Below are 112,877 nucleotides of genomic sequence, written 5' to 3'. Positions count from 1 at the left end.
CCGCGTCGCGGGCCGCTTCCAGCAAGCGGGGCAAGTCGTCGAATGTCCGCCACTGCGGGGTTGGCGGCGCATGGCCGCTGAGGGCGGCGCTGGTGGCGAGCACCTGCAAGGCGTCAGTGGCGAGGCGGGCGGCATGCTCCGCGCCGCTGTCGGCGGACCCGTCGCAATCGCCGATTTCCGCTTGCGCGCTCAGCGTATGGCGTAGGCTCATTTCCAGCACGCGCAGCCTGGCGGTTTCTCTGGGAGGCGCGCCAAGCCAATGCGAGATCTGCCAGCTGTAGAGCCCGTTGCCCAGCTGCGCGGCGTAAGCCATGCCGGCGCAGTCGCGGCCCAGTTGGCTCAAGGTCGCCAGCGCGGCGGCGTCCAGCCGGGAGCTGTCCAGCAGCAATAGCAGCGCATGGCCGTGGCGGGCCGCCCAGTCGCCGCAAGCCTGCAACGCCCGGCGCGCCGAAGCGGGTTGCTGCAGCGGCAGATAGTCTTCGGCATGGTCCAGCGCTACGGTCATGCCGCCGGCGGGCGGCAGCAGGGTTTTGCGGCAGCGCGCCAGTTCGTCCAGGCAGGCGCTTGTCAAATGGAGCGACGGCTTGCGCAGCCGGCGCGGCGACAGCAGTTGCAGGTTGCCGGCGTGAATGCGGCGGTCGAGCCAAACGGTTTCTTGCTGCGGAGCGGGTTGCTGTCTGCTGACGCAGAGCAGGGGCTGGCTGCCGGTGGAGGGAAGGTTGGAGAACAGCAGCGCCTGGGCCAGTCCGGAATCGGGCGAGGCGACCAGGTAAAGCGCGCCGCAATTCAGGGCGGCGGCGGAGGGCGGGAGGCCCTCTATGCCCAGGCTTTGGGAGATGTCCATTGCGGTGTTCTGTTCCCGGATCATTTAACAGTATCAGCCGAATGCCGCGCAATCAAACCCGTTGAGCTTGGGCGGCGGAGTGGAATATGTGCCGGGAATCAGGGCTTTTTGAACCAGATGCCCAGGTAGGCCTGGCGGTAGCTCTAGTTGTCTTCGATATCGCCATCGCGGCCATGGCTCAGCAGCCTCTCCTGCGTGACCAGTATCGGTTTGCTGACAAAACCGCTGGGGGGCTGGCGGGCAAAACCGCGGTTCAGCTCATCGGCCATCTGCCAGCCTTGCTGGTTGCACGGCTCGGCCACCGTGGCCTTTTGCTGTGAGATGCCTTCGCGGATGCGGTTCATCGCCGAATTGGAGCCGTCGCCGGCTGAAATGTTGACGATGTCTGCCCGCCCGGCCTGGTGCAGCGGGAAGTTGATGTCGTCGTAGTAGAGGTCGTTGATGGCGAGGGTGTGCGTCCATGCTTTGCCGTATTGCCGCGCCAGCTCCGGCACCAGCTTGGGGATGATCTGCGCGGTCTGGCTCAGGTCCACGTCGCGCACGGCCAGCACCTTGCAACGTTTGCAGCGCTCCAGCGCCGTCTTCATCGCCTGGGCCTTGCGCATGGCGATGGAAAAGTGGGAATCGGTGAAGATGACGGCGCCCATCGGCCCCGCGCTGCTGCCTATCGCGTAGTCCACCGCGGTTTGCGCGACGGCCAGCGGATCGGTGGTGATGTTGGCGAACAGCTCGGCGTTGGCGCCGGGTGCGCTGCCGGCGTGCCAGCCCACCGCGATCTTGCCCATCTGCTTCAGCATGGCCAGCTCCAGATGATAGCCGGCGCTGTCGGCGCCGATCAGCGCCACCCCGGCGATATCCTTGGCCGTGGCCTGCAGCAGCAACTGTTCGCGCACAGCGTCGTTGCTGCTTTTGGCGTCGGCCACTTTCACCTGCCAATGCAGATAGCCGGCGGCGTTCAGGAAGCTGCGGGTGGTCTTGGAAATGCCGCCGTTGCGCAGGTCGTAGGCGATCAAGAGCACATGACGGCCGGTCTGGGCCGGCGGCCCGGAGACTGGGGAGACGGCGTCGGGCAAGGCTGCGCCTATCGAGCAGGCCGGCCAGGCTGTTGTTAGAGCCAGGATGAGACACCGGGTGGCGCGGGCAAGCGGCGTGGTCATGGGGACTCCGGCAAGGCGCGGGCCGGCGAAGGAGCGGCTCCATGCTCAAATATAGCAAGCGGCCTGTCCGTTGCCGGACAGGCCGCAGCCAGCGGTTCGGACGCGCTTAGCCGTGGGCCGGATTGCTATAGACGGGAGCCCCGTTCAGCCAAGTTTGGCATATCGCTATGCCGCGCAGATCGGTCACCGCGTCGTCAAGCGGGTTCTGGTCCAGAATGACCAGGTCTGCCAGCTTGCCCGGCTCAAGCGAGCCCACCAGATGGTCCATATGGCACTGCCACGCGGCATCCAGGGTCACGGCTCGCAGCGCTTGCTCGCGGCTGAGGCATTCCGCCGGATTCAACGGCGCGCGTTCCTTGATCGGCGCTCCTTCCATAGTGCGGAAGATGGCCTGCTCCATCATGCGCAGCGGGCCGAAGGGGGAGACGAAATGATCGGAATGCAGGCTGACGCGCATGCCGGCCTGAACGGAGGATTGCGCCCGGTCCAGCAACTGCGCGCGGCGATTCCCCAGGATGGTCTTGTTGAAGGCATAGCCCCAATAGCCGACGTGGCCGATCAGGAAGCTGGGGCTTACCTTGAGGCGAGCCATTTTGGCGATTGCGCGGTCGTCCATCAGCGAGGCGTGCTCCACCCGCATGCGCAGGCGGCGTTTTTTGTCCGTCGCTTCCGAGGCCGGGGCTAGGGACTCGGCGTAACCATTCAGGACATCGGTCATCGCGTGGTCGCCGTTGGCGTGGATCAGGATAGGCCATTGCTCATCGCTGGCCAGTTTGATCAGCTCCGCTAGCGCGCCGGGTTCGAGATTGTGCAGGCCGGTGGGCGGAACGTCCGGCACCGGATGGGCGTCGGCGCACAGATAGGGCTCGTTCTGATAGCCGGTCAGACCCTGGTTGGATCCGTCGTATATCAGCTTGATCGCCTTCAGGCCGAAGCGCTTGTCCTGGGCATTGTCCAGATCTGGTTTGAGCTGGAGTTCTTTCCAGTGTTGCATCCTTTCCTTGTCCGGCGTGAACAGCGCCGCGGCGATCCGCAGCGGTCCCAGGTGGGCGGTAAGCTTCAGCAGATCGATTTCCACCTTGTAGCCGGATACGCCCACTCCCGCGTCCAGTATGGTGGTGATGCCGGCTCGCGACGCATCCTGCAGTACCTTCGGGATCTGGAGCACAGCGTCCTTCCAGACGACGAGCGGCATCACCTCGAGCAGCGCCTTGACTCGGTCCTCGGTCAATACGCCCTTGTCCGGCGGCAGGCTGCCGTCCGGATTCAGCAGCTTCGCCTTGCGCAAGGCGGGCGTATTGGCATAGGCGATGTGGCCGGACGCGTTGATCAGGGCGATCGGCGTCTGCTCGCTCAATTCGTTCAGAAGGTGGGCGTTGATATCGGTCCATTCTTTCATCAAGGACGGATCGACGCCGAAACCCAGCACCCAGGGATCGCCGTGCAAGTCTTCCGGCAAGGTCGACTGGGAAAGCGCCTCGCGAATCTGTCCAGAGATGCTTTCGTAGCTGTATTGCGGGTCCAGGCGCTGGCCCTTGAACGGCGTCAGCTGCAACCAGTGCCTGTAAAGCGCGCTGGGCAGCACGTGGGCATGCGGGTCAATGAGGCCGGGCAGCAGGGTGCGTCCCGCCAGGTCTATCCTGTCGTAGGCCTGTCCCGGCATCTGCGCTTCCATCGCGGTTTCCACCAACTGCAGGGAGCCGGTGGCGACGATGACGCCGTCGGCGATGCCCAGCGCCTCGACGCGCTGATTGCCATTGGCGGCAACCGTATAGATTGGGCCGCCGCAGAAAACCGCGCGTACCGGAGCGTGTGAAGGGAGGGCTTGCTTGAGCGCTGCCTCCAGATCCTGCAGCGCTTGCTGCGGATCGGGGAGCTTGGAGAGCAGCGAAGGCAGATGAGGCATTGAGCAGCAGGCGCAGCCGGGATGATCATGCTGGGTCATGTCAAAATCCTTAATTTGCGGTGTTTTGAAATTCCTTTGGCATTGCAAGTCAAAGATTAAGCTGTTTTCATTAAACTTTTCAAATGCATGGCATTAAAGCTGCCGGATAGGACAGCGGGAGGTTGCCTGCGTCGCCGCCATCGAGGCGCTGGTCTCGGTGAATGGCCGAAAACCGGGTATAATCGGCCCATTTTTCCATCCAGAAAACCAAGATTCAGCACCATGGAACAACTTGCCAAAAGCTACGAACCGGGCGACCTCGAGCGCCGCTGGTACCAACACTGGGAACAGGCCGGCTACTTCAAGCCGAGCATGGACACCTCCAAGCCGTCCTTCGCCATCCAGTTGCCGCCGCCCAATGTGACCGGCACGTTGCACATGGGCCACGCCTTCAACCAGACCATCATGGATGGCCTGACCCGCTTCTACCGGATGAAGGGCAACAATACCGTGTGGGTGCCGGGCACCGACCACGCCGGCATCGCCACCCAGATCGTCGTTGAGCGCCAGCTGGCTGACCAAGGCCTGAACCGCCACGACATGGGCCGCGAAGCGTTCACCAGCAAGATCTGGGAATGGAAGGAAAAATCCGGCGGCACCATCACCAGCCAGATGCGCCGCGTCGGCTGCTCGGTGGATTGGGATCGCGAATACTTCACCATGGACGACGTCCGCGCCGAAGTGGTGACCGAAGTCTTCGTCCGCCTGTACGAGCAAGGCCTGATCTACCGCGGCAAGCGCCTGTCCAACTGGGACGCCAAGCTGGGCACCGCCATCTCCGACCTCGAAGTGGTATCCGAGGAGGAAGACGGCCACATGTGGCACATCAAGTACCCGGTTGTGGGCAGCGATGAATTCGTCACCGTCGCCACCACCCGTCCGGAAACCCTGCTGGGCGACGTGGCCGTGGCCATCGCCCCGGATGACGAGCGCTACCAGCACCTGCTGGGCAAGCAGCTTGAGCTGCCGCTCACCGGCCGCACCATCCCGGTGATCGCCGACAGCTACGTCGACAAGGAATTCGGCACCGGCTTCGTCAAGATCACCCCGGCGCACGACTTCAACGACTACGAAGTGGGCAAGCGCCACAGCACCCAGCTGATCAACGTGATGAGCCTGGAAGCCAAGATTCTGGCCAAGGCGCAAATCTTCGGCTTCGACGGTTCCTCCCAAGGCACGATCGAGTTGCCGGCCGCCTACGCCGGCCTCACCGCCCAGGAGGCGCGCAAGGCCATGCTGGCCGATCTGCAAGCCCAGGGCCTGCTGCTGGAAACCAAGCCGCACAAACTGATGGTGCCGCGCGGCGACCGCACCGGCACCGTGATCGAGCCGCTGCTGACCGACCAATGGTTCGTCGCCATGAATAAAGTGGGCGAAGGCGACCCCACCGGCCAATCGATCGCCGCCAAGGCGATCGAAGCCGTGGAATCCGGCGAAGTGCGCTTCGTGCCGGAAAACTGGGTCAACACCTACAACCAGTGGATGAAGAACATCCAGGACTGGTGCATTTCCCGCCAGCTGTGGTGGGGCCACCAGATCCCGGCCTGGTACGACGAAGACGGCAACATCTACGTCGGCCGCACCGAGGAAGAAGCCCAGGCCAAAGCCGGCGGCAAGACGCTGCGCCGCGAGCAGGACGTGTTGGACACCTGGTTCAGCTCCGCGCTGGTGCCGTTCTCCACCTTGGGCTGGCCGGAAGAAACCCCGGATCTGAAAGCCTTCCTCACCTCCAACGTGCTGGTGACCGGCTACGAAATCATCTTCTTCTGGGTGGCCCGGATGATCATGATGACCAAGCACTTCACCGGCAAGGTCCCGTTCAAGGATGTCTACATCCACGGCATGGTGCGCGACCACGAAGGCAAGAAGATGTCCAAGTCCGAGGGCAACGTGATCGACCCGGTGGACCTGATCGACGGCATCGCGCTGCAGCCGCTGGTGGAAAAACGCACCACCGGCCTGCGCCGCCCGGAAAAGGCCCCGCAGATCGCCAAGGCCACGGAAAAGCTGTTCCCGGAAGGCATCCCGGCCTACGGCACCGACGCGCTGCGCTTCACCATGGCCAGCTACGCCACGCTGGGCCGCTCGGTCAACTTCGACTTCAAGCGCGCCGAAGGCTACCGCAACTTCTGCAACAAGCTGTGGAACGCCACCCGCTTCGTGATGATGAACGTCGACGGCAAGGACTGCGGCCAGGACGAAAGCTTGCCGCTGGAATACAGCTTTGTGGACCAGTGGATCATCGGCCGCCTGCAACAGGCCGAGATCGACGTCACCAACGCGCTGGAAACCTACCGCTTCGACATCGCCGCCCAGGTGATCTACGAATTCATCTGGAACGAGTACTGCGACTGGTACGTGGAACTGGCCAAGGTGCAGATCCAGGGCGGCAACGAAGCCCAGCAGCGCGCCACCCGCCGCACCCTGGTGCGCGTGCTGGAAGTGGCGCTGCGCCTGAACCACCCGCTGATGCCCTTCATCACCGAAGAGCTGTGGCAGACCGTGGCCCCGCTGGCCAACGCGAAGAAGACCGACTCGCTGATGCTGGCCCCGTGGCCGGTGGCGGACGAATCCAAGATCAGCGCCGCGGCCAATGTCCGCATGGACGCCTTCAAGGACATGGTCAACGCAGTGCGCAATCTGCGCGGTGAAATGGGCATCGGCCCGGCCGTCAAGGCCCCGCTGTTCATCGAAACCGCCGACGCGTCCATCGCCGACTTCGTGCCTTACTTGAAGCTGCTGGCCCGCCTGACCGAAGGCACGCTGGTGGCCAAGCTGCCGGAAGACGACGCGCCGGTGGCGATGTCCGGCGAAGCGCGCCTGATGCTGAAGGTGGAAGTGGACAAAGCCGCGGAAACCGCGCGCCTGACGAAAGAGCAGGGCAAGGTGGAAGCCGAGCTGACCAAGCTGACCGCCAAACTGGAGAAGCCGGGTTATGTCGACAAGGCGCCGGCGCATTTGGTTGAGCGCGATAAGGCGCAGGTGGCGGAGTTTAGCGATAAGTTGGAGAAGATTAAGGCGCAGCTGGCTAAGCTAGCTTAATTTTATTAATAAAGCTGCTCTTGGGTGGCTTTATTTTTCACATGAAAAATGTCATTGTCATTTTTGGGGGTGGTATGATTTTTAAATTAATGGTGATTGCTAGTCCAAAAGGGCGGATTCAAAGCAAGGAGGGCATTGAAAGCTTGGTTGCTACTCATCACCTTTTTGTTAGGAAAGGTAAGTCTAATTCTTTTAAGTATGAAGAAAAAGACTTTATTGTTAATGTGGCGAGTGATGTCAATATTGCTGGAGAGAAGGTTTTTGGTGTGGAGTGCTCGGGAGATGCAGTAGAAGAATCTTCGTTTAGAGGGGTTTTCCTTTCTGTTTTTGAAAGGCAATTTCAATCTGTTTATATTGTATGGGATGAAGTTTCTCAGCGGTTGAGTGCCGACTGCTATCCCAAGATCAATAGAGTGGAGAATCTTTTAAGGCATTTTATAAGTAGATTAATGATATTAAAGATAGGATCCGAATGGTGGCAAATTAATGTTACGGATAATATTAGCAATAAAATTGCCTCAAGAGATGGGAGAACCCCTTATGCAACACTTGCGTTGCAAGATATTTTTAATGTAGATTTTAAGGATTTGCTTGACTTTATATATAGTAATTTTTCTGGATTTAAAACAAAGAATGAAATTCAGCGGGAGTTGGCGGGGTGTGAGAGTTTAGAAGATTTTCAGAATTTGCAAAGTAGGACATTGTCCAATTGGGAGCTTTATTTTTCTGACCTGCTAGGTGTGGATTTTAGGGATAAGTGGAATGATTTGGCCGAGTGTAGAAATGCTATTGCACATAATAAAATCATAGATGATGTGATTTTTAATCAAATTCAGACCTTGTCAAACGATCTGCGGGTGGCAATTGAAAGTGCCATGGGTAAGATGGATGGCTATGTGATTAGTAAGCAGGAGGCTGAGGCAATAAATTTACGATTGAGTGATCAGAAGAATGTATTGGTGAGTGCGGCAGTGAAAAGGCTGGCGGAGATTGATATTAAGGTTGATGATATTGTGGGTGAGATAGATAAGATGCGTAAGGCAGGATCTCAGAGTTTTAACTCTATCGATCTGATTAGACTGTTTAATAGTGGTGAGTATTTTGTAAATCAGCCAATAAACTGGGCATTTGGCCGAGTTTTGAGTGGTTATGCTAGTGAGTTTGGGATAGAGCGGCAGGATGGGTTGGTATTAACGGCTGATGATGGAGGGGCTGCTACCTCATGCCGAGCTTGGACTATTTTATAATGAAATTTTCCATTGCGACGAGTTTGATATTCTGAGATAAACTAAGTATCCCAGATAATACATTAATTTTTTTATCTGACGTTGCCCGCATTGTACCGTGGATCCCGGATAATTGATTGATATTTTGTATGTGATGCGTTGACCGCATCGTGGCGGAACTCCCGGCTTTGCCGGGATTTCGCCCTGAGGTTTGTGCCAATGATGGCAGCGCGTGGTGGGTTACGGCTTGGGTGGAATTTGCCGTAGGGTGGATGCCCCGGAGGGGCGATCCACCGTTGCCCGCTGCCGCTGATGGGGGGGGGCAGGCAAACCCTGTGGCTGACTTTGTCGCCGTCCCTTTGGCGGATTGGTTAACGGGTGTCTGTGGTCTTATGGTTTGGGCTTTGGTGTTCTGGGGAATGACCATGCCCAACTATCGATGCTGGCGGGTGCCGGGTGGGACGTATTTCCTGACTTCACTTTGCTGGATCGAGGCTCAAGTTTGCTGGTGGACCATATCGACGCGCTGCGCGAGGCGGTGAGGCGGACTCGGCGCGAGCGGCCATTTCATATCGATGGCTGGGGGGCGGATCATGTACATTTGCTGTTAGGGAGTTGTATTTTGGTTGGGGATGTCAAAAGGATAGGAAGTCGACGCGAAGAGCTATGAGGCAAGTTGTTAAGAGGGGGATTCGTGAATTCCCAAAGGCAGAACTGCGGATTGTGAAACCAGAAATAGATACTTGGCGGTTAAGCTCTTATCGTTTGAGTGATGATTTTCTGACTCTTAGGTATTAATATTATGCTGTTTTTCTTTGGAGGGGGTATGTGTACTCTAAATCAAGAAGAGCTGGCTAATATTTTTTATGAAAATCTTAATCAAATTTCACAGAGCCTGATTTCTACTTTTTCGTTGAAGTTCGAGAGAGAGGTGGATCATCTTTCCTTGCCACTTCTCCGTTGGTTGGATTTCAGGCTTCGCTATGTAGATCCCTGGCCTAGAAAGGTTGTTCTGTCGGATAAGTTTCCTGTCTCTGGGCTGTCGGATGAGGCATTGTCAGGATTAAATAGGCTAATAAGGATATTTGAGGCTGGCGGTGATGTGAATCCATATCAAGGGCAAGGGTTAGTAAACTTTAATGATACAAGTGGTCGACGTAAAATTAATAGAACGGATGGGCTGTGGGCCGATTGGGGAGTGTCGCACTTCCATCTCTCAGACGGTGACGTGGTGGTGGGAGACTACTTTGTAAAGAGGGGGGATCACTTACTTTGCATTGTTGAAGAGGACAGAGTCTTATTTATTGATGCGCGCTCGCATCTCAGAGGTGTCGAGTATGCAGATTTGGATATAATGGAGATTGTTTCCGATAATTGGCCTGAAAGAATGGTGCAATTAAAAGGAGTGCTACCAGGCAAGGCTTGGGAGGGGAGTGAAATTTATCAAATGAGAAGGAGTGGAGTAAGCGCTCCATTGATTCTGGGTGGTAAGGTATATGTTATGGCGAGCTCGGGCATCACATCAGCTGCGACGGCGGATGTGGTCACAATGGCTGTAAATAGGTGTAGGATTTATGTCAATAGGCTTGCTGAGTGGGTGGTAAGTCCTGATGGGGATTTTGTTAGAACTTGTCGAGGGCTTTCTGTAGATAATCCAGCTTTTTGCTTGGCAATTACCCCGGGGGGGTTTTCTGTGTATGAAGAAAATTCTAGAGCTGCATTTGCCCTGGGGGATGTTGGTCTTAAATTAAAATGGATTGATGATTTAATTAATACTATTTTGCCATCGTGGGCGCTGAACGCTTATTTTGAAGCCGTGGGTGGATAGAGTGGGCTGAATTTAAATAAAGACCAATTTTTTCATGCTGGTTTCATGTTTGTTGGTGTTCGCTTCGAGGACGGTGTTTAGATGCCGGTTCCGCCCGGCTGACGGGTCCATTTCTTTTGCTCCGCCAAAAGAAATGGACGAAAGAAAAGGCGGCCCAGCAGCGCTGCGAACCCCCGTCTTCAAAGCCATTTTCAAGGAGTCGCCGGAACTAGCGGCGCGCTACCGTCGCGCCGCGTGTGGGGGGGTAGTTAGTTTGTCACCAGGTAGACGGCCGCTTGTTTGCCAGGAACGCCAATAACCACGCGGCTACCCACTGGCCGGGGTCGTCCAAAAAGAAATGCACGGTAGCGATAAAAAATGGCGCAATCTTAACCAGATTTGCGCCATTTTTGGCATTGAACAGCGGGCGAATGACTTCGAATAGCGGGTCATTGGCTGCATCAGCGTTGGTATCGATGAGAGAGAGGCCGGACAATGTCTCCGGGCGCTGCGGCGCTGCAACCCTGAGCGCGCCATCTAGTAAGCGCCGCAAGGCTTCTACCTCTACCTCTTCCTGCATTCAATGTGCTGCTGATACGCATTAGAAATGTTCCATGCTATACCGTATGCATTTTTGCAGCACTTGTACCTTTTGCCACTACGTCAAGCTACTAGCGCCTTGATCGCCATCAGGATGCCGTCCTGGTTCCCGCCCTTCATTGCGTAGTCATACAAGAACGCCACGACCGCTCCACGCCGTTCGGGGGCGATTTCCAGCCCCCTGGCACGTAATGCTTCATCTAATACCGTCTCGACCATCTGCAGTTTTGAGAGATCGATATCTGACGACCCTGCAATAATTGTTCCGGCTAATGACACAGCACCTGCAGACAAGGTATCGCCTTCCCCAAGGTAGCGTGTGGGGACCTCATAGACTCTTCGTGTCCCACCCAGCCCTTTTCTTTCCTCAAAGTACCAACCTTCACTTTGTGCGCGTGCGATCAGCGCAGGTTTGCTCTTAGGCAACCCTGGCAAGTGCATTGCTGCGATTTCACTCGCTGAGTATAGCTTCCTCACCTAACACTTCTCCACGGCAAACCGTTAAGCAAATGCAACACTTTGATCATCCTCACCCGCTTGGCATGCATCCGACTTAACCAATTGATTAAAAACAACTACCAAGCGCAAATAACTGAAGTTGATGCGGGTAGGAACGAGCTGCGAAGCGTTAAGATTTGACTTAACACTTCAATACACTTAATCTTCGTTAAAGATGACGTTCGGGACTAGCTCTCGCCAAAAAAAACCGGCTGCATCCGGGTAACGAAGGAATCCACATGAGCGCCAGCAAACACAAGGGGTGGCACAAGGAGGATATCAAGGCGGCGATCCGCAAGAAAGGCACCACGATGTCGGACCTCGCGCGCCAAAGAGACCTACCACCTTCAACCATACGCAACGCCCTTGCTCGACCAGTGTTTTCTGGCGAGGTTGCGATTGCCGAGTTCCTCGGTATCCCCCTGCACGAACTTTGGCCCGAACGATGGACCCAGGAGGGACGACGAATTCGACCTCGTTATGCCCATAAGTATATCGGAGGCGAAAGGAGCAACCAGGGTAAATCTCAAGTGTAAGGCTATCGGGACAATTTTAACGCTTACGACTACTGGAGAACACTATGAGTAGAAGACCGCGCAATCCACCAGGACAGCTAGCGCTCAGCTTTGATGTATTCGCGATTGAAACCCCCGAGGGAGTAGTCGCAGCCCAAGGCCAAAATCTGTACGACGCCGGGATTCGTCAAATGCTGGTTTCCGCACTTGATGACGCCTTCGCTCGTGGCCTTTCCCGCGAACGGGTAGCAGATGCGATGAGCGAGAAGCTCGCCCGCCCGGTCAATAAATCCCACCTGGATTTGTGGTGCGCCCCAAGTCAGATTGATCGTCGAATACCTGTTGATGCCCTGATGGCCCTGATGGCTGTCTGCGAAGACGCTCGGCCTCTGGAATGGATGGCTCATCAAGCGGGTAGAAAAGTCCTGACGACTGATGAGGCACTTTGTGCAGAGTTTGGGGCTATGGCTGTTCTGGATCGCCATATCAAGGCGAAACAGAAGGCAATCGAAGGACAAATGGACGAAAAGCTCTTTGGCCATTTGATGGGCAAGATTCGTCGAAGCGCACGAGGCGAAAAATGAACGCGCCTCTCGTGAAATCGCACTACAGCGCATCGGAACTTGCGGCACTACATCTCCATGGGCTCCCGACTTCCAAAGTGGCGCTGATAGCTCGCGCCGAACGCGAATCCTGGCCCTTCGTCGAAACCACCGGCCGAGGCGGAGTCCGTCGAGAGTACACCCCGCCCGCCGAGATAGTCGCGGCGATCAAAGCAAAGGCGGCTGAAAACGTAGCCGCCGCTATGCCGGCCCCTTCCTTTCCGACCCGGCGCGCCGAGCAGCTGCCGCTGATCGAAACCGAGGCGCAGACCCTGAAAGCCGACGCGCGGCGCGGCGTGCTGCAGGCGCTGGAAATGCTGATGAAGCGCTCCGGGTATCCACTGAAAAAAGCGGCCGCGACGCTGCTCGACATGGCCCGCCTGGGCACTGCCAGCGAACAGCTGGTGAAGATGCTCAAAATGGCGCGCGATGAGCGAGGCCGGCCCAGCCTGGACGGCCTGCCGAGTGTTCGCAGCGTGCTGCGCTTTGTCGAGTACGAGCGTGCCGGCATGCTGGCTCCGAAGCGGCGCGAACGCGATATGAGCGTGCCGGCCTGGGCTCCGTTCTTCCTGGGCTATTACCAGCGGCCGGAAAAGCCTACGGTCGAACATGCATACCGCTTGTTTGCCGCCGATTGGGCGCAAGCCCAGCCAGGGGCGGAAATGCCCAGCGTTTGGCAGGTCCGCCGCTTCCTGCAGAAGGTCGGCAATGTCAGCCTACAACTCGGCCGCATGGGCGATCGTGAGCTGAAGACACTCAAGCCTTTCATCCGCCGGGGCTTCGAAAACCTGCTGCCGGGCGATATCTACAGCGCCGACGGCCACACCTTCGACGCCGAGGTGCAACACCCGCTGCATGGCCGCCCGTTCCGCCCGGAGATCACCTCCATGGTCGACATCGCCACCCGCCGCGTGGTCGGCTGGTCTGTGGCGCTGGCCGAGAGTGGGCTGGCGGTGCTGGACGCTCTGCGCGATGCCAGCCTGCGGCATGGTATTCCCGCCGTGTTCTACGTCGACAACGGCTCCGGCTACAAGAACGAAATGATGCTGGATGTCGCGACCGGCTTCATGTCCCGACTCGGCATCGAAATGGTTAACAGCCTGCCGTACAACTCCCAGGCGCGCGGCGTGATTGAGCGGCTGCACCAGACGATTTGGGTCAACGCGGCGAAAAGCCTGCAGGCCGGCTACATCGGCCACGACATGGACCGCGAGGCCAAGCTGGCCACCTTCAAGCTGTCGCGCAAGGCGATCAAGTCAGCGGAAGTCAGCGCCATGCCGCTGATGGCATGGGACCGCTTCATCGCCTTTTGCGACGAGCGCGTGGCCGAGTACAACGACCGGCCGCACCGCAGCCTGCCCAAGATCACCGACCAAGCCACTGGCCGCCGTCGCCACATGACCCCGAACGAAGCCTGGGAACAGCACGTCGCCCAGGGTTTCGAGGCGCATCGCGTCACCGACGATGAGGCCCGCCCGCTATTCCGCCCGCAGATGCTGCGCACTGTGCGCCGCTGCGAAATCGAGTTGCTCGGCAACCGCTACTTTGCTCGTGCCCTGGAGGAGTTCCACGGCGAGCAGCTGCGGGTCGGCTACGACATCCACGACCCGCGCATCGTGTGGGTCTACGACGACGAGGGCCGCTTCCTGTGCACCGCCGAGCTGGACGCCAACAAGCGCGACTACATGCCGAAATCGGTTATCGACCGCGCCCGCGAGAAACGCGCGGCCGGTCGTGAGAAGCGCCTGGAAGCGAAGTTGGTCGAGGTACGCGAGGAGCTGCACGGCACCCCGGCGCTAGAGCAGATCGACACCGTCACCATCCCAGGTTTTATGACCTTCAACCGCGAGCAACTGGCGCAGCGTGCCCGCGCCTTGGAACCGGTGGACGTGGTGACTGTGGCGAATGAGCCGGAGCCCCTGCAGGCCATGCCTGAGCCGGTCGCGGAATTGCCTACCTGGGCGGTGCCAACCACGCCGGAAACCCGCTGGGCGGAATGGCAACAACTGAATGGGATGAACGAGGAGGAAATCGATAGCGAGAAGGCAAGGAAATGGCGGCACACCTACCAGGCGACCGCCGAATTCCGGACATACCAGCGCAAAAGCGCTTAACGCATCGCCGCTGCAACGGCGCTGCATGAACTACTAGAAAGAGCCCAAATCATGACGCAACCCCAATCGCTGGTCAATCGAGTGGCCAACATTTCCAACCTCGACCTGGTCGCAGTAGCGGCCGAGAAACTGCTGTCGCGGGTCGACGGATTGCCGGGCATCGGCGTGATGTACGGCGAGGCTGGCCGGGGCAAAACCATCGCCTGCAGCGCGCTGGCAAACCAGACGCGCGGCTATTACGTGCAGATGCGCAGCGCCTGGAGCCGCAAGACGCTGCTGGAGAAAATCCTATTCGAGATGGGCATCAAGCCCAGCGGCACCATCCCGCACTTGCTCGACCAGGTATGCGAACAGATCGCGGCGTCCAGGCGGCCGCTGATCGTCGACGAGTTTGATTTCTGCCTGCGATCCGACGGCTTGGTCGAACTGGTTCGCGATATCTACGAAGGCAGCCAGGGCACCCTGCTGCTGGTCGGCGAGGAGACCATCCCGCAGAAGCTAAAGCGCTGGGAGCGGTTCCACAGCCGCGTGATGGCCTGGATTCCTGCGCTCCCCGTCAGCCTGGACGATGCGCGCAAGCTGTCGCCGATCTACTGCCCCCAAGTCGACATCGCGGAAGACCTGCTGGCCCGCGTTGTCGAGCTGTCGCACGGCTCCGTGCGCCGCGTATGCGTGAACCTGACTCGCGTTCACGAAGAAGCCATGATGCTGGCCGAATCCGAAATGACTCTAGCCAAGTGGGGAGACCGCGACTTGTACACCGGCGACGCGCCGAAGCGTCGGGGGGCAATCTGATGCGCACCTCTCGCCATGCAACCCGGATGGAAAGCGCTGGCGGCCGTGGCGCATTCCAGCGCATTTGGGACGCCATCCGCGCGCGCCGCGACGACTTCACGATGCTGCTGATCCATAGCGATACGCTGGCGACCGAGGGCGCAATCGGACACTACCTCAACGCCCTGGCGCTGGGGGGCTACATCGAGCGCATTAATCAACGCACCAGCTATGCCGAGCAGCAACGCTTCCGTCTCGTGAAGGATACCGGCATTGAGTATCCACGCCTGGATGCCAAGGGACAGCCCATAGCTCGCGATCTATGCACTGAGGCGCTGTGGCGGACGATGCGCATCGTCGGCGGGGAGTTTTCAACGCGTGAGCTGGCTGCGATGGCCAGCACGCCAGAACGCCCTATCGCCCATAGCACCGCGAGCTTGTATATCGGCCAGCTCGTAAAGGCCGGATACGTCATCAAGGCCAAGGCCACCAGAGTGGCAGGAAAACGATCTACCCCGCGTTACCGATTCCTTCCCCAGCGTTATTCCGGGCCGCGCCCGCCGGTCGTTGGACGCAATGCCTATGTGTACGACCCGAACTTGGACAAGGTGGTGTGGCAAGAGGAAATGAACCATGACGACCATCTCTGAGCCGCCGTGGCTTCCCCTGCTGCGCGCCGAGGCCGAGCGCACCAGCATTGGCCAAGCTGCCAAATTGCTGGGCTACAGCCGAACCACCGTCAGCCTGGTGCTAGCCAACAAATACCCAGGCCAAACGGAGCGCGTAGCTGAAGTGGTGCTGAACATCCTGGGCCGCGTGGCTTGCCCCTACCTGGGCCGCGACCTGACGCCGGATGAGTGCAAGGCGCAGTCCACCAGCCAAGCCCCGACCCACAACCCGTTAAAGCTGGCCCACTGGCGCGCATGCCAGCGGTGCCAAAACCGCTGCAAAGGAGAGTGAAGATGCAAACGCAACCGCAACGACCGATCCGCAACGCAGAAGTCATCGCCGCCGCGCACCTAGTAGCGGCTGCCGTAGAGCGCCTGACTCGGCGCGGCCTGATCGTGGTGGGAGTGGAAATGGAACCGCCACGACCGACGATCCGCATTCTGAAGCACGAAAGCTGCACCGCAATGGTTCAGGAAGGGAAAGCCGCCTACTACGGCTTTGACCAGGACATCTATTTCGGGAAGTACCGCCAAGGGCAGTTTCAGCTGAACGGCTGCCGTGTGGTGTGGGACGAGCTGGACGCATGAGCGGCACGGTTTTGGACGATCAGACCAAGGCGGCGCTGGCAGCCGAGGTGGAACGGTTGGTTGCCATGGGAACGGAGCGGCGCGAGGCGCGGCGGATTGTGTGGCTGGACTACCTGGACGAACAGGCCCAATGCCAGCCACAAGCCCCTAGCCCAGTGCCGGCCCCGGCGGAGACGGAGGCAGCACCGCCCAGCACGCCGCCCCCCGGCCCTGAGCCTTCCCCCGCGCTGCTTCTACCGCCCAGGCGGTTCTGGCGGGCGGAAGAAGAAGCCCGGCTGACCCCGGAATGGCTGGACAAGAACAGAGCAGCCTTATCGAAAGTGAAGCAACTACTTAGGAAATTGACATGAACCACATCCCGGACGGCTACAAGAAGGACGCTAAAGGCCGGTTATGCCCGGTGGAAATCATCCCTGCGATTGACTTGGCCCGAGACGACTTTGTGGCTGAGAAATACACCCTGGCGTTGGCGCTGCAGGAACAGATGGCGAAATTTCGCGAGGCGCTTTTCGAGGATATCGACGCGTTTGTCCAGTTATCCGCCGAACGCTACCAGGCAGATGTCGGCGGCGAGAAAGGCAACGTCACACTTACCAGCTTTGATGGTTCGACCAGGGTATTGCGGGCTATTTCCGACACGCTTGCTTTCGATGAACGCCTGCAGGCGGCCAAGGCGCTTATCGATGAATGCGTGAATGAATGGTTGGAGGATGCCCGGCCGGAGATTAAAGCCTTGATCGCGGATGCATTCCAAACCGACAAGGCCGGCAAGATCTCGACCGCTCGGGTGTTGAGCCTGCGCCGGCTCGACATCCAAGACGAGAAGTGGCAACGGGCCATGAGCGCGCTGTCGGACTCGCTCAAGGTGCAGTGTTCGAAAGCTTATGTACGCATCGAGCGCCGAAACGCTAGCGGCCGTTTTGAGGCGGTGCGCTTTGACTTAGCCGGCGTGTAACCGAGGGGAAACCATGAAACAGAACAACGTGAACACTGACATCAAACGCGCCATCGATCTGACCATGCAGGCCACTGCCTGCCTGTCGGGGACCGACCGCAGTGAATACCTTACTGCCGTCCTGGCCGTGTCCCTGGGCGCGCTGCGCGCCGCTGAAGGCGACTCGTTCGCCTACGGTTTCCTGCGCAGCGCCATCGCCGAGTTGGGAACGCCGCCGGAACGCGTCCTCGTAAATCCTGCGGACCCCGACTTCCCCGGCATCGCGGTCAACGCACCGACCGGTGCGGTCGATCCGGACACGCTCAGCAGCTCAAGCGAGTTGCGCACTGCCCTGAGGCGCGCCAACGAGCTCGTCCTGTATCGCGGCGAAGTCATGGCGGCTATGCGAGCCGCCCTGGCCGAGATAGGCAGCCAGGTTGGCGATCTGGTTGCTGCCCATCTGCAACATGACGCCGAACAACTACATCAGCTGATGAACGACCTATGCGAGAAGCACGTCGTCAACGGCAAGCCGTCCCACTCCCTCCACTGACAAGGAAACAGCCATGACCAAGCAAGAACTGATGGAACGCATCACCGAGACCATGAAGATCCGTTACGACCGCGCTGTCAGCAAGGTAGACATTGCCGCTTTCCTGGAGTCGTTCGGCGATGTCATCACCACCGAACTGCAGGCCGGCCGCGAAGCGTTGCTGCCCGGCCTGGGCAAGCTGGCGGTCAAACAAACCCAGCCCCGGCTCGGCCGCAATCCGAAGACCGGCGAGGCGCTGGAGATCGCCGGCCGCCGGGCTCCTAAGTTCGCCGCGTCCAAGCTGCTGAAAGACGCGCTGCAATAAGGCGTAGAACCTGATGTCGAGCCGGTTATGCCGGCTCCGCAACGGGTTTTACCACCAGTTCGCAGCGTTGAGCGGCCCACCTCCATGATCAACTGGAGAATGCCGTCCTCTGAAACCGGCGGGCCGCTCAGCACTGCGGGCTGTGAACCAACCAACGGAGGCAATCATGCGTAATCCGGCACTGGCGAAGATCCACATCGCCAAGAAAGAGTTGGGCCTGGACGACGACACCTATCGCGCCATGCTGCTGAGTGTAGGCGGCGCGGCGTCAAGCAAGGACTTATCGCCGGCCGGAATCGACCGGGTGCTGGCCCACATGAAGCGCTGCGGCTGGAAGCCGAAAAGCAAAGCGGCCGACAAGCCCAACGTAGGCCAAAGCCGACAGAGCCTGATCAACAAAGCTGAGGCGTTGCTGGCCGAAGCCGGCCGCCCCTGGGACTACGCAGACGCGATGGCCCAGCGCATGTATGGCGTGGAGCGAGCTGGCTGGCTCGCCCCGGTACAGCTGCATGGACTGGTTGCCGCGCTGACCTACGACGCGAAACGACACGGGAGGGTCCAGGGATGAAACTGAACGACGTGCAGCATCTGTTGCCGGAAATGGCGCAGCTGATTGCCACGCTGATCGGCCTGCCCAAGGCCCTGCGATTAATTGAGGCGTGGGGCGGCACCACGTTTCCTATATCCAAGAACAAGCGCCGAGACGGTCAGATCCGCTACGAGGCGTTGGCCGAGGTTGTGGGTGTGGACGCGGCGGACATCATGACGCGGCATTTTGGCGGCGAGGTGCTAGCCATCCCCCGCTGCGCGGCTGCGTTGCGAGAAGTTCGAGATCGAATGATTAGGGAGGAGTTTGATTGCATAACAGCTCATCTTTCAGCTAGCCATACGGTTACGCAGCTAGCTATTAAATTCCAAATGACTGAGCGTAATGTTTGGATGATTTTAAAGAAGTCAAACGATTCCAATGTCAACTCTCAGATAAGATTGGATTTTTCCTGAGGGAAAAATTTCACCACAGTAGTAACACGTACAAGGGCTACATTGACTAGCCATATTTTTACCAATGTCTAGAATCCACTCCAACCCCATCTATCACCGGATGGCTGGGTGTTTTTATGGATGGGTACGAAGATGAAGATCTTACTGATCTCACTCTCAATTTACTTAGGACTCCTAGCCAATTCCTGCACTGCGCAATCTGTAGAGGGTGTGTTACAAGGAATAGCACTGCCATTTCGAGAATTTCCCATCGCAACCGATATGTATCAGCCATTTTCATTATTGCAATATACGCCGGAGACAGGTTATCAAGTGGCATGCTCTGCCTCACTCCTCCTGAACAAAAGTAGTGAGGAAATAAGTAGCATGCTAAAGGAGAGTAACATACCCACCATAAGTCTATCGGCACTTCAGACTGCCAATGTCTCTGGTAATTTATCAAGCATTGCTGGTGGCTTGGGAGCAAATTATCAGGGGGAGTACAAAGTTGAGTATCAATTCAACAATGGGAAATTTGTATCACTGGACAATCAATATGACCTTCAAGAGTTTGTCAGTGATATTGGCAACAACGCACACTGCATGAAAACTATTCAACTCCTTCTACAAAGCTACCCTAACTCGCAATTCTACCAAATCGTCAATCTTGCAAGATATACTCTTTCAGCATCTGTTAGCAAAATCAATGACTATGGAGTCACCACCTCGCTCTTTGGGAAAGTCTCCCGCTTCATAATGGCTCAGCTCAATGTAAATCATCAAGAAGATTTCGTTATGCAGGGAAATGGGAAAGATTTATTTTTTGGATTCAATGGTAATCCAATTACCTTGGAACAACTCGGATATGCAAAAAACAGTAACGCATTTGTGCAAAACCAACCATCCACTTCAGCCGATACTGACAAGTCAAAAACCAAGGAAAGCTCTGTCACGCCACTAACAGAATGAGAGGGGTAAAAGCTCTTGGCAAAATTATCCTGTCAATACAAAGATCCATTTGTAAAATATTAGATATGGCATAGCATCTGTGCACTGCCAATAAAGCAGAGTTACTACTGAAAGCCTGCACAGCGCCCCAACCGGGGCGTTTTCTTATTCTGGCGGTGTTCCACTCAACAGGACACCGACATGCCTAGCCGCAAAATTGAAGACCTCCACCCGGATCTGCAGCCGCTATGCCGCGAGTTTCTGCGGTGCTGCCAGGCCGCCGGCCTGGACATCCTGATTACCTGCACCTACCGCTCCGCCGAGGAGCAAAACCAGCTGTACGCCCAAGGCCGCAACGGCAAGCCAGGCCCGCGCGTCACCAACGCCCGTGGCGGCCAATCCGAACACAACGCCATGATCCAGGGGCGGCCGGCGGCGCGAGCGTTCGACATCGTGCCGATTGTCGGCGGGAAGCCGTGCTGGGATGACAAACATCCTGCATGGCAAACCGCCGGCCGCATCGGTATGGAGCTGGGCCTGAACTGGTACGGCCGACCCAATGCGCCATTCCGTGAGTTTCCGCATTTTGCCCTGGCGCGGGGATACCAATGACCATAGGCGATTTGATCAAAAACCCCGCTACCGGCCGGCTGAGCCACAGCAAGCTGTGGGCCAATATCGCCTGCGCCGTCGGTTCCGGCATGTTCGTCTATCAAGGCATCGCCGGCACGCTAACCGCCGATGTCTGGTTGATCTACATGGGCTCGGTGGGCGGTTACTCCGCCGCGCGCAGCTGGATCGCATCCCGGCGCGATGCCAAAGGAGGCGGCAATGGCAGTGACAATTAACCCGCTAGCCTCCCTGGCCATCAAAGGGGCCATTTACCTGTTGCCGCTGCTCGGTGTGGGCTATGCCGGCTATCACACCGGCCAATTCCTTGCAGACCAGCGTCACCAGGTAGCGCTGGCCGCCCTGCAGGCGCAGCACACCGCCGAGCTGAAGCAGCGTGCCGAGGACAACGCCCGCACGTTGATTGCAGCCAGCGCCGAGCAAAAGCGCCTGGCTGATCTGGCCCACCAGGTCGGCTGGCAGCTGCTGCAAACCCGAGGCGAGCTGGCACGCAGCCAGGCGCAACTTAAGGAAAGGATCGCCGATGCAACCCGCAACGATGGTGCCGCTTTTACTGGCCTTGGCCCTGACAGCCTGCGGCTCTACCGCGCCGCCCTCGGCTATGCCGAGTCCGATTCTGGTTTGCCCTCAGCCGACGCCGGAAATGCTGCAAAAACCGACGCACCCGGGACCGCCCGCGAAGGGCTACCGCCCGCAGACCTACTGAACCACGCTGCAGACTACGGCCGCTGGTGCCAGGAGCTGGAGACCCGCCTAGACAGCTACATTCAACTGCACCAGGGGGCCACGCATGGATGATTTCGACCGCGCCCAGGAACTGGAGCAGCGGCAACGCGACCAGGCGCTTGCCATCCAGGCCGACCTGGCCCGCGCTTCCTCCCTGGGCAGCTACAGCCACTGCGAGGACTGCGGGGATGCCATCCCCGCTCCGCGCCGCCAGGCTATACCCGGCTGCACCCGCTGTATCGACTGCCAACAATGCCAAGAAGGGAAACGCTGATGTCCGAGAACAACGAACTGACCCGCGCCCTGGGGCGTATCGAGGGCAAGCTGGACATGATCGTCGCCAGCCAGGCCACGCAGAACGAGCGCCTGGACGCCATGGATGGTCGCTTGCGCCACGTTGAGCAGCAGGCCGCCCGAGCGGGTGCAATCAGCGGCGGCATCGTCGCCGTGGGTACCGCTATTGCCGTCGAGCTGGTCAAGAGAGCGCTGTAATGGCGCATACACCAGAGACGCGGGACAAGCTGCGCCGCCTATACGTGTTCGACCGCATCAGCCTAGAGGTGGCCGCGATGCAATGCGGCGTGTCGATGTCTACCGCCAGTCGCTGGAAACGCGAGTTGGCCGAGACCGGCGACGATTGGGATAAGGTGCGCGCGGCGGCACTGCTGGCCGGCGACGGGATAGAGAGCATCGCCCGCGCGGCGCTGGTCGGTTTCATGACGCAGTACCAGGCGACGATGGACACCCTAACTGTCAGCGACCAGATCCCAGCCGAGAAGAAGGTGGCGATGTTGGCCAGCCTGGCGGACAGCTTCAATAAGACGGTGGCGGCCAGCCGGAAGGTATTGCCGGAAACCAGCCAGCTGGCGACGGCGATGGAGGTGGTGCAAAAGCTGGCGGGATTTATTCGGGAGAAGTACCCCAAACATGCCCAAGCGTTTGTCGAGGTGCTTGAGCCGTTTGGGGACGAGTTGGCAAAGCTTTATGGCTAACCGACAAAACGTTCTTTTAAAACCTCATGACAACGCTGGGCAATGACCGCAAATGGCCAGACAAGTAATGCTAGTACTCCACAAAACAGCCAAAGCAAGACCCCCTTAGGCCACCAATCCTCAAGTGGGACCTTGTTAGAAGTCTTGATCAAGTCAGGCAAGACATCCCCCAATACAAAAAGATAGAAACCAGAAACGATAAAGCTCAAAGCCCCAACAAGCACTACTTGATAGGTTTTCCAGGTATGGATCGGCTTCTTCATGAGATGAATTTCATTAGACTGGAAAAAACAGCCTGGGGATTATCGCAAGCCATTTCAATTAGTTTGTTAGTAAAAGTTTTAAGCGCCTCACCTGGCAAATCTTTCAGAGTATCGATAAAGCGTTTTTTATCTTCTGGCGGAATATTAGATTCCATAATTTTAGCCTTCAGCACATCCCGAATTGTATCTGCATGAAGCTTAACTGTCACAGTACCTAAGATCGAAGAAAGTCCTCCATCATCCGCCAAAAAATCTAACCCTTTGGCAGTTGCTTTATAGAAACGTCCTTGATGTTGAGAGCTGGGAGTTAATTTTGTGGTTTGACACTCAACAAGACCATGTTCAATAAAATATTGAACTGTACCGTCAACCAAGTTTTGACAGTCTGAAAAATCCGGTGGCAGTCTAAGTTTAAGTGTTCCCATATCCATCGTATCAGGATAGTGATTAGACAAAACATTAAGGATTGCTTTTTGAAGTGATCGATTTAGTTCCATTGACTCTCTCCAGGTTTATGACATGGTCAAGTTTACCAAAAAAGACTTCCTCGCGGATGTCGCATTGCTGGCCGCCGAGTATCGCCGTCAGATCGACGCCGAGTGCGACGGCTTTGACCCCGACCCCGCCGCGCGCGAGCAGCGTCGGTTGCAGGCCATGGGCAGCTTCCGCTATTTCGCCCAGACCTACTTCCCGCACTACGTTAAATCCAGCCCGGCCACGGTCCATGAATATCTGTTCGACCGCTTCCAGCAAGTGATCGACAACCAGGAAGGCGACCATGACGCGGTAGCTGCGCCGCGCGGCCATGCCAAATCCACGCTGATCACCCAAATCGGCACGTTGTGGTGCATCGTCACCGGCCGCAAGCATTACCCGCTGATCGTGATGGACGCCGTCGAGCAGGCTTGGCCGATGCTGGAAGCGATCAAGGCGGAACTGGAGTTCAACCCCCGCTTGCTGCTGGACTTTCCAGAGGCAACCGGGCGCGGCCGAGTGTGGCAGGTCGGCACTATCCTGACCGCCAACGACGTCAAGGTCGAGGTGTTCGGCTCCGGCAAACGGATTCGGGGCCGCCGCCATGGCCCGCACCGGCCCGACCTAGTGATCGGCGACGACCTGGAAAACGACGAGAACGTCCGCAGTCCTGAGCAGCGCGACAAGCTGATGAGCTGGATCACCAAGAGCTTGCTGTCGCTCGGCCCGGCCGACGATAGCCTTGACGTGTTCATCATCGGCACCATCCTGCACTACGACTCGGTGCTGGCCAGGCTGATACAGAACCCGCTGTGGACCAGCGCCAAGTTCCGCGCCGTGGAGCGCTGGCCCGACCGCATGGACCTTTGGGACCGCTGGACCGAGATCCTGCTGGGCGAAGGCCCCGCGGCCGCGCAGACGTTCTACCAGGCGCACCGGCCGGACATGGATGCCGGCGTGAAGATTTGCTGGCCTGGCGGCACTAGCTTCTACAAGCTGATGACCAAGCGGGCGCGCGACGGCAAGGCTGCGTTCGACAGCGAGCAGCAGAACGACCCGCTGTCCGGCGATGACGCGCCGTTCGCCGAGTGCATCACCTTCTGGGTGAACCGGCTGCGCGAATGGGTGTTTTACGGCGCGTGCGATCCATCGCTCGGCAGGGCTGGAAACCGGCGCGATCCGTCCGCCATCCTGGTCGGCGGCTTCAACCGCCACACCGGCGTCCTGGACGTGGTGGAGGCCAGCATCCGCAAACGCCTGCCCGACCGCATCATCGAAGACGTAATCGCCTTCCAGGCTGAATACCGCTGCTTGCTGTGGCTGGTGGAGGCGGTTCAGTTCCAGGAGTTCATGCGCACCGAGCTGGTCAAGCGCTCGGCCGCGCGCCACATCCCGGTGCCGGCCCGTGGCGTGACGCCGCACGGCGACAAAGACTTGCGCATCCTGACTCTGCAGCCGCACATGGCCAATGGCCTGATTCGGCTATCTCCAGGCCAGCACACCCTGATTGAGCAACTGCGCCACTTTCCCAAGGCGGACCACGACGACGGTCCCGACGCTCTGCAGATGCTGTGGGCGGCCGCGCTGTCAGGTGGCGGCCAGATCGACTACACCCCGGTGCCGAGATCCGGCAGCGATGACTACGCCGGCAGCTTCTCGGCCGGCGCATGGTAGGAGTGACAAACATGGCACAAATCCTGGACCAGTACGGCCAGCCCATCCAACGCGAGGTCTTGTCCGAGGCGCAAAGCGCCCGCATCGGCTGGGTGACGCGCGAGTTTGCAGAGCACCCGTCGCGCGGGCTGACGCCGCAGCGCTTGCACCGGGTCTTAGAAGACGCCGAACAAGGCAACCTGGCGGCACAGGCGGACCTGTTCAACGACATAGAGGAGAAGGACAGCCACATCTTCGCCGAGATGAGCAAGCGCAAGCGCGCGCTGCTGACGCTGGATTGGAGCATCACCCCGCCGCGCAGCGCCAGCGCGGCCGAGAAGAAACAGGCGGAGCAACTGCAAGAGTGGCTGATGGATTTGCCAGATCTGGACGACGTGCTGCTCGACTGCCTGGACGGCATCGGCCACGGCTTCGCCGCGCTGGAGATCGCCTGGCAGCGGCTGGGCAAGGACTGGCTGCCGCAGAGCCTCACCCATCGGCCGCAGCGCTGGTTCCAGACCCTGCCCGAGGATGGCAACGCGCTGCGCCTGCGCGATGGCAGCGCCCAGGGCGCGGAGCCGTGGAAGTTCGGCTGGGTGATCCACCGGCACAAAGCCAAGTCCGGCTATCTGACCCGCGCCGGCCTGCACCGCGTGTTGGCTTGGCCCTACCTGTTCAAGAACTACAGCGTGCGGGATCTGGCCGAGTTCCTGGAGATTTATGGGCTACCGCTGCGCGTGGGCAAATATCCGCCCGGCGCGACTGACCAGGAGCGGGCGACGCTGCTGCGCGCGGTGGCCGAGATTGGCCACAACGCGGCCGGCATCATCCCGGAAGGCATGGCTATCGAATTCCAGAATGCCGCCCAGGGCAGCGAGGAGCCATTCCAGGCGATGATGGATTGGTGCGAGCGTTCGCAGTCCAAGGCGATCCTGGGCGGCACGCTCACCAGCCAGGCCGACGGCAAGACATCGACCAACGCCCTCGGCAACGTCCATAACGAGGTGCGCCACGATCTGACCGTCAGCGACGCGCGCCAGTTGGAGGGAACGCTGGTCCGCGACCTGCTATACCCGCTGGCCGTGCTGAACTTTGGCCAGGTCGATCCGCGCCGGATGCCGCGCCTGGTGTTCGATACCCGCGAGATAGAGGACATCAAGCTGTATGCCGAAAGCCTGCCGAAGCTGGTCGGGCTCGGCCTGAAAGTTCGGACTGATTGGGTGTACGACAAGCTAGCCATCCCCAAGCCTCAGGATGGCGACGAGGTATTGGCCGCGCCGCGCCCGGAAATGGCGCTGCCGCCGGAGTTGCGGCCGCAGCCGCGCGCCGCGCTGTCCTATCGCGCCGTGCTGAACAATGACCAAGGCGAGGTGGTCTACCCGGACCAGGCGGCGCTGGACGCCGTCGCGCTGCCGGCCGACGCGATCAATGCCGGTCTGGACGCAGCGCTGGCTCCCGTGATTCAGGCCATCCGCGACGGGGCAACCCCGGACGATGCCATCGCCTCCCTGATAGCGGCGTACCCGCAGATGGACGATGCCGCGCTGTCCCAACTGCTGGCGCGGGCGATGTTCGTCGCCGATGTCTGGGGGCGCCTGCATGCCCACGAGTGAGGCCAGCGCGGTAGACCTGAGCTACGCCATCGGCCTGCCGCCCGAGGAGGCCATCGCCTATTTCGAGAGCAAAGGCTACGCCATCGGCTTCAAGTGGCAGGAGGTATGGGCCGAAGCCCACGCCCGCTCGTTCACCGTGGCGGGCGTGCTGAAGCTGGACGTGCTGACCGACGTGCGTGAAGCGCTGCTGCAGGCGCTGCAGCATGGCGAAACGCTGGCCGATTTCCAAAAGCGTCTACAGCCGGTGCTTGAGGCGAAGGGCTGGTGGGGGCGCGGCCAGATCATCGACCAAGCGACCGGCGAGATCCAGGGCAAGCGATTGAACCCGCGCCGGCTGGAAACCATCTTCCGCACCAACATGCAGTCTTCGTACATGGCCGGGCGTTTCCAAGAGCAACTGGCCAATGCCGAGGCGCGGCCGTATTGGGAATACGTGGCGGTGCTGGACAACCGCACCCGGCCGCTGCATCGCAGCCTGCACGGCCGCATCTTCCGTTACGACGATCCGTTCTGGCGGCGCTTCTACCCGCCCAACGGCTGGAATTGCCGCTGCCGCGTGCGCACCAGGAGCGCCCGCGATATGGAGCGCTTGGACCTGGACGCATCCAGCAGCGAGGGCCGAATGGAGACGGTGGAGCAGCCGATAGACCGCAAGGGCAATACCCGGCCGGCCCCGGCATTCCGCGACCCGGCCACCGGCAAGCTGTTCGTGGCGGATGCCGGCTTCGGCTACAACCCCGGCCAGGCGGCGTATCAGCCTGACCTCAGCCGTTACCCGCCAGCGTTGGCCAAGCAATATCTGCAGGAGCAAAGCGCCAGATGATAGACATCAAGATAGACAACTCGAATGTCGCCGAGCTTATGGGGCGCATCATCCAGGCGACAAACCACCGTCAGCCGCTGATGCGCAATATCGCCGCGATCATGCTGGACGCGGTGGAAGAGAATTTCGCCCAGGAGGGACGGCCAAAATGGCAAGGGCTAAAACCGCCGGGCCGCAATGGGAAGATTCTGCAGAAAAGCGGCCGGCTCGCCAGCAGTATGAATGGCATGAGCGACAACAACAGTTCGACGGTTGGCACCAACGTCAAATATGCCGCCATTCAAAACAATGGCGGCCGTACGCGGCCCCATGAAATCCGTCCCAAGAACAAAAAGGCACTGGTGTTCGGCGGGCGAGTTGTGAAGAAGGTCAATCACCCTGGCAGCGACATCCCGGCACGGCCGTTTATGCTACTGACTGACGACGACCTGGACGAGATCGTCTATACGGCAGAAAGCTACCTGCGCAGTGTCACCGGGGGCTGACCGATTTTGCCTCATAAACGCCCGTAGCGGCGTTTTTACCCTACTATGATCACTTGCTTACCCCGTTGCATGGTAAGCGATTTTAACGTGGCTCTAACGGTGTTAAAATAACATCTCCAATTGGGTAATGGAGGGTGCATGAGCAAAATCCAACCGAATGAGCTTGAAGTTGGCGTTATTGAGAGTATTGAAGAGCTTGAGCAGCTCCCTGGCTATACGAAAGATATCGACCCCAAAGCTGTAAAATTAGACAAGATAGTTTACTTTTATAGATTCCCCGACACGATTCGCTGTGGAAAAGAGAACTGCCATCGTCCTCACCTGCTAGGTTTTGTTGTCCGACTGGAGGATGGCAGGCTAACAAATGTAGGTAACGTATGTGGAAAGGACCTGGGCGCTGAGAAGTTTCTGGCACAAAGCAAGATGGCTCTCAGATACATAGAACGTAGACAGGTTATTACATCGCTACAGGCACGAAGAGATGCCACTCCACCGTTGGAAATTAGGCTGGCAGAAGCCAAATCTCAAGCAAAGGAGATTACAGATTTTGTCAGGAAGCTGGAGCAAACGATAGGAGTCAAGCTGGTTAACCTGCTGAAGGCTAAAGCCAGGCGTAGCGAATATGAGGTATATGACTATCGAGAGCTAACCAAGGAGCAAATTGAAATCAGGGATGTCATGCGGCGCACCAGCGGCATTGTATCCAAAGAGATTGATACGCAAGAGCAGTACAAGGCTGGGACTCTCGAGCATATAAATTTTTTCGCAGAAGACGTTCGCAGTATGATTTTTGAAAAGGCTGAGCCCGCTATTAGCAGCCTACAAAATAGCTTACTAGATGAAATGCGTACACCCGATCTTAACAAGCTATCCAGAAGCTTGACAGAAGCAGAAGTCATTCTTAACAAGATGCCCGACATTGCGAATCAAGCAAAGGCATTTGCTGGGAAACGCAACAACTTTATCTTAGCTAAAATTTTAACAAAGAGCTTAGATGAAGAAAATGCACGTCACGCTTCGGTTGGCATTGCACGATACATGCACGAAATGAAGTGGTAAAACTTCATAATGGTTAGGTCGGAAATACTTTAAGTCACTGAAGCCCCTCACAGATTTTCCCTCCCCACATGCCCCGCACAATGCGGGGCATGGCACATCTGACACCCTTCATCGCCGCTCTGACGGTTGACCTCTCCCAAATCGGCAACGCCGATGGCGAGGCTCCCCGCGTCATCAAGCTACTGCCGGCTGGCACGTTCCGAGCCCGCGACGGCCGCCCGGCCGAGTGCGCCGCCTGGACGCTGGACGGAGTGTTGGCCGCCATCTTGATTACCGCAGCCAACCAACGGGAGACGCGTTATGTAATCGACTACGAGCACCAGACCCTGCGCAGCGAACACAACGGCCAGCCGGCCCCCGCCAGCGGATGGTTTGGCGTGCTGGAGTGGCGCGAGGACGGCCTCTACGCCACCGACGTGGAATGGACCGACAAGGCCGCCGCGATGATCGCGGCCAAGGAATATCGCTACCTCTCCCCGGTTTTCACCTACGACAAGCACGGCCGCGTCACCGGCCTATTACATGTCGCCCTGACCAATAACCCGGCATTGGATGAGCTGCCCGAACTACAGGTGGCGGTCTTGTCGCGTCTGATTTCTACCCCGTCCACCACTCAGGAGGATTCCGCAATGGACGAACTGATCGAGCAGCTGCGCTGGCTGCTCAACCTGCCCGTCGGCGCGACCGCCGACGATATCCAAACCCAGCTGCAGAAGCTGATAGACCAGCTCTCCAACGGCCAGGGCACGGCCGCCGCCAGCGTCGATCTGGTCAGCCTGTTCGGAACTCAGCAGCAACGCATCGCCGCGCTGTCGGCCAATCAGGTCGACCCGGCCCGTTTCGTGTCGGTGGAGACCATGCGCGCCCTGCAGGAGCAGGTTGCGGCGCTGACCGCCCAGCAACACGGCCGCGCGGTGGATGAGCTGATCACCGCCGCGCTGTCCGATGGCCGCCTGCTGGCGGTGCAAGAGTCCTGGGCGCGCGACTTGGGCAAGAAAGACCTGCCCACGCTGCAAAGCTACCTGGCCACCGCGCCGGCAATCGCCGCGCTGTCCACTACCCAAACCCAGGGGCAACCGCCGGCCGGCAGCGTGACGCCCACCCTCGACGCCGACACGCTGGCCGTTTGCAGCATGTTTGGCAACGACCCGGACGCCGTCGCCGCCGTGATGAAGGAGCAGGCATGACCGCCACCATCCAAGACCGCAACACCCCCTACCGCCATGGCGAGCTGATCGTCGCGCCGGTTGCGGCCGGCGTGAAGATTCCGGCCGGCACCATCGTCTGCGCCAGCGCCGCCGGCTTCGCCGTACCCGGCGCGACGGCCGCCACCCTGGCCTATCTGGGCATGGCCGACGCCGCCGTCGACAACACGGCAGGCGCGGACGGGGCCACCGGCGTACCGATCCGGCGCGGCGTGGCCTTCAAGTGGGCCAATGACTCGGGCGACCCGGTCACCCAGGCCAGCTTGGGCCGCGTCTGCTACATCGTCGACAACCAGACCGTGGCCAAGAGCAATGGCGGCAATACCCGCTCGCCGGCCGGCATTGTGGTCGGCATCGACGCCGACGGCGTATGGGTCAACTAAGGAGACAGCACTCATGATTGTCAACGCATCCAGCCTGAAAGCGATCTTCGTCAACCTGAAACTCGCCTTCAATAACGCCTTCGACGCCGCGCCGAGCCAGTGGCAGAAAATCGCTATGTTGGTGCCGTCTACCGCGCGCACCAACGACTATAAGTGGCTTTCCAACTTCCCTCGCATGCAGAAGTGGATCGGCGAGAAAGCGGTCAAGGCGCTGGCCGCCTCGAGCTACAGCATCACCAATGATGATTGGGAAGCTACCGTCGAGGTCGACCGAAACGACATCGACGACGACAACCTGGGCATCTACGCGCCGCAGGCGCAGATGGCGGGGCAGTCGGCCAAACAGTTGGCAGACGAAATCGTGTTCGACTTGGTCAACAAGGGCTTCACCAGCCTGTGCTACGACGGCCAGTATTTCTTCGACGTCGACCATGTCGTCGCCGGGCAGTCGGTTTCCAACAAGGGCACTAAGAAACTGTCGGTCGCCTCCCAGGCTGCCGCCAAGGCGGGCTACGGCGCAGCGCGCACCGCGATGAAGAAGTTCAAGGACGACGAAGGCCGCCCGCTCAATATCAACCCCAACGTGCTATTGGTGCCTCCAGCCCTGGAAGATACTGGCCGAGCTCTGCTGACCAGCGACCGCCTGGAAGACGGCAAGATCAATCCCTACAAGGGCACCGCTGAGCTGGTGGTCGATGCGCGTCTGACCTCGGACGACTCCTGGTATCTGCTGGATACCACCAAACCGGTCAAGCCCTTCATCTACCAGGAACGCAAAAAGCCGGTGTTCGTACAGCAGACAGACCCGCAAGCAGACGGTGTGTTCATGCGCAAGAAATTCCTGTTCGGCGCGGAGGCCCGCGCCGCCGGAGGCTACGGTTTCTGGCAGCTGGCCTATGGTTCCGATGGCAGCGAGGGCTAAGCCATGGCGAACGACAAAAACAGCAAGACCACCGGCCAGGCCGGTAACGCACGGAGCCAGGCCGAGCAGCAGGCCCCCGCCGATCTGCAGCAGGCCGCCGAGCAGCCCAAGACCGCCAGCCCGTTGGCGGGGCTGTTCGAGCCGAACGCCCTTGAGGTGGTGGCCAAATGCGAGAGCTTCCGTCGCGCCGGCCGGGTGTTCACCCGCGAGGCGACCACGGTTCGCCTGGCTGAGCTGTCCGAGGCCGAGTTCCAACTGCTGTGCCAGGAGCCGATGCTGGCCGTGCAGCCGACCTACATCAGGGAGGGCTGACCGTGTACGCCACCCGCGACGACATGCTGCAGCGAATTGGCGCAAAGGAAGTCATCGCGCTGACCGACCGCGAGTACACCGGCCAGATCGACGACATGCTGCTGGCTGACGCGCTGGCCAGCGCAGGCGTCGAGATCGACGGCTATATCGGCGGCCGCTACCCGCTGCCGCTGGCCCAGCCGCCGAAGATCCTGACCGGCTACGCCTGCGACATCGCTCGCTACCGCCTGTGCGGCAGCGGCACCCAGCTGACGGAAGACATCCGCGACCGCTACCGCGACGCCGTGCGCTTCCTGGAGCTGGTCGCGGCCGGCAAGGTCACGCTGGGCGGCATGCCGGATGGCGGCGTCGCGGCTCCCAGCCAGACGGTGCAGTTCGTGTCCGGCGAGCGCGCCTTCGCCCGCTCCGGAGGGGCGCTCTGATGCTGCTGACTCAGATCGAGGACGCCATCATCGCCCGCCTGCGGCTCGGTCTGGGCCGCATGGTGCGGGAGGTGGGCAGCTACGGCGGCGAACTGGACGACGGGCTGGGCGAGGCCATCCGCCGTTTTCCCGCCGCCTGGGTCACCTACGGCGGCACGCCTCGCACCGAACCGACCGGCACCAGCCGCAAGCGCTACAAAGCTAGCGGGCAGTTCGTGGTGATGGTCGGCGACCAGAACCTGCGCAACGAGGCCGCTGGCCGGCGCGGCGGTCCCGGCGCGGGAGAGATCGGCACCTACGCCCTGGTCTACGCCGTGCGCCGCTTGCTGAGCGCCCAGGATCTGGACCTGCCGATTTTGCCGCTGCAGCCCGGCCGGGTGCGCACGCTGTTCAACACCCGGCTGGAGAAAACGGCGTTTTCGGTGTTCGCCTGCGAGTTCGCCACCGAGTGGGTCGAGGAGGCGCTGCCGCTGAATGCCTGGCCGGCTCCGGCGAAACCCGGTACGCCGGAGGCGGCGGCCGATCCGGACAGCGTATTCGCCCGCAACCAGGGCAAGCTCGGCGATCCGGACCCGGACTGGCTACGCACCGGCCTCAACTACCACCTGGCCCCGGACGACGGCAAACCCGACGCCCAGGACATCCTGAGGAGCAGCAAATGATCGTGAAAGCCGCCGCACCTGGCCTGCAGGTGCCCAAAGAGGACAACCCGCGCGCCTACATCAGCGACGCCGAGGCGGTCGACGTGCCGCGCAGCGCCTATTACCTGCGCATCCTCGGCGACGGCGACCTGGTTGAGGTCGACGAGGCCCCGAGTGTCAAAACCAACGCCAAGAAAGGAGCCGAATAATGGCCAGCGCCAACATCAGCTTCGACCAGATTCCGGCCTCGATCCGCAAGCCGGGCAAGTATTTCGAGTTCAACACCAAGCTGGCGGTGCGCACGCTGCCCGGCAATCTGCAGCGCGTGCTGATCCTGGGCCAGAAACTGGCCAGCGGCAGCCAGGCGGAGCGCGCCCCGGCCGATCTGTTCAGCGACGAGCAGGCCGCCCAGCTGTTCGGCCAGGGATCGCAGCTGCACCTGATGGCGCGCGCCGCCATCAAGGCTAATCCCTATCTGCAGCTGACTGCCATCGCGGTCAACGACCCGGCCGGAGCAGCGGCTACCGGCACCACCACCCTGGCCGGCACCGCCACCGGCAGCGGCGTGGTGACGCTATGGCTGGGCGCGTCCCGCGTCGACGTGGTGGTCAACAGCGGCGACACGGCCGCTGCTGTGGCGACGGCGCTGGCGGCGGCCGTCAATGCCCAGCCCAGCATCCCGGTCATCAGCGCGGCCGCGGCTGGCGTGGTCACCCATACCTGCTATCACAAGGGGGCCATCGGCAACGACATCCGCCTGCAGGCGAGCAGCAGCGCGCCGGGCCTGACGGCGACGACCGCCGGCATGGGCGGCGGCACGCTGGAGCCCGATTACGCCGCCGCGCTGGCGGCGGTGGCTGGGGCCGGCCATCACATCCTGGTCGCGCCCCTCGCCAGCCAGGCGCAGCTGGCCATGTTGCGCAGCCACCTGGAATTCGTGTCCGGGCCGATGGAGCAGCGCGGAGCCATCGGCGTGTTTGGCTGGCCGGCGTCGCTGGCCACCGGCACGACCCTGGCCGGCCAGATCAACAGCGGCCGCATCACCGGCGCCTGGCATCGCGGTTCGCTGCGCCTGCCGTGCGAGATCGCCGCCGCCTACGCCGCCGTGCTGGCCAGCGAGGAAGACCCGGCCCGCCCGCTGAACACCCTGGAGCTGGCCGGCCTGGACGTGACCGCCATAGACCAGCGGCCGACGCGTACCGAGCAAGAGAACGCGCTCTACAACGGCCTCACGCCGTTGGAGATCGGCCCCGGCGACCGCGTGCAGATCGTGCGCGCCATCAGCACCTACACCCGCGATCCCCAGGGCGTGAACGACGTGTCGCTGCTGGACATCACCACCATCCGCACCCTGGACTACGTACGCAAAGCTTGCCGCGAGCGCATCGCGCTGCGCTTCCCGCGCGAAAAGCTGTCCGAGCGCACCCCGCCCAAGGTGCGCTCCGAGCTGCTGGACGTGCTGTTCAAGCTGGAAGAGCTGGAAATCGTGGAAGCGGTGGAGGACAACAAGGACGCGCTGATCGTCGAGCGCGACCTGCAGGACGTCAACCGCCTGGACGCCAAGATTCCGGTGGACGTGGTTAACGGCCTGCATGTCTTCGCCGGCCGCATCGACCTGTTGCTGTAAGGAAAGGAGCCTGCCATGGCATTGCAAGAATACGCCGGAGCCATCGTCCTGGAAGTGGACGGCAAGGAAGTCGAGGTCGTCGATCTCAGCGTCAGCACCAAGACCGGGCGCAAGCCGGTCAAGACGATGAACAGCACCGGCCGCTTGAAGGGATTCGCTCGCGGCATTTCCGAGTATGAGCTGTCGGCAACGGTCGTCATCCCGCTCACTGGCGATCTGGACTGGGAGGCCATCGAAGGGGCCAAGCTGACCATTCACCCGGTCAAGCCCGGCGGCAAGCGAGAAAGCTACCTCGACTGCTTCTCGCTGGAGGTCGGCGACAAGTTCAGCGTTGATAACGAAGCGCGGCGCGACCTGAAACTGCAATCTCTGAGAAAGGTGACTGAATGATGACCAAGACCGACTCGCTGCTATTCGGGGTGGAATACCCGGCCGGCTCCGGCCTGCTGCACTACGAATTCGAGCTGCGCCTGCCCACCGTGCGCGACAACATCGAAGCCATCCAGGCCGTCGGCGTCGAAAGCAATCTGCAGCTGAACCTGGACATGTTCGCGCGCACGCTGGTCCGCCTGGGCACCATCCCGCCCGAGGCCATCACCCTGGAGCTGTTGGAGGGGATGGTCGACGACGACTACGACGTCCTAGCCCAGGCGCGGAGCGAGCTCAAAAAAAAGCGGATGCGGCCGAGCAGCACGTCGCCGGCATCCGACGTGCCATCGTCGCCCTCGGCCGATACGGCATCCCCGAGTCCCGAGTCGTCCAGCTGACCGCCAGCGAGCTGGAGGGTTACCTCGACGCCATCGTGCAGCTGCAGGGCGCGCGATCCGGCCGTAACAATCGGCCGGCCGATGGCGTCGAGACCCGCCGCATCATCTCCCAACGCGGAAAACCCCAATGAGAAACCTGGAACTCGCTCTGGTCATGCGCTTCCGCGACATGTCGTCGCGGGGCGCAAGCCAGGCGCTGCAGGATCTGACCGCCAAGACCAAAGAGGCCACGGCGGCGGGCCAACAGCTCGGCAAGGCGTCGACGGGCCTGTCGCACACCGCCCGCGTGTCCCAGGCCGGGTCCGCCGCGATGCAGCAGCTGGCGCAGCAGACCAGCGTCGCCGAGCGCGCCGTGATCGGGCTGTCACGCGAGAGCCAACGCGCGGCCGCCGCGCGCGAGCTGCTGGGCGTGCGCGCCGAGAACACCATTCAGCGCGAGATCCGGCAAACCGAGGCCGCGTACCAGCGTCTGGCGGCGACGGGCACCCTGTCCGCCCGCGAACAGGCCCGCGCCTATGACGCCATGCGCGCCAAGATTGCCGGCCTGCGCCAGGAACTGTCAGGCGTCAGCCAGCTTCAGCGCGGCATCACGACCGGTGCCAAGGGGCTGATAGCAGGCGTGGGCGGCGTGATGGCCGGCAAGGCGGTGCTGGCAAGCCCGATGCGGCGGGTAGCCGACTACGATATGCGGCTGGCCAACATGGCCAATACAGCGTTTAACGACACGGAGGTGAACGGCCGAAAACTGTCCAAGGAAGAGCAGTTAAATGCCCGTAGGGAAGGCAAAAAAGAACTGCAAGGGTACATCGTTGCGGCAGGGAAAGAAGGCGGGACCAATGACGATAACCTGGCCGCTCTCGACAAGCTAATCGCGCGTGGGATTTTCTCGCCGAAGGAAGCTGGAACGCTCTTGCCGATGATCAGCAAGGCCGCCACGGCTGCAGGGTCTAGCGCCGAGGAAATGACGGGCGTGGTAATGGCTGCGGTCCAAAACGCCAAGATCCCGGTCGACCAGATTCCAAAGGCGCTAGGCATGGCGCTGAAGGCGGGCCAGCTGGGGGGCTTTGAATTAAAGGACATGGCGACCTGGTTGCCAAAGATGTTGGCAATGGGCGGTCTGTCAGGTTTGAGGGGAACCGATGGCCTAGCGTCCATCCTAGCTGCTAGCCAGCTTGCAGTCACGGCGGCTGGCGGGACGGATGAAGCCGGCAACAACGTCGTCAATTTCTTGCAGAAAATAACCTCCGCTGACACGGCCAGTGATTTCAAAAAGATCAATTCCAAGACCTTCGGCGAGAAAAAGAAGGGAGAAAAAGGAATCGATCTTTACGGCACTTTGGCGCAAGCACGTAAAGAAGGCATTGACTCTGTAGAGGCATTTACCCGCTTGGTACGTCGTGTAGCAGAGGGCGATAAAGAATTCACCAAGCTACAAGGGTTGGCCAAAAAAGCCGGAAATGACAAAGACAAGTCGGCGCTATATGGAAGCATGGCCGATATTTTGCAAGCGCGAGGGGTGGGCAAAACTATTCAGGACCGGCAGGCAATGCTAGCGCTACTCCCGATGCTATTTGATCCTGAAGCCTACAAGAAGATGAAAGCGCGCATCCTGGAGGGCGGAGAGCAGGATGTCGACATCAACCAACGGTTCATAAAAGAGCAAGCCGGCTTCAAATTTCAGCAAGGTGAAAACCTGAAGGAGCAAGGCCAATATGAATCGATTGGGAAGTTCAACAACGCAGTCGGAGACGTGATAAGCAAACTTGTCGAATACGGCGCTCAATACCCAGGATTGACAGCGTCCCTGGTCGGCGCAACTACTGCCGTCAGCGCGCTTGCGGCGGCGGCTGGTGCCGCCGCTCTGCCCATGCTGTTGATGGGACGTGGGGGCCAAGGCGGCCCGTCTGGCCCGCCGCTACCATCTGGCGGGCCTGCGGCGCGCAGCTTGCCCACCGCCGGACTCGGGCTCGGCCTAACCGCCGTTTCCCTGGCGAACTTCAACACAGACGAAGAGCTGGAAGAGTTGAAGAATGGCGAGGCGCGCATGAAAAAACTGCGCGCTCAGTATTCGGCAGATGTGATCAAGTCGGCACGCAAGCGCTATCAACCCTGGTATCAATTTGGCGATGGCTACGCGGCCGAAAATGAGCAATGGGTCCAGCGCTATCTCCAAGACAAAACTGCGCCACCTGTCGCCCAGCGCAACGCCCCCAACCCCGCCGCGCCGATCCCACAGACCACAGCGGCGGTGCCCCAGCTTGATATGGTGCAGGCGGCCGTCAACGCCTCGGCCAAGCTGGACATCGCCGCGCAGCACATCGTCCAGGCCAGCCAGCGGCCGATTCCGATCAACGTCAAGGTGGATGTGCAGAACGGCAATATCGTCGCCGCCGTGAACGCGGTGAACTCCCAAACAGCGAGGAGGAACTGATGGCCTGGGACAAAACCCTGCTGGACGCCAGCTGGCGCGGTGTGAAATTCGATTGCGTTAAAACCCAGGACAGCGCGCAGCGCGCTACCGCCAGTCACGAATACCCGTACCTGGACGGCGCGGACGTCGAGGACTTGGGCCGCCGCGCGCGCCGCGTGCAGATCTCGGCCGTGTTCGTCGGCAACGATTACGAGAACCGCCTGCAGGCGTTTCTCCAGGAGCTGGACAAGCCGGGGCCGGGCGAACTGATACACCCGGTATTCGGCAGCATCAAGCACGCCCAGCTGCTGGACTACGACATCGTCCACGAGGCGGACAGCCGCGACTACTGCCAGGTGGGGCTCGTATTCGTCGAGGCCACGCCCGGCAATCCGTTCTTTGTGCAGCAGCTGCCGGCGCAAAAGGCCCAGGCGATATCGCAATTCACCGCCGCCGCGCAAAACCAGGGCATGTCGGCGTTGGCCCAGGCGCTGGGCGCGATTAATGGCGTGAAAGGCAACCTGGCCAGGTTGAACGGGCTGCGCAATATGCTGACGGGCACCCTGGGGGCGATCAAAGGCCAGATACGCGGCATGGTGGGCGGCATGCTGGATGTCCTGGACTTCCCCCGCGCCTTCGCCGCCGATATGTTCGGCGCATTGGGCGGCCTGGCGGATTTGCGCAGCTTTGACCCCGCCGTCTTGATGAGCGATTGGCGCAGCCTGGGCCTGCAGCTGGACGACATCGTCAAGCTGCCCAGGCAAGTCAGCAATGGCGAGATCGCCAGCGCCGGGAACGCGGGGCCAAGTACGCCAGGCAATGGCGCCCCCGGCCCAGGCGGCACGCCAGGGAATGGCACAGGAGCCGGTTCCCCCGGCTCCGGCAGCGAGCCGGGCACGGGCGGGACGCCTGGCACCGGGAATCCAGGTTCCGGCGGCGATACCGGCAGCTCGGGCACCGGCGGCACGCCTGGCAGCTCCGGGACGCTCCCGCCGGTCATCAGCGCCCGGCCGCTGCCGGCTTACCCCGCCGACGTCGACCTGGTTGAAGCCGTGCTGCAGGTCGGCGCGGCCACCACCCGCGCGGATACGGCCGGCGAGATTCTGGCGGCCGAAGCCGACCAGCCGGTGCTGTCGCCTGCCGAGGTGGAGCAAATCGCCAACGATACCCGCGCCAGCGTCCAGGACGCCATAGACGCGATCCGCGCCACGCTGCCGATGGAACAGGCCCGGCCGGTTGTCGAGGCGCTGAAGGATGTCGCCAGCAGCGTGCAGGAAGCGGCCGAGGTGGTGATCGCGGCGCGGCCGCCATTGCAGACGCGGGTAGTCGAGGCCCCTGGCAATCTGCACCTGGTCGCGTTCCGTTGGTACGGCGATTACACCCGCGCCCAGGAACTGGCCCGCCTCAACCCGCAGCTGCGCAACCCCAACGCCATCGCCACAGGAGACATCCTGCATGCCTACGCCCGATAACGCCGTCAACTTGATGATCGGCGGCCACGTGCACCGCAACTGGAGCAGCTACGAGATTGATTCCGACCTGCTGATCCCGGCCGACGCCTGGAGCGTCTCCCTCGGCCTGGCCGACGGCAAGATCCCGGCCATGGTCGCGCCTGGCGCTGAAGTCATGGTGCGCATCGGCAACGACACGGTGCTGAGCGGCCGTATCGACGATATCGACGACCACATTCACAAGGAAGTGCACACGCTGACCCTGCGCGGCCGCGATGGCGCGGCGGTGCTGGTGGACTGCTCGGCCCCCATATTCACTGCCAAGATGGCCACGCTGGCCGAGGTGGTGGCCAGCGTGGTGCGCCCGCTGGGCGTGCGCAAGATCCGCATCGACGCCGACCGCGCCGGCACGGCGGAGAAGGTCAACGTCGAGCCGGGCGACACTGCCTGGGACACCCTGGTGCATGCCGCCGAAGCCAATGGACTATGGCCCTGGTTCGAACCGGACGGCACCTTGGTAATTGGCGGCCCCGACTACAGCGCGCCGCCGGTCGCGTCCCTGGTTATACGGCGCAACGGCAAGGGCAACAACGTACTGAGCCTGCGGCGCAGCCGCAGCATGGCCGAGCGCTATTCCGACATCACGGTCCTCGGCCAGTCGCACGGCACCTCGGTGGAGAACGGCAAGCATGCGATCAAGAGCACAGTGCGGGACAGCGCCATGTCCATCTACCGGCCCAAGGTGAAGGTCGACCATGACGCGGAGAGCGCCGAGTCGGCGCGGGCCAGGGCCAGGAAGATACTGTCAGACGGGCGGCTGAAGGGGCTGACGCTGGTGGCCGAGGTCGTCGGGCACCGCAGCAGCGGCGGCCAGCTATGGCAACCAGGGCAGCGCATCCACGTTCTCTGCGAGCCGCTGGGCATCGACGGGACGTTCTTTCTGATGGCGCGCACCATCCAGGGCGGCCGCGCCACCGGCACCATCACCCGGCTGACGCTGAAGGAAGACAAGGTGTGGGTGCTGGATGCCCACCCGCACAAGCGCAAGCATCGGCGCGGCAAGAACGCCTCGGCGGGCCTGGAAGCGGTGGACGTCAGCCAATGATCAACGACATCGACAAACGCATCAGCCGCGCACTATCCGGCGTGCGCCAGGCGTTCCGCAGCGTACTGACGCGGGTGAATAGCGCCGGCTCCGTGCAGCTGGTTCAGGCCGATGCGCTGGCAGGAGAGCAGCTGCAGGACAACGAGCTGTTCCAGCATTACGGCTACACCTCCAACCCGCCGCCCGGCACCATGGCAGTGGTGCTGCCGATGGGCGGCCGCACCAGCCACGGCATCATCATCGCCACCGAGCATGGCAACTACCGCCTGCAGGCGCTCAAGCCCGGCGAGGTGGCGCTCTATACCGACGAAGGGGCCAAGATCGTGCTGAAGCGCGGCCGCGTGATAGAGACCGACTGCGACGTCTTCCGGGTCAACTGCAAGCAATGGGAAGTCAACGCCAGCGCCTCGGCCGCCTTCAACACGCCAACCCTGACCGCAAGCGCGGTGTTAACCGCCCAGGGGCAGATCAACGGCAACGGCGGCATGGCTATCCAGGGCGGCTCCGGCGCGGCGGTAACGGGCAAGCTGACGGCAACGGAGGATGTGGTGGCGAGTGGGAAAAGTTTGGTACATCACAAGCATCCGGGGGATTCCGGTGGGGTGACGGGAGAACCCGTGTGATATGCTAAATTCATTTCCAGCCAGGAACAGAGCATGGCCAAACGCACTATTCAGACTAACATGCGAAGGAACATCACCCGAGTTCGGAACCTGCTCGATTTACATGCTGAATTTCGGGTTGAAGTTATTGCAGGGCGACCGCCAACATACCTAAGTGACCTGCTTCGCGCATGCGTAGTCATGCTGCATGCGTCATTTGAAGATGTATGCAGATCAATAGCAGCAGAAAAACTACCCCATGCAAGCCCTGATGTGTTAAATGGAATTCCTTTTTCCAAAGATATAGGAAAACCCAAGATTTCTTTAGGAGACTTGGTTCCTCACCGGGACAAGAAAGTCTCGGATTTGATTCAAGATTCTATTAGCCAATATCTTGAAGGATTTTCAGTTAACAATGCCCCGGAGATTGATGAATTTCTTAGGAAGATTGGTATTACCGACGTAGTGGAATTCAGAAGAGGATTCCCCAAGTTTGCAACCTTATGCCTTGCTATAAAAAGAAGACATCACATCGTGCACCAAGCTGACAAAAATCCTAATGCGGGTGGAGCTGGCCACCACGCGGCTCAACCAATCAGCCGCGACACTGTTGTTGAGTGGACGGAGGTTGTGGAAACTTTTTGTGGGGTGCTGATAGAGACGGTTTGGCCGACTCGTAGGGGGCGGCGACCCAGACGCCAATAATAAAACCACTGAAGACAATCACAGATTTCTATCTGGTCCATGCCCCGCACACTGCGGGGCATGGACGCTTTCATCGACCCCGCATCCGGCGACTACGCCGGCACTGCCACCGACACCCTCGCCAACGCCGTCTATTTGCGGCTGATGACGCCGCTGGGCAGTTGGTGGGCCGACCCCACGCTGGGTTCGCGCCTGCATGAGCTGCAGCGCGAGAAAGACACCGGCCGCGTCGACATGCTGGCCCGCCAGTACAGCGAACAGGCGCTGCAGCCGCTGCTGGCCGACGGCCGCGCCAGCCGGGTCGACGTCTCTACCCACCGCCAAGCGCTAGGCTGGCTCCACCTGCAGATCACGGTAGAAGACCAGAGCGGCCGCGCCCAGCTGTTCAACCTGCCGGTGAGGGTCGCCTGATGCCGTTCACCACTCTGGATATGCGATCCGTCCGCGACGCGCTGCTGCGCGATCTGCGCAACCAACGGCCCGACGTCGACATCTCTTCCGACAGCGATTGGTTTGTCCGCGCTACCTCGGTGGCCAGCGCGGTGGAAGGGCTGTACCAGCACCAGGCGTGGCTGGCCCGGCAGATCTTCCCCGACACCGCCGACCGCGACTATCTGGAGCTGCACGCCCGCGTGCGTGGCTTGTCGCGCAAGAACCCGGTGGCGGCCGCTGGTCAGATCCGCCTGCAGGGCCCCCCCGGCGCGACGGCCCCGGCCGGCCTGACGGCGAAAGCCGCCGGGCAAAGCTACACCACTACCCAAGGCACCACGCTAGACGCCAGCGGCACAGGCGTCGTAGCGGTCAATGCCGCCGCGCCAGGTCTGGCCGGCAACCTTGCCGCAGGTGCCACCGCCGAATTGGCGTCGGCCCCGGCCGGCATCGCCAGCCAGGCATCGGTGGTCAATATGTCGGGCGGCGCGGACGCCGAGTCGGATAGCGAGTTGCTGGCGCGGCTGCTGGAACTGATCCGCCGCCCGCCGGCCGGCGGCAACCGCTACGACTACCACCGCTGGGCAATGGAAGTGGACGGCGTTACCGCCGCCTATGTCTACCCGCTGCGCCGTGGCCTAGGGACGGTCGACGTCGCGGTCACCACGGCCGGCGGCGTGCCGTCCAGCCAGGTGCTGGCCGCCGTGCAACAGCACATCGACGATATGCGGCCGGTGACCGCCCGCAATTGCCTGGCGTTCGCTCCCACGCCGCGCCTGGTCGACCTCGATATCCGCGTGCTGCTATCCAACACCACCCTGGCCATTGCCACCGAGCAGATCAAGAGCGCGGTCACCAGTTATTTCGCGGCGCTGGCACCTGGGGAGACCGCAGTGCGCAGCCGCATCGAGCTGTTGGCCTCTGCTGTTGCCGGCATCGCCGACCGTCAGGTCGTGACGCCAACGGCCAATGTCGTACCAAAGGCCGACGCCTCGGCCGTCGAATGGCTGCGCCTGGGCGCGCTGAATGTGAGGCCCATGTGATGCGCCATGAATCGCTGTTGGCCATGCTGTTGCCGCCAGTCAGCTACGCCCACGGCCCTGCGTTGCGGGTCGAACTGGCGACCGAGGGCCACGCCCTGGACGAAACCATGCTCAGCCTGGACCGCGCAGGCGGCGGCATTACCCCGTTCGCGGCCGGCGAGATGCTGGCCGATTGGGAGCGCGTCTGCGGCATTACGCCGCCGGCCGACGCGCCGTATCAGCAGCGCTTGCAGCTGGTGCTGGCCAAGCTGGCGGAAACCGGCGGCCTGTCCATCCCGTACTTCATCCGGCTAGCCGCTGGCATGGGGACGCAGATCGACATCAACGAGCCGCAGCCATTCCGTGCTGGCGCGAACCGCGCAGGCGATACGGTATGGACGGCCGACATCATCTGGGTCTGGCAAGTCGTGGTTCATGGCAGCGCCGGCTCCCGCAGCTTTCGCTTTCAAGCTGGCCAGTCCGCCGCTGGGGAGCGGCTGCTCAGCTTCGGCGACCCGGTTATCGAGGCCGTATTCAATGACCTCAAGCCTGCCCATACCTTCGTCTATTTCGCTTACCACTAGGAGGCTCCATGCAAGATGTGATGCAGCCCATCAATACCCCCGACAAGCTGTTCCAAGACGGCAACCCCAATACCGGGGCGCTCGGCACTATCGTCACCGCGACGTGGCTCAATGCGGTGCAAGGCGGCGTCCAGTCGATCCAGGCCGAACTCGTCAGCTTACTGGCATCGCTGGGCATCAACCCGGATGCTGGCAAGAACACCCAGGTACTGGACGCGGTGCGGCGCATTGCGTGGGGCGGGGCCACTCGGCCGACCACCCTCGCCGGCTACGGCATCACCGATGCCGCAAACAAGGCAGATTTGCAAGCATTGTCAACAAAGAAAAACCCGGTTTTTGAAGACCGCGTCACAGTCCCTGAGGGGACGGTCAAGGCCCCCGGCATTACCTTTGCTCTCGATGGTTCTGGAGATACCGGCTTTTGGCACATCTCAGACGGATTCATCGGCATAGCGTGCAATGGTGTGGAGGCCGCGCGCTTCGGCCCTGATGGGATGATCCTGCCTAGTGTTCCTCTCGGCACAAGCAACGCTCAACCTGCCAGCAACGCAACCCTGCAGGCGGCCATTGCGGCGCTGGTCGGCTCCGTTCCGGCGACCCTTAACACGCTGGCAAAATTGGGCGATGCAGTAAACGATGACCCCAATTTTGCTACGACGATGGCGAATGCGCTGGCCGGCAAGGCAACCAAAGCCGAGGCCGCCGCAGCTGCCCCTCCTGGGCTAATCGGATTTTTTGCCGGCCCCACCGCGCCGGCAGGCTGGTTGCGGGCAAATGGCACCGCAGTGTCTCGGACGACGTATCCCGCATTGTTCGCCGCAATCGGCACCATATATGGTGCCGGCGATGGCTCAAGCACATTCAACCTGCCCGACCTGCGCGGCGAGTTCGTGCGCGGCTGGGATGATGGTGCCCGTGGTGTTGAGCTTGGACGTGCGCTGGGGAGCAATCAGCTGGACACCGTTGGTCCTCATGACCACACCGTTAAGCGGCTACCAGATGGGGGAACGCTGGCAATCCCAGGCACGGGTGGTACATCCTGGTCCTACGCAGGATCGGTCTCATCAACGAATCAGCTCCCGCTCATCACCGGCGCCAACACCGGGATCGGATCTGAAACCCGGCCACGCAATATCGCATTGCTCGCCTGCATCAAAATCTGACCAGGGGAAACCATGTCCGATACCAAAACCGTCTACTCCTATCACCCGCATACCGGCGAATACCTAGGCACAACCGCCGCCGACCGTTCGCCGCTGGATGTGGAGGAAGTGTGGCTGCTGCCAGCCTACAGCACCGAGCTGCAACCGCCGGCAGCATCCACGCGCGAGGCTGCCGTGTTCGAGGGCGGCCGCTGGGCTGTTACGGCTGATTGGCGCGCCGTAAAACTGTGGAGCGTCGACACGGTGCAACCGATCCAGGCACGCCTGGGGGATACGCCAGAGAGCCTGAAGGCAACAGAGCAACCGCCACCACCGTTTGGGGTCTGGCGGGGCGGGCGCTGGGTAGTCGATGAGGCGGCTCAACGCGCTGCAATAGCCAGCATGACGGATGCCGAGATCGCCGCGCGGCGCGCGCAAGCAGACGCTGCCGTGGTACCACTGCAGGATGCCGCAGAACTCGGCATTGCGACCCCGGCCGAGATGGCGCTATTGACCGCATGGAAGCGCTACCGGGTTGAGCTGTCGAGGGTGCCAGCCCAACAAGGATATCCGTCGGATATCAAATGGCCCCAAAAGCCAGCGTAGTAGAAGACAGCGACCGAGCGAGTGTTGGAGCACCCGCCCGGCCAGCTGACCCGCAGAGATAGCCTGCAAGTCACCCCAAGGCTGCCACCTTCAGCGCTGAAAGCGTGGCAAGTCTAGCGGAATATTTGACACCCGATAAGGCTTGCAGATGTTTAACACTGATATTCGTTGCGGCCAATGCGGCCGCAAACTGGCCTCCGGCCGTTACATTGAACTGACCATCAAGTGCCCGCGCTGCCGGACACTGAACCACCTGAAGGCCGAGAGCCTCCCATCCGAACGCCCAGGAGCGTCTGACAACAAGACTAAGCATGACTAAGCCACTAGGACGCAATGGGTTCAAGTACCGCCCCCAATTCGGGGTCATCATTATCTGCAAAAACGAGTTTGACCAAGCCGAGGTTTACGCCAGACTCAAGGCTGACGGCTACAAGCTGAAGGTGGTGTCGGTATGAAGATCCGCGTCAACCATCGCTGTTCCGATTTCGATTCGTACCGCGCCGAGCGGGTCAAGTCGCTGTTCAACGTCGACAGCGGAGCTAATTTTCAGCTGGACGCCAAGTTGCCGATTGAGGACGAAGGCTGGCAGATCGGGGTCATCGTCGGCCCGTCCGGCAGCGGCAAAACCAGCATTGGGAAACAGATTGGCGAGATGTACAAGCCGGCATGGCCGGCCAGCATGCCCATCGTTGACGCTATCGCGCCAGGTGGCGATTTCGCGGCCGTAACAGCCGCCCTGGCCGCTGTCGGGTTGGGAAGCGTGCCGTCGTGGTTGAGGCCGTTCCAGGTGCTATCCAACGGCGAGCAGTTCCGCGCCACGCTTGCACGCCTGGTGTGCGAGGCACCGCCGCTGGCGGTGGTAGACGAGTTTTCGTCCGTAGTTGACCGCCAGATCGCCCGCATCGGCGCGGGCGCGTTCGCAAAAGCCTGGCGGCGGACTGGCGGCAAGGCCGTGCTGCTATCCTGCCATTACGACATTCTGGACTGGCTCCAACCTGATTGGGTGTTCGACACGGCAACCGGGCAACTTGAACGGGGGTGCCTTCGGCGACGACCATCTCTGGAACTCGAAATTCACAAAACGGACTGGCGTTACTGGCCCTTGTTTGAGCCGCATCACTATCTGAAGCTGCCGCATATGATCGCGGCGACCTGCTACGTGGGCACCATTGACGGGGAGCCTGTCGCGCACCTGGCCGTCAGTACCCGGCCCGGCCTGGTCGAAGCGCGCGCGTGCCGGCTGGTCGTCATGCCGGAGTGGCAAGGAGCCGGCGTCGGCATGCGGTTTCTCAACGCCATCTGCGACGCCTGGCGGCGCGGCGAGAATCGCTACAACAAGCCGCTGCCGACGCTGTTCCATACCAGCCACCCAGGACTGGCTGAAGCGCTACGGCGGGACCGCCGCTGGACGCAGGTTAGCGCCAGGCTGTTCGGCGATCACAAAATGCGATGCCGGGACTCGATGCGCAAAAGCGCGCAGGCTAAAGGCATTTCGGAAAGCAGCTCCGGCTATGGCGGCCACCTGCGCGCGGTCCAGGGTTTCCGCTATCTGGTGGAGGACACGCCATGCGCGTCATGATCGTCGGCCAGCAATGGCTGGCATGCGAGCTGCTGCGCCTGTTGCAACGCCGGGGCGATGTCGTCGTTGCCGTCATCGCTCCAGCTGGTGACCGCCTACAAGCTGCTGCAGAAGATAGCGGCGTCCCTGTCATTGCCTGCGGCCGCAAGGTGACCGGGGCGGATATCCCAGCGGGAACAGATATCATCCTGGCGGCCCATGCGCATGCGTTCATCGATGCAAGCGCCCGTGCTGCCGCCCGTTATGGCGCGCTGGGCTATCACCCGTCGTTGCTGCCCCGGCACCGAGGGCGCGACGCGATCCGTTGGGCGCTGCACATGCGCGAGGCGGTCACTGGCGGAACGGTCTACTGGATGGACGACGGCGCGGATACGGGGCCGATAGCAGCACAGGAATGGTGCCACATCCGGCCCGATGATGACGCCAGGTCGCTATGGCGGCGAGAGCTGGCCCCGATGGGATTGGTACTATTTGACCGGGTATTGGCTGAGCTGGACGCTGGTATCGTAACGGCCCGACCGCAGCCGGCAGCCGTGGCGTCCTGGGAGCCGGCATTCAGTCGGCGGCAGCTGTCTGAAGTGTAGCCCCGTAGGAAGCGAAACAGCCCCGGATTCCGGGGCTGTTTTCGTGCCAAAACTGCTGCAAAATGCGCGTGGGGCGCAGTGTCAAATCAAGTGCAATTCGGTGCCAAAATGCGCGCCGCGTTACACCGCGTCGAACAGCCGGCGACTTAAAACCTTGAAAATGGCTTTGAAGCCGGCTTGCGCTGATGGGGTAGGGGCACGACGGTTCGTTTCTAAGCCCTGAAACCTTGTCTGCGGTATTCACGCTGTATTACACCTCACCTTCATTTGATTTCCTGCTCTTCTTGCCAGTCTTCCCGTCGTCATTTACTCTTGACCCTCTTGTGCCTGGGTTCTAGCCTTGTCGGATCGTGTTTAACAGCACGATTGGGTTTGGCGACCCAGACTACACGGCAGGCGTAGCTTTGGTTATGTCTGCTGTCCTCGTGCGCGTTCATGCACTCCATGGCGGGCCGGGTGGGGAGACCTCCGGGTCTGCCGGGTCCGTGTAGCCGGTTCGCCAACCCCGCCTTGGCCTGCCACCCTCGTTTGGCGACGTGGGGGCAGTTAGTGAAACTGCACGGAGATTCACTCATGGCACAGTCCATCCAATCACCCGCGTCCTCATCTTTGCGGGAATTCACATTCCTCGATAAACCCTTCCATCTCTTGCATCGCCATAACGGCCTATGGTTCTTTGCCGATGATGTCGCTGCGGCGATCAAATGCCGTACCACGGCGGCCTTGTTAAGCAAGCTGAACAAGGAGGAGGTCCGCGCCATGCCGGTGGGTGGCGGGGAGGTGGTTTGCCTGTCGGAAACCGGTGTGGCTACGGCGATTCGGCGCTATCGCAAGCCGGCGGCGCGGCGGTTTCGGCGTTGGCTGGAGGAGGAGTTGCTGCCGGCCTTGCGGCGGGAGGGCGAGAAGGCGTTGACGGCGGATCAGCTGGAGCTGGCCTTGGCGCTGGCGGCGGAGGCGGCGCGGCAGGTGAGCCGGGCGGTGCTGGATGCGGTGTTGGAGAACGGCGAGGCGTGCTGGCAGCATACCCGCTGGCTGGTGACGCTGGACTACGAGCGCCATAACCGCCAAAAACACCCGCTCGGCCGCATGATGGGCCTCAACAGCTCCGTCGCCACCCTGGATGCGCTGGCCGAGCTGATCGCCGTGCCGGACGGCATGCCGGCCAGCGATACCGAGCTGGTAAAGCTGGCGGCAGCCTGCCATTTGCGCCTGGCCGAGCGGATGAGCCAGCGGGTGGTTGATGAGTGATTCGTAGGGTGCGTCACCCCGCCTCTTTGGCGGGGCGACGCACCGCTTGTTTCCACCTTCTTCAATATTGATTCGGCGAGATGTGTCGGCGGTGCGTCGCCCCTGCGGGGTGGCGCACCCTACCTTAACGGAATGGGGTTCCTCCCTCCCAACAGAGCGACGCACTGTTTGTTTACAAATCCCGAACCCATTGGCTGCGTCATGGTCTATTTACCTAATGCTGCTATGCTGTGGCTAATACAGCCTCCATGCTGGTTTCTCGATTGCTCTCCCAGAACGGTTGCCTGCCTTGTCCTGGCCAAGCCTTTGCCGGGCGGGACCGGCGGCCGTTCGTCAACAATAAGGAAAATCCATTGATTCATAACACGATTCCGCGCTGGACCGTTGTCACCCCTGTATTGGCCTGGGCTGCCATCGCCGCGTCTTCGGCGGCGGGGGGGCATGCTCTCTATCTGACGCTGCTGGCGGTTTTGCTGGCGGGAACGGTGTTTGCCGCTGTGCATCACGCCGAGGTGGTGGCGCATAAGGTGGGCGAGCCTTTCGGCACCTTGATCCTGGCGCTGGCGGTGACCGTGATCGAGGTGGCGCTGATCATTTCCTTCATGCTGGGCGGGGGCGAGGAGAAGCTGGCGCTGGCTCGGGACACCATTTTTTCCGCCATCATGATCACCTGCAACGGCATTCTGGGCATTTGCCTGCTGCTGGGCGGCTTGCGCCATCGCGAGCAGAACTTCCAGCTTAGCGGCGCCAAGGCGGCTTTGACCGTGCTGGCGGCGATTTCGGTATTGGCGCTGGTGCTGCCCAACTATGGCACCAGCCAGCCGGGGCCGTTGCTGTCGTCCTCGCAGTTGGCGTTTACCGGCGTGGTGTCGCTGGTGCTGTACGGCGCTTTCGTGTTTGTGCAAACCATCCGCCACCGCGATTATTTTCTGGTGGAAGGCAGCCATGACGAGGACGAGCATGCGCCGCCGCCGTCCAACAAGGTGGCCATGCTGGCCGTGGCGATGCTGCTGATTTGCCTGGTTGCGGTGGTGACCTTGGCCAAGCTGCTGTCGCCGTCGATTGAGAGTTTTGTGGTGGACGCCGGCGCGCCGGCCGCGGTGGTGGGCATCATCATCGCCGCCCTGGTGCTGTTGCCGGAAGGGCTGGCCGCCGCCAATGCGGCGCGGGCGGATCGGGTGCAGACCAGCCTGAATCTGGCTTTGGGTTCGGCGCTGGCATCCATTGGCCTGACCATTCCCACTGTGGCGATGATTTTCGTGTTCATGGGCGAGCCGCTGATCCTGGGCTTGGAAATCAAGGAAACCATCTTCCTGCTGTTGACGCTGGTGGCGTGCTCATTGTCGCTGTCAGTAGGGCGTACCACCATTCTGCAGGGCATCGTGCATCTGGTGATCTTCGCGTCTTTCGTGTTCTTTGCGATCAGCCCCTGAGCGAATCCCTGCGAGATAAAGCAAAAGCCGCCGGCGTCTGCGCTGGCGGCTTTTCTGCTTATGGTCGGCCGGTCGGTGTTCTGGCCATGACCCGATGGCCGTATTCTCCCATTCGGCTTGGGCCGCTGCATTTCTCTTCTTCGGCCATGCCAGCCATCTCCTGCATCGCCACACGGCTGCCCGGATGTCGTCAATGGAAGTATTTTTCCAAAATCTTATTTCCATTCATAAGAGCATGGGCAGTCAAGGGCGAGCCGTACTTCTCCTCTAGTCGAATAGTTTCGGTCTCTGCCATGTCATATCGTGGATAAATGGATGAGACAAGCACATCTTCGTTAGTGTGTACGGACCAGCCAAGGAACAAACCGTCCAAGTTGCGTTCGCATGTAATATGATAGTTTTGCATCTGGTATTCCTTTCGGAATATTACTCAGCAAGGAGTGTGCTCAATGTTGAGAAAATCCATTTTCCTTGATGAGTGAGTTATGGTTGTGTCTTGTGGGCAGGTCAGGCAATTTTTGTATGGTGATAGATGGTGTGATTTCCGCCTAATGCTTTTGCGTGATACATGGCGGTGTCAGCCAAGGCTACTAAATTGTTTGGAATGGTTGCATCCGTCGGATAGATGGCCACCCCAATGCTGGCTGTCGGGAAAATCGCATTGGCAGGCAGCGGGATCGGCTGGCAAGCCATGTGTGTGATTCTTTTCAGGATTGTTGCGCATTCCGCGCTATTTTTGAGTCCCAGCAACAATAGGATGAATTCATCTCCACCAAGTCTTGCAGCGGTATCCCCCGTTCGGATTGCTGTATCTAGCCGAATGGCAAATTCTTTAAGCACCGCGTCACCACTTTGATGGCCATGGACGTCGTTGATCTTTTTGAAGTGATCCAAGTCCAAAAAACAGACTGCCAAGAACGTTTTATTCCGATCTGCTTGGGCAACCGCTTGAAGCAGTCGGTCGGTAAAAAGCAATCTATTGGGTAATCCGGTTAGTGAGTCTATATGAGCGCTTTTGGTTATTGCCGCTAAATCTAGTTTTTGCTGCGTAATGTCGCTCATTATTCCGATGTAGTGAGAAATTTCTTGGCGCGCATCATAGACGGCAGAGATGTTCAGTTTGATTGCGTATAGCGAGCCATTTTCCTTTTGGTTCCAAACCTCCCCTTGCCATTGGCCGTGCTCATCGATGGCTTGCCACATGGACGTGAAGAAGGTTTTGTCGTGAATGCTGGAGGAAAATATACTGGGTTTTCTTCCTATTATTTGGGCATGACTGAATCCTGTAATATTGCAGAGTGCTTGATTTGCCTGCAATATTTTCTGTTGATTATCAGTTATGCATACTCCTTCGCTGAAGCTATGAAAAAGGGAGTCGGCAAGTTTCAATCTGGCTTGCGTCGGCCACACTTCGCATTGCTCATTGTTTTTCGCGGGCGAAATGGTTCTTGATTCATCTCTCAACTGGTTCATTTTTATACTCCTTCGTAAGGATTGCTATTTATGCATTAGGGGTCCATTTTAATTCTCTCTTGCATGGTAATATGGTTGAGGTGTGGATCTATGATGTGATTGGTGTGTGGATTTTAATTACACTTCTTGGATCTTTGACAAGAGAAAGGGTTGGGAGTTTTTTATTGCTTTCGCCTGTCTCAAGAGGTAGCTTGGTTTGAGGGGGGGGAGTGGTTTCTTTGTTTGACGAGAAAGTGGCAATGTATCGCGAGCCTACTTTTTGGATGCATGCCACTTGGGAAAGAACCATTTTCCCATCAATGCTTTGAGTGACTAAATCTCCCTCTTTTAAGTCTTGAATTTTCATTTGATACTCCATTCGCGTGAAGTGGTGTGCTGGTGAATGATGGTTAGCTTTTATTGTTTCAAACCGTTATTCTGGCGCGGCGAGAAGGGGTTTTAATTGGGCTGGATTGTTTGGCTTGTCGCGCAGTTTGAGATGGGGCATGCAAAAGCATGCTTTGGCCATTGCTTAATGACAAGAATTTAACCCTATTGCGTTATTGCATTGTCAATAGATTAATTGCAAGCAATGCCATTTGGGTATAGTCTGTGGGGTGGGGTGGGGTGGGGTGGGGTGGGGTGACTGTTGACTGCGCAACATGTAAGGATCGGCTTATTCAGTCTTCGCCTTTTTTTATGGGTTGTCAAATGTATTTTCAAGCGCGGTGATGTCGCCGGGCGCAATTCTCAATTTTGGTTTTCGTTCCCTACGCGGATGTTTTTCAAGGCATAGCCGCGCTGCTTAAGGCTGGGAAGGGGGGGATGTCGAACTCGACTTTCTCGTTTGGCTGAGGAGGTCATATTTGCGCGCTATTTTTAAAGTGCGGAAAAGTTATTTTCCTGCTCTTTTTGTCAGGTCTTTTTCCATCATTTAATTCTGGCGCAGGGAGTCCAGGCTTTAATCTTGATCTAATTGAGGCAGATAACATGACCAAGTCCAGTATCTGGCGGCGTGGCAAGCATGGGTGTGAAGCGCTTCTCGCCATGTCTGCCATGGCAGGTCCGGCTTTGTAGCAGCCTATTGAATCCGGACACCAACTCATGTTGTGCAGTCACCACCTCAACCAAGGTGAACCATGAGCAGAACACGTCGTTCTTTGAGCCCCGCGTTCAAACTCGAAATCCGGTACGCTACGGCCTATCAGAGGATGTCGGCGGCAAGGTTGTAGCGAGGGAGCACGCTCCATACCATGCTCGGTGGAGTAGCTTGTGCCGTCGCGAGCGGCGATGCAGGGCTTCAGGAGCAGGCATGGGCAGGCCGCGCATGCCGAATGGCAGACGCTTCAAAGGCGAGCGCGAATCCGCCGCCTGCTCCAATAAAAGGCGGAATAGGCGAGATTGCCCAGCCTACTTGATCGGGATGGACTGCGCGTGGTGGAAGTAGTCTTGCGGGTCCCATTGCCGTTTCACCTGTACCAGGTTGCGCGGCGCACTGCGGTAGTTTTCCTTGAAATATAGCTGCATGGCCTGATCGATCTTCCCGTCTTCATGGGTGCCCAAATCGCAGTCCGGGTAGTTGTAATAGCAGCCATCGACCACGCCGTTCTTGTCTTGCTCCGGATTGGGCGTGCCGCCATATTCGGCGTACACCGCCTGATAAAAGCCGCGAATCCAGTTCAGATGCGTCCGGGCCTGTTCCTGATAACGGGATTGTCGGCTTTGCCCCGGCGCGGAGGCGTTGTTCCAATAAGTTTGATATTGCAGTTTCAGGATGGAACTGCGTTGCGGCACCGGGGTGGCGCTGCTGCTGCGCTCGTTGACCGCGCCGCCGTAGCTATCCACTTGCAGCAGACTTTGCGCCAAGGCGCCATTCGTCAGCCCTTCCGGCTTCTCATGCAGCCAGCGGAAAATCTCATCCTTTTGGTTTTGTGGGAAGCCTTTATTCATATATGCGGACTTGTATTTGCCAAACTGGTTGGGGCCGGAGCCATTCACCGTTTGCAGCGCTTCCAGATAGGTCAAATGCTGAGCGCTGAGATTGGCGTGCAGCGTGTTCATCCAGCCGGGATGGCCGCCCATGGGGCGGCGCAGGACGGTTGCGGGGGCAATGGCGGCAAAGCGTTGCTGCAGGCTTTGGATGCGCGCTTCGGCCTGTTGGCAATGCTGGTGAAAGCTGGCGCCGATGGGCGAGGCGATTTGCACAAGCAGGCCGATTTGCCCGTTATCGACATGGTTCAATTTCAGCAAGCTGAAATCGTTGTTGGGCATGCGCATGACGAAGTCGGCGTATTCGTCCAGCAATTGGCTGAAGGCTTGTTTGTTGATTTGATCCCAATCCCAGGCAAGCGTGAACTGTGTGGCATGGTCTGGCGCATCCGGCAGCGCGGCAAAATAATAGCGAACGATCACGCCGAAATTGCCGCAGCCGGCGCCGCGCAAGGCCCAGAACAAATCGCGCTCCTCCTGGCTGCCGCTTTGCTCGGATACATGGCGCAATTTTGCCTGGCCCTGTGCCGCATCCCAGGTGACGATATCGACGGCGGTCAGATGGTCTACGGTCAAACCGTGCAGTCGGGACAGCAGGCCGTAGCCGCCGCCGGTGATGTGCCCGCCCGCGCCGACCGAATAGCAGGAGCCGGCCGGCAGGGTTTTGCCATGGCCATTGAGCAAGGCGCGATACACGCTCCAGTTTTCACAGCCGGCATCGACAAAATACGCGTTGCGTTCCGCATCGAAGCCCGCTTGGTTCAGGGCGGACATGTCGATGATGGCGCGGGTGCTGTCGTTGTAGACGAAGTTCTCGTAACAGTGGCGGCCGGAGGCGATTTTCACGTCGCGGCCATATGCGCTTAATGCCGCGTCGACATATTCCTCTACTTGCTCGTGGCGGGCTGGCACGTAAACGGCTTGCAGCTGCGGCGCGAACCAGCGCCGGTCAAAGCCTTGCTTGTCGCTCAAGATCAGCGGCTGATCGCCTCCTCGCGTGGGTGCTTGCGTCATTTCGCCGCTCCTTTGTGCTGCCGGATTTCCTGCGGATCATTGTGGATGCCGCGCTTGACGATTGATGCCAGGCGACAACCAAACCGTCCCTCGTGTAGAAGGAGGCACTCTTATTTATATCGCTAGGCTATTAAAATACAAATAAGTATGCGGTTACACTTAAGCTTGCCCCTGGCAGTCCTCCGCATTGCCGCAAGCGCTGAAATACGCTTGATGCGATTTTGCGGCTGGGGTGGAAATTTGTTGAGGCGGCAGGATGCCGCGCTCCGCTTGGCTCGCGATATTGAACTAGTGAATGCGGCTTGCCATTTGCGCTTGGCGGCATAGGCTGGCCTGAGAGCGGAGTGGCAGGACACGTCATCTCAGCGGGGAGGCGCGCCGCTTGTTTTTTGTTATGAGGGTGTACCTTGTGCGAAGCATGCGGAGCTTCGCGCCATAAGGGCGGGTAGCGCGGCGGAAGTCATGCGGCGGGGAGGCTGGAGCTGCCTCGCGGCGCGCGATCAGATGGAGGTGATCAGTGCGTCGGCTTGATAGCTTGCAGTTTCAATGCCCGAGGCCGAGCTGAACGTTACCTGAAAGCGGCGGCCTATTTGCTTGATGGACAAGACTTTGAACGAGACGATCAGATTGTCGATTTGTTGGGTGATCAGGTCACCCTGTTTCAGTTCCTGAATTTTCATGGTTTATTTTCCGACCCCCATGCTTTTGGCATGGGTTGATATTGTTAAAGCGAGTCCCTATGGCAAGGACGGCTTGCGATATTTTCATGAGTTCTGCCCGGGTGTCATGGAGGCTGCGAGACAACGGATTCCAATCAGCCGCCGCCTGTTTGATATGTTTGGCTTGGCGGCTTGCAATGGATTGCTGGCTAGGCTTGTGACAACTACCTTCGCGTGCCAACAACTGATGATTTGGAGGAGGCTTGGCTAGAGAAGAGGAGCGTTACGGCTCGTTTGAGCGGGACAACATGAAGCGATTCCGGCGAATTCTCCTGTTAATTTTTTGATTTGTCAATATTTTTCGAATAATCAGGATGCCTCATCATGCGATGAGGCATCCCGCTTGGCAGGCGAAGCGGGTGAGCAGGCTCTTAGCGCTCCCGATCCGGTCCGTGGTAGTGGACGGTTTGGCTTGGGACGCCGCAACCCCATAGCGAATAGGAGTCCGCCATTTCATTGATGCCCTCGCCGTACGGAGAGAAGGCAGGAGCCAGGTGCGCGAGGCAGCAGGCGCCCAGCTCGGTGGCGTAAAGGCTGCGCTCGGTGCAGAGCACGCGATGGGTCATGCTCTGTTGCGTAGGAAAGGCGATGGTTTGCTGGGGGCCGAGCTGGCTGTAGTCTTCGTTCAGCATGACCTGCACTACGCCGTTGAGAGCGGAGCTGTCGGCCATCGATGAGGCCAGCAGGTAGATCGTATTTGACTTGGATGGGTCGGGCGAGAAGCCCAGATGGATGAACGAGGCTCCTTTGGCTGGGCCGGCGGTGAGTTGGAACCAATCGATCTCGCCATTGGCCAGGATACGGCCGAAACTGCCGTTTCCGCCGGAGGCGTTGCCCAGCAGGGCGAGCCACAGGTTTCCGTCCGGCCCTGGCACCATGCCGACCGGGGTATTGCCGATCTCTCCGGGGATAGCGATTTCGCTGGGCGCTTGCGCAGGGTTGGCGGGGATGCGGAATAGCGCGCTGGATTGATCCAGGGTGGCGTAGACATCCCCGCTGGCGGGATGCACTTGCACGAAGATTGGTCTGGGCGGGCAGGGGATGATCCGCGGATGGTCGGGGTCATGGGTGTCCACCCGCGCAACGTGGTGGCTGTCCTTGCAGGAGGCCCACAGGATGTCGCCGTCCTCCGCGACGACGTGGGGGCCGCGGGCGGGTTCCGGCAACTGGATTTTTTGCAGCGTTCTGGGGGCGGCCGCCAAGTCGTGTGCGACCGGGTCGATCAGCAGCAACTCCGATTGAAACTGCAGCGTGACCCACAGGCAGCCGGGATGGCGTTTCGACATCGTCAGCCCATGCAGGCCGGAGAATGGGTTGTCGATGATGTGGGCGACGGATTCTATGGGGCGTCCTGTGCCGGGATCCACCCGCATTTTCACCAAACCGCCGGATGGCTGCTGCGAGATGAGGATAAGGTCCGGCGCGATGGATACGACTTCGTGCGTCTGACTGGATGCGGGGAGAGGGTACTCGATGACGCGTTTGAAGCTTGGCTTGGCGGCAGACATGGGCGTTTCCTCAATCATATGAAGGGGAGCTGGCATTCCGGCGAATGGGACGCGTCGCTTTAATAAGGCGACGCGCCGCCATGAGCGACGGACGCGGTCATGATTTGGCGTTCGTCTTCAGGTTGTTCAGCGAGGCCTCCAGCGTTTTTATCCTGCCGATGGATTCGTCCACCAGATCGGCTATTTCCTTTGAAGACTTGGTCGATTCAATCGACAGTTTTCTCACCTCGTCGGCCACCACCGCGAAGCCTCTGCCCATTTCACCGGCGCGGGCGGCCTCTATGGCGGCGTTCAGCGCCAGCAGATTGGTCTGCGCGGCGATGTCGTTGATGGTGCCGATGATCGACGATATCTTTTCGCTGGAGGAAATGACCTGGCGCATTTCCTGATCGGTCACTCTTTCCGCCTCCATCTTGGCGGTGACGTCCACGCCGTAGGTCACGATATTCTTGACGATGCCTTGCTGTGAGGTGAGGGGGCAGACGGTGACGTTCATCAGCACCATCGATCCGTCTTTTTTTCTCATCTTGAACTCTTCGGTCAGCATTTCGCCTTTGAGCGCGCGGCTGAAATTGTCCGAGCCTATGATTTCCGATAGCGGGCGGGCGTGCTGCTGGAGCTCTTCATTGCTCTTCAGCTCCAGGTGCGAAACCATGTACTCATTGCCTTGCAGCACCTTGCCTTCGGTGTTCCATTCGCAGATGGCGTTGGACATGCCTATCGCGGCGAATTTCTTGCTGTATTCCTCTTCCCGTTCTTTGGTTTCGGTGATGTCGGCCTGGATGGAGATGTAGTTCGACAGACTGCCGGTTTCGTCGAACACCGGGTTGATGGCCAGCGAAACCCAATAGGGCTTGCCCGCCTTGGTGTAGTTGAGGATTTCTCCATGGAAGGGACGGTGCTCCCGCAGGCAGGCGCCGATTTTCCGGACGGTGTCCGGATTGGTGTCTTCGCCCTGCAGAATGTGCCCCGGCTTCTTGCCGATGATCTCATCGGCCGCGTAGCCGCTCATTTTCGAGAAGCCGTCATTGGCGAAGATGATCAAGCCATTTTTGTCAGCCACCAGCGCGGAGTTGTCGGTCTGGTTGATGATCAGCGACATCAGTTTGCTGGAGTTTCTGGCCCTCACCGCCTCGGTGATGTCGGTGGCGTATTTGACGATTTTTATGATCTTGCCGTCAGGGTCGAAGATCGGATTGTAGGTGGCTTGAATCCAGATCCTCCGGCCATTCTTCGCCACGCGGCAGAATTCTCCTTCGTGAAACGCGCCTTTTCTCAGGCTGTCCCAGAAGCGTTGGTATGCCTCGCTTTGGCTTTCTTCCGGCAATACGAATAGCTTGTGGTGCTTTCCCACGATTTCCTGCTCGTCGTAACTCAGCGCCTGGCAAAAATTCTCGTTGGCGCGCGAGACTACCCCATCGGTGGTGAACTCGATCACCGCTTGCGAGCGGTTGATGGCTTCAATCTGGCCAGTCCGGTCGGCGGCGATCATGACGTCGCTGGTGATGTCGGTTGCGAACTTGATGACGCTGGCGACGCGGCGGCCTTTTCGGATCGGGATGTAGGAGGCCTGTATCCAGACATCTTTCCCATTTTTGGCAATGCGTCTGAATTGGGCTGTCTGATGCTTTCCTTGTTGCAATTCTGTCCAGAATTGTTGGTAGGAAGCGCTATTTTTTTCGCTTTCCGGCAAAAACATGCCGTGATGTCTGCCTACAACTTCATTCAGCGAATATCCCATCAGGTTCAGGAAAATGGGGTTGGCGTCGATGATGGTGCCGTCGGGCTTGAATTGTATGACAGCCTGCGCGGCGCCGATTGCCTTGACGATATCCTGATAACTTCCCGTGCTCGAAAAGTGTTTGGTGATGTCCATTTTCCCTTTTCCTGTTTTTATCTCCGATAAGCAGAGTCGATATTATCGGTTGGCCGGATCGTTTCCCTTGTGACGTAATTTTGTAACGAATCATTGATGATCTGCGGCTGCTTTTCAATTTAATGCATTGAATTCCAACTCTTTGCCGTGCGGCCCCGCGCATGCTTGCCTTTTGCCTGTTCGGATAGGTGGAAATGCATGCGTTGATTACCATTCTTTCTAGATCAGCAGCTTATTATCTGCATGGCATTTTTGAGGGGCGATTAGATTGGATCGGGCCAGCGCTGCCTGTTTGGCATTTTCAATCGGCATGGGCTGGCGAGAGGACATGGCCTGGATTCAGAGCACGGGGTTTGGGGCCGCATTTGAGAAAATCGGGGCGTCGGAACTTCTCCGGTTTGACGGCTTTCCCATTCTCGGCGGCCGGGTTTGGGGCTGATGGTTATGGAGGAGAGGCGGGTATGTGGTATTTACTGTCAAGTAAATCTCCCTATTTTAAGCGGGCGCTTTGGGAGATATATTCACTTTTCCCGGCAAAAGGTACAGTTGAAAATGGTGCTGGCATGGAATGTCTCTACCTGTACAGAATGATTGTAGTTAATGTGGCCAGTTCTCTGAAAAAGCGCTTGTTGAATGGTTTTGATGAGCATAATCTACTCGGCAAAAGGATGAGTCAGAATAATGAATATGGAGGAGAGAGGTGAATGGAAAAAGCGCCGCTATTGCTGGAAACGGTTGAGCAGGCTGTCAGGATTTTGCAAGAGTCTCCGTTTGTCGCTATCTGGAATTATCAAGTATTAAGCGTGCAAGCCGGGAAAGTGGATTTGGCGCTGCCGGCACAGCCTCAGTTTTATCGTCCCGGGGGCATTATCCAGGGCGGCTGTCTGATGACCTTGGCGGACACGGCGTTTTGGCTGGCGGCCATGACAGAGTTGGGCATTGATGCTCCCATCGTCACTCTGGAAATGAAAACCAATTTTCTGCGGGCGGCTCAGGCGGACGTTTACTGCCGCGCCGAAGTGATGAAAAGCGGCAGGCGAGTCACCTACGGCACAGCCACCATCACAGATGGAGCGGGTCAAACGCTGTCGCATCACACCTTGACCTATCTCTCCGCCTGAACCCATTGCGGGGCACAACTTCATCGGTCGGACCTGGCCCGCTTCATTGACCATCTCCGCTCGCAGGCCGACTTGCGCCTGTTTTCGGCGACGCGCCGCGCTCCGGCGAGAAATTCCGCCGCGGCGGATCATCGTCGCCATTCACTCTGGAGAAAGGAAAACATGATGGAAAGCAAGATCAATCCGCATGAAGTGAGCCTGGAGGGAATTGGCTCGATGCCGGACGAATACAGAGACACCTTGATTCATCAGTTGCTGGCTAACGGAGAAGGCGAGCTGAGCGCGGGCGATACTTATATCGATTCCTTCTATCCTTTGGCGCCGGATGCGGACGAACGCTATATCTGCGCGCAGTTCGCCGCGGAAGAGGTGGATCACTTCCGGCGATTTTCCCGCTTGCTGGCTGAGCTGGAAGTCGATACCTCCCACATGCTGAGCCAGAAGAAAGAGGAGCGACGGTATTTCGCGGCGGAAAGCATGACCATGGAGTTTCGCAGTTGGGAGGAGAGGGCGGCTTTCAGTTTTCTGTGCGAGCTGGAGGGGCATTACCAGATCAAGGAGATGGTGGGCAGCAGCTATCTGCCATTGCGCGCGGAGGCCCAGGCGGTGCTGAAGGAAGAGGCCCGGCATTTCAGCCACGGCGCGCTGCTGATGCGGCGAGCGGCGAAGGACAAGGATGCGCGGGCGCGGGCGCAGGAGGCGTTGGACCGTTTGTATCCGATGGCGATGGACATGTTTGGCCGCTCAGACTCGCGCCGCAGCGAAACGGCGGTGAGATGGGGGCTGCGGCAGTACACCAACGGCCAATTGCGCGATCTCTATCGCGACGACGTCCTTGGCCATATCCAACGTCTGGGTTACGAGGTTCCCGACGAGATGGCCTGCCGCAAGTATTTCTGACGCAGTCCGTGTATGTCGACAGGAGAGCATCATGAAAGATATGGCAATGGCAGTGGAAGCGCTGGCTCGGAAAGTGATGAACCACCGGGTGTTTGATCATCCCATGTATCGGCACTGGGCCTGTGCGCCGCTGCCGGCGGCGCAGTCGGCGGCATTATTTCACCAACTGCAGAATTTTTGCGCCTCGACCCGGCTGGGGATGGCTTTCCCGCAAGGCTTGAAGAATATGGGGCTGCCGCGGCAAGCGGAGCTGATGTCCGAAATAGAGGTCTCGGAAGGCGGCCACGGCCCCGACCTGGCGAGAATGGCGGGCCACATCGTCAATCTGACCGGCAAGGAGCGGGTGTTCGATGATCTGGACGACCAGGCGGAAGTGGAGGCCGGGCTGAAACGCTACTCCGACCAGCTTTTGGGCGACCTGCCCGGCTATGATCGAACCAGCGGCCTGACTCGCCAGGCGCGCGAGGCCATCGCCGTGTTTCAGCAGAGAAGCCGGTCCGACCCAGAGTCCACCATCCGCAATCTGGGCATCGCCTTCGCGCTGGAATTGATTTCCAACCGCTCGCTGATTCCGGGCGAGAAACGGGCGCTGGTTGACTCCGGCCACTACGGCGTAAGTCTGGAAGACCCGGAAATGTACTATCTGCTTGACCACTGGGGGGAGTGCGGCGCGGAGCAGCAGCATGAGCTGAATGTGCGGCAAGCCATTGCGGGCGTGCTCAATGCCGAAACCGAACCGCTGGTCCTGTCCGGCATCGACGCTTTCCTCGATGCGCTGGCGGCATTGTGGGACGTGATCGACAGCCAGTTGTTGCCGGCGGAGGCGGCGGTCTGAACAGGAAGCCGCCGCCGCGGTATTTTTGTTCCTGGCCAGTCCTACGGTTTTGGCGCTTTGTCGCCGTTGCTTTGAAAGGCGCGCCGGCTTGCGGCTGAAAACGGGATTCATTCATTATTTCATAGGCGATATGAATAATACTTATGGATTTTGTTTTCATACGCCACATTTTAATGGATGGGTGGTATGATTTTTGAATGAAAACGCCACCGCAATCCTCCTGTCCATTCCATGCCGGCGGCCATCCGCCGGCATCGCCCAAACCGTCCTCCGGCAGTTGGCCGCCGGGTCCGGAAGCCGGCTTGACCGGTTGGGGGCTGCTGACCCAGCTGTCGCGCGATTTGATGGGCACGCTGGCCGGCTGGCAGCGCGAGTTCGGCGATCTGGTGCATGTGCGCACCTGGCCGGAACATCAGGTCATCGTTTCCGATCCGCATCTGGCGCGCGAACTGCTGGTTAATCAGGCTGACTCGCTGCGCCGCTGGGAAAGGGCGCTGAGCGTCTACGGCCGGGTGCACGGCCATAGCGTGTTGATCGCCGAAGGAGAGGCCTGGCGCGAGAAGCGGCAGGCGCTGCAGCCAGACTTCACGCGCAAATCGGTGCAGGCGTTCTCGCCGTCCATCGTGGCGGCCGCCCGGCGGGCGTTCGAGCAATGGCCGGATCGGCGCGACGCCTGGCCGATAGAGAGCGAGCTGACGTCGGTGACGATGGAAGTGATTCTGCGGATGATGTTCTCCAGCGGCGTCGGAAGCGAGGCGCGGGAGGCGGAGGAAGCCGTCCATACCTTGATGGTGGCCTCCACCGAAGAGTTGTGGAGGCCGGCCAGCCTGCCGGACTGGGTTCCGTGGCAGCGCAAGCGCCGCCGCGCGCGGCTGCTGATGAACGGTTTGATCGAGCGGCACTTGCAGGCCAGGCTGCGCCTGCCGGCGGACGCATGGCCGGAGGATCTGCTGTCCCGCCTGTTGCGGCTCCATCTGCAGCAACCGAAAAGTTGGCCATTGCAGGCGGTGCGGGACGAGTGCAAGACGGCCTTCCTGGCCGGACACGAGACGGTGGCGGCCTCGCTGGCCTGGTGGGCCTGGTGCATGGCGTCCCATCCGGATATCCAGGAAAAGGCGCGGGCCGAAGCGTTGGCGGCATGGCCTGGCGAGGAAAGCGGGGACGCGGACTTGTCCGCGCTGCAATACGTAAGCCAGACCCTGCTGGAAACGATGCGCCTGCACCCGGCGGTGCCGCTGCTGATGAGCCGGCGAGCCGTCAAGCCTGTGACGCTGGGAGACTGGACCTTCCCGGCAAAGACGGTATTCTTGGTGCCGATGCAGTTGATGCAGCATGACGAGCGCTGGTTCCCTGAGCCGCTCAGCTATCGTCCGGAACGTTTCGACTCCGATGCGGCGAGGCCGCAGCAGGGCGCCTATCTGCCCTTCGGCGGCGGGCCGCGCGTGTGCTTGGGGCAGCATCTGGCGGTGGCGGAGATGACGCTGGTGGCCGCGCAGCTGCTGCGCGGATATCGCTTGTCGGCTCCGGCCGGGATGGCGCCGCCGCGAGCCGTGTTCCATGTTTCGCAACGCCCGAGCGCGCCCTTGGCGCTGGACATCGCGCGCATCTGACCCGCGCGGCGCATGTTTGGCGGTTGGCGCGACAGAACTTTCGAGGAGGCGACGCTGATGCTCGAAGGAGGCTGCCTGTGCGGCGCCGTGCGGTATGCGGTCCGCGATGAATTCCGCTGTGCGCTCAATTGCCATTGCGGCCAATGCCGGCGGGCCACCGGGGCGGCGTTCAAGCCCTTTGCAGGCATCGAGCGGCAAAAGCTCAAGCTGATCCGGGGGCGGGACTGCCTGCTGATTTATGGCGACGAGCGCGCGCATGACGCGCGCTGCGGGCAATGCGGATCGCTGCTGTATTCGATAGTGCGCGGCGGAGAGTTCGTCCATGTGGCGCTGGGCACTTTGATCGACGTCCCGGCCATCCGCCCCTCCGCGCATATTTTCGTCGGCTCCAAGGCCGAGTGGCACGACATCGCCGACAATCTGCCGCAGCACGACGAGTTTCCTTGAGGCCCGGGTCGCCCGCGCTGTTCGCGGCGGGAGCCGGCCGGCTTGGACGGGGCGGTCCGTTCGGCTATCCTTTTCGGCATTGATTCGACCGCCGACCTTTTTACGATGTCTCACTCCATGTTTTCCGCCCGCATCGAACTGCTGCATTACGGCAGCGACAGCATCCGCCACGCCCATGACGGCCATCACCAGTGGGTGCTTGGCCTGGCGGGGGCATTGGAGCTGGAGATGGAAGGGCGGCCCTATCTGAACGGCGCGGGTTCCGCGGTGCGCATCCCGGCCGGCGTTTCCCATTGCTATGCCGGCGCGCCGGGCAACCGGCAACTGGTGCTGAACGTGCCCGTCCAGGAAAGCGGCGCGGACGCGGCGGCATGCCAATTGACCTTGCCGCCCGCGGCGCGGGAGCTGGCGTACTGGGCGGCGCGGCATCCGCAGCCGGAAGCGCGGCAGCCTATGTTGTCCGGCATGCTGCTGGACCTGCTGTTTCCCGACGCGCCGGCGGTTTTCCAGTTGTCGCCGCGGCTGGGCCGTTTTCTGGTTTCGCGGCTGGGGCGGCCGTTGACGGTGGCGGACATGGCGGCCGCCTGCCATTTGTCGCCCAGCCAGTTCCACGCGCGGCTGAAAGCGGAAACCGGGCTGACGCCGATGGCCTACCTATGCCGGATGCGGATGGAGCGGGCGCGGCGTTTGCTGCTGGGCGGCCGCGCCAGCGTGCTGGAGGTGGCGCTGCAGGTGGGCTACCAGTCGGCTTCCGCTTTCAGCGCCGCGTACCGGCAGCGGTTCGGCGCCAATCCCAGCGAAGAGCGGGGCAGAGTCCGGCGCGCTTGAACCGTAGTCCGGCGCGCGTTGCGCTCGCGCGGTTCGGCCATACTGCGGCCATGTCTGATCACATGGAAAACGCGAAATGTCCGATTCAAGCAGCCTCAGCTGGGAAGATTTTCTCAAGGTGGAATTCCGGGCGGGGACCATCGTCCACGCCGAGCCCAACGCGCAGGCTCGCAAGCCTGCCTATGTGCTGAAGGTGGATCTGGGCGAGTTGGGGGTGAAAACATCCAGCGCTCAGATCACTGACCATTATCTTGCCGCCGAGCTGATCGGCAAGCGTGTGTTGTGCGTATGCAATTTCCCGCCCAAGCGCGTGGCCGGCGTGCGCTCGGAAGTGCTGGTGACCGGGGTGCACGACGAGGCGGGCAGGGTGATGCTGGCCGAGTTCCCGCTCGCGGCGCCGAACGGCGGCCGGTTGATGTGACGCGATTGGCCGCGCCCGCCCCGGGGAACGGGGCGGGCGGCATGGTTTAGCTCAAACGCTTGATGATGTTGCTATTGCCGTTGGCGCGCACCACCACCCAGCCGGCGGGGATCGGAGAGCCCAGCATCACCTGCAGTTCGGTGCCGATGGCCGCGCCCTTGGTGTAGTAGATGTCGTTGCTGTTGCCGTTGGCGCGGGTGACCACCCAGTCGGCGGGAATGGGCGAGCCCAGCATTACCGTGATCTGGCGGCCATATGACGAGCCGGCGACATTGTGGATGGTGTTGAAGTTGCCCATGGCGCGGGTGATCACCCAGCCGTCGGGCACCGGCGAGCCGACGGCCACTTGCAGCTCCGCTTCCCTCGGCGCGTTGTTGGCGTTGTAAATGTCATTGGAGTTGCCGTTGGGGCGGACGATGACCCATCCCGAAGGAATCGGCGATCCCAGCATCGCGGTGAAGCGCGCGCCGTAGCTGGCGCCGGCGACATAGGTCAGCTGATTGCTTTGGCCTTCCGCACGAGTGACGATCCAGCCGTCCGGTATCGGCGAGCCCACCAGCGCGCTGAGCTGGGTGCCGTAGCTGGCGCCGACGGTGTAGAAGATCACATTGCTGTTGCCGTTGGCGCGGCGGATGATCCAGCCGGCGGGGATGGGGGAGCCCAGCATCACGGTGAATTCCTGTCCGTATCTCGCGCCCTGGGCATCGGTGATCTCGTTCATGGTGCCGGTGGAGCGGGTGATCACCCAGCCGGCCGGCACCGGCGAGCCGACCATGATCCATTGAGTCTGGCCGAAGGAGAGCGGGGAGACCCGTGATTGCGGCGCGGCGCTTTGCGCCGGCGCTGCGGATACGGCACCGGCGCAAAGCGCCGCGGTGAGAATCAGCAATTGGCGGTGGTTCATGTTTGCTCCTGACAAGATGGTTGCGGTGGATAGAGGCAAGGCTGCATTTTGCCGCCATGATATGACATTTGATTTTTGGCGGGTGGTTTTTGCGGGTGGGATTGATCTGGAGCAGGCGAGTTTGGTCTGAGGCGTTGTTTGCCTGACGGCTTGCCGCGTGTCTGCGCCCTGGCGCGCGAGGCCTGGGCGACGTGGGATCGGGCTGGCCGCCGAGGTTTCCCGCCGCGGGCGCTTGCGCCGCCATGCTTGCTGGTTTACCTTGCAGCTTTTCGCCGGACAGTCCGGCTTCCCTTTCTTATCCCATGTCGATCGCCATAGCTGAATTAGCCGAATTTTTGCCGGATGTCGCTCCCTATCCATTGGAGGGGTGCGACGGCGTGGCCGTGATGCGTTGCCGTTTTCGTATTTCAGCCTACGATGACGCCTGGTTCGCCGCGCTGGACGTGGCGCGTCCGGATACGCTGGAGCGGGCGGTGCCCAAAAGAAAGGCGGAGTATCTGGCGGCGCGTTATCTGTGCAAGCTGTTGCTGGAGGCGCGCGGCCTGCCGCCCGGCGTCGGCAGCGGACGGCATCGGCAGCCGTTGTGGCCGGCGGGCTGGACAGGCGCCATCACCCACAGCGACGAAACCGCGATGGTGGCGCTGGCGCCGGCCGATGGCGGGCTGATGCTGGGCATGGATCTGGAGCGCTGGATGTCGGACAAGACCGCAGGCAATGTGCGGGCCGGCATTCTGGTACAGGGGGAGGACGAAGTCCTGGCGGGGCCGTGGATGTTTCCGCATGCGCTGACGCTGGCTTTTTCCGCCAAGGAAAGCCTGTTCAAGGCGCTGTATCCGACAGTGGGCGAGTATTTCGATTTCGACGCGGCGGAAATGGTCCGGGTGGATTGGGACCGGGGGCGTTTCTCCATTCGCCTGCGGAAGACGCTGGCGCCCGGCCTGGAGGCCGGGCGGGCGTTCGATGGCGGTTTTCATCTGCAAGGCGGGCAGGTGCTGACGCTGATCCGGGCGTCTTTCTGAGCCGCGGCCTGGCCGCTCAGCTGTTTTGCCGCTCGGGATCGCCGCGTTGCAGTTGCGCCCAGTAGCCGTAGTTCACTTCCAGGTTCTCCTGCAGGTCCGACAGATTGACGGCGTAGTTGCCGACGATTTGCACCGCCTGCATCGCCAGATTGCATTCCTGCTCCAGCAGCTTGGACAGGGTGTTGGCGTTGCGCAGCTTCTCGGCCTCTCCCAGCCAGCCCAGCCAGTGTTCTACCCAGGTATTTTGCTGCTGCTGCAGTTTCTGCAGCGCGGACTGCTGCAGTTGGAACAGGCTGAACCAGGTTTGCGGCTGCGCGGCGCCGGGCAGCAGAGCGAGCGTGGAGCCGGCGTTGTTGAGGCCGCGGGCCAGCCAGTTGCTGAACAGGGTGTCGACCTTGGCCGGCGCCGCCGCGTTCCGGGCGGTGGCGTCCAGCGCGGCGGACAATTGACGGACGTTGTCGTCGGTATTGGACATGGCGATTCCTTTCTGCGCGCTCAGCCGCCCAGGCGGTCGAGCATGGCGTGGATGGCGCGGATTTGCACCGCGTTGCGCGAGTAGTAGTCCGGATTGGCCGGATCGTCGCTGGAATAGCCCCACCAGTCCCAGCAGCCGTCCGGATTCTGCGCCTGGTTGTCGTCGCTGCCGCTGGCCTGGGGATAGAGGACGATGATGTTGTTGCTGTCGGCCAGATAGTTGTAGCCGGTGGTGGTGACGTAGCGGTTGCCGTAGGGCGGCTGGCTGGAAATGTCGGCGCGGCCGTAGCTGAAGTCGACATAGCTGTAGCCCTGCTTGCAGCCGTGCAGCGCGATGTGCACGCGGGCGGGCGCGCCGTCGGCCACGGTTTGCGGCACGTAGGCGTAGCCGAACTTGCCCATGCTGGCGTAGGCCTGCTGGCCATCGAGGAATTCGGATTGGTCGAAGCGCAGCAGGCGGCCGCTGAGCTTTTCCGCCGGCGGCTTCAGGTCCGGATAGATGTGGTTGAGGATGCGGTGGGACTGCATGAAGCCGCCATTGTTGAGATACGGCGGCTGGTTGAGCGCCAGCGGCGAATCCTCGGGGTTGTCGGTGATCAGCGAGTGGCCTGCCGGCAGGTCATCGTGGTAGGCCAGATTGGCGTCGGACAGGCCCAGCAGCCGGTACAGTTCGCGGGTCTGGGCGACCACCGGGGAATGCACCACATTGTCCTGGGTGCCGGTGAAGATGTAGACGCGGTTGTTGCGCAGATTGGACAGCGCGTCTATTTTTCCGGCCTGTTCGGCTTCCTGGGCCAGTTGCAGCGAGCGGCGGGCGTTCGGCGCCAGTTCGGGTAGCAGCGGCGCCATGCACAGCTGCAGCGCGTTCAGCTCGTAGGCGTCCTCCGCCAGCGGGGCCGCGCCGCGAAATGTTTCCACGCCGCGGTACGGGCCGCCGGCCACCACGCCGGCGCCGGCGAAGCTGGCGGAGTGGGCCAGATGCAGCTGCACCGTCATGAACGCGCCCGAAGACAGGCCGGAGACCGAACTCTTGCCTTTCTCCACTTCGTATTTTCCCAGCCGCACCACTTCCGGGAATATGTTGGGCATCGCAAACCTCCTGTCTGTTCAAGCGTTGGGAAACGGAACCTGCGCGAGGCATTGTCAGCGCATTTATTGACATTTGCGTGACCGCGGTCATCTGGTATGACGGCGCGTTGACAGAGAGACGGTTTGCGTGTTGTGCGGCGCACAACGCATGATCGGGATGCGCGGGGAGGGGCCTAGCCGGCGGCGGACTGTTGCAGCCAGTCGATCACCGCTCGCAGCCGGAACGGCATGGGATCGAGTTTGGGGTGGACCAGATAGTAGGCATAGCGCTCCACCGGCTCGAACGCGCCCAGGGGCAGCGTCAGCTGGCCGTTGTCCAGCAGCGGCTGGGCGAGCCTGCGGCGGGCGATGGCGACGCCGGCGTGGCCGACTGCGGCGGCCAGGCACAGATCCGAGCGGTCCAGCGTCAGCCCGCGCGGCGGCAGCAGGGATTCGCCGCCATGCCGGCGGGCCCACAGCGTCCACTCCGCGTCGTGGGCGGCCTGGCGCCAGGCTTGCGCGTCGTGCAGCAGCCTGCAGTCGCGCAGCCGCGCCGGATCGGCCGTCAGGCCATGGCGTTCCGCGTAGGCGGGGCTGCAGACGGGCGCCATCTCTTCGTCCATCAGCTTGCGGGAGACCAGGCCCGGGAAATGGCCGTCGGCGTAGTACAGCGCCAGATCGGCGCGGCCGCCGCGGAAGTCTGCGTCGCCGTTGCCGGTGCGGATATCGAACTCGATCCGCGGATGGCGTTCGGCGAGGGCGGCCAGGCGGGGCGCCAGCCAGCATTGGGCGATGGAGGGGTGGGCATGGAGGGCGACGCGGCCGGAAGGCTCGGCGCCGGCTTCGGGGTAGAGCGCGGCGTCGAGCTCGGCCATGCTTTTTTCCAGCGCGGCGAAGATGCGCTCGCCGTCCGCGGTGAGACGGATGTTGCGGGTCAGGCGCCGAAACAGCAGCAACCCCAGCGAGCGCTCCAGCCGGGCGATGCGGTGGCTGACCGCGCTCGGCGTCAGGCACAGCTCGTCGGCGGCCGCGGCGAAGCTCAGCCGGCGCGCGACGGCCAGGAAGGTGTGCAGATTGGCGAGCTGGCCGCCGTCAAGCCGTGTCGGATGCATCGGCGCTCAGCTCGTCAAGCCGCGGCCGCGCCGCAGGTAATCGTCCATTTCCGCCTCCGGAACCATGCTGCCGCCCGTCGCCCAGATCAGGTGAGTGGCGTGGGCGAGCCGCTCCGCGTCCAGTCCCATGCGCTGGCGATAGCCCTGGTTTTCGTCCAGCACGCGGGCGATGCCGGGCGCGCCTGCCAGCGCCGAGGGTTCCAGGCGCAGGCCTTCCGCCTGCTCCAGCATGGCCAGCAAGCGGAACAGCTCGTCGTCGTCCACCGTGTAATAGCCGTCTATCAGTCTTTGCATCGCGCGGCCGACAAAGCCGGAGGGGCGGCCGACGGCCAGTCCGTCGGCGGCGGTGCGGTTATCGATGCCGAAGTCCTGCACCGAGATCCGGTCGTGCAGGCCGGTGAGTACGCCCAGCATCATGCAGGGCGAATGGGTGGGCTCGGCGAACAGGCAGTGGACGGAGTCGCCGAAGGCCAGCTTGAGCCCGAAGGCTACGCCGCCGGGGCCGCCGCCGACGCCGCAGGGCAGGTAGGCGAACAGCGGATGGTCGGCGTCCACGCGCACGCCGGCCTCCGCCAACTGGGCCTTCAGCCGTTCCGCCGCTACCGCGTAGCCCAGGAACAGGTGGGCGGAGTTTTCATCGTCGACGAAGTGGCAGGATGGATCGCTTGCGGCCTGCTTGCGGCCTTGCTCCACGGCCGCGCTGTAGTCGGAATCGTACTCCGCCACGGTTACGCCGTGCGCGCGCAGCTTGTCTTTCTTCCATTGCCTCGCGTCGGAGGACATGTGCACGGTGGCCTGGAAACCCAGTTTCGCGGCCATGATGCCGATGGATAGGCCGAGGTTTCCGGTGGAGCCGACGGCGACGCGGTGGCGGCCGAACAGCGCGCGGGCCTCCGGGCCGTCCAGTTTCGCGTAGTCATCGCCGGGATGGAGCAAGCCGTGGGCCAGCGCCAGCTCCTCCGCGTGCTTCAGCACTTCGTAGATGCCGCCGCGCGCCTTGATCGAGCCGGAGATCGGCAGATGGCTGTCGGCCTTCAGCCAGAGCTGCCCAGGCAGCTCCATGCCGTAGCGGCGCTCCAGCGCTTGCCGGAAGGCTGCTGCTGGCAGCAGCGGGGATTCGATGATGCCGCCGCTGTCTGCGGTTTCAGGGAAGGCGCGGCGGATATAGGACGCGAAGCGTTGCAGGCGGGCGGAGGCATTGGCGACGTCGCCGATACCCAGGCCGGCGTCGCCCAGCGCCTGGGCGGCGGGCGCGATCGCGGGATTGAACCAGGCGCACTCGCGCAGATCGGTCAGGTCCCGAATTTCGGGGTGAATCTGCCGCCATTCGTCCAGCGTCTTGCCGTGAATCATTTGGATGTCCTGTCTTGGCCGCGGAAGTCCGGCGGAAGTCGCCATTAAACGACAGCCCGAGGCGGCTGGCAAAAGACGAATTTTCAGGCGATGGCTGATCCCCGTTCAAGCGCGGCGACATTCTGTGAGTCCGTTTCATGTTGCGCGGCGTCAATGTCGCGCATGGTTTTTGCAACTGGCTGTTTGACAGGCATCGCCTTATGCGCCATATCGCAATAATCGGTGGCGGCAAATTCGATTGGCATGCCGCAAGCATCGGCGGCTTTCAATTTTCTCTTCCATACTCCGGCTGAAAGATGAATCCTTCCGACATCAAGGCGGATCCTAGACCCAGGATACTGTTGTGCTGTGCCGCGCTGTGGTTGTGCGCTTACGGCTTGCTGGCTTTGCTGGGAGGCGGTTTTTCCGGCTATCTTGCAGTGTCCCTGCTGGCCGCGGGATGCCTGCTGGCGGTCTGGCTGCTGGGCGCGCTGCCGCACCCGCAGCCTGTCGACGATGGCTTGTCCGAGGCGCGTGAGAAGATGTTGAGCGGACTGGGCCTGTTGGGCAATGGCATTTCAGACGTGTCCGGCGCGGTGGAGCGGGACGTGTCGCAGATGCAGACCATTCTGAGCGACGCCATTGTCAAGTTGGTGCAGGGGTTTTCCGACATCGAGGCGATGCTGCGCGAGCAGCAGGCGCTGGCGCTGAAGATCGTCCAGCATGGCGATCATGGCGACGGCGCCGGTTTCGACGCGTTTCTCAAGCGCACTTCGCAGAGCATGACGGAATTCGTCGACAACACTGTCAGCACCAGCAAGACGGCCATGGTGCTGGTTGATCGCATGCATGAGATCAAGAAGCGGGTCGACGCGGTGGAGAGCGCGCTCGGCGACATGGCGGAAATCACCGCCCAGACCAATATGCTGGCGCTGAACGCCGCGATCGAGGCGGCCCGCGCGGGCGAGGCCGGTCGGGGATTCGCGGTGGTGGCCGACGAGGTGCGCAAGCTGTCGCAGCGCTCTTTCGATTTTTCCGGGCAGATACGCCAGTCGATAGACCTGATGGTGCAGGCCATCGAGCATGCTAAATCGGAGATATTCGAGATGGCGTCCCGCGACATGAATTTCGCGCTGGACGCGAAAACCCAGATCGAGGACATGCTGGGACAACTGTCGCGGATGAATTCGGACACGGGGCAGGCGGTGGACCAGCTGTCGCAGATCGCCGGGCGGGTCGGAGACAGCGTGCGCTCCACGGTGACCGCGCTGCAGTTTCAGGACCTGGTGTCTCCGCTGGTGCGCAATGTCAGCAGCCGGATGCAGGGGTTTTATCAGGTGGGTGACAGCATGCGCCAGATGAACGGCAAGGATGAAATCGACAGGCTGGAGGACATGCGCCGCCAGTTGCAGCAACTGGTCGACAGGCATCAGGCCAACAGCGCCGCGCCGCAGGGCATGTCGGCCGGCGACATCGATCTGTTCTGAGCGGGCAGATATGTCACGCAAGGGCTTGCAGTCAGCCGCGCGATCGGCGGAACGAACCGCTTCTGCTCAGGGCGGCCAATGGAGGGCGGCGAGATGGGAGTCAGGCTGGGCAAGACTGCGGACAAGTCGGTGATCGCGGTAGAGGGCCGGTTCGATTTTCAGCAGCACGAGGCGTTTCGGGCGTGCCTGGACGAAGCTCTGGAACGCGGAGGCGGCCTGGGGCTTGAGGTTGACTTGTCGCGGGTGGATTACCTGGAAAGCTCGGCGTTGGGCATGCTGCTGGTGATGCGCGACCGGGCCAAGGCGCTTGGGATAGACAGCATCGCGCTGCTGGGCTGCCGCGGCTTCGTGCGGCAGATTCTGGTCGTGGCCAGCTTCGACAAATTCTTCACCCTTCGCTGAGCGTCCCATGGACCGCACATTCACAGTGCTGGTGGCCGAGGACGTCGAGCCCACCCGGCTGTTGATGGGCCTGGTGATCGAGGAGATGGGTCATCAGGTCTGGTATGCCGAAAACGGTCTGCAGGCGGTTGAGCAATGCCGGCGGGAGCTGCCGGACATGGTGCTGATGGACATGATGATGCCGTTGATGGATGGCCACGAGGCCACCCGGCAGATTCGCCAGCTGTGTTCGGACCATTGGCTGCCCATCATCTTCCTCAGCGCGCGCAGCGACGAAGAGGCTCACATCAGCAGCCTGGACCTGGGGGCCGACGACTACCTGCCCAAGCCGATCAACCTGACCATGCTGGCGGCCAAGATCCGCGTGATGCAACGGATCAGCGAAATGCAGCGGCGGATTTCCGACGACGCCCGCCAACTGGTCAGTTATTACCACACCAACGAGCGCGAGCAATTGTTCGCCAAGCATGTGCTGGACAGCATCGTGGGCGGCGAGGGGCAGGATCTGCCGGGCGTGCGCAGCTGGCAGCAGTCCGCGGAACAGTTCAGCGGCGACGTGCTGGCCCGCGCGCTGTCGCCGACCGGCCAGCTGTGCATCATGCTGGCGGACAGCACCGGACACGGATTGTCCGCGGCGCTGTCTTGCCTGCCCGCGGTCGACATTTTCTATGCGATGGCGCGGCGAGGTTTCCCGTTGACCTCTATGGCGCGCGAGATCAATGCCAAGCTCAACCGCTTGCTGCCGGTGGGGCGTTTCGTCGCCGCGGCGCTGATCACTATAGACTGGGAACTGGGCTGCGTCGAAGTCTGGAACGGCGGCATTCCCTGCGTGATGTTCGTCGATGACGACGGTTGTCCGATGAAGGAATGGAAGTCGCAATATCCGCCGCTGGGGATCTTGTCCGCCGACGAGTTCTGCTGGGGCAGCGAAACTTATTTCTGGGAGCAGAGCGGGCAACTGGTGGTGTGTTCCGACGGATTGACCGAAGCCGAGAGTCCTGGAGGCGAGCAGTTCGGAATGGGAGGGTTGCTGCAGGCGCTGATATCGAACCCGGCCTCGCCGCTGGACGGCATCCGGCTGGCCGTGCTGGAGCATTTGAGCGGCGCGAATAACCGCGACGACATCTCATTGGGCGTGGTCAGGCTGGAGGCGGGCGTTAACGCCGCGCTGGACCGAGTGGCGGATCACCTGGGGCGCGACGACGGCGGCCAACTGAGCTGTTGGCGGGTACGGCTGGTTTTCGGCGTGGAGGAGTTGCGGCGCGATCAAAGCATTCCGCTATTGATCGGCTGGCTGAATCAGCTGGGCTTTCGCGGGCGGCAATTCAAGGAAGTGTTGTTGATCGTATCGGAGCTATTCAATAACGCGCTTGACCATGGCGTGCTGGGGCTGGACTCCGGCATGAAAGACCAGTCGGATGGATATGAGCGCTATTTCATGCTGAGGCGCGAACGACTGGCGGAGCTGGAGCGGGCCGAGGTTGAATTGGTGCTTGAGCGCCGGAGGGAGGATGGCGGCGACGCGGTGTTGATACGCTTGCGGGACAGCGGAACGGGGTTTGATTACCCGGCCCTGATGGAAAAGCTGAACCGGCAGGCCGGCAGCCACCGCCATGGCCGCGGAGTGTCCCTGGTGAACGCCTTGTGCGCGAGACTGGCTTACCATGGCCGGGGAAACGAAGTGGAGGCGGAATTCAGGCTGTAAGGTTTCGCCATCGACAAGAGGGAGCCGGTCTGATGATGTCCTTGTCCGACAGCTTGTCTGCGCCGTCCCGACGCGGCGCCGCCGCCTTGGCCGGCGCCGTCGCGCTGTCCACGTTCTGGGCGCTGGGGCTGGCTCGCGGCCATGGCCTGATCGTTCCCCTTTACGGCAACGCGCTTGCCTTGCTGCTGCTGTGGCGGGCCTGGACGCGGCCCGGGCGCCATGCGCTGGCGCTGGCCGCATTCTGGCTGGGCGGCTGGGCCCATCTGGGTGCGCTGCCCGCCGCCGAGCTGGCTGTCGTCAGTTGGCTGCAGGCGGTTGGCGCGGGAATGTTGCTGAGCCGGGCAGTAGAGCGCGGAGCGGCAGCAGGCGGGCTGGCGGCGGCGCTGCTGCCGGGCGCGCCGGGCGCGCTGCTGCTTTGGATGCATCCATGGCTGGATGCCGGCAGCTGGTACGCGGGCGGCATCGTGGCGGGGCTGACGCTGTTGCCGCCATGGGCGGCGCTGAGGCGGTTCGGCGCCGCCGGTTTGAAGCTGGACCGCGTATTGATGCTGGTAGCCCTCGCGCTTGCCTGGTGCGCGCTGACGGCGAGGTGGCGGCCGTTGAGCGTCGCCGATCTGGCTCTGCCCGTATTGCTTGCGGGACTGCTGCTGGATGCTTCCGGCGCGATGCTGGCGCTGCCGCTGATGGCCGTTCTGGCTTGTGAAACCCTGATTCGTCTTTTTCCGGAAGCCATGCCGGAGCCGCTGCGCCACCCGGGGCCGCTGGTCTGGTCCGCCCAGGCGCTGTTCTGGCTGGCCGCCGCGCTTTTGCCCCATGCGGCCGGGCAAGTTCTGAGCGCGCGCGCGGAGCGGTCGCTGGGGCGGAGGCGTCTGTCGCAGGCGCTCAATGGTCTTGAAAGCCATGGCGCGCTGCTGGACGAGGGAGGGCGGCTGCTGGAGGCGAGCGATGGGCTGCGTCGCCTGCTTGGCGCCGGGCTGCGTGGCCAGGACATGGCGGCTTGCTGCGCGCCGGAGGATGTTCCGCGCTGGCGCGCGGCCCTGGCGCGACGCGACGCGACGCAGCGGTTGCGCTTGCGGCTGCTGGCCGGAGAGGATGCTTTCCTCCATTGCGAACTCGGCCTGACGCCGCTGGAGGAGGGGGCGGACGGCATGGCCTGGTTGTTGCGGGTGGAGGTTCTGGCGCAGCAGAGACCGGACGAGCGCGAGGCCGCGGCTATTCAGGCGCAGTTGGAGTCGTTGCTTGCCGCGTTCGATATCGGGCGGTGGACGTGGGACGCGGCGGCGCAGTCATTGGCGTGGGATGAGCGGATGCGCGTGCTGCACGGGGCCGGCGGCGAAGAAACGGTCAACTGGGCGCGCTGGCGGAGCTGCGTGCATCCGGACGAGCTGGCGGCCTGGGATGGGCTCTGGACCGATGAGTTGCGCGGGCTGGCGGCCGAGGGCTGGGATTATCGCATCGTGGACGGCGAAGGCCGCTTGCGCTGGTTTCGGCTGTGCGCCCAGGTGGAGCGGGACGAGGCTGGGCGGGTACTGCGAGCCGAGGGCGTGTGCTGGGACGCGGGCAGTCTGCAGGAGGGGCGGGCCGAATTGCGCCGTGTGCGCGACGAGCTGCAAACCGTGCTTGATTCGATGCCGGCGATGGTCAGCTATTGGGACGGCAATCTGCACAATGTTTTCGCCAACCGCGCCTATCTGGACTGGATGGGGCTGGAGATGGGCGACGTCATGGGGCGCCATCTGCGCCATGTGGTCGGAGACGAGCGCTACCGCGCCAACCAACCTTATATCCAGGGCGCGCTGGACGGCGTGGCCAGCCTGTCCGAGCGCTGCATCATCGACCTGAGCGGCCAGGAGCGGCATCTGCTGGCGCATTACGTTCCGCATTGGCAGCAGGAGCAAGTCAGCGGATTTTACGTGTTCGTCACCGACATCACGCCGCTGAAGCAGGCGCAGCGGGAGCGGCAGGAGGTGCAGGCCAGGCTGCAAGGCATTATCGATTCCGCCAGCGATTTCGCGATCATCGCCACCGACTTGCGGGGCGAGATCAGCATTTTCAGCGCCGGCGCCGAGCGCATGCTGGGATATCGCGCCGATGAACTGACGGGACTGGCCACGCCGATGATCCTGCATCTGCCGGAGGAGGTGGCCAGGCTCGAGAGCGAGCTGTCGGAAGAGCTGGGGAGGCCGGTTGCCGGCTTTGATGTTTTCGTGGAGAAAACGCGTCGGGGCGGCAGCGTCATTCAGGAGTGGACTTACCGCCACAAGGATGGCCGGCACATCCCGGTCAGCCTGGTGACCACCGGCATCTGGCAGGATGGCTGGCTGCATGGCTTCGTCTGCATCGCCAAGGATGTCCGCGCGGAACGGGAGGCGACGCGGATGCTGGAGCTGGCCAAGGAACAGGCCGAAAGCGCCAGCCGGGCCAAGAGCGAATTCGTCGCCAACATGAGCCATGAAATCCGCACGCCGATGAACGGCGTGCTCGGCATGCTGGAGCTGCTGTCCAGCACCAGGCTGGACGGCGCCCAGCGCGACTATCTGGACATGCTGCAGCTGTCCTGCCGCTCGCTGATGGCCATCCTCAACGACATCCTGGACTTTTCCAAGATGGAGGCCGGCAAGCTGGAAGCGGCCCGAGTCGATTACGACCTGAACGAGGTGCTGGGCGCGCTGGCGGCGATGATGTCGATGAATGCCGCCCGCAAGTCGTTGGAGCTGGTGATCGCCGTCGAGCCGGATGTGCCCGGAGGCTTGGTCGGCGATCCTCTCAAACTGCAGCAGGTGCTGGTGAATCTGGCCGGGAATGCGATCAAGTTCACCGAGCGGGGCGAGGTGGCGGTAACGGTGGGGCTGGAGAGGGGGGCTGCCGGCGACAAGTTGTTGTTCTCCGTTCGCGATACCGGCCTGGGTATGGACGAGGCGCTGTTGAAAACGGTATTCGACCCCTTTGTCCAGGCGGACTCCTCCAATACGCGGCGTTTTGGCGGCACCGGCCTGGGGTTGACGATTTCCCAGCGTCTGGTCGAACTGATGGGCGGCGAGATGGGGGTGGAAAGCCGATTGGGCGAGGGCAGCCGCTTTTGGTTTTCCTTGCCTTTCGAGGTCGCCGGGGAGGCGCGCGCGGCGGCTGCCGCCCTTGGGCGCGTGCTAGTGGTGGACGACAATGCAGGCAGCCGGCAGGCAGTCTGCTGGCATGTGCAGCGCCTGGGCGGATCGCCCGAAGGGACGGCGGACGCGGATGAGGCTCTGGCTGTCCTGGCGGGAGAGGAAGGTGCGGCATTCGGGATCGTCCTGGTGGACTGGCGGCTGGGAGAAGAGAGCGGGCTGGCGCTATGCGGCGAGATACGCCGGCGCTGGCCGGACCGCGACATCGCCTTGATCGCGATGGCGAGAGCCGACGACAGGGGCAGGCTGGGCCGGGCGGCGGAGCGAGAGGCGTTGAATGGCGTGCTGGTGAAGCCGGTAATCGCCGGGGCGCTGGCCGATGCCTGGCGAAACGCGCGCGCGCGCGGAGCGGAATCCGGGGCGAGGCTGTTCGGCGCCAGGCCCGCGGGATGGCGGCCGGCGCGCATCCTGCTGGTGGAGGATAATCCTATCAACCAACAGGTGGCTTGCGGCTTATTGCAGCAGGCAGGCTTGCAAGTGGAGACCGTGGAAAACGGCCGGTTGGCGGTGGACGCGTTGAGGGAGCGGGGCGGAGATTACGCGCTGGTGTTGATGGACAGGCAGATGCCGGTGATGGACGGCGATACCGCGGCGTCGTTGATACGCGGAGAGCTGGGGCTGAAACTGCCCATCATCGCGATGAGCGCGGGCATGTCGCCCGAGGAATGGTCGGGGTGCCTGCGCGCCGGCATGGACGAGTTCATCGCCAAGCCTATACAGCTCGATCGCTTGTACGCGGTGCTGGATCGTTACCTGGATTGGCCGCCAGAGGAAGAAAAGGCCGTCGAGCCGGATGAGGTCGTATTTTCAGCAGAGCTGATGCGTCTGGCTGGCTCCAGCCCCGCCGCGCGCGAGCGGGTGCGCAAGCTGATGCAGATGCTGATCGATACCAGCGGACCGGAGATGACGCGGATCCAAACCAGTTTGGAGCAGGGTTTGCTGGATGCCGGCGCCAGGCAGCTGCATGCCTTGCGCGGCAGCGTGGGCTCGTTTGGCGCGGCGGATCTGGTGTCTCTTCTCAAGGGTCTGGAAAAAGCGGTCAAGGAAGGGCGAAGCCAGAGTTGGCCGTCATTGCTGCAGGATATCGAATTGGAGCTGGAGCGGGTGGCAGGCGCGGCGCGAGCCTGGCTGGCGGATAATCCTGCCTGACGCGCTGGACGGATGATTTGTTTCTGCTGGATGAAGCATTGGCGGCTTGCTCTGCTTGGGACACTGTCGGGAACAAATTTGGTCCAAGCTATAGCGTATTGCAGCGGTTTGTGCAGGGGTGTGGTGGGGATGTGTTTCTTGGGAAAGCCTTGATTTGCGGGCTTTGGTGGGTCGTAGTGGGCTATGGAGGGAAACGTTAAAACTAGGGTTGGTGCGAAAGGAGAGACTCGAACTCTCACGCCTTGCGGCGCTGGAACCTAAATCCAGTGCGTCTACCAATTCCGCCACTCTCGCATCCAAATGGCTTGCAAACGCGGGCTGTCGCCCACATCTGTGCCTTGAGGGAAGGCGATATTACCCCAAGGATTCGCTCAAGACAAGCAGGAAGAAGGAATGGAAACTTATTCCCTTCGGCATGGTCTGTTGCTTACAATCCCAAAAGTCGTCCCAGAATAATCAACTCAGGAGAGTTTCACATGCACCCGGATTTTCAAACGGCCTACCAATCGACCCCGATGGCCGATGTTCGCAACAAAGTGTTGCGCAACACCTATGGCCTGCTGGGCCTGTCGATGATCCCGACCGTCATGGGCGCCATCGTGGGCACCCATATGAGTTTCGCGTTCCTGGCCGGCAGCCCCATCATCGGCATGCTGCTGATCATGGCGGTGTTCTACGGCCTGGTCTTCGCCATTGAGAAGAACCGCTACAGCTCGCTGGGCGTGTTCCTGATGCTGGGCTTCACCTTCATGATGGGCGTCCTGCTCGGACCCTTGCTGCAGTTCGCGCTCAAGTTCTCCAATGGCGGCCAGCTGATCATGACCGCCGGCGCGGCCACGTCCGTCGTGTTCTTCGTGATGGCCGCCATCGCCACCACCACCAAGCGCGACCTGTCGGGCCTGGGCAACTTCCTGACCGTGGGCGCCATCGTGCTGATGGTGGCCGTGGTGGCCAACCTGTTCCTGCGCATGCCGGCGTTCCAGCTGATGATTTCCGCTGCATTCGCGCTGTTCAGCTCGCTGATGATCCTGTGGCAGGTGAAGACCGTGGTTGACGGTGGCGAGAACAGCTACATTTCTGCCGCGCTGTCCATCTACATCAGCATCTACAACCTGTTCACCAGCCTGTTGCAGCTGCTGCTGGCCTTCGGCGGCAACCGCGACTGATCGCACCTCATACTGGCAATCCAAACCCTCCGCTTCGGCGGAGGGTTTTTTTATCGCATGCGCAAAATACCGGTCCACTCGACAGGAGTGGAGCGTTTTTTGAGCGCTCGCTGGTGTTGTTTGGTTTTTGGCGAGGGGGAAAGCGTTGAACTGGTCCGGTAGAAGCGCGTCGAATCGATTCGCTTATTCAAATCACTAGAAGGAGAAAACATGAAGATCGATTTGGCGGGATGCCGGTTGGCTTTGCTCGCCGCGTTGTTGGCGGTGCCGTTTGCTCATGCCGCCGAGGGGGGCGCGGTAAAAACCGAGACGCTGCTCAAGACAGAGCGCTCCTGGGATGGCGACCTTTACAAGGCCTATCCGGCGGGGCAGCCGGAATTGACGATGGTGCGCATCATGATTCCGCCCCATACCAGCCTGCCTTGGCACAGCCATCCGTCTCCCAACGCCGCGTATGTGGTCAGTGGCGAACTGACTGTGGAAAGCCGGGATGGAAAACGCCAGAAGCATCTGAGCGCCGGCGACACGCTGGCGGAGATGGTAGGCACCCAACACCGCGGCGTTACCGGGGACAAGCCGGTGGAGCTGTTGGTATTTTACGCTGGGGCAACCGGCGTGCCGCTCAGCGCCAAGGCCGAGTAGCCTGATGAAGATAAACCGCGTTCAGTTTTCTTTGGACAGGACGCGGTTTGTCGTTTCCAAGCGTTTTTTCGAGATCGTCTTCTTGTGAGGTATGAGAGAGTCTCAGCCCACCCGCATCAGCCGGTAGGTGTTGCGCCCGGCGGCCTTGGCCTGGTACAGGCCCTCGTCGGCGATTTCCAGCAGCCGTTCCGGCGTGATGTCGGGCATGTAGGCATAGGCGACGCCGATGCTGGTGGAGACGCGGCGGCGCTCGCCTGACAGCTTTGCATCCTGGCAGACCGCCGCCATCAGCTTGTCGACCACGGCTGTCGCGGTACGCTCGGAGTCCAGGCCGACCAGCAGCACGACGAACTCGTCGCCGCCCAGCCGGGCGACATGGTCTGTGCCGCGCACGTTCTGCCGCAGCCGTCCGGCGAAAATCTTGATCAGCTCGTCGCCGGTGGCATGTCCCAGCGTGTCGTTCACTTGCTTGAAGTGATCGATGTCGAGAAACAACAGCGCCAATGCCTGGCGCTTCAGGTAGTGGTGCTTGATCTCGTCGCCCAGGATGTCCATGAAAGCCGCGCGGTTGAGCAAGCCGGTCATCGCATCCTGGGTGACCTTGTTGCGCAGCTCGATTTCCCGCGCGCGCGACTGGGTGATATCCCAGATCATCACGTAAAACCCCGACACCGTGCCGTCTGCGTGCTGTTGTGGAATGTAGCGGCCCTCCACATAGCGCTGGCTGCCGTGCAGGAACATTTCCATCTCGAAGGCGGCAGCCTGCCCCTGCAGCGCCTGCTCGACATAGGGCCGCACCGCCGCATAGCTTTCCTCCCCCAGGAAATCGCGCATATTGCGGCCTATCACCTGCTCCGGCGCAATGCCGAACAGCCGGGTGTAGGTCTTGTTGCAATAGCGATAGCGTTGATCGCCGTCGACGAAGGCCACCAGCGCAGGAATGGAGTCGGTGACGGTCTTGAGCAGGGCCTCGCGCAGGACCAGGTCCAGCTCGGCCAGTTTCTTTTGCGTGATGTCGCGCACGCTGATGCTGATGCCGTCTCCTGCGCGGACGATTTCCTGGTGGATCCAGGTGGGGTGGCTCGCGTCGTAGGCTTTGGGCACTTCTTCGGACAGCGGCATGCCGGTGTCGATGACCTGCTTATAGCTTTCGAAGTGGTTGGAGACGTTCAGCGAGGCCGCCAGCGCTTTCCAGTTCCGGCCTATCGTTTCGTCCCGGCGCAACTGCCACATCCTTTCCGCCTCGGCGTTGATGTAGACCACGCGGAAATCATCCACCTCGCCGATGTGGTCGCGCAGCGCCTCCATGATGATGAACGCGTCCATATTGGCTTCGGCCGCGTTGCGGAAGCGCTCGGCCGCCAATTCCGCCATCCGGTTGGATTGCAGCACCTCGCGCAGCAGCGGCGAAGTGCGCCAGCGCAGGATCAAGGTGCCCAGCGTGACCATCGCCAGCATGATCAGCGCGTCGATCTCCAGGTCATGGCGGATCGGCGCCAACAGGTCCGCCACCCTGATCTTGTAGCTGAAAGCGAGCCCGCTGTCGCTGACCGGCGCATAGGCGCTGATCACGTCGCGGCCAGAGTAGTCGACCGTGTGCATCGAACCGCTTTTGCCGGAAAAGGCCGGCCACATGGTGAAGTGGTGGATGTTGCCGGCGATCGGTATCGTGGGTCCGGGATCCCGCGGCGACTGCGAGAAGCAACGCAGATCGTGGTCGTCGTGGCCGCACAGCGCGTACAGGCCGCTGAGCCCGTCGCGCGGGGCGGTGTCCTGGACGATGCGGTCGAACATCTCCAATTTCTGTTCGATCACCAGCCGCGATGAGCCGGCCGAGGTGCGGTAGATCGCCTCGGTGCGGTACAGGTAATGGCCGTTCCATAGCAGCCAGGAGCCGGCGGGCGAGCGCAGCGCCAGGGCCTGGCGGGGCCGGGTTTCGAAGTAGCCGACCTGCACCAGCGCGCGGCCCGCCGCATCCTGGATGGCGATGCCGTTCAGCGTCATGTGGTTGCGCGCCGCCAGCTCGGCGGCGGCGGCGCTGGCGTCCAGCTTTCCCCGGCTGGCGTCTTCCAGCAATTTTTGCATCGACGGGCGCTGGTAGATGCGGCGGGCGATATCGTCGCTGATGCCGAACTGGGCCACCAGCAGCGCAGCGCGTTGCCGCACGCTGTTGGCCATCACCGTGCTCAGGCTGCGCTCGTGCGCGGCGCTGGAGACGCGGTAGATCAGCAGGCCGGTGGCCAGCGAGATGGAGATCAGCAGCGCGGTGGCGGTCACTGAAATCGAATCGGCCATGTCTTGGGAGCGAAGATGGCGGCGAAGCGCCTGTCGCCTCAGCGCATCCAGCCCCAGGGCGGCGGAAATGACGCCCAGCGCGGTCAGCAGCGCCATCCGCACCGAGGCGCCCCAGCTGTACAGCAGCTCCAGATTGACCAGGTACGCCACCGCCCCCAGCACGCCGAGCAGCAGCGGCAGCAATACGCAGATCTTCACCGCTCGGCGCCGGGACGGCGTGGAGCCCGGCTGCAGCAGCAGGCCGCAGCCCAGTGCGACCAGCGCCAGCGCGGTCGGTGGCGCCATCCGGCCCGGGTGGGGCACCATGTCGTGCCGCCAGGCGTGCAGTTGGGGCAGGTCCAAGCCCAGAGACCTGCCGCTCAGGTGCTCCAGCAGCGCGACCGCCGCCATCGCCAGCACCAGCGCCGCCAGCAGCCGGTGCGCCCGCCATTGCGGCCGCCACAAGGCCAGCGGCAGCGCGAGGCCGTACAGGATCAAGCAGAGCGCGGTGGCGATCACCATGTGGATGTTTTCCGGAATCAGGGCGGGAGTGCGGAGAATCCAGCCGCTGATGACGTCCGTTCCCAGCAGGATCAGGAAAAGGCTTGCCGCGATGGCCAACAATCGATATCGGTCATGCAGCAGCTGTCGTTTGAGTTCGGTGATGGACAGGGTAAGTCGGTGCACTTCATTCCATTCTGCGAGCCGGCGCGAAGGGTTCCTATACGAAATGTTAGGACAAATATAGACGCGGGCGGCCCGCCGGCCGGAATAAACCGCGCGGACGCTTGGCAAACCATTTGCGCGGAATATTGCAATGCCGCATGGCTTTGATTTGCTGATTCTAATTTGAACGGTATAAATTGTTTGGCGCAGGCCCGAGACGCGCCGCGGCAAGACGGCGCTCCGGGCATAGACCGAGGAGAGACTGCCATGCAAGCGAAAATATCCGTCGGCGCGTCGCTGATCGAGCGCCGTTCCATAGACTTCATTCCAGAAGGCGAGCGGCATGGCCGCGTGTTCAGCCAGTTCACGCTGTGGCTGGCGGCCAATCTGCAGATCACCGCGGTGGTCACCGGCGCGCTGGCGGTGGTGCTGGGCGGCGATGTCGTCTGGTCCATCATCGGCCTGCTGCTGGGGCAGGTCGCCGGCGGCGTGGTGATGGCCTTGCATGGCGCGCAGGGCCCCAGGCTGGGGCTGCCGCAGATGCTGGCCTGCCGCGCGCAGTTCGGCGTCAAGGGCGCGGTATTGCCGCTGGCGCTGGCTTGCGTCATGTATCTGGGCTTCAACGCCACCGGCATGGTGCTGTCCGGCCAGGCGCTGGGCCAGCTGTTCAAGATAAGCGACGCCGCAGGCAGCCTGTTGTTCGCGCTGGCGGTGCTGCTGGCCGCGGCGCTGGGCTATAGGGCGATACACCGGCTGGGCCGCGTGGCCAGCCTGCTTGGCCTGCTGGCTTTCTGCTATCTGTTCATGCGTTTGCTGGGGCGGGTGGATCTGCTGCCGCTGCTGGTGGCGCATACCCGTTTCGAGCCGGCCGTCTTCACCGTCGCGATATCGCTGTCGGCATCCTGGCAGATCGCCTTCGCGCCCTATGTGTCGGACTATTCGCGCTATCTGCCGTCGGCCACGCCTCCTGCGCGGGTGGCGCTGGCGATAGGCTTGGGTTCTGGCCTGGGCGCGCAGATCGCGATGTCGCTGGGGGTGCTGGTGGCGGCCATCGGCGGCGCGGCGTTCCGCGGGCATGAGGTCGCCTACTTTGTCGGCCTGGGCGCTGACGGCGCCATCGCCGCCGCGCTGTTCTTCTGCGTGGCGTTCGGCAAGATCACGATTTCCACGCTCAACGCTTACGGCGGCTTCATGTGCGCGGGCAGCATCGCGTCGGCGTTCGGCGCGCGGCCGGAGGCGTTGGGGCCGCGCCGGCGCTGGCTGATCGTCGCGGCGATGGCGCTGGTTTCCCTATCCATCGCGGTGTGGGCGCAGCATGGCTTCCTGCCGTTGTTCAAGTCCTTCTTATTGCTGCTGCTCGCCTTGTTCACGCCTTGGAGCGCGGTCAATCTGGTGGATTTTTATCTGCTGCGCGGCGGCAAGCTGGACATGGCGGCGCTGGAGGGGACGGACTACCGTTGGCCGGGTTTGCTGGCCTATCTGGCGGGCGTGCTGTTGCAGCTGCCGTTCATCGACAGCGCCTTGTTCAGCGGTCCGATGGTCCGCGCGCTGGGAGGGGCGGACGTGTCCTGGCTGGTGGGTTGGCTGGGGACGGCCAGCCTGTACTGGCTGATGATGCGCCGGGGCGCGGCCGCGTTGGCGGCCGTCCCCGGTGGAGGGCGGATGTCCGGCTAGACCGTTACCATGGCCGCGCCGAGGATGGGCATTGCGGCACTACCGGCGCGTTGCTGCCGGTATCGATGAAGCCGTCGCTGATCCAATGGCCGGCGGCGGTGCGATTCCAGATGTCGGTGCGGCCCCAGACGCCGTCCACCGCCTCGCCGCGGGCATGGCATTGCAGCGCCACCTGCTCGCCGCGGGCGGCGTTGCCGACGATCTCGGCGCTCAGGCTGGGGCCTCCGCGCAGGTTGACGTAGCCGTCGTTGCCGCGCGGCGTGGCGACGCCGCTGGCGCCGCCCGGTGTCGGCGCCGGATCGCCGCCGCCGCTGTAGTGCGTCAGGCGGCCGCCCACGTTCACTCGGCCGCCGTTGCGCGCGGCGTAGCCCTGGTAGGCGCGGCTGCCGGAGAAGAACTGCCAGCCGCCCAGCCACTTGCGGTTCACTGGCTCGGCCTTGCCCTGGTGGATCAATGAGAAGTGGACATGAGGGCCGGTGGTGCTGCCGCCGCAGGGCAGGCCGTTGCCTATCTTGCCCAGATAGGCGCTCTTGGCCACCCGCTGGCCATCGGCCACAGTGTTGAGGTTGATCATGTGGTAGTAGGTGGACGAGTAGCCGTTGTCGTGCACCAGCTTGACCAGCCCGCTGCCGTTGCGCAGGCAGCTTTTGTAGATCACCCCGGCCTGGGGCGCCAGCACCCGGCCGTCGCCGCCGGCGAAATCTATGGAATCGTAGGGCTGGCTTTCGCCGCTGTAGCCGTGCGGGCCGCCGGTCATGCTCCAGCTTGATCCTTCCTGCCAGGGCAGGCCCAGGCCGGTGGCGTCGGGCGCCAGTCGCTTGGCACGAATGGCCTGGCTGTGCCACGCGCGCCGCTCGTCGGCGCTCAGCCAGCCGTCGGGAGCGGCCTCCAGCAGCGCGGCGAAGCCGTCTTCGCCCTCCATGGCCAGCTGCCAGCCTTGCTCGGTTTGATGGGCGAGGAACAGCCGCGACAGCGGCACCTGGTCGGCATCCGCGCCGGCCGTCATCGGCAGCGGCTGGGTGGCGGAGCCCAGCACCCAGCGGCGGTCGGCGCTTTCGCGGTTCAATTCGACCAGCGGCGGCAAAAGGCTTCCCTTGGCCAGGGGCTGCGGCGTGAGCCGCGCCAGCGCGTCGGCGGCTTGTCTGCGCAGCGCAGGGTCCTGGGCTTCCTCGGCGGCATGGGCGGGCGCCGCGCCCAGGCAGATCAGCAGCACGGATAAATATGAAATGGCGGGTTTCATCATCACGGACTCCTTATCGTTCTGAACAGGAACTGCGTGACCGACCATATAGCGGGCGATGCTGGTTTTCAGCTGTCCCTAAGAGAGGCGGGGATGGGGGAACCTTTTCGCGGACGTGAAAAAAAGGGAACCCTCGGGTTCCCTTGCGCGCGGCGGGCAGCGGCTCAGCGCTGGCCGGCGTCCTGCAGGTTCTTGGGGCCGAAGGCGGAGGGCAGCAGCGCGTCCAGCGTGGTGTCGATGATGTCCTCGCCGTCGCAGATCGAGCGCACGTGCATGGCGGGCCCGAATTCGTTCAGCACCTGGCGGCAGGCACCGCAGGGCGAGGTGGGCTGCGCGGTGGGGGTGTAGATGCAGACCGCCACCACATCCTGCATGCCGTGGTTGGCGCGGGCGGCGAAAACCGCGGTGCGCTCGGCGCAGTTGCTCAGGCCGTAGGAGGCGTTTTCCACGTTGCAGCCGATGTGTATCTTGCCGTTGCCGTCCAGAATGGCGGCGCCGACTGCGAAGCGGCTGTAGGGCACATAAGCCTGGCGGGCGGCCAGTTGCGCGGCCATTTCCAGTTCGGCCCATTGTTCGTTGCTGGGTGCGTGTTGCTTGCTGGTCATGCTGCCTCCATAAAACCGGGTCGGCGCCGGATGATGCGCCAGGGGCTGGGCCTTGTCAACGCGGCGGCCATGTTGTTTGGGTCAGGGTTCCTGCTGCGATTCTCCAACAGACGCATGATATGCCACTTTGTCCTGGCGCAAATGGCGGCCGCAGTAGTCCAGCATCGCCTCGGTCAGCGCCTGGGACAGCTCCGACTCCACCCGCCAGTGGTGCCAGTACAGCGGCAGGTCCATGTATTGGCCGGGGAACAGGTCGACTAATCGACCGTCCTCCAGATCGCTGTCCAGCATCAGTTCCGGCAGCAGGCTGTAGGCGACGCCTTGGCGGGTGAGTTCCACGAAACCTTGGGCCGAGGGCACGGTGAAGCTGGGGTAGCCACCCTCGTAGCCGGCCGCCTGGCGCAGGAACTGCCCGTGCACCGCGTCCTTGCGGCTGAAGAGTATGCTGGGCGCGCGCGCGAGCGCCGCGTGGTCCACCCCGTCCGGAAAATGGCGCGCGGCGAAACGAGGCGTAGCCAGGCACAGGTAGCGCATCGCGCCCAGATAGTGCTGGACGCCGCTCTGGATCGGCACCGGGCGGGTGCTGACGCAGCCCATCACGTGGCCGGTGCGCATCAGTTCGTGGGTGTGGTCCTGGTCGTCGACCACCACGTCCAGCAACAGGTCGTGCGCCTCCAGCACCGGCGTCACCGCCTGTAGATACCAGGTAGCCAGGCTGTCGGCGTTGACGCCCACCGCCAGCGTGGTGAACTCGCGCTGGCGCGGCGCAGGGCTGAGCTTTTGCAGCAGTTGGTTCTCCATCAGCAGCAGTTGCTGGTAGTGCCGCAGCAACTGGCGCCCTGCCTCGGTGGCCTCCGCCGGCGAGGTGCGGGTGAGCACCGGCTGCCCTAGCTGTTCCTCCAGCTGGCGTATGCGTTGCGATACCGCCGACTGGGTCAGAAACAGCTTCTTGGCGGCCTTGTCGAAGCCGCCGGTTTCCGCCACCGCGGCCAGGGTTTGCAGTTGTCTGGGGTCGAACACTTTCGCTTTCCGTAGTCTTTCGACGATAAGAGATCGTTTAATAATGCGGCCGGACTTGCTTAAAAGCCAGCGCCGTGGCATGTTGCAGCCTTTGGCGGCCGGCCTTGTCTGATGCGGGTTTCAGACAGACCGCGCCAGTAGATACGGTACAAGAAATACCTGCTCCTGGGCAGGTGGGCGAGATAGTAGGGACGGCGGCCCGGCAGGCCGTGTCCCAGCCACGACAGGCGCAGAAAACAATGCATACGGATGAAATGGCACTCCTGGCGAATATGTGCCGCTTTATCGGAATCCGGACCGAACACCTGGCGCAATTGCCGCGCCACGCCGATGCCGGCATGGCCCGCAGGGAACTGCTGGGCAAGGAGCTTGACTGGCATTTGCTGAAAAGCCCCGGCGAAGCGGAGCGCCTGCAGCGGCATCATGGCTGCTGCCAGGATGAACTGGCGGCGATGCTGCTGGCGGAGTGGGACGCGCTTTTGAGGATGCCCTTGGATCCGGCCGTGGCAGCGGCTTTGGTCGAGCAGGGCGAACTGTATTGCCGGCTGGGCGTGAGCCTGGGCTGGCTGCAGGGCCTATACGAGCGTTGCCAGCCGCATTTGCTGGCCAGCCTGGAGCAGGCGGCGGGCGCCGAAGCGGCGCGGTTGCTGCGCAAGCGCATCTTGCTGGACCAGATGCTGAAGACCCATGGCTACCAGCAGGCGCTGAAGCGCGAGGCTTCGCGCCATGGCGAGCACTTCCAGGCGATGTCCGGCCTGTACGCGACCCTCAGCGGCGTCAGCCTGGCGCTTGCCGACAGCGCCGATCGCCGCATCCTGCTGCAGACCGTCTGCGACGTCTGCGTGCGCGAAGCCGGTTTCGAACTGGCCTGGGTGGGGTTGCTGGACGCCGACGAGAAGCGGGTGGAAGTGGCGGCGTTGTCCCGCGGAGAACGCGCGGCCATGCCCGGCGAACTGCCGGCGCACGCCGAGGATGCGCAGGCGCCGGGCCTGGTGTCGCGCGCGTTGCGCAGCCGCGCGGCCCAAGTCAGCAACGACGCGCAATCCGACCCCGCGCTGCGGCCCTGGCACGGCGCGCTGAGCCGCCAAGGCATCCGCAGCCTGCTGGTGGTGCCGCTGCTGGTGCGCCAGCAGGTGGTGGGGACGCTGGCGCTGCATGCCGGCGAAGAGGGTTTCTTCGACCAGTCCCGGCGCGCCTTGTTTGAACTGATGGCGCGCGAGATCGGCCGCGGGCTGGAACGCCACGACGCGCTGGAGCGCAGCCACCGCGCCGAAACCGAACTCGCCTTCCTGGCCCAGCACGACGCGCTGACCGGTCTGCCCAACCGCAGCCGCATGCAGGAGCTGATCGCCCGGCTGCTGAAGTCGCGCCGCGACAGCGGCCAGGTGGCGGTGCTGGCGATCGCGGTGGAAGGCTTTCACGACATCAACGCACGTCTGGGGTACGAAGGCGGGGATCTGGTGCTGTGCGAGATGGCGCGCCGCCTGCGGCAGGCCATCTATCCGTTCGGCCATGTCGGCCGGGTCGGCGCCGCGCGCTTCGTCGCCTGCTCGGAACGCACCGACAGGCTGCAGGAGCTGGTGGACGAGTTGATGAGCCTGCTGCCGCAGCCTGTGGACGCGATGGGCGCCCAGGTGGAGATACGCTGCAGCGTCGGCGTCGCGGTCAGCGGCGACGCGCTGTGCGACGCGGCCAACCTGTTGCGCCGCGCGGGACTGGCCTTGAACCGGGCCAAGGATGAGGGCGGCGGCCATTCCCGTCATTACGACGCGGCGATGGACGAGGAAATCCACAAGCTGCACGCGCTGCGCAGCGCCTTCGCGCTGGCGATTCCGCGCGGCGAGCTGGCGCTGTATTACCAGCCCAAGATCAATCTGCAGAACCACCGCATCGAAGGCGCGGAGGCGTTGGTGCGCTGGGTGCGCAACGGCCGGCACGTGCCGCCGGGCGAGTTTTTCAACGCCATCGAGCATACCAATCTGATGCGCGAGCTGGACTGGTGGGTGCTGCGGGAGGCGGTGCGCCAGATGGGCGAGTGGCGGCGGCGCGGCTTGTCATTGCCGGTCAGCGTCAACTTGTCTGCGGCCACGCTCAAGCATGAGGATTTCCTGTTCGGACTGGAGGCCTTGCTGGAGGCGAACCCGCTGCCGGCGGGCTTCCTAGAACTTGAGGTGTTGGAAACCGTCACCCAGCAAGAGGCGGAGCAGATCACGGCCAAGCTGGAGCGCTGCCGCGACCTGGGCCTGTCCATCGCGCTGGACGACTTCGGCACCGGAGCATCGTCGCTGGTGCATCTGCAGCAGCTGCCGTTCGACACCATCAAGATCGACCAGCGCTTCGTCCGGCTGTTGCTGGACATGCCGGGCAACGAGGCCATCATTCGCAGCATGCTGTCCTTCGCCCACTACACCGGGCGCAAGCTGGTGGTGGAGGGGGTGGAAAGCCGGGCGATCTGGAGCAGGCTGCGCGAGATAGGCTGCCACGACGGCCAAGGCTACGGCATTTCGCCGCCGCTGGCCGCGGGCGAGCTGCCGGAGTGGCTGAAGCAATGGAGCAAGAATGCTGCCATTAATTCTTCTTATGTATCATGATTTTTATTAGTTTTACTTAAGGAAATCCGGACGTTAATCTGCTTGCAAATAGTTTGGAGCAGGCAATGTTCAATTTCAGTGTTTTCCTTTCCGCGCTGGGCATCTCTTTCAGCCAGATCGTCGGCATCGGTCCGCAGAACGCCTATGTGCTGCGGCAGGGCATCGGGCGCAGCCATGTGCTGCCTATCGTCGCCATCTGCATCGTCGCCGACGTGCTGCTGATCGCCGCCGGCGTGCTGGGCGTGGGCAAGGTGGTGGCCGGCATCCCCGGCTTCGTCAGCGTGGTCACCTGGGCCGGCGCGGCCTTCATCCTGTGGCTGGGCTTCAAGTCCTTCCGCTCCGCGCTGAACGCGGGCGGCATGACGCTTGACGGCGGCGTCGAGCGCGACCGGAAGAGCGCCATCCGCACCATTCTGGTTGTGACCTTGCTCAATCCCTATGTCTGGCTGGACACCGTGGTGCTGATCGGCAGCGTGTCCTCGGTGTACGGCGAGCACGGAGCGCTGTCTTTCCTGATCGGCAGTCTCAGCGCCTCCGTGCTGTGGTTCGGCGCCATCGGCCTGTTCGCAGGCAAGCTGGCCCCGCTGTTCACCAAGCCGTCCAGCTGGAGGGTGCTGGATTGCGTGATCGGCTTTGTGATGCTGTTCACCGCCTCGATGCTGATCTACAACTACGGCTTGTCGGCGCCGTTGCCGTTGTAACCGTCCAGAGTTTCCTTGAGCGCCTGCAAGGCTGGCAGCTCCAGCGCTTGCGCCGCGTAGCATAGCCCGACGCGGCGGGCCGGCGTGGCGCCTGCCAGCGGGATGGCTTTGAGGCCGGGGTGGTCGTCGGCCAGCGAGGCGGGCAGCAATGCGACGCCCAGCCCAGCGGCAGCCATGTGGGCGGCCAGCCTCAGGCTGCCGGCCCGCGCCGCCGCGGCCAATGCCGGCGCAGCCGCGCCGTGCAGGTCCAGCAGCCGCTGATGGCTGGGATGATGCGGGCAGGTGATCCACTCCGTCTCGTCCAGCAAGGCCACATCCACCTGATCCCGCGCTGTTAAACGGTGCCCTTCCGGCACGGCCAGCACAAAATCCTCTTCCCACAGCGGCAGAAACAGTTCGTCTTCGCAGCGGCCGTCCTCGGCCGCCAGCCGGGCATCGCCGCAGCACCCCTCCCGCGCTTCCAGCAGAATGGCCGGCTCGGCGCGCGCCGCGCGCGCCAGCAGCGCCTCCAACTGGCTGCGGCCCACATCCGCGTCCACGCCCAGGCATAGCGGCGCGCAATCGCGGCGCTGCCGGAACATCCTCGTCAAGGCGTCGGCCTGGGCCAGCATCCTGCGCGCTTGAGGGTAGAGCAGACGAGCGTCTTCGCTGACGTCCACGCCGCGTGGCAGCCGTTCGAACAGGGTGACGCCCAGCGCGTCCTCCAGCTGGCGTATGGTGACCGACAGCGTCGGCTGGGTGACGAATAGCCGCTGCGCCGCCAGCGTGATGCTGCGTTCCTCGAAAACGGCGACAAAGGCCTTCAGTTGGCGAATATCCATAGAAACAATCAATATCAGGCAGAGATTTTTATCATTTTTCAGCTTGTTCCATGCTGAATATACTGCATGGCATCTGTTTCGTATCGATAAATTTTATGGAAGGAGAGTGTCCATGAGCAAGCCCCTGATCGTGATCACCGGCGCCAGCTCCGGCATCGGCGCCGCCGCCGCCAAGCTGTTTTCCCCGGCTGGCCATCCGCTGCTGCTGCTGGCGCGCCGCGTCGAAAAACTGGAAGCGTTGGCGTTGCCTAATACCCTGTGCCGCCGGGTGGACGTGACCGATCGCGCCCAGCTGCAAGCGGCGCTGGCCGAGGCCGAGGCGCGCTTTGGTCCCGCCGACGCCATCGTCAACAATGCCGGCGTGATGCTGCTGGGCGCGATGGCGCAGCAAGACCCGGACGAATGGCAGCGCATGCTGGACGTCAATGTCAAGGGCCTGCTCAACGGCATCCACGCGGTGCTGGCCGGCATGGCGGCGCGCGGCCGCGGCACCATCATCAACATCAGCTCCATCGCCGGACGCAAGACCTTTCCCAACCACGTGGCCTATTGCGGGACGAAGTTCGCGGTGCACGCGATTTCAGAAAACCTACGCGAGGAAGTGGCCGGCAGCGGCGTGCGCGTGATCACCATCGCGCCGGGCGCGGTGGAGACGGAGCTGTTGGGCCATACGACGGATGAAGCGATCAAGGCCGGCTACCAGGAGTGGAAGCAGCAGATGGGCGGGGTGTTGGCGGCGGACGATGTGGCTGAAGCCATCGCTTACGCATACGGGCAGCCGCAACGTGTGTGCGTGCGCGAGATCGTGCTGGCGGCTACCGGGCAGCCGGCGTAAACATCCCGATCCAGCGATGCCGCGCGCGGTACGCCGAATCGGGCGGCAGACAGGGGAAAGGGCGGGGCGCGATGCGGCTCGCCCTTTTGCATGTATATTTTGATTACGAAACAAATATATTTTAGCGTTAAAACAATTACATAAAGTTAGAATATCAAATTGAAATTTTATAAATAATAATTCTTTCCAGAATGATTATCCATTTGCCATAAAAAGATCTCCGTGACGCAACACTCAAGGAGAAAGAGATCATGACAAGGAAAATCATCACGCTGTGTGCGCTCGGCGCGGTTATCGCAGGCCAGATCGGCGCGGCACTGGCCCTGCCTGTGAACAACAGCTACATCCAGTCCAGCGCCAACGAGATTCGGGGCTTCCTCGGCTCTTACGCGCGCCCGACGGTCTATGTGGACCAGAATGCCTGCGGCGAGCCGCAAACCAGCGCGATGGCGTGCGGCCCGTACACCATCAGCGTCGGCACCGGCTTCCTGCAGCAGCAGGAAAGCAGCTATGGCAACTACGTGGCCAAGTTCATCCTGGCGCACGAATGGGGCCATTCCGTCCAGTTTACCCGCGGCATCAACCGCCAGCCGCCGATGCAGGAACTGCAGGCTGATTGCGTGGGCGGCACCTTCGCCAAGTACGCCGAGACGAATCTGCGCTATCCGAGCTTCATCGAGAACGCGGTGGCGTCGGCGCGCGACGCGGCCGACTACGCCGAGCACGGCACGCCGTCGCAGCGCGACTACTACTCGCGCTACGGCTACGCCAACGGCTTCAACGTCTGCATGACGCGGATCTGACGATGAAGAGGGCAACCTTGTTGATCGCAGCGGCCGCAGGGACGGCGGCCGTGGCGGCATGGCTATGGCTGCCCGCTCACTTCGCGATGGCGGGCGGCGCGTCCGGACAGGCGCAGTCCGCCGCCGCGAAGGGGGCAGGGACGGAAAAAGGTACGGCCCAGGCATCCGCCAAACCCGCCGCAGGCGGTTTCAGTTTCGCGGTGGGCGGCGATCCGTCCGCGCAGCAGCAGTCCGCCGTCGCGCAACCGGAAACGCCGGCCGAGCGCGAGCGCAAACAGCAGCTGCGCAAACTGGGCTACATGATAGACGCGCGTTACTACCAGATGTCGCTGGCCGATCTGCGCATGGCCGCCAGCCGCGGCGATCCGCAGGCGCTGACGCATCTGGCCGAGCGCTATCTGTTCCAGCTGGATGGCCATCCGCGCGAGCCGGATTACGAGGCGGACTTCCGCTACCGCGAGGAGGCGCGCGAGGCGCTGCAGCAGGCCTACGCGCGCGGCAATCTGCACGCGGCGGCCATCATCTCGGAGAGTTATCTGCTGGACAAGCAGCCGGAAGAGGCCGCCGCCTGGAACCTGGTGGCGCGCCGCTCCGGCGACACGCTCAGCGCAGACTGGCTGTTGAAGACCAAGGACTACCAGGCTTTGACCGATCAGCAGAAGGCCAGCGCCGCGCAACGCGCCAGCCAGCTGTGGCAGTCGCTGCAGCGGCGCAAGGCCGCCGCCGGCTAGTTTGACGGGAAGCGGCGCTTCAACGCGGCCTGCCGGGCCGCAGCGAGGCGCCGCGAACCTCGAATTTCACTGCCTGCACCACCTTGCCGTCGCCGCCGCGCAGCTCCAGCCGGTGCCGGCCCGGCCAGGGGAACCAGGCCAGCTCGGCCCCGCTTCCCAAACGCTTTCCATCCAGCCACCACTGCGGTTTGGCGACGCCGCGCGAGCGCAGCACCATGCGCTGGTTGGCCGGCGGGATGTCGGGATCGAGCGCGAAGATGCTGCCGTCCACCGGCGCGGCGATGCCCGGGGCCAGGTCGGCGGCGGAGCCTTTCTGCGGCACGATCAGCGCGCGCTGGGTGCCGGCCAGGAACCACTCTGTCCGCGGCGCGGCCACGTCGCCCTGGTAGCGGACCCGCTGGCGCACCAGGCCGGCCGGCGGCGCGGGCGGCGGCAAGGGGGTGGCCGACTGTTGGGCGCGGTCCAGAACTGTTTGCCATACCGGCGCCGCGCCGTGCATGCCGGACACGTCCCACATCGGCTCGCCGCTGGCGTTGCCCACCCAGGCCGCGACGGTGAATCGGCGCGAGAAGCCCACCGCCCAGTTGTCGCGCATGTCCTTGCTGGTGCCTGTCTTCACCGCGCTCCAGTAGCGAGTGGACAGCGCGCTCTCCAGGCCGAAGGTGAGGGCGCGCGCGGTGCGGTCGGACAGGATGTCGGCGATGATGAAGCTGCTGGCCGGGTCCAGCTGGCGTTCCGGCTTGGGCTTGGCGTCGGACAGTGTCCAGCGCGGCGGGCTGGCCAGGCCCTGGTTGGCCAGCGTGCGGTAGGCGTTGGCCAGATCCAGCAGGCGGATGTCGGCCGCGCCCAGCGCCAGGCTGTAGCCGTAGTAGTCGCCGTCCTCGGTCAGGCTGGCAAAGCCTAGCTTGACCAGCCGGTCGCGCGCGGCGTTGGGGGTGACCATTTCTATCGTCCGCACTGCCGGGATGTTCAATGAGGATGCCAGAGCGGTGCGCACTGGCACCAGGCCTTTGAAATCCTTGGAGTAGTTTTGCGGCGCGTACAGGCCGCTGCCGGTTTGCAGATCCAGCGGGCTGTCGTCCAGAAGCGAGGCCGCGGTCAGATAATGTTTTTCCAGCGCTTGCTGATACAGGAAAGGCTTGAGCGTGGAGCCGGCCTGGCGAAGCGCGGTGACGCCGTCCACCTGGGCGGCGTTGGACAGGCCGCGGCCGCTGGAGCCCACCCAGGCCAGGATGTCGCCGCTCTGGTTGTCCAGCACCACCAGCGCGCCGTCCTGCACATTGCGCTGCGACAGCGCGGACAAGTGGCGGCGCAGCGCGGCAGCGGCGAAGCGCTGCAGCGGCAGGTCCAGCGTGGTGGCCACCCGGCTGCCGGCGGCGAAGCGGCGCGCCTGCTGTAGTTTCTGCGCGAAGTGCGGCGCGTCCTGCTCGGCCAGCGGATTGGCGGCGCGGCTGCGGGCCAAGGCCTGGGTGGCGCGCACGCCCAGCGCCGCGCAGTCCGGCTTGCGGCCCATGTCCTGCAGGATATGGCAGGCGCGGCCGGTCACCTTGTCCGGCGTGGCGTTGGGCGCGCGGATCAGCGCCACCGCGATCGCCGATTCTTCCAGATTCAGCCCGGACGGCAGCTTGCCGAACAGCGTCGACGACAGCGAGGATAAGCCCACCAGTTCGCCGCGGAAACCCACCAGATTCAGATAGGCCTCCAGAATTTCCGCCTTGGTCCAGTGCCGTTCCAGCCAGGCGGCGGACCAGGTCTGGCCCATCTTCTGCCACAGACTGCGCCCGCCCTTGCTCACTTTCAGGTCATCGTCCAGCAGGCCGGCCAGCTGCATGGTCAGCGTGGACGCGCCGCGGGTGCGGGTATTCCACAAATTGGCCCAGGCCGCCGCCGCCACGCCGGACCAGTCCACGCCGCTGTGCTGGTAAAAGCGCTTGTCCTCGGACAGCACCAGCGCCTGGCGAAAGGCGGGTGAGGTGTCGGCCAGGCCGACCCAGTCCTGCCGCCGCGCCTGCTTGTCGACGCGCAGCCGTTGCAGCGTCTGGCCGTGGCGGTCCAACAGCGTCACGTCGGACGGTTGCCAGGCGGCTTTCACCTCCTTGAACGTGGGCTGAGCCCAGGCGGGGACGGAGAGCAGGGTAAGGGTGATGATGAAGATGCTGGGCTTGGTCACTGCTGGTGCTTTTCTCAATTGCGGGCGGGCACTGGGTATTGGCGAAAAGGTTATGGCGCGGCGCATTCGGGGTTCATTGGCGCGAACGCAGCTGCTGGACAGCAGTTGCGCAGCCTATCGCTTCTCTCAATGCGGCTGCCGTTCGAGCAAGTCCGTGATTTCTCGGCTCAGCAGGTTCGGTTGAGTAGAATTCTGAAAATGGACGATTTTTATCTCTGGGCACGACATGCATGTGGAAATGGGTCAGCTCATTGAAGACGCCGCCGTTCTGGCAGAGGGTGATGCCGTCTGGGCGGTGCAGCGATTTGATGGCCTTGGCGATGATTTGGGCTGCGTCCATGACGGCTTTGGTCAATTGCTCATCCAGCTCTTCTAGCTCCGCCACATGCTGCTTGGGGACGATCAGCGTATGTCCTTCGCTGAAGGGGTCATGGTCGAGAAAGCAAGTCACATGGTCGTTTTCGTAAACTGTGTGTATGGTTTCTTTTCCATTCGCCAATCGACATCCCAGGCATTCCATCTTTCATCTCTCCTTGCATGAGTCCGGCCTCTCCCCGTCAAAGAGAGGAGAGGCCGCTGCGTCATTTTCCGCCGTCGACAACTTTGAACACGCTGTTCGGCGACATCCCGAACACCTCCGGCGCGTACATCGCCTCCACTCTGGTCGGCGGCAGCTTGAACGTGCCGGGGTTGTTCAGCCGCATCGTGTATTCCACCTTCAGCTCGCCGCGCGGCACGTAGCTGTAGTAGGCGCGGTAGCCGGCGAAGCGGCGCTCGATGTAGTCGGCGTAGTCGCCGCCGTTGCCGGACTTGGCGTCGATCGCCGAATCGCGGCCCAGGCCGCTGCCCTGGATCGCCGCGCCGGCCGGGATCGGGTCGTCCACCACCACCCAGCTCATGTCGCTCTGGGCCTGGATGGTCAGCGTCACCTTGACCACGTCGCCGGGCTGGTACTGGCCGTCCACTTTCTGGCTGACCGGCGTCAGCGTTTTCTTGATGCTGTAGCCGGCGTAGCGCGCGGTTTTCAGCGGAATGGCGGCCTCCGCCTGGATGGTGGCCCACGGCGCGCCGGAGCCGGCGTGCTTGAGCTGCAGGCTGGCGCCGCCGGCCGGCCACGGCAGCAGGCCCAGCTGTTTGACGCCTTCCTGCGGCCAAGACAGGCTCAAGCTGGACTTGCCGAGGATGGCGCTGGTCTGGCCCGTCACCGGCACGGTTTCGAACTGGCGCGAGAACTGCGCGGCGGCCAGCGATCCCCACAGGTTGGCGGTGGTGGTGCCCCAGTGGCCTTTCTGCTGGCGGGCGAGCAGGCCGGTCAGCAGGCGCGGCATGTCGGCCTGCCAGTCAGGCAGCTTGCGGGCGGCCAGCAGCAGCTTGGCGGCGTTGACGTCGCCGTTGCCCATCAGCCACCAGGCGTTGTCGTTGGCCTCGGTGCTGAAGCCCATCTTGGTGCCCTGGTAGGTCAGGCGGGCGCGCAGCAGATTCGAGGCCTCTGCGATGCGGCCGGCGCGTTGCGGGATGTCTGCCGCGCGGTTCAGCAGCGACAGCCAGTCCACCAGCATCGCGGTGCCCATCTTTTGCGGGTTCAGGTCCAGCACGTCCAGCATCGCCGGGCGGAAACGGCCGTAGCGCGACAAAGCGTCCATCGCGGCCAGCCGGCGCGCGTCGGCGTCCTGGCGGCTGCCGGGCAGGTCGCGTTTCAGCTTGCCTTCGACGAAGGCGGACAGACCGTCCAGCATCTTGTTGCGCGCGTTTTCCGGAATCTCCATGCCGGCTTCGTTGGCGACGGACAGCAGATAGCTGGTCAGCACGTCGCTGCCGCGGTCCGGCGCGCCTTCGCCCAGCGGGAAGTAGGCGGCCAGGCCGTTGCCGTCAAGATACAGCGGCAGCTCGCTCATCAGCTGGTCCCAGCGCTTGCGGTCGGACAAGCCGATGGCGATGGAGCTGCGCTGCTCCAGGCAGGCGTAGGGATAGTCCTCGAACCAGCGGCGCACGCCGGGCAGGCTGTTGCCGAGCTTGGCCTGCAGGCTGACGCGGATGCCGCCGCGGCCCGGCAGCGCGCCCGGCGGAGGCGCCACCGGGATGGCCAGCTCGGGCGACACGCGCTGCAGCGTGGCCTGCTCCACCGTCACCGGCACCGCCGGGTCGATCTGCTGCTTGACCGCCAGCTTGTCGGCGGCCTTGCCGTCCACCTGCTGGGCGGCGAAGGTCCATTGGGCCTCTTTCAGGCCTTCCGGCACCGTCACATTCCAGCTGACCAGCCGCGCCTCGCCCACCGGCAGGCTGATTTCCCTGGCCGGCAGCGCCGTGAAGCCGGACGCGGCGGCGGATACCTTGACCTTCAGCGGCTTCTCGCCGCCGTTGCGCACGGTGACGCCGGCCTGGAATTGGTCGCCCTCGCGCGCCAGCGGCGGAATGCCGGAGCTAAGCTGCAGGTCTTGCGTGACGTTGAAGCCGGATTCGCCGGTGCCGAACATGTCATTGCCGACATCGGCCACCGCCACCAGGCGGAAGCGGGTGAGGGCGTCGTTGATCGGCACCTTGATCCGGGCGCTGCCGTTGGCGTCCAGCTTCACGCCGGGCTGCCAGAGCAGCAGCGTGTCCAGCAGCTCGCGCGTCGGTGCCTTGCCGCCGCCGCCGCCCGGCGGCAGCGATTTGCGGCCGTAATGGCGCTTGCCCACCACTTCCAGTTGGGCGGTGGCGGTTTCCACGCCGTAACTGTGGCGTTGGTACATCGCCTGTATCAACTCCCAGCTATGGTTGGGCTGCAACTCCAGCAGCGCTTCGTCGACGGCGGCGAAGGCCACTTCGGTGCCGGCCGGCGCCGGTTTGCCGCCGGGCAGCTTGACCTTGACGATGACTTCGGCGGTCTCGCGGATGCCGTAGCTCTTCTTGGCCGGGGTCACTTCCACGTCCAGGCGCTTGGCGGCGTCGCCCACCTGGATTTCGGCGATGCCGTATTTGAAGGCCGGGCGCGACAGGTCCACCATCGCGGTCGGCGGCGCGTAGTCGCCGCCTTCGTTCCAGTAGGCGTCCCACCATTCCGACGGGCTCTTCCAGCCCCAGGTGAAGAACGAGTACCACGGCACGTCGCGCACGCGGCCGCGCACGGCCAGCACGGATACATAGACGTTGGGCGTCCAGTTGGGGCCGATTTTCAGTTCTACCGTCGGGTCCTTGCCTTCCAGTTCCACCACGCGGGTTTCCAGGATGCCTTCGCGCTCGATGGCCAGCCAGGCGGTGGCCTTGCGGAACGGCATCCGCACCTGGAAGCGGGCGGTTTCCCCGGGCAGGTAGCTGGTTTTCTCGGGCAGGATGTCGATGCGGTCGTTGTTGTCGACGTCGAACCACAGCTCGTCGTGCTTGCTGACCCAAACCGATTGCGCGGCCTGGGCTGCGTTGCCCTGGTCGTCCTTCGCTTCGGCGATCAGCTCCATGTCGCCGGCGTCTTTGAGGTTGATGTCGCAGAACACCAGGCCGCGGGCGTCGGTGGTGCCGCTGCACACCTTGCCCTTGTCGTCGGTTTCCTCGTTGTGGTCCCAGGCGTAGAAGCCGCCGACCAGCCGTTTGCGGCTGGACAGGTAGCGGTGCTCGCGCAGCGTGACCTTGACGTCCTTGTTGGCGATGGGTTTGCCTGCGGTGTCCAGCACCACTGCTTTCAGCTGCAGCGCGCGGCCGGCGGTGATCCAGCTGTCGACGCTGACGCCGACCTGTAAGGCGGCCGGCCACAGCGGGATGCGGCGGGTGATGGTCTGGGTTTCTCCGTTGGGGTCGCGGTAGGCGGCCTCGGTCACCAGGTCGTAGCGGCGGTCCAGCTTGGGCAGCTTGTCGACGGCTACTTTGCCGTTGCCGTTTGCGTCCAGCTTGAGCGCGGCCTTGTCCAGCACCACCTTGCCGTCCAGCGAGCCTTCGCTGTTTTCCCGGTTGCGCTGCGGCGGAGAGAAGGTGAAGCCATCGTAGGCTTTGATGCGGGTGTAGGCGTCGGCCAGCATCGCGCTGACCTCCACTGGCCAGTCCTTGGCCGGGCCGCCGTTGCCCCAGGACATCGACACGTTCAGCGGCACTTGCTTGGCGCCGATATTGGCGCCCTTGGCGGTGAAGATGCGGCCGGTCATCACCGGCAGGCGGAATTCCTCGACGCGGAAGCTGCCGCTGTGCAGCGAATAGCCGTCCAGCTCCGGGCTAGATGGCTTGGCCTTGTCGTCCGGGCCGCGCGCGCCCTTGCGCTCCAGATACAGCGTGTATTCGCCAAGCTTGGCCTCTTTCGGCAGAGTAAAGCTGCTTTCGGCGTAGCGGCCGTTGCGCCAGGCCAGCGGCAGGCTGACTTCGTCGCCGCTGCCGTCGTGGACGATGCGCAACTGCTGCGGCAGCTGGTTGGGCTTTAGCTGGGCCAGTCCCTTGCCGGCCTGAACCCGCAGCAGGTGCTTCATCGATACCGTTTCGCCGGCGCGGAACAGCGGTCGGTCCAGAATGGTGTGGGCTAGGATGGACGGGCTGTCGTTCCATTGCGTGGGGAAGGGGAAGCGCCACGACTCGATGCCGCGGTTCCAGCCGGAGCGGACGAAGGATACGTCCTCATTGCCCTGCGCGTCCTTGGCGCGGGCGGTGACGAACAGGCCGGACAGCTCTTCGTCGGATGAGCATTCGCCGCCACTCAGCTGCTTGTTGATGTTGGCGATGCCGCTCTTGTCGGTCTTGCCGGACCATAGCGCCTCACCCTTGCAGTTGTAGACGCTTATCTTGGCGTCGGGAACCGGCGTGCCCTTGTCCAGCGTGGTCACCCATACCGAGGCGTTCTCGCTGGAGCGCTTCAGGTGCACGGCCATATTGGTGACGAGGGCAGCGGTGCGCACGTACATCGGCTTGTCGGCGCCCAGCAGCGATTTGCCCAGCAAACGGGACGATACTTCCACCACGTAGAGGCCGGGCTTGGGCAGCGGGATGCCCACCACTTCGAACGGCCACTTACCGTTCTTGTCCGGCTGCGTCGGCAGCTTCAGCGGCGCGGCGTCGCGGTTCTTGTTCAATAGCGACACGCGCCGGCTTTCCACGGTTTTGTCCTTGCCGGCCGGCAGATTGCTTTCATGGTAGCGCTGCACCTTGGCCAGCCACTCCATCATGTCGGCGTCGTTCAGCAAGTGCAGCGCCTTGCCGCCCAGCTGTACCGACTTGATGCGCAGATCGGCCTCCACGCCGCGCAGCGTGATCGGCAAGGCGGCGTCGGCGCCGGATTCGATGATGCCGAACGGCGCGGCGGCGAACTTGGCCAGCGGCGGATAGTCGCCCAGCTTGAACGACAACGGGAAGCGGCCGGCGTTGACCAGCGGCCGGCCCACCTCGTCTCGGAAGTCCTTGGGCAAGGTTAGCGTCAGCGTTTCCAGCGGCGGGAAGGGCGGCGCGAAGCTGATGCTGTCCACCGGCTCGCCCTTGCTGCGCTCTTGCGCCTGAGGCGCGCGCTCGGCGCCGCCGCCGGACAGGCGCACCGCCATGGCCAGCTTTTCCGGCACCGGCGAGCTGAAGTTCAGCGTGACGGGCTTGAACGGGATGCAGGCGCCCTTGGCGCTCTCGCGCTGGCAGCTCATGCTGGCGCTGAAGGCTGGGCGCACTTGGAAGTCCAGCTTGTCCGGCTTGCCGGCGCCGCGCAGGTGCACCAGCGACAGCTTGCTGTCCGGCGCAAGGCGTTGGCCGCAACGCACGGTCAGCACCCGGGCGGCGTCTTTTTGCAGATCCAGATGCTTGAGCAGCGCCGCGCGGTCGGGAGCAGCCAGCGGCTGCGCCGGGATGCGCTCGGGCAAGCTGGACGACTGGCAGTAGAGCGAGGACGGCGACACGTTGGCCGCGTTGAATTTCAGCACGAAGGCCTGGTCTTCCTCGATCCGGCCCTCATCCGGCCAGCTGCGGCTGATGATGGGAAGGCCGGTGAAGAAGCGGAAGGCCGGACCGCTGACTACGCCGCCCTGCGCATCCTTCAGGCCGGGCTTCAGCGTGAAGCGGCAGTCGGTGTTGGCGGCGGGCGTCTCCGGCAGGTCCAGCGCCCAGGTCTTGTCGTCCACCCAGTGGCCCCTGCCTTTCAGGCCGCAACTCCAGGCGAACGGCGCCGGCGCGGCGCTGTTGCCCAGCGCGATCATGCTGGCGGAGAAGGTGGCGCGCACCTGGCTGATTTCCTTCACTTCGCCCTGCGGGCTGAAGGTGACCACGCCGGCGAGAGCGGCGGCAGGGGCGGCGAGAACGGCGAGCAGCAGGCTGCGGCGCAGCAGTGTCTTCATGGCGTCACCGAGGGAGGGTTGGGGCCGGGAGGCGCGGTTTCGGGCGGAAAGGCTCATTCTTTCAGGATATTTTCTCTGCCGGAAATGGCAATTTGCATGAAGCGGGATGATAGCAGATGGCGCCGCCAGTCGTGCGCGCGTCGGGAAAATCCTCAGCAATATCAAGCCGAAATCCTTTTGGCTTTGTGGCGCGGCGCGCGCCTGCGCCGCAGGCGAGCAGGCCTCTCGGCCGAAGCTGGAGCGGCGCAGGGGCAGACAAGCCGGCCCTGCGTGCTATACTCTTTGCTTCGTTGGGTGCGTGGTGTAACTCCACGCAGCGCCGCTTACAAGCCCTCCGGCAGGCGCCGGAAACCAGGCGGAAGCAGGCGTCGTACCGCCCCAGATGACTAAAACCTGTCACACTTAAGGAATCAACATGCAAGTACAGCTGGAAACTCTGAGCAATCTTGAACGCCGCATGAACATCGCCCTGCCGATGGCCGCCATTGAGACCCAGGTTGCCGAGCGCCTGAAGCGCGTGGCCCGCGGCGCCAAGATTCAAGGTTTCCGCCCGGGCAAGGCTCCGCTGAAGATCGTGGAAATGAACTACGGCGCCCAGGTGCGTGAAGAGGTGATGGGTGAGCAGGTTCAGCAAGGCTTCTACAAGGCCGTGACCGAGCAGAGCCTGCGCGTTGCCGGCTACCCGCGTTTCGAGCCGGTTGCCGCCGGCGACGACAAGGAAAACTTCAAGTTCGCCGCCACTTTCGAAGTGTATCCGGAAGTGAAGGTCGGCGAGCTGGCCGGCAAGGAAATCGAAAAGCCGAACACCGTGGTTGGCGACGCCGAAATCGAAAAGACCATCGATATCCTGCGCAAGCAACGCACCCGCTACAACCGCGTTGAGCGCGCAGCCGCCGAAGGCGACCGCGTGATCATCGACTTCAAGGGCGCCATCGACGGCGTGGCCTTCGAAGGCGGCTCTTCCGAGAACTTCCCCTTCGTGCTGGGCCAGGGCCAGATGCTGGCCGAGTTCGAAGCCGGCGTCGTCGGCGCCAAGGAGGGCGACATCAAGAGCGTGGAAGTGAGCTTCCCCGAGGACTACCATGGCAAGGACGTGGCCGGCAAGAAGGCCGTGTTCGAGATCCTGGTGAAGAACGTGGCTGAAGCCACCCTGCCGGAAGTGAACGAAGAATTCGCCAAGATGCTGGGCATCGCCGAAGGCGACGTCGAGAAAATGCGCGGCGAAATCCGCAAGAACGTCGAGCGCGAAGTGAAGCGCCGCCTGCAGGCCCGCATCAAGGAAAACGTGATGCAGGCGCTGATCGACGCCACCGAGCTGGAGCTGCCGAAAGCCCTGGTGAGCCTGGAAATCGGCCGTCTGGTCGAGCAGGCCCGCCGCGACATGCAGCAACGCGGCATGAACGTGAAAGACATGCCGTTCCCGCCGGAACTGTTCGCCGCCCAGGCCGAACGCCGCGTGAAGCTGGGTCTGATCCTGTCGGAAATGGTTGAAGCCAACAAGCTGGAAGCCAAGCCGGAACAGGTTCGCGGCATGATCACCGAATTCGCCGACAGCTACGAGCAGCCGGAAGACGTGCTGGCTTGGTACTACGAGAGCCAAGACCGTCTGGAAGGCCCGACTTCGATGGTTCTGGAAGACAACGTGGTTGAATTTGTGCTGTCTCAGGCCAATGTTGTAGCCAAGGACCTGTCCTTCGATGAACTGATGGGCAGCCAAGCCTGATAACAACTTTTGGAGTGGCCGATGAAATCTATGATGGAACCGCAAGGTCTGGGCTTGGTGCCCATGGTGGTGGAGCAGAGCGGTCGGGGCGAGCGCGCCTATGACATCTACTCTCGCCTGCTGAAGGAACGCATCGTCTTCCTGGTCGGCCCTGTCACCGACGAGTCGGCCAACCTGGTTGTGGCGCAGATGCTGTTCCTGGAGTCGGAAAATCCGGACAAGGACATCCATTTCTACATCAACTCGCCGGGCGGTTCGATTACCGCCGGCATGTCGATCTACGATACGATGAACTTCATCAAGCCGGATGTTTCCACGCTGTGCATCGGGCAGGCGGCCAGCATGGGTGCCTTCCTGTTGGCGGCGGGCGCCCATGGCAAGCGTTTCGCGCTGGAGAACAGCCGGGTGATGATTCACCAGCCGCTGCTGTACGGCGGCGGTCTGTCCGGCCAGGTGACCGACATCGAGATCCATGCCCGCGAGCTGGTCAAGGTGAAGGCCAAGATGAACGAGCTGCTGGCCAAGCACTCGGGCCAGACGCTGGAGCGTGTGCAGTCCGACACCGAACGCGACAACTTCATGTCGGCGGAAGAGGCTCGTGCGTACGGCATGATCGATAAAGTGCTGTCTTCCCGTCGGGATGTGACGGCCTAAGTAGTGGAATTGGCTAATGGCTGACAAAAACAGCAACGAGAAGCTTCTCTACTGCTCTTTCTGCGGAAAGAGCCAGCATGAGGTGCAACGGCTGATCGCCGGACCGCAGGTGTTCATTTGCAATGAATGCGTCGAGCTGTGCAACGACATCATCCGCGAAGAGCTGGAAAAAGGCGCTGGCGGCGAGGTGATCGGCGGCGGATCCGACGACCATCCCTTGCCGACGCCGCAGGAGATCCGTGCGGACCTGGACCAGTACATCATCGGCCAGGACTTCGCCAAGAAGACCCTGTCGGTGGCGGTGTACAACCACTACAAGCGGCTGTACAACAAGGGCGGCAAGGACGACGTCGAACTGGCCAAGAGCAACATCCTCTTGATCGGTCCGACCGGCTCCGGCAAGACCCTGCTGGCCCAGTCGCTGGCGCGCCTGCTGGACGTGCCCTTCGTCATCGCCGACGCCACCACGCTGACCGAGGCGGGGTATGTGGGCGAGGATGTCGAGCACATCATCCAGAAGCTGCTGCAGAAGTGCGACTACGATGTGGAGAAGGCCCAGCGCGGCATCGTCTACATCGACGAGATCGACAAGATCTCGCGCAAGTCGGAAAACCCGTCCATCACCCGCGACGTGTCGGGCGAGGGCGTGCAGCAGGCCTTGCTGAAGCTGATCGAGGGTACGGTGGCCTCGGTGCCGCCGCAGGGTGGCCGCAAGCATCCGAACCAGGAGTTCATCCAGGTCGACACCACCAACATCCTGTTCGTCTGCGGCGGCGCTTTCGATGGTCTGGATAAGATCATTCGCCAGCGTTCCGAGAAGGGCGGCATCGGCTTCGGCGCCGAAGTCTCCTCCAAGGACGACGGCAAGAGCCTGACCAAGCTGTTCCAGGAAGTCGAGCCGCAGGACATCATCCGTTTCGGCCTGATTCCGGAACTGATCGGTCGTTTGCCGGTGGTGGCCACGCTGGAGGAGCTGGACGAGGAAGCGCTGGTTTCCATCCTGACTCAGCCGAAAAACGCGCTGATCAAGCAGTACCAGAGGCTGTTCTCGCTGGAAGCGGTGGAGCTGGAGGTTCGGCCGTCGGCGCTGCGCGTGATCGCCAAGCAGGCGCTTGCCCGCAAGACCGGCGCCCGCGGCCTGCGCTCCATTCTGGAGCGCGCGCTGCTGGACACCATGTACGAGCTGCCGTCCATGCAGGATGTGGAAAAGGTCGTCGTCGACGAGAAAGTGATCGAGAAGGGCGACAAGCCGCTTTTCATCTATCGCGAAGGCGGCGGTGTGGCACAATCCGCCTGACGGCCTGGCCTGAATGACTGAACCGCCCGTCAGGGCGGTTTTTTATTTGTCACCGACGTAATCTGTTTTAGTATGGGGTGTTGATATTCTGGCCTTTCGCCCCATTTTCCAAGCATTGTTTCCCCAAGCTAAGGTTAGGTGATATGCCGCAACCCGCAGAAATCAGAGAAGAGACCACGCTGCCGCTGCTGCCGTTGCGCGATGTGGTGGTCTTTCCGCACATGGTCATTCCGTTGTTTGTCGGACGGGCCAAGTCGATCCGTGCGCTGGAACTGGCCATGGACGAAGGCAAGCAGATCCTGTTGGTGGCCCAGCGTTCGGCCTCCAAGGACGAACCTTCCGCCGAAGACCTGTACAGCGTGGGCACCATCGCGGCCGTGCTGCAGATGCTCAAGCTGCCCGATGGCACCGTCAAGGTGCTGGTGGAGGGCCGCCAGCGCGCCACCATCAAGGAAGTGGGCGAGGAGGACGGTTGCTTCGTCGCCGAGTTCGCGCCGCTGTCCAGCGAGCTGGAAGAATCCAACGAGACCGAGGCGATGCGCCGCGCGCTGCTCGCGCAGTTCGAGCAGTACGTCAAGCTGAACAAGAAAATCCCGCCCGAGGTGCTGAATTCGCTGGCCGGCATCGATCGCGCCGGCCGCATGGCCGACAGCATCATCGCCCACTTGCCGCTGAAGCTGGAGCAGAAGCAGGAAGTGCTGGAGATGTTCGACGTGCAGACCCGCCTCGAGCATCTGATGTCGCAGCTGGAAGGCGAGATCGACATCCTGCAGGTGGAAAAGCGCATCCGCGGCCGCGTCAAGCGCCAGATGGAGAAGAGCCAGCGCGAGTACTATCTGAACGAGCAGGTCAAGGCCATCCAGAAAGAGCTGGGCGAGATGGACGAGGCCAGCGACCACGACGAGCTGGAGCGCCGCATCAAGGCCGCCGGCATGAGCAAGGAAGGCCGCGAGAAGGCGTTGTCCGAGCTGAAGAAGTTGAAGATGATGTCGCCGATGTCGGCCGAGGCCACCGTGGTGCGCAATTACATCGACACGCTGCTCGAGCTGCCGTGGAAGAAAAAGACCAAGATCAGCAAGGACGTGGCCGCAGCCGACGCCGTGCTGGACGAGGATCACTTTGGCCTGGAGAAGGTCAAGGAGCGCATTCTGGAGTACCTGGCGGTGCAGCAGCGCGTCGACCGCCTGAAAGCGCCCATCCTGTGCCTGGTGGGCCCTCCGGGCGTGGGCAAGACCTCGCTGGGGCAGTCCATCGCCCGCGCCACCAACCGCAAGTTCGTGCGGATGGCGCTGGGCGGCGTGCGCGACGAGTCCGAGATCCGCGGCCATCGCCGCACCTACATCGGCTCGATGCCGGGCAAGGTGCTGCAGAATATGGCCAAGATTGGCGTCAAGAACCCGCTGTTCCTGCTGGATGAAGTGGACAAGCTGGGCGCCGACTTCCGCGGCGATCCGTCGTCGGCGCTGCTGGAAGTGCTGGATCCGGAACAGAACCACGCCTTCATCGACCACTACGCCGAAGTCGAATACGATCTGTCCGATGTGATGTTCGTCGCCACCGCGAACTCGCTGAATATCCCGCCGGCCTTGCTTGACCGGATGGAAATCATTCGTCTTTCCGGCTATACCGAGGACGAAAAGGTGAACATCGCGCTGAAGTACCTGCTGCCGAAGCAGATGGAGGCAAACGGCGTGCGCGAAGGCGAGCTGGTGGTGCAGGAATCGGCGCTCCGGGACATCGTCCGCTATTACACCCGCGAAGCCGGCGTCCGCAGCCTGGACCGCGAAGTGGCCAAGATTTGCCGCAAGGTCGTGACCGGCGCGTTGCTCAAGCCGACCAAGACGGCCAAGGTGACGGTGTCGGCCAAGAATCTGGACAAGTACTTGGGCGTGCGCCGCTTCGACTACGGCCTGGCCGAGGAGCAGAACCGCATCGGCCAGGTGACCGGCCTGGCATGGACCGAAGTGGGCGGCGAGTTGCTGACCATCGAGGCGGTGTCGCTGCCCGGCAAGGGCAATATCGTGCGCACCGGCCAGCTGGGCGAGGTGATGCAGGAGTCGATCACGGCGGCGATGAGCGTGGTGCGCAGCCGCGCCAGAAGTTTGGGCGTCAAGCCGGACTTCTACGAGAAGAGCGACATGCACATTCACGTGCCGGAAGGCGCGACGCCGAAGGACGGCCCTAGCGCGGGCATTGCGATGACCACGGCCATCGTGTCGGTGCTGACCGGCATCCCGGTGCGCGCCGACGTGGCGATGACCGGCGAGATCACGCTGCGCGGTGAGGTGCTGCCGATCGGGGGGCTGAAGGAAAAATTGCTGGCGGCGCACCGCGGCGGCATCCGCCACGTGCTGATTCCGAAGGGCAATGAAAAGGATCTGGTGGAGATTCCGGCCAACATCAAGCAGAAGCTGGAAATCCATCCGGTCAAGTGGATTGATGAGGTGCTGGCGCTTGCGCTGGAGCGTCAACCGGAAGAACTGTCGCAAGAAGAACAATCTGGTGACATTCCGCCCGCTCAGGACGCGGGCAGCAATGTCCCGGTCCTGAAGCATTAAGAATCATGGTCTTACCGAAGCCGTGAATAAGCTGTGTTTTCGCGGCTTCCCGTTGTGCTTGCGAATTAGCAAAATGACCGTGGAAGCCGCTTGACACAAGGATTTCCGCCTTGCTATAAAGCAAGCGTTTTTATCTGAACTACGTAGACCGAGAACGACGAAAGGGGACTTACGTGAACAAGTCTGAACTGATTGACGCCATCGCGGCAGAAGCCGACATCTCCAAGGCTGCTGCTGCCAAGGCTCTGGACGGCATGGTTGCTGCCGTTACCTCCGCCTTGAAAAAAGGCGATACCGTGACCCTGGTGGGTTTCGGCACTTTCTACGTGGGCGAGCGCGCTGAGCGCAGCGGCCGCAACCCGAAGACCGGCGCCACCATCAAGATCCCGGCGGCACGTTCTCCGAAGTTCCGCGCTGGCAAGGCACTGAAAGACGCGCTATAATTTGCCACTCCGCCGGGGCCTGATTTTGCAGGGTTCGGCGGAGCGCACGGGCGTTTAGCTCAGTTGGTAGAGCGTCTGCCTTACAAGCAGAATGTCGGCGGTTCGACTCCGTCAACGCCCACCAACGGCACGGAGTGGTAGTTCAGTTGGTCAGAATACCGGCCTGTCACGCCGGGGGTCGCGGGTTCGAGCCCCGTCCACTCCGCCAAATACACAAGAGAAGGTGAACCGTTTGCGTGTTCACCTTTTTTTTTACAGGGGTGGCCTTAGCCAATCGTCATGTTCGAGTTTGTCCAGAACAACAAAACCGTCATTCAAGTGATCCTGGGCGCTGTGGCCCTGACTTTCGTAGGCTTCGGCGTCGGCAGCTATTCCAGCGCCACCGACGATCCCTATCTGGTCAAGGTGGGCAAGACCAAGATCTACAAGCGAGATCTGGATCGCGCGCTGGAAGGCCAGCCTAGCGACCCCGCCGCCCGCCAGGCCGCGCTGGAAAATCTGATCCGCCAGGAGCTGCTGCTGGCCGAGGCCCGCGACCACGGTGTCGCCGTCAGCCCGGAACAACTGCGCAAGGTGATCGCTTCCATTCCAGCCTTTCAGGAAAACGGCCAGTTCAGCTCCCAGCGCTACAGCGAATTCCTGAAGAGCCGCTATCCGAATCCGGAAGCCTTCGAGGCCGACATCAGCCGCGATATCCTGCTGCAAAGCCAGCTGAACAGCGTGGCCGGCACCCAGTTCGTGTCCAACACCGTGGTGACCCGCGTGGCGGGGCTGCTGGGCGAGGGCCGCGAACTGCAGCAGTTGGTGTTGAAGCCATCCGATTTCGGCGCCGAGGTGAAGACCGACGCCGCCGCGATCAAGGCTTACTACGATGCCAACGCCAAGCGCTTCAAGCTGCCGGAGCAGGTGAAGCTGGATTACGTGGTGCTGTCCCAGGATGCCTTGGCTCAGGGCATCAAGGTCAGCGACGCCGACGTGCAGAAGTACTACGACCAGCACAAGGCCGACCTGGCCGGCGAACAGCGCCGCGCTTCCCACATCCTGCTGACGGTGGCCAAGGACGCCAAGCCGGAGCAGAAGGCCAAGGTCAAGGCCGAGGCTGAGGCCATTCTGAAGGATGTGCGCGCCAATCCGGCCAAGTTCGCCGAGCTTGCCAAGGCCAAGTCGCAGGATCCCGGCTCCGCGGAGAAGGGCGGCGATCTGGGCTTCTTCGGCCACGGCATGATGGTCAAGCCGTTCGACGACGCGGTGTTCAAGCTGAAGCCGGGTCAGATCAGCGACCTGGTGGAAACCGAGTACGGTTTCCACATCATCCGCCTGGACGCGGTCAAATCGCAGAGCTTGGAAGACGTCAAGGGCGCGATCGTGGACAAGCTGCAGAAGCAGAAGTCCGCGGCGCTGTTCCGCGAGCAGGCCGACAAGCTGAACGAAGTCGCCTACCAGCAGGCCGACTCGCTGAAGGGCGTCGTCGACGCGCTGAAGCTGGAGGTCAAGCACTCCGACTGGATGCAGCGCAACCAGCCGTCGCAGGATGAGCTGCTGGGCAACGCCAAGCTGCTGTCCGCCGTGTTCAGCGACGATGTGCTGAAGAAAAAGCACAACAGCGAAGTGGTGGATATCGGCGGCAACCGCCTGGTGGTTGCCCGCATCGCCGAGCACCAGCCGGAGCGTCAGCAGCCGCTGGCCGACGTCAGCGACACGATCCGCAAGGAGCTGGTGGAGCGGGAAGGCGCGAAACTGGCCGACAAGAAGGGCCAGACTCTGCTGGCCGAGCTGAAGGCCGGCAAGGGCGTGGATGCGCAGAAGTGGGGCCAGTCGGCCACGGTATCCCGCCGCGCCGCCGCCGGCATGCCGGCAGCCGATGTCCGCGCTGTGTTCGCCGTGGCCGGCAGCAAGCTGCCTGGCTTCGCGGGCGTGCGCCACGATACCGGCGAGTACGTGATCTACCGCGTCAACAAGGTGGTTCCGGCCCCGGCCGTCACCGACGCCGACCGCGCGCAGCTGGGCAATGTGCTGGGCGAGCTGAGCGCCAACAGCCAATTGGCCAGCTACCTGAAGGCCCTGCGCGAGAAGTATCCGGTCACCGCCGGCAAGCAGTCGCTGACCGACAACAACTGATCCGGCCCGCTTCGAACGCCAAGCCCCGCGCATGCGGGGCTTTTTGCTTTCAGCGCGGCGGATGAAGGCCGAAGCCGCGCGTCCGGGCCTCCTGGCGCAGCGCGTCCAGCAGCAGCCTGGCCTTGCGCGGCATGCCGCGGCTGGCAAACACCGCATGCATCTGCGGATCGTCGCCATGGCTGGACACGATGCGGAAATCCGGACACAGCCGCACCAGTTCGCCGCGCGCGGCCAGCGGCTCCGCCAGCCAGTCTCCCAGCCGGGCGATGCCCATGCCGGCGCGGACGGCGTCCAGCACGCCGTTGCCCGAGTTGCTGCGATGCCAAGCATTCAGGTTGAGGCTGACGGTTTCATCTCTTGATACGAAATTCCAGGCTTTCAGCACCCGCGGCGCGCTATGGATCACCACCCGGTGCTGGGGCAGCTCGGCGGGATGATCTGGCGCGCCGTGGCGGGCGATGTAGCTCGGGCTGGCGTACAGGTGGCGGCGGTAGACCCATAGCGGATGGCCGATCAGCTCGCTGGAGGCGGGGAAGGCACCGCGTATCGAGAAGTCGAGCTTGTCCCGTATCGGTTCCAACACCGAGTCGCTGTACAGCACCTCGAAGCGCAGGCCGGCGTGGGCATCGGCCAGGCTGGCCAGCACAGCGGGCAGAAGCTCGCGCCCCAGCGTTTCCGGCGCGGAGAAGCGCAACAGGCCACGCGGCGCGCTGGCCTGCTGGCTCAATTCCTCCTCGGCCTGCTGCTGCAGGTCCAGCATCTGGCGGGCGGCGGGATAGTAGGCCTCGCCGGCCATGGTCAGCTCCACCTGCTTGCTGGAGCGGGCCAGCAGCATGGCGCCCAGCTCCTCTTCCAGCGCCTGCAGCGCGCGGGTGGCGCTGCTGGGCGAGGTGCCCAACTGGCGGGCGGCGGAGACGAAGCTTTTCTGCTCCACCACCGCGCAGAATATGCGGATTCCCCATAGCGGCTTCATTGCGGCTCCAGTATTGCGTTTTTTGCAATATTACATTGCAAGCATTGTTTCGGGCCAGCACGTACAATTTGCGTCGAGGAGGATGACAATGTTGTTGAGCTTGAGCTTTTTGTGCCTGATCGCTTTTTGCGCGGGCTTGGTGGACGCGGCAGTCGGCGGCGGCGGCCTGATTCAGATTCCCGGCCTGTTCAGCGCGCTGCCCAATGCGGCGCCGGCCACCATTTTCGGCACCAATAAATTGTCGGCGGCGGTGGGCACGCTGTCGGCGGCGCGTTCCTATCTGAGCCGGGTGCGGCTGCCGTGGCGGCTGGTGCTGCCGGCCGCCGCCACCGCCTTCGTGTTTTCGTTCGCCGGCGCGGCTGTCGTGTCGCAAATT

Annotated in this window: 109 protein-coding genes, 3 tRNA genes and 1 pseudogene (2 of these 113 only partly in view); 84 read left to right on the top strand and 29 right to left on the bottom strand. The window is 62.2% G+C overall.

From position 1 onward, the window contains the following. From bcsE to VA599_RS11810, 3 genes are all read right to left on the bottom strand, one after another. A protein-coding gene (gene bcsE / locus VA599_RS11820; protein ID WP_346788710.1) for a cellulose biosynthesis protein BcsE crosses the window boundary here: on the bottom strand, positions 1-844 show its 5' portion. The gene continues 770 nt to the left of window position 1, outside the view; only the first 844 of its 1,614 coding nucleotides appear in the window; it begins with the start codon at positions 842-844; the stop codon falls past the left edge of the window. Positions 845-987: 143 nt separating this feature from the next. Continuing rightward, entirely contained in the window at positions 988-2,001 is a 1,014-nt protein-coding gene (locus VA599_RS11815) for a type 1 periplasmic-binding domain-containing protein (RefSeq protein ID WP_346788709.1), read from the bottom strand. A gap of 106 nt (positions 2,002-2,107) precedes the next feature. Then, a complete protein-coding gene (locus VA599_RS11810; protein WP_346788708.1) occupies positions 2,108-3,946 on the bottom strand; it encodes an amidohydrolase in 1,839 nt (612 codons plus the stop codon). A 222-nt stretch (positions 3,947-4,168) separates the two neighbouring features. Here VA599_RS11810 and VA599_RS11805 point away from each other — a divergent pair, with 222 nt between their 5' ends. From VA599_RS11805 to VA599_RS11795, 3 genes are all read left to right on the top strand, one after another. Next, positions 4,169-6,988, top strand: coding sequence for a valine--tRNA ligase (locus VA599_RS11805; protein ID WP_346788707.1), 2,820 nt, complete (start codon positions 4,169-4,171; stop codon positions 6,986-6,988). A 41-nt stretch (positions 6,989-7,029) separates the two neighbouring features. Continuing rightward, positions 7,030-8,235, top strand: coding sequence for a hypothetical protein (locus VA599_RS11800; RefSeq protein WP_346788706.1), 1,206 nt, complete (start codon positions 7,030-7,032; stop codon positions 8,233-8,235). A 781-nt stretch (positions 8,236-9,016) separates the two neighbouring features. Continuing rightward, positions 9,017-10,042: a hypothetical protein gene (locus VA599_RS11795; protein ID WP_346788705.1), complete on the top strand. Its 1,026-nt coding sequence runs from the start codon at positions 9,017-9,019 to the stop codon at positions 10,040-10,042. 256 nt (positions 10,043-10,298) lie between these two features. On the opposite strand, the gene VA599_RS11790 is transcribed toward VA599_RS11795, so the two are convergent. Together VA599_RS11790 and VA599_RS11785 are read right to left on the bottom strand one after the other, a co-directional pair. Further along, positions 10,299-10,601, bottom strand: coding sequence for a hypothetical protein (locus tag VA599_RS11790; protein ID WP_346788704.1), 303 nt, complete (start codon positions 10,599-10,601; stop codon positions 10,299-10,301). A gap of 83 nt (positions 10,602-10,684) precedes the next feature. Continuing rightward, a complete protein-coding gene (locus VA599_RS11785; protein WP_152526874.1) occupies positions 10,685-11,098 on the bottom strand; it encodes a hypothetical protein in 414 nt (137 codons plus the stop codon). Positions 11,099-11,358: 260 nt separating this feature from the next. On the opposite strand from VA599_RS11785, the gene VA599_RS11780 reads away from it, so the two are divergent. The 20 genes from VA599_RS11780 (at position 11,359) to VA599_RS11685 (ending at position 22,448) form a co-directional block, all read left to right on the top strand. Continuing rightward, positions 11,359-11,655, top strand: a complete 297-nt coding sequence (locus VA599_RS11780; protein ID WP_021476434.1) for a helix-turn-helix domain-containing protein — start codon at positions 11,359-11,361, stop codon at positions 11,653-11,655. A 44-nt stretch (positions 11,656-11,699) separates the two neighbouring features. Then, on the top strand, positions 11,700-12,218 hold the full coding sequence (locus VA599_RS11775) for a hypothetical protein (protein ID WP_131825877.1): 519 nt from the start codon (positions 11,700-11,702) through the stop codon (positions 12,216-12,218). Further along, the gene (locus tag VA599_RS11770) at positions 12,215-14,350 is read left to right on the top strand and encodes a Mu transposase C-terminal domain-containing protein (protein WP_346788703.1); all 2,136 of its coding nucleotides are present in this window, start codon (positions 12,215-12,217) and stop codon (positions 14,348-14,350) included. Before VA599_RS11775 ends, VA599_RS11770 begins: the two co-directional genes overlap by 4 nt. A gap of 51 nt (positions 14,351-14,401) precedes the next feature. Next, on the top strand, positions 14,402-15,145 hold the full coding sequence (locus VA599_RS11765; RefSeq protein ID WP_021476437.1) for an AAA family ATPase: 744 nt from the start codon (positions 14,402-14,404) through the stop codon (positions 15,143-15,145). Next, entirely contained in the window at positions 15,145-15,774 is a 630-nt protein-coding gene (locus tag VA599_RS11760; RefSeq protein ID WP_346788702.1) for a hypothetical protein, read from the top strand. Before VA599_RS11765 ends, VA599_RS11760 begins: the two co-directional genes overlap by 1 nt. Continuing rightward, on the top strand, positions 15,758-16,084 hold the full coding sequence (locus VA599_RS11755) for an XRE family transcriptional regulator (RefSeq protein WP_346788701.1): 327 nt from the start codon (positions 15,758-15,760) through the stop codon (positions 16,082-16,084). Before VA599_RS11760 ends, VA599_RS11755 begins: the two co-directional genes overlap by 17 nt. Before the next feature lie 2 nt (positions 16,085-16,086). Then, entirely contained in the window at positions 16,087-16,380 is a 294-nt protein-coding gene (locus tag VA599_RS11750; protein WP_346788700.1) for a hypothetical protein, read from the top strand. Continuing rightward, positions 16,377-16,730 carry a hypothetical protein gene (locus tag VA599_RS11745; protein WP_346788699.1) on the top strand — a complete coding sequence of 118 codons (354 nt, stop codon included), beginning with the start codon at positions 16,377-16,379 and terminating at the stop codon, positions 16,728-16,730. The genes VA599_RS11750 and VA599_RS11745 overlap by 4 nt, the downstream gene beginning before the upstream one ends. After that, on the top strand, positions 16,727-17,335 hold the full coding sequence (locus VA599_RS11740; RefSeq protein WP_021476442.1) for a DUF3164 family protein: 609 nt from the start codon (positions 16,727-16,729) through the stop codon (positions 17,333-17,335). Before VA599_RS11745 ends, VA599_RS11740 begins: the two co-directional genes overlap by 4 nt. 13 nt (positions 17,336-17,348) lie before the next feature. Continuing rightward, the gene (locus tag VA599_RS11735) at positions 17,349-17,867 is read left to right on the top strand and encodes a hypothetical protein (protein WP_346788698.1); all 519 of its coding nucleotides are present in this window, start codon (positions 17,349-17,351) and stop codon (positions 17,865-17,867) included. A gap of 13 nt (positions 17,868-17,880) precedes the next feature. Continuing rightward, on the top strand, positions 17,881-18,171 hold the full coding sequence (locus tag VA599_RS11730; RefSeq protein WP_021476444.1) for an HU family DNA-binding protein: 291 nt from the start codon (positions 17,881-17,883) through the stop codon (positions 18,169-18,171). A 166-nt stretch (positions 18,172-18,337) separates the two neighbouring features. After that, entirely contained in the window at positions 18,338-18,739 is a 402-nt protein-coding gene (locus tag VA599_RS11725) for a gp16 family protein (RefSeq protein WP_346788697.1), read from the top strand. Beyond that, positions 18,736-19,173, top strand: a complete 438-nt coding sequence (locus VA599_RS11720; protein WP_346788696.1) for a Mor transcription activator family protein — start codon at positions 18,736-18,738, stop codon at positions 19,171-19,173. Before VA599_RS11725 ends, VA599_RS11720 begins: the two co-directional genes overlap by 4 nt. 132 nt (positions 19,174-19,305) lie before the next feature. Continuing rightward, entirely contained in the window at positions 19,306-20,121 is an 816-nt protein-coding gene (locus tag VA599_RS11715; RefSeq protein WP_346788695.1) for a hypothetical protein, read from the top strand. Between the two features lie 180 nt (positions 20,122-20,301). Then, positions 20,302-20,712, top strand: a complete 411-nt coding sequence (locus VA599_RS11710; protein ID WP_346788694.1) for a M15 family metallopeptidase — start codon at positions 20,302-20,304, stop codon at positions 20,710-20,712. Next, positions 20,709-20,948, top strand: a complete 240-nt coding sequence (locus VA599_RS11705; RefSeq protein ID WP_346788693.1) for a DUF2644 domain-containing protein — start codon at positions 20,709-20,711, stop codon at positions 20,946-20,948. The genes VA599_RS11710 and VA599_RS11705 overlap by 4 nt, the downstream gene beginning before the upstream one ends. Continuing rightward, the gene (locus VA599_RS11700) at positions 20,932-21,528 is read left to right on the top strand and encodes a hypothetical protein (RefSeq protein WP_346788692.1); all 597 of its coding nucleotides are present in this window, start codon (positions 20,932-20,934) and stop codon (positions 21,526-21,528) included. Before VA599_RS11705 ends, VA599_RS11700 begins: the two co-directional genes overlap by 17 nt. Next, positions 21,521-21,730 (top strand): TraR/DksA family transcriptional regulator, encoded by a 210-nt coding sequence (locus VA599_RS11695; protein ID WP_346788691.1) that lies wholly within the window; start codon positions 21,521-21,523, stop codon positions 21,728-21,730. Before VA599_RS11700 ends, VA599_RS11695 begins: the two co-directional genes overlap by 8 nt. Next, positions 21,730-21,948, top strand: coding sequence for a hypothetical protein (locus tag VA599_RS11690; protein ID WP_076225718.1), 219 nt, complete (start codon positions 21,730-21,732; stop codon positions 21,946-21,948). The genes VA599_RS11695 and VA599_RS11690 overlap by 1 nt, the downstream gene beginning before the upstream one ends. After that, positions 21,948-22,448: a DUF1804 family protein gene (locus VA599_RS11685; protein WP_346788690.1), complete on the top strand. Its 501-nt coding sequence runs from the start codon at positions 21,948-21,950 to the stop codon at positions 22,446-22,448. The genes VA599_RS11690 and VA599_RS11685 overlap by 1 nt, the downstream gene beginning before the upstream one ends. Here the strand turns inward: VA599_RS11685 and VA599_RS11680 are convergent. Continuing rightward, a complete protein-coding gene (locus VA599_RS11680) occupies positions 22,445-22,711 on the bottom strand; it encodes a hypothetical protein (protein ID WP_346788689.1) in 267 nt (88 codons plus the stop codon). The genes VA599_RS11685 and VA599_RS11680 overlap by 4 nt on opposite strands. Continuing rightward, positions 22,708-23,208 (bottom strand): hypothetical protein, encoded by a 501-nt coding sequence (locus tag VA599_RS11675; RefSeq protein WP_346788688.1) that lies wholly within the window; start codon positions 23,206-23,208, stop codon positions 22,708-22,710. The genes VA599_RS11680 and VA599_RS11675 overlap by 4 nt, the downstream gene beginning before the upstream one ends. Before the next feature lie 22 nt (positions 23,209-23,230). Here VA599_RS11675 and terL point away from each other — a divergent pair, with 22 nt between their 5' ends. The 30 genes from terL (at position 23,231) to VA599_RS11525 (ending at position 49,997) form a co-directional block, all read left to right on the top strand. Beyond that, a complete protein-coding gene (gene terL / locus VA599_RS11670; protein WP_346788687.1) occupies positions 23,231-24,859 on the top strand; it encodes a phage terminase large subunit in 1,629 nt (542 codons plus the stop codon). Positions 24,860-24,870: 11 nt separating this feature from the next. Next, positions 24,871-26,451 (top strand): DUF935 domain-containing protein, encoded by a 1,581-nt coding sequence (locus VA599_RS11665; protein ID WP_346788686.1) that lies wholly within the window; start codon positions 24,871-24,873, stop codon positions 26,449-26,451. Next, entirely contained in the window at positions 26,438-27,274 is an 837-nt protein-coding gene (locus VA599_RS11660) for a phage head morphogenesis protein (RefSeq protein ID WP_346788685.1), read from the top strand. The genes VA599_RS11665 and VA599_RS11660 overlap by 14 nt, the downstream gene beginning before the upstream one ends. Further along, complete coding sequence (locus VA599_RS11655; protein WP_346788684.1) at positions 27,271-27,759, top strand: phage virion morphogenesis protein; 489 nt, start codon at positions 27,271-27,273, stop codon at positions 27,757-27,759. The genes VA599_RS11660 and VA599_RS11655 overlap by 4 nt, the downstream gene beginning before the upstream one ends. Before the next feature lie 138 nt (positions 27,760-27,897). After that, positions 27,898-28,818 carry a hypothetical protein gene (locus VA599_RS11650; protein WP_346788683.1) on the top strand — a complete coding sequence of 307 codons (921 nt, stop codon included), beginning with the start codon at positions 27,898-27,900 and terminating at the stop codon, positions 28,816-28,818. 89 nt (positions 28,819-28,907) lie between these two features. Beyond that, positions 28,908-30,005, top strand: coding sequence for a phage protease (locus VA599_RS11645; protein ID WP_346788682.1), 1,098 nt, complete (start codon positions 28,908-28,910; stop codon positions 30,003-30,005). Next, the gene (locus VA599_RS11640; RefSeq protein ID WP_346788681.1) at positions 30,002-30,406 is read left to right on the top strand and encodes a hypothetical protein; all 405 of its coding nucleotides are present in this window, start codon (positions 30,002-30,004) and stop codon (positions 30,404-30,406) included. Before VA599_RS11645 ends, VA599_RS11640 begins: the two co-directional genes overlap by 4 nt. A 13-nt stretch (positions 30,407-30,419) precedes the next feature. Beyond that, entirely contained in the window at positions 30,420-31,328 is a 909-nt protein-coding gene (locus VA599_RS11635; protein ID WP_346788680.1) for a Mu-like prophage major head subunit gpT family protein, read from the top strand. A gap of 3 nt (positions 31,329-31,331) precedes the next feature. Then, complete coding sequence (locus VA599_RS11630) at positions 31,332-31,640, top strand: HI1506-related protein (RefSeq protein WP_346788679.1); 309 nt, start codon at positions 31,332-31,334, stop codon at positions 31,638-31,640. A 2-nt stretch (positions 31,641-31,642) separates the two neighbouring features. Then, positions 31,643-32,062: a gp436 family protein gene (locus VA599_RS11625; RefSeq protein ID WP_346788678.1), complete on the top strand. Its 420-nt coding sequence runs from the start codon at positions 31,643-31,645 to the stop codon at positions 32,060-32,062. Beyond that, on the top strand, positions 32,062-32,724 hold the full coding sequence (locus VA599_RS11620; protein ID WP_346788677.1) for a DUF1834 family protein: 663 nt from the start codon (positions 32,062-32,064) through the stop codon (positions 32,722-32,724). Before VA599_RS11625 ends, VA599_RS11620 begins: the two co-directional genes overlap by 1 nt. Next, positions 32,721-32,912 (top strand): DUF2635 domain-containing protein, encoded by a 192-nt coding sequence (locus VA599_RS11615; RefSeq protein WP_346788676.1) that lies wholly within the window; start codon positions 32,721-32,723, stop codon positions 32,910-32,912. The genes VA599_RS11620 and VA599_RS11615 overlap by 4 nt, the downstream gene beginning before the upstream one ends. Then, a complete protein-coding gene (locus VA599_RS11610) occupies positions 32,912-34,330 on the top strand; it encodes a phage tail sheath subtilisin-like domain-containing protein (protein ID WP_346788675.1) in 1,419 nt (472 codons plus the stop codon). The genes VA599_RS11615 and VA599_RS11610 overlap by 1 nt, the downstream gene beginning before the upstream one ends. 15 nt (positions 34,331-34,345) lie before the next feature. After that, positions 34,346-34,720 carry a phage tail protein gene (locus VA599_RS11605; RefSeq protein ID WP_346788674.1) on the top strand — a complete coding sequence of 125 codons (375 nt, stop codon included), beginning with the start codon at positions 34,346-34,348 and terminating at the stop codon, positions 34,718-34,720. Then, positions 34,717-35,097, top strand: a complete 381-nt coding sequence (locus tag VA599_RS11600; protein ID WP_346788673.1) for a hypothetical protein — start codon at positions 34,717-34,719, stop codon at positions 35,095-35,097. The genes VA599_RS11605 and VA599_RS11600 overlap by 4 nt, the downstream gene beginning before the upstream one ends. A 127-nt stretch (positions 35,098-35,224) precedes the next feature. After that, the gene (locus VA599_RS11595; RefSeq protein ID WP_346788672.1) at positions 35,225-37,528 is read left to right on the top strand and encodes a phage tail tape measure protein; all 2,304 of its coding nucleotides are present in this window, start codon (positions 35,225-35,227) and stop codon (positions 37,526-37,528) included. After that, complete coding sequence (locus tag VA599_RS11590; protein ID WP_346788671.1) at positions 37,528-38,979, top strand: DNA circularization protein; 1,452 nt, start codon at positions 37,528-37,530, stop codon at positions 38,977-38,979. The genes VA599_RS11595 and VA599_RS11590 overlap by 1 nt, the downstream gene beginning before the upstream one ends. Further along, positions 38,963-40,063: a phage baseplate assembly protein gene (locus VA599_RS11585; RefSeq protein ID WP_346788670.1), complete on the top strand. Its 1,101-nt coding sequence runs from the start codon at positions 38,963-38,965 to the stop codon at positions 40,061-40,063. Before VA599_RS11590 ends, VA599_RS11585 begins: the two co-directional genes overlap by 17 nt. Beyond that, a complete protein-coding gene (locus tag VA599_RS11580) occupies positions 40,060-40,686 on the top strand; it encodes a phage baseplate assembly protein V (RefSeq protein ID WP_346788669.1) in 627 nt (208 codons plus the stop codon). Before VA599_RS11585 ends, VA599_RS11580 begins: the two co-directional genes overlap by 4 nt. A gap of 33 nt (positions 40,687-40,719) precedes the next feature. Further along, on the top strand, positions 40,720-41,370 hold the full coding sequence (locus VA599_RS11575; RefSeq protein ID WP_346788668.1) for a HEPN domain-containing protein: 651 nt from the start codon (positions 40,720-40,722) through the stop codon (positions 41,368-41,370). Positions 41,371-41,430: 60 nt separating this feature from the next. Beyond that, positions 41,431-41,781 (top strand): phage GP46 family protein, encoded by a 351-nt coding sequence (locus VA599_RS11570; protein WP_346788724.1) that lies wholly within the window; start codon positions 41,431-41,433, stop codon positions 41,779-41,781. Continuing rightward, a complete protein-coding gene (locus VA599_RS11565; RefSeq protein WP_346788667.1) occupies positions 41,781-42,842 on the top strand; it encodes a baseplate J/gp47 family protein in 1,062 nt (353 codons plus the stop codon). Before VA599_RS11570 ends, VA599_RS11565 begins: the two co-directional genes overlap by 1 nt. Then, positions 42,842-43,405, top strand: a complete 564-nt coding sequence (locus tag VA599_RS11560) for a YmfQ family protein (RefSeq protein WP_346788666.1) — start codon at positions 42,842-42,844, stop codon at positions 43,403-43,405. Before VA599_RS11565 ends, VA599_RS11560 begins: the two co-directional genes overlap by 1 nt. Before the next feature lie 8 nt (positions 43,406-43,413). Beyond that, positions 43,414-44,568 carry a tail fiber protein gene (locus VA599_RS11555; RefSeq protein ID WP_346788665.1) on the top strand — a complete coding sequence of 385 codons (1,155 nt, stop codon included), beginning with the start codon at positions 43,414-43,416 and terminating at the stop codon, positions 44,566-44,568. A 12-nt stretch (positions 44,569-44,580) separates the two neighbouring features. Then, on the top strand, positions 44,581-45,153 hold the full coding sequence (locus VA599_RS11550; protein WP_346788664.1) for a tail fiber assembly protein: 573 nt from the start codon (positions 44,581-44,583) through the stop codon (positions 45,151-45,153). Between the two features lie 148 nt (positions 45,154-45,301). Next, a complete protein-coding gene (locus VA599_RS11545) occupies positions 45,302-45,472 on the top strand; it encodes a Com family DNA-binding transcriptional regulator (RefSeq protein WP_346788663.1) in 171 nt (56 codons plus the stop codon). A 132-nt stretch (positions 45,473-45,604) separates the two neighbouring features. Beyond that, a complete protein-coding gene (locus tag VA599_RS11540; RefSeq protein WP_346788662.1) occupies positions 45,605-46,732 on the top strand; it encodes a GNAT family N-acetyltransferase in 1,128 nt (375 codons plus the stop codon). Next, the gene (locus VA599_RS11535; RefSeq protein ID WP_346788661.1) at positions 46,720-47,316 is read left to right on the top strand and encodes a formyltransferase family protein; all 597 of its coding nucleotides are present in this window, start codon (positions 46,720-46,722) and stop codon (positions 47,314-47,316) included. Before VA599_RS11540 ends, VA599_RS11535 begins: the two co-directional genes overlap by 13 nt. Positions 47,317-47,751: 435 nt before the next feature. Further along, positions 47,752-48,564 carry a BRO-N domain-containing protein gene (locus tag VA599_RS11530; protein WP_346788660.1) on the top strand — a complete coding sequence of 271 codons (813 nt, stop codon included), beginning with the start codon at positions 47,752-47,754 and terminating at the stop codon, positions 48,562-48,564. 353 nt (positions 48,565-48,917) lie between these two features. Next, positions 48,918-49,997 carry a calcium:cation antiporter gene (locus VA599_RS11525; protein ID WP_021476430.1) on the top strand — a complete coding sequence of 360 codons (1,080 nt, stop codon included), beginning with the start codon at positions 48,918-48,920 and terminating at the stop codon, positions 49,995-49,997. A 507-nt stretch (positions 49,998-50,504) separates the two neighbouring features. Here the strand turns inward: VA599_RS11525 and VA599_RS11520 are convergent. From VA599_RS11520 to VA599_RS11495, 6 genes and pseudogenes are all read right to left on the bottom strand, one after another. Beyond that, positions 50,505-51,470 carry a diguanylate cyclase domain-containing protein gene (locus VA599_RS11520; protein WP_346788659.1) on the bottom strand — a complete coding sequence of 322 codons (966 nt, stop codon included), beginning with the start codon at positions 51,468-51,470 and terminating at the stop codon, positions 50,505-50,507. An 88-nt stretch (positions 51,471-51,558) separates the two neighbouring features. Beyond that, positions 51,559-51,816, bottom strand: a complete 258-nt coding sequence (locus tag VA599_RS11515) for a hypothetical protein (protein WP_152526873.1) — start codon at positions 51,814-51,816, stop codon at positions 51,559-51,561. A gap of 1,043 nt (positions 51,817-52,859) precedes the next feature. Beyond that, positions 52,860-54,452, bottom strand: a complete 1,593-nt coding sequence (locus tag VA599_RS11510; protein WP_346788658.1) for an FAD-binding oxidoreductase — start codon at positions 54,450-54,452, stop codon at positions 52,860-52,862. A gap of 500 nt (positions 54,453-54,952) precedes the next feature. After that, positions 54,953-55,132, bottom strand: coding sequence for a hypothetical protein (locus tag VA599_RS11505; protein WP_021476426.1), 180 nt, complete (start codon positions 55,130-55,132; stop codon positions 54,953-54,955). A gap of 410 nt (positions 55,133-55,542) precedes the next feature. Beyond that, complete coding sequence (locus tag VA599_RS11500; protein WP_346788657.1) at positions 55,543-56,679, bottom strand: NHL repeat-containing protein; 1,137 nt, start codon at positions 56,677-56,679, stop codon at positions 55,543-55,545. Between the two features lie 169 nt (positions 56,680-56,848). Next, positions 56,849-58,555 (bottom strand): annotated as a pseudogene (locus VA599_RS11495) (PAS domain-containing protein); the annotation flags it as partial. A 194-nt stretch (positions 58,556-58,749) separates the two neighbouring features. Here VA599_RS11495 and VA599_RS11490 point away from each other — a divergent pair. The 8 genes from VA599_RS11490 to VA599_RS11455 all read left to right on the top strand — a co-directional run bounded on the left by VA599_RS11490 (position 58,750) and on the right by VA599_RS11455 (position 64,717). After that, positions 58,750-59,259, top strand: a complete 510-nt coding sequence (locus VA599_RS11490; protein ID WP_346788656.1) for a hypothetical protein — start codon at positions 58,750-58,752, stop codon at positions 59,257-59,259. After that, on the top strand, positions 59,260-59,676 hold the full coding sequence (locus VA599_RS11485; RefSeq protein WP_021476421.1) for a PaaI family thioesterase: 417 nt from the start codon (positions 59,260-59,262) through the stop codon (positions 59,674-59,676). Positions 59,677-59,838: 162 nt separating this feature from the next. Continuing rightward, the gene (locus tag VA599_RS11480; RefSeq protein ID WP_051238419.1) at positions 59,839-60,576 is read left to right on the top strand and encodes a Phenylacetic acid catabolic protein; all 738 of its coding nucleotides are present in this window, start codon (positions 59,839-59,841) and stop codon (positions 60,574-60,576) included. A 31-nt stretch (positions 60,577-60,607) separates the two neighbouring features. Beyond that, positions 60,608-61,411, top strand: a complete 804-nt coding sequence (locus VA599_RS11475) for a hypothetical protein (RefSeq protein ID WP_021476419.1) — start codon at positions 60,608-60,610, stop codon at positions 61,409-61,411. Positions 61,412-61,608: 197 nt separating this feature from the next. Continuing rightward, a complete protein-coding gene (locus VA599_RS11470; protein ID WP_346788655.1) occupies positions 61,609-63,021 on the top strand; it encodes a cytochrome P450 in 1,413 nt (470 codons plus the stop codon). 57 nt (positions 63,022-63,078) lie between these two features. Next, positions 63,079-63,468 carry a GFA family protein gene (locus tag VA599_RS11465; protein ID WP_346788654.1) on the top strand — a complete coding sequence of 130 codons (390 nt, stop codon included), beginning with the start codon at positions 63,079-63,081 and terminating at the stop codon, positions 63,466-63,468. A 117-nt stretch (positions 63,469-63,585) separates the two neighbouring features. Continuing rightward, a complete protein-coding gene (locus tag VA599_RS11460; protein ID WP_346788653.1) occupies positions 63,586-64,296 on the top strand; it encodes a helix-turn-helix transcriptional regulator in 711 nt (236 codons plus the stop codon). A gap of 76 nt (positions 64,297-64,372) precedes the next feature. Continuing rightward, entirely contained in the window at positions 64,373-64,717 is a 345-nt protein-coding gene (locus VA599_RS11455) for a tRNA-binding protein (protein ID WP_021476415.1), read from the top strand. 46 nt (positions 64,718-64,763) lie between these two features. Here the strand turns inward: VA599_RS11455 and VA599_RS11450 are convergent, their stop codons facing one another. Beyond that, positions 64,764-65,621, bottom strand: coding sequence for a hypothetical protein (locus VA599_RS11450; protein WP_346788652.1), 858 nt, complete (start codon positions 65,619-65,621; stop codon positions 64,764-64,766). Between VA599_RS11450 and VA599_RS11445 the strand changes: the two genes are divergently transcribed. After that, the gene (locus VA599_RS11445; protein ID WP_346788651.1) at positions 65,620-65,751 is read left to right on the top strand and encodes a hypothetical protein; all 132 of its coding nucleotides are present in this window, start codon (positions 65,620-65,622) and stop codon (positions 65,749-65,751) included. The genes VA599_RS11450 and VA599_RS11445 overlap by 2 nt on opposite strands. Before the next feature lie 205 nt (positions 65,752-65,956). Beyond that, a complete protein-coding gene (locus VA599_RS11440; RefSeq protein WP_346788650.1) occupies positions 65,957-66,640 on the top strand; it encodes a 4'-phosphopantetheinyl transferase family protein in 684 nt (227 codons plus the stop codon). Positions 66,641-66,656: 16 nt separating this feature from the next. Here VA599_RS11440 and VA599_RS11435 read toward each other — a convergent pair whose 3' ends face one another. From VA599_RS11435 to VA599_RS11415, 5 genes are all read right to left on the bottom strand, one after another. Then, the gene (locus tag VA599_RS11435) at positions 66,657-67,115 is read right to left on the bottom strand and encodes a hypothetical protein (RefSeq protein WP_346788649.1); all 459 of its coding nucleotides are present in this window, start codon (positions 67,113-67,115) and stop codon (positions 66,657-66,659) included. A 20-nt stretch (positions 67,116-67,135) separates the two neighbouring features. Then, on the bottom strand, positions 67,136-68,203 hold the full coding sequence (locus VA599_RS11430) for an extracellular catalytic domain type 2 short-chain-length polyhydroxyalkanoate depolymerase (protein WP_346788648.1): 1,068 nt from the start codon (positions 68,201-68,203) through the stop codon (positions 67,136-67,138). 173 nt (positions 68,204-68,376) lie between these two features. Next, positions 68,377-69,294, bottom strand: a complete 918-nt coding sequence (gene dsdC, locus VA599_RS11425; protein ID WP_104947312.1) for a DNA-binding transcriptional regulator DsdC — start codon at positions 69,292-69,294, stop codon at positions 68,377-68,379. Between the two features lie 6 nt (positions 69,295-69,300). Then, positions 69,301-70,647 carry a D-serine ammonia-lyase gene (gene dsdA, locus VA599_RS11420; RefSeq protein ID WP_346788647.1) on the bottom strand — a complete coding sequence of 449 codons (1,347 nt, stop codon included), beginning with the start codon at positions 70,645-70,647 and terminating at the stop codon, positions 69,301-69,303. A gap of 83 nt (positions 70,648-70,730) precedes the next feature. Next, the gene (locus VA599_RS11415) at positions 70,731-70,916 is read right to left on the bottom strand and encodes a hypothetical protein (protein ID WP_152526871.1); all 186 of its coding nucleotides are present in this window, start codon (positions 70,914-70,916) and stop codon (positions 70,731-70,733) included. 27 nt (positions 70,917-70,943) lie between these two features. Here VA599_RS11415 and VA599_RS11410 point away from each other — a divergent pair, with 27 nt between their 5' ends. The 4 genes from VA599_RS11410 to VA599_RS11395 all read left to right on the top strand — a co-directional run bounded on the left by VA599_RS11410 (position 70,944) and on the right by VA599_RS11395 (position 78,533). Then, positions 70,944-72,113, top strand: a complete 1,170-nt coding sequence (locus tag VA599_RS11410) for a methyl-accepting chemotaxis protein (protein WP_346788646.1) — start codon at positions 70,944-70,946, stop codon at positions 72,111-72,113. A 93-nt stretch (positions 72,114-72,206) separates the two neighbouring features. After that, positions 72,207-72,515, top strand: coding sequence for an STAS domain-containing protein (locus VA599_RS11405; protein WP_031296144.1), 309 nt, complete (start codon positions 72,207-72,209; stop codon positions 72,513-72,515). A 7-nt stretch (positions 72,516-72,522) separates the two neighbouring features. Further along, on the top strand, positions 72,523-74,220 hold the full coding sequence (locus tag VA599_RS11400; RefSeq protein ID WP_346788645.1) for a SpoIIE family protein phosphatase: 1,698 nt from the start codon (positions 72,523-72,525) through the stop codon (positions 74,218-74,220). A 32-nt stretch (positions 74,221-74,252) separates the two neighbouring features. After that, a complete protein-coding gene (locus VA599_RS11395) occupies positions 74,253-78,533 on the top strand; it encodes a response regulator (RefSeq protein WP_346788644.1) in 4,281 nt (1,426 codons plus the stop codon). A 209-nt stretch (positions 78,534-78,742) separates the two neighbouring features. Here VA599_RS11395 and VA599_RS11390 read toward each other — a convergent pair. Further along, positions 78,743-78,827 (bottom strand) — tRNA-Leu (locus VA599_RS11390). 182 nt (positions 78,828-79,009) lie between these two features. Between VA599_RS11390 and VA599_RS11385 the strand changes: the two genes are divergently transcribed. Next, positions 79,010-79,699 carry a Bax inhibitor-1/YccA family protein gene (locus VA599_RS11385; RefSeq protein ID WP_021476584.1) on the top strand — a complete coding sequence of 230 codons (690 nt, stop codon included), beginning with the start codon at positions 79,010-79,012 and terminating at the stop codon, positions 79,697-79,699. Between the two features lie 210 nt (positions 79,700-79,909). After that, entirely contained in the window at positions 79,910-80,341 is a 432-nt protein-coding gene (locus tag VA599_RS11380; protein WP_166440228.1) for a cupin domain-containing protein, read from the top strand. Between the two features lie 102 nt (positions 80,342-80,443). On the opposite strand, the gene VA599_RS11375 is transcribed toward VA599_RS11380, so the two are convergent. Then, positions 80,444-83,302: a GGDEF domain-containing protein gene (locus tag VA599_RS11375; RefSeq protein ID WP_346788643.1), complete on the bottom strand. Its 2,859-nt coding sequence runs from the start codon at positions 83,300-83,302 to the stop codon at positions 80,444-80,446. A 246-nt stretch (positions 83,303-83,548) separates the two neighbouring features. Here VA599_RS11375 and VA599_RS11370 point away from each other — a divergent pair, with 246 nt between their 5' ends. After that, positions 83,549-84,955, top strand: a complete 1,407-nt coding sequence (locus tag VA599_RS11370) for a purine-cytosine permease family protein (RefSeq protein ID WP_346788642.1) — start codon at positions 83,549-83,551, stop codon at positions 84,953-84,955. 4 nt (positions 84,956-84,959) lie between these two features. Here VA599_RS11370 and VA599_RS11365 read toward each other — a convergent pair whose 3' ends face one another. The 3 genes from VA599_RS11365 to VA599_RS11355 all read right to left on the bottom strand — a co-directional run bounded on the left by VA599_RS11365 (position 84,960) and on the right by VA599_RS11355 (position 87,820). Next, a complete protein-coding gene (locus VA599_RS11365; protein WP_346788641.1) occupies positions 84,960-86,198 on the bottom strand; it encodes a peptidoglycan DD-metalloendopeptidase family protein in 1,239 nt (412 codons plus the stop codon). A gap of 161 nt (positions 86,199-86,359) precedes the next feature. After that, the gene (locus VA599_RS11360; protein ID WP_346788640.1) at positions 86,360-86,800 is read right to left on the bottom strand and encodes a cytidine deaminase; all 441 of its coding nucleotides are present in this window, start codon (positions 86,798-86,800) and stop codon (positions 86,360-86,362) included. Positions 86,801-86,881: 81 nt separating this feature from the next. Further along, entirely contained in the window at positions 86,882-87,820 is a 939-nt protein-coding gene (locus VA599_RS11355) for an ArgP/LysG family DNA-binding transcriptional regulator (protein ID WP_346788639.1), read from the bottom strand. A 254-nt stretch (positions 87,821-88,074) separates the two neighbouring features. Between VA599_RS11355 and VA599_RS11350 the strand changes: the two genes are divergently transcribed. Then, positions 88,075-90,411 (top strand): EAL domain-containing protein, encoded by a 2,337-nt coding sequence (locus tag VA599_RS11350; RefSeq protein ID WP_346193899.1) that lies wholly within the window; start codon positions 88,075-88,077, stop codon positions 90,409-90,411. 65 nt (positions 90,412-90,476) lie between these two features. Further along, a complete protein-coding gene (locus VA599_RS11345) occupies positions 90,477-91,112 on the top strand; it encodes a LysE/ArgO family amino acid transporter (RefSeq protein ID WP_021477649.1) in 636 nt (211 codons plus the stop codon). Here VA599_RS11345 and VA599_RS11340 read toward each other — a convergent pair. Next, positions 91,082-91,933 carry a LysR family transcriptional regulator gene (locus tag VA599_RS11340; protein WP_346788638.1) on the bottom strand — a complete coding sequence of 284 codons (852 nt, stop codon included), beginning with the start codon at positions 91,931-91,933 and terminating at the stop codon, positions 91,082-91,084. The genes VA599_RS11345 and VA599_RS11340 overlap by 31 nt on opposite strands. Positions 91,934-92,045: 112 nt before the next feature. On the opposite strand from VA599_RS11340, the gene VA599_RS11335 reads away from it, so the two are divergent. From VA599_RS11335 to VA599_RS11325, 3 genes are all read left to right on the top strand, one after another. Then, a complete protein-coding gene (locus tag VA599_RS11335; protein WP_346788637.1) occupies positions 92,046-92,768 on the top strand; it encodes an SDR family oxidoreductase in 723 nt (240 codons plus the stop codon). Positions 92,769-93,019: 251 nt separating this feature from the next. Continuing rightward, on the top strand, positions 93,020-93,571 hold the full coding sequence (locus VA599_RS11330; protein WP_021477100.1) for a neutral zinc metallopeptidase: 552 nt from the start codon (positions 93,020-93,022) through the stop codon (positions 93,569-93,571). A gap of 2 nt (positions 93,572-93,573) precedes the next feature. Beyond that, on the top strand, positions 93,574-94,302 hold the full coding sequence (locus tag VA599_RS11325; protein WP_346788636.1) for a hypothetical protein: 729 nt from the start codon (positions 93,574-93,576) through the stop codon (positions 94,300-94,302). A 19-nt stretch (positions 94,303-94,321) separates the two neighbouring features. Here VA599_RS11325 and pbpC read toward each other — a convergent pair whose 3' ends face one another. The 3 genes from pbpC to VA599_RS11310 all read right to left on the bottom strand — a co-directional run bounded on the left by pbpC (position 94,322) and on the right by VA599_RS11310 (position 102,735). Then, positions 94,322-96,472, bottom strand: a complete 2,151-nt coding sequence (pbpC, locus tag VA599_RS11320; protein WP_346788635.1) for a penicillin-binding protein 1C — start codon at positions 96,470-96,472, stop codon at positions 94,322-94,324. 73 nt (positions 96,473-96,545) lie between these two features. Then, positions 96,546-96,992, bottom strand: coding sequence for an HIT family protein (locus VA599_RS11315; protein WP_346788634.1), 447 nt, complete (start codon positions 96,990-96,992; stop codon positions 96,546-96,548). 61 nt (positions 96,993-97,053) lie between these two features. Continuing rightward, positions 97,054-102,735: an alpha-2-macroglobulin family protein gene (locus VA599_RS11310; protein WP_346788633.1), complete on the bottom strand. Its 5,682-nt coding sequence runs from the start codon at positions 102,733-102,735 to the stop codon at positions 97,054-97,056. 415 nt (positions 102,736-103,150) lie between these two features. Between VA599_RS11310 and tig the strand changes: the two genes are divergently transcribed. From tig to VA599_RS11270, 8 genes are all read left to right on the top strand, one after another. Beyond that, positions 103,151-104,458, top strand: a complete 1,308-nt coding sequence (gene tig / locus VA599_RS11305; RefSeq protein ID WP_021477105.1) for a trigger factor — start codon at positions 103,151-103,153, stop codon at positions 104,456-104,458. A gap of 21 nt (positions 104,459-104,479) precedes the next feature. Beyond that, a complete protein-coding gene (gene clpP / locus VA599_RS11300; protein ID WP_021477106.1) occupies positions 104,480-105,112 on the top strand; it encodes an ATP-dependent Clp endopeptidase proteolytic subunit ClpP in 633 nt (210 codons plus the stop codon). A gap of 16 nt (positions 105,113-105,128) precedes the next feature. Next, positions 105,129-106,409, top strand: coding sequence for an ATP-dependent Clp protease ATP-binding subunit ClpX (gene clpX, locus VA599_RS11295; RefSeq protein WP_021477107.1), 1,281 nt, complete (start codon positions 105,129-105,131; stop codon positions 106,407-106,409). 143 nt (positions 106,410-106,552) lie between these two features. Continuing rightward, positions 106,553-108,967, top strand: a complete 2,415-nt coding sequence (gene lon, locus VA599_RS11290; protein WP_021477108.1) for an endopeptidase La — start codon at positions 106,553-106,555, stop codon at positions 108,965-108,967. Between the two features lie 173 nt (positions 108,968-109,140). Then, positions 109,141-109,410, top strand: coding sequence for an HU family DNA-binding protein (locus VA599_RS11285; RefSeq protein ID WP_011136101.1), 270 nt, complete (start codon positions 109,141-109,143; stop codon positions 109,408-109,410). Positions 109,411-109,458: 48 nt separating this feature from the next. Then, positions 109,459-109,534 (top strand) — tRNA-Val (locus VA599_RS11280). Between the two features lie 7 nt (positions 109,535-109,541). Further along, positions 109,542-109,618: transfer RNA gene (locus tag VA599_RS11275), tRNA-Asp, on the top strand. Positions 109,619-109,689: 71 nt separating this feature from the next. Continuing rightward, complete coding sequence (locus VA599_RS11270; RefSeq protein WP_346788632.1) at positions 109,690-111,528, top strand: SurA N-terminal domain-containing protein; 1,839 nt, start codon at positions 109,690-109,692, stop codon at positions 111,526-111,528. Positions 111,529-111,577: 49 nt separating this feature from the next. Here the strand turns inward: VA599_RS11270 and VA599_RS11265 are convergent, their stop codons facing one another. Continuing rightward, positions 111,578-112,501, bottom strand: a complete 924-nt coding sequence (locus tag VA599_RS11265; protein WP_346788631.1) for a LysR family transcriptional regulator — start codon at positions 112,499-112,501, stop codon at positions 111,578-111,580. Between the two features lie 88 nt (positions 112,502-112,589). Between VA599_RS11265 and VA599_RS11260 the strand changes: the two genes are divergently transcribed. Beyond that, positions 112,590-112,877: the beginning of a sulfite exporter TauE/SafE family protein gene (locus tag VA599_RS11260; RefSeq protein WP_021477111.1), read on the top strand. The gene runs 477 nt beyond the window's last position; 288 of the gene's 765 nt are visible here — the first part of the coding sequence; the start codon lies at positions 112,590-112,592; the stop codon falls past the right edge of the window.

Origin of the sequence: Chromobacterium indicum (assembly GCF_039708975.1) — a bacterium.
Lineage (GTDB): Bacteria > Pseudomonadota > Gammaproteobacteria > Burkholderiales > Chromobacteriaceae > Chromobacterium > Chromobacterium piscinae.
This window is presented reverse-complemented; position numbering and strand designations above follow the sequence as displayed.

Coding starts and splice junctions, on each gene's coding strand:
- VA599_RS11265 (WP_346788631.1), bottom strand. CDS start 112,501: ATGAAGCCGCTATGGGGAATCCGCATATTCTGCGCGGTGGTGGAGCAG.
- VA599_RS11700 (WP_346788692.1), top strand. CDS start 20,932: ATGGCAGTGACAATTAACCCGCTAGCCTCCCTGGCCATCAAAGGGGCC.
- VA599_RS11510 (WP_346788658.1), bottom strand. CDS start 54,452: ATGACGCAAGCACCCACGCGAGGAGGCGATCAGCCGCTGATCTTGAGC.
- VA599_RS11640 (WP_346788681.1), top strand. CDS start 30,002: ATGACCGCCACCATCCAAGACCGCAACACCCCCTACCGCCATGGCGAG.
- VA599_RS11610 (WP_346788675.1), top strand. CDS start 32,912: ATGGCCAGCGCCAACATCAGCTTCGACCAGATTCCGGCCTCGATCCGC.
- dsdC (WP_104947312.1), bottom strand. CDS start 69,294: ATGCATCCGACACGGCTTGACGGCGGCCAGCTCGCCAATCTGCACACC.
- lon (WP_021477108.1), top strand. CDS start 106,553: ATGCCGCAACCCGCAGAAATCAGAGAAGAGACCACGCTGCCGCTGCTG.
- VA599_RS11730 (WP_021476444.1), top strand. CDS start 17,881: ATGACCAAGCAAGAACTGATGGAACGCATCACCGAGACCATGAAGATC.
- VA599_RS11380 (WP_166440228.1), top strand. CDS start 79,910: ATGAAGATCGATTTGGCGGGATGCCGGTTGGCTTTGCTCGCCGCGTTG.
- VA599_RS11635 (WP_346788680.1), top strand. CDS start 30,420: ATGATTGTCAACGCATCCAGCCTGAAAGCGATCTTCGTCAACCTGAAA.
- VA599_RS11450 (WP_346788652.1), bottom strand. CDS start 65,621: ATGAACCACCGCCAATTGCTGATTCTCACCGCGGCGCTTTGCGCCGGT.
- VA599_RS11675 (WP_346788688.1), bottom strand. CDS start 23,208: ATGGAACTAAATCGATCACTTCAAAAAGCAATCCTTAATGTTTTGTCT.
- VA599_RS11310 (WP_346788633.1), bottom strand. CDS start 102,735: ATGAAGACACTGCTGCGCCGCAGCCTGCTGCTCGCCGTTCTCGCCGCC.
- VA599_RS11620 (WP_346788677.1), top strand. CDS start 32,062: ATGCTGCTGACTCAGATCGAGGACGCCATCATCGCCCGCCTGCGGCTC.
- VA599_RS11645 (WP_346788682.1), top strand. CDS start 28,908: ATGGCACATCTGACACCCTTCATCGCCGCTCTGACGGTTGACCTCTCC.
- VA599_RS11705 (WP_346788693.1), top strand. CDS start 20,709: ATGACCATAGGCGATTTGATCAAAAACCCCGCTACCGGCCGGCTGAGC.
- VA599_RS11385 (WP_021476584.1), top strand. CDS start 79,010: ATGCACCCGGATTTTCAAACGGCCTACCAATCGACCCCGATGGCCGAT.
- VA599_RS11435 (WP_346788649.1), bottom strand. CDS start 67,115: ATGTCCAATACCGACGACAACGTCCGTCAATTGTCCGCCGCGCTGGAC.
- VA599_RS11815 (WP_346788709.1), bottom strand. CDS start 2,001: ATGACCACGCCGCTTGCCCGCGCCACCCGGTGTCTCATCCTGGCTCTA.
- VA599_RS11395 (WP_346788644.1), top strand. CDS start 74,253: ATGATGTCCTTGTCCGACAGCTTGTCTGCGCCGTCCCGACGCGGCGCC.
- VA599_RS11480 (WP_051238419.1), top strand. CDS start 59,839: ATGATGGAAAGCAAGATCAATCCGCATGAAGTGAGCCTGGAGGGAATT.
- VA599_RS11365 (WP_346788641.1), bottom strand. CDS start 86,198: ATGATGAAACCCGCCATTTCATATTTATCCGTGCTGCTGATCTGCCTG.
- VA599_RS11595 (WP_346788672.1), top strand. CDS start 35,225: ATGAGAAACCTGGAACTCGCTCTGGTCATGCGCTTCCGCGACATGTCG.
- VA599_RS11485 (WP_021476421.1), top strand. CDS start 59,260: ATGGAAAAAGCGCCGCTATTGCTGGAAACGGTTGAGCAGGCTGTCAGG.
- VA599_RS11650 (WP_346788683.1), top strand. CDS start 27,898: ATGAGCAAAATCCAACCGAATGAGCTTGAAGTTGGCGTTATTGAGAGT.
- VA599_RS11345 (WP_021477649.1), top strand. CDS start 90,477: ATGTTCAATTTCAGTGTTTTCCTTTCCGCGCTGGGCATCTCTTTCAGC.
- VA599_RS11680 (WP_346788689.1), bottom strand. CDS start 22,711: ATGAAGAAGCCGATCCATACCTGGAAAACCTATCAAGTAGTGCTTGTT.
- VA599_RS11410 (WP_346788646.1), top strand. CDS start 70,944: ATGAATCCTTCCGACATCAAGGCGGATCCTAGACCCAGGATACTGTTG.
- VA599_RS11505 (WP_021476426.1), bottom strand. CDS start 55,132: ATGAAAATTCAGGAACTGAAACAGGGTGACCTGATCACCCAACAAATC.
- VA599_RS11500 (WP_346788657.1), bottom strand. CDS start 56,679: ATGTCTGCCGCCAAGCCAAGCTTCAAACGCGTCATCGAGTACCCTCTC.
- VA599_RS11530 (WP_346788660.1), top strand. CDS start 47,752: ATGCACTCCATGGCGGGCCGGGTGGGGAGACCTCCGGGTCTGCCGGGT.
- VA599_RS11520 (WP_346788659.1), bottom strand. CDS start 51,470: ATGAACCAGTTGAGAGATGAATCAAGAACCATTTCGCCCGCGAAAAAC.
- VA599_RS11575 (WP_346788668.1), top strand. CDS start 40,720: ATGGCCAAACGCACTATTCAGACTAACATGCGAAGGAACATCACCCGA.
- VA599_RS11350 (WP_346193899.1), top strand. CDS start 88,075: ATGGCACTCCTGGCGAATATGTGCCGCTTTATCGGAATCCGGACCGAA.
- VA599_RS11660 (WP_346788685.1), top strand. CDS start 26,438: ATGCCCACGAGTGAGGCCAGCGCGGTAGACCTGAGCTACGCCATCGGC.
- VA599_RS11695 (WP_346788691.1), top strand. CDS start 21,521: ATGGATGATTTCGACCGCGCCCAGGAACTGGAGCAGCGGCAACGCGAC.
- VA599_RS11315 (WP_346788634.1), bottom strand. CDS start 96,992: ATGGAATGCCTGGGATGTCGATTGGCGAATGGAAAAGAAACCATACAC.
- dsdA (WP_346788647.1), bottom strand. CDS start 70,647: ATGATTCACGGCAAGACGCTGGACGAATGGCGGCAGATTCACCCCGAA.
- VA599_RS11770 (WP_346788703.1), top strand. CDS start 12,215: ATGAACGCGCCTCTCGTGAAATCGCACTACAGCGCATCGGAACTTGCG.
- VA599_RS11630 (WP_346788679.1), top strand. CDS start 31,332: ATGGCGAACGACAAAAACAGCAAGACCACCGGCCAGGCCGGTAACGCA.
- VA599_RS11710 (WP_346788694.1), top strand. CDS start 20,302: ATGCCTAGCCGCAAAATTGAAGACCTCCACCCGGATCTGCAGCCGCTA.
- VA599_RS11585 (WP_346788670.1), top strand. CDS start 38,963: ATGCCTACGCCCGATAACGCCGTCAACTTGATGATCGGCGGCCACGTG.
- VA599_RS11765 (WP_021476437.1), top strand. CDS start 14,402: ATGACGCAACCCCAATCGCTGGTCAATCGAGTGGCCAACATTTCCAAC.
- VA599_RS11735 (WP_346788698.1), top strand. CDS start 17,349: ATGAAACAGAACAACGTGAACACTGACATCAAACGCGCCATCGATCTG.
- VA599_RS11740 (WP_021476442.1), top strand. CDS start 16,727: ATGAACCACATCCCGGACGGCTACAAGAAGGACGCTAAAGGCCGGTTA.
- VA599_RS11340 (WP_346788638.1), bottom strand. CDS start 91,933: ATGGATATTCGCCAACTGAAGGCCTTTGTCGCCGTTTTCGAGGAACGC.
- VA599_RS11780 (WP_021476434.1), top strand. CDS start 11,359: ATGAGCGCCAGCAAACACAAGGGGTGGCACAAGGAGGATATCAAGGCG.
- clpX (WP_021477107.1), top strand. CDS start 105,129: ATGGCTGACAAAAACAGCAACGAGAAGCTTCTCTACTGCTCTTTCTGC.
- tig (WP_021477105.1), top strand. CDS start 103,151: ATGCAAGTACAGCTGGAAACTCTGAGCAATCTTGAACGCCGCATGAAC.
- VA599_RS11330 (WP_021477100.1), top strand. CDS start 93,020: ATGACAAGGAAAATCATCACGCTGTGTGCGCTCGGCGCGGTTATCGCA.
- VA599_RS11455 (WP_021476415.1), top strand. CDS start 64,373: ATGTCCGATTCAAGCAGCCTCAGCTGGGAAGATTTTCTCAAGGTGGAA.
- terL (WP_346788687.1), top strand. CDS start 23,231: ATGGTCAAGTTTACCAAAAAAGACTTCCTCGCGGATGTCGCATTGCTG.
- VA599_RS11470 (WP_346788655.1), top strand. CDS start 61,609: ATGAAAACGCCACCGCAATCCTCCTGTCCATTCCATGCCGGCGGCCAT.
- VA599_RS11460 (WP_346788653.1), top strand. CDS start 63,586: ATGTTTTCCGCCCGCATCGAACTGCTGCATTACGGCAGCGACAGCATC.
- VA599_RS11810 (WP_346788708.1), bottom strand. CDS start 3,946: ATGACCCAGCATGATCATCCCGGCTGCGCCTGCTGCTCAATGCCTCAT.
- VA599_RS11775 (WP_131825877.1), top strand. CDS start 11,700: ATGAGTAGAAGACCGCGCAATCCACCAGGACAGCTAGCGCTCAGCTTT.
- VA599_RS11615 (WP_346788676.1), top strand. CDS start 32,721: ATGATCGTGAAAGCCGCCGCACCTGGCCTGCAGGTGCCCAAAGAGGAC.
- VA599_RS11565 (WP_346788667.1), top strand. CDS start 41,781: ATGCCGTTCACCACTCTGGATATGCGATCCGTCCGCGACGCGCTGCTG.
- VA599_RS11335 (WP_346788637.1), top strand. CDS start 92,046: ATGAGCAAGCCCCTGATCGTGATCACCGGCGCCAGCTCCGGCATCGGC.
- VA599_RS11570 (WP_346788724.1), top strand. CDS start 41,431: ATGGACGCTTTCATCGACCCCGCATCCGGCGACTACGCCGGCACTGCC.
- VA599_RS11690 (WP_076225718.1), top strand. CDS start 21,730: ATGTCCGAGAACAACGAACTGACCCGCGCCCTGGGGCGTATCGAGGGC.
- VA599_RS11400 (WP_346788645.1), top strand. CDS start 72,523: ATGGACCGCACATTCACAGTGCTGGTGGCCGAGGACGTCGAGCCCACC.
- VA599_RS11605 (WP_346788674.1), top strand. CDS start 34,346: ATGGCATTGCAAGAATACGCCGGAGCCATCGTCCTGGAAGTGGACGGC.
- VA599_RS11545 (WP_346788663.1), top strand. CDS start 45,302: ATGTTTAACACTGATATTCGTTGCGGCCAATGCGGCCGCAAACTGGCC.
- VA599_RS11580 (WP_346788669.1), top strand. CDS start 40,060: ATGATCAACGACATCGACAAACGCATCAGCCGCGCACTATCCGGCGTG.
- VA599_RS11475 (WP_021476419.1), top strand. CDS start 60,608: ATGAAAGATATGGCAATGGCAGTGGAAGCGCTGGCTCGGAAAGTGATG.
- VA599_RS11325 (WP_346788636.1), top strand. CDS start 93,574: ATGAAGAGGGCAACCTTGTTGATCGCAGCGGCCGCAGGGACGGCGGCC.
- VA599_RS11760 (WP_346788702.1), top strand. CDS start 15,145: ATGCGCACCTCTCGCCATGCAACCCGGATGGAAAGCGCTGGCGGCCGT.
- VA599_RS11750 (WP_346788700.1), top strand. CDS start 16,087: ATGCAAACGCAACCGCAACGACCGATCCGCAACGCAGAAGTCATCGCC.
- VA599_RS11360 (WP_346788640.1), bottom strand. CDS start 86,800: ATGACCAGCAAGCAACACGCACCCAGCAACGAACAATGGGCCGAACTG.
- clpP (WP_021477106.1), top strand. CDS start 104,480: ATGAAATCTATGATGGAACCGCAAGGTCTGGGCTTGGTGCCCATGGTG.
- VA599_RS11370 (WP_346788642.1), top strand. CDS start 83,549: ATGCAAGCGAAAATATCCGTCGGCGCGTCGCTGATCGAGCGCCGTTCC.
- VA599_RS11725 (WP_346788697.1), top strand. CDS start 18,338: ATGCGTAATCCGGCACTGGCGAAGATCCACATCGCCAAGAAAGAGTTG.
- VA599_RS11800 (WP_346788706.1), top strand. CDS start 7,030: ATGAAAAATGTCATTGTCATTTTTGGGGGTGGTATGATTTTTAAATTA.
- VA599_RS11560 (WP_346788666.1), top strand. CDS start 42,842: ATGCGCCATGAATCGCTGTTGGCCATGCTGTTGCCGCCAGTCAGCTAC.
- VA599_RS11805 (WP_346788707.1), top strand. CDS start 4,169: ATGGAACAACTTGCCAAAAGCTACGAACCGGGCGACCTCGAGCGCCGC.
- VA599_RS11405 (WP_031296144.1), top strand. CDS start 72,207: ATGGGAGTCAGGCTGGGCAAGACTGCGGACAAGTCGGTGATCGCGGTA.
- VA599_RS11655 (WP_346788684.1), top strand. CDS start 27,271: ATGATAGACATCAAGATAGACAACTCGAATGTCGCCGAGCTTATGGGG.
- VA599_RS11720 (WP_346788696.1), top strand. CDS start 18,736: ATGAAACTGAACGACGTGCAGCATCTGTTGCCGGAAATGGCGCAGCTG.
- VA599_RS11535 (WP_346788661.1), top strand. CDS start 46,720: ATGCGCGTCATGATCGTCGGCCAGCAATGGCTGGCATGCGAGCTGCTG.
- VA599_RS11745 (WP_346788699.1), top strand. CDS start 16,377: ATGAGCGGCACGGTTTTGGACGATCAGACCAAGGCGGCGCTGGCAGCC.
- VA599_RS11795 (WP_346788705.1), top strand. CDS start 9,017: ATGCTGTTTTTCTTTGGAGGGGGTATGTGTACTCTAAATCAAGAAGAG.
- VA599_RS11555 (WP_346788665.1), top strand. CDS start 43,414: ATGCAAGATGTGATGCAGCCCATCAATACCCCCGACAAGCTGTTCCAA.
- VA599_RS11430 (WP_346788648.1), bottom strand. CDS start 68,203: ATGCCCAACATATTCCCGGAAGTGGTGCGGCTGGGAAAATACGAAGTG.
- VA599_RS11790 (WP_346788704.1), bottom strand. CDS start 10,601: ATGCAGGAAGAGGTAGAGGTAGAAGCCTTGCGGCGCTTACTAGATGGC.
- VA599_RS11715 (WP_346788695.1), top strand. CDS start 19,306: ATGAAGATCTTACTGATCTCACTCTCAATTTACTTAGGACTCCTAGCC.
- VA599_RS11490 (WP_346788656.1), top strand. CDS start 58,750: ATGCATGCGTTGATTACCATTCTTTCTAGATCAGCAGCTTATTATCTG.
- VA599_RS11600 (WP_346788673.1), top strand. CDS start 34,717: ATGATGACCAAGACCGACTCGCTGCTATTCGGGGTGGAATACCCGGCC.
- VA599_RS11445 (WP_346788651.1), top strand. CDS start 65,620: ATGTTTGCTCCTGACAAGATGGTTGCGGTGGATAGAGGCAAGGCTGCA.
- VA599_RS11665 (WP_346788686.1), top strand. CDS start 24,871: ATGGCACAAATCCTGGACCAGTACGGCCAGCCCATCCAACGCGAGGTC.
- VA599_RS11515 (WP_152526873.1), bottom strand. CDS start 51,816: ATGAAAATTCAAGACTTAAAAGAGGGAGATTTAGTCACTCAAAGCATT.
- VA599_RS11755 (WP_346788701.1), top strand. CDS start 15,758: ATGACGACCATCTCTGAGCCGCCGTGGCTTCCCCTGCTGCGCGCCGAG.
- VA599_RS11685 (WP_346788690.1), top strand. CDS start 21,948: ATGGCGCATACACCAGAGACGCGGGACAAGCTGCGCCGCCTATACGTG.
- VA599_RS11540 (WP_346788662.1), top strand. CDS start 45,605: ATGAAGATCCGCGTCAACCATCGCTGTTCCGATTTCGATTCGTACCGC.
- VA599_RS11270 (WP_346788632.1), top strand. CDS start 109,690: ATGTTCGAGTTTGTCCAGAACAACAAAACCGTCATTCAAGTGATCCTG.
- VA599_RS11550 (WP_346788664.1), top strand. CDS start 44,581: ATGTCCGATACCAAAACCGTCTACTCCTATCACCCGCATACCGGCGAA.
- VA599_RS11465 (WP_346788654.1), top strand. CDS start 63,079: ATGCTCGAAGGAGGCTGCCTGTGCGGCGCCGTGCGGTATGCGGTCCGC.
- VA599_RS11590 (WP_346788671.1), top strand. CDS start 37,528: ATGGCCTGGGACAAAACCCTGCTGGACGCCAGCTGGCGCGGTGTGAAA.